The sequence below is a fragment of the Microbacterium sp. SWDP-B6 genome (assembly GCF_059803615.1).
The window spans coordinates 1-112110 of sequence record NZ_JAPFGV010000002.1 but is presented as its reverse complement, the minus strand read 5'-3'; the positions used below and the strand labels follow the sequence as shown (position 1 = coordinate 112110).

The 112110-nt window shown below is 68.3% G+C and carries 113 protein-coding genes, 1 tRNA gene and 1 riboswitch (1 of these 115 only partly in view); of the genes, 72 read left to right on the top strand and 42 right to left on the bottom strand.

Going from position 1 to position 112110, the window contains the following annotated elements; genetic code table 11:
• Together gnd and OPU70_RS05085 are read right to left on the bottom strand one after the other, a co-directional pair.
• A protein-coding gene (gene gnd / locus OPU70_RS05090) for an NADP-dependent phosphogluconate dehydrogenase (RefSeq protein ID WP_042540310.1) crosses the window boundary here: on the bottom strand, positions 1-185 show its 5' end (the start). 1264 nt of this gene lie to the left of the window's left edge; only the first 185 of its 1449 coding nucleotides appear in the window; the start codon lies at positions 183-185; the stop codon falls past the left edge of the window.
• 97 nt (positions 186-282) lie between these two features.
• Complete coding sequence (locus OPU70_RS05085) at positions 283-408, bottom strand: hypothetical protein (protein WP_256381367.1); 126 nt, start codon at positions 406-408, stop codon at positions 283-285.
• Between the two features lie 221 nt (positions 409-629).
• Between OPU70_RS05085 and OPU70_RS05080 the strand changes: the two genes are divergently transcribed.
• A complete protein-coding gene (locus OPU70_RS05080) occupies positions 630-1238 on the top strand; it encodes a 50S ribosomal protein L25/general stress protein Ctc (RefSeq protein ID WP_042540311.1) in 609 nt (202 codons plus the stop codon).
• Positions 1239-1357: 119 nt separating this feature from the next.
• Positions 1358-1939, top strand: a complete 582-nt coding sequence (gene pth, locus OPU70_RS05075) for an aminoacyl-tRNA hydrolase (RefSeq protein ID WP_475123154.1) — start codon at positions 1358-1360, stop codon at positions 1937-1939.
• A gap of 32 nt (positions 1940-1971) precedes the next feature.
• Here the strand turns inward: pth and OPU70_RS05070 are convergent, their stop codons facing one another.
• Both OPU70_RS05070 and trpS read right to left on the bottom strand, forming a co-directional pair.
• Positions 1972-2769, bottom strand: coding sequence for a hypothetical protein (locus OPU70_RS05070; RefSeq protein ID WP_498557266.1), 798 nt, complete (start codon positions 2767-2769; stop codon positions 1972-1974).
• A 24-nt stretch (positions 2770-2793) separates the two neighbouring features.
• Positions 2794-3798 (bottom strand): tryptophan--tRNA ligase, encoded by a 1005-nt coding sequence (gene trpS / locus OPU70_RS05065; RefSeq protein WP_079113214.1) that lies wholly within the window; start codon positions 3796-3798, stop codon positions 2794-2796.
• A gap of 57 nt (positions 3799-3855) precedes the next feature.
• On the opposite strand from trpS, the gene OPU70_RS05060 reads away from it, so the two are divergent.
• Entirely contained in the window at positions 3856-4188 is a 333-nt protein-coding gene (locus OPU70_RS05060; protein WP_498557265.1) for a hypothetical protein, read from the top strand.
• A gap of 66 nt (positions 4189-4254) precedes the next feature.
• Here OPU70_RS05060 and OPU70_RS05055 read toward each other — a convergent pair whose 3' ends face one another.
• The 6 genes from OPU70_RS05055 to sdhC all read right to left on the bottom strand — a co-directional run bounded on the left by OPU70_RS05055 (position 4255) and on the right by sdhC (position 9883).
• Positions 4255-5097, bottom strand: coding sequence for an exodeoxyribonuclease III (locus OPU70_RS05055; protein ID WP_197066003.1), 843 nt, complete (start codon positions 5095-5097; stop codon positions 4255-4257).
• A 10-nt stretch (positions 5098-5107) separates the two neighbouring features.
• Positions 5108-6313 (bottom strand): YihY/virulence factor BrkB family protein, encoded by a 1206-nt coding sequence (locus OPU70_RS05050; protein ID WP_498557264.1) that lies wholly within the window; start codon positions 6311-6313, stop codon positions 5108-5110.
• Between the two features lie 76 nt (positions 6314-6389).
• Entirely contained in the window at positions 6390-7157 is a 768-nt protein-coding gene (locus OPU70_RS05045) for a succinate dehydrogenase iron-sulfur subunit (RefSeq protein ID WP_042540321.1), read from the bottom strand.
• A gap of 2 nt (positions 7158-7159) precedes the next feature.
• On the bottom strand, positions 7160-8986 hold the full coding sequence (gene sdhA / locus OPU70_RS05040) for a succinate dehydrogenase flavoprotein subunit (protein WP_042540323.1): 1827 nt from the start codon (positions 8984-8986) through the stop codon (positions 7160-7162).
• Between the two features lie 19 nt (positions 8987-9005).
• A complete protein-coding gene (locus OPU70_RS05035; RefSeq protein ID WP_042540324.1) occupies positions 9006-9449 on the bottom strand; it encodes a succinate dehydrogenase hydrophobic membrane anchor subunit in 444 nt (147 codons plus the stop codon).
• Entirely contained in the window at positions 9449-9883 is a 435-nt protein-coding gene (sdhC, locus tag OPU70_RS05030) for a succinate dehydrogenase, cytochrome b556 subunit (RefSeq protein ID WP_072591539.1), read from the bottom strand. The genes OPU70_RS05035 and sdhC overlap by 1 nt, the downstream gene beginning before the upstream one ends.
• A 179-nt stretch (positions 9884-10062) precedes the next feature.
• Between sdhC and OPU70_RS05025 the strand changes: the two genes are divergently transcribed.
• The 10 genes from OPU70_RS05025 (at position 10063) to OPU70_RS04980 (ending at position 21571) form a co-directional block, all read left to right on the top strand.
• Positions 10063-11178 carry a mannose-1-phosphate guanylyltransferase gene (locus OPU70_RS05025; protein ID WP_042540325.1) on the top strand — a complete coding sequence of 372 codons (1116 nt, stop codon included), beginning with the start codon at positions 10063-10065 and terminating at the stop codon, positions 11176-11178.
• Positions 11179-11325: 147 nt separating this feature from the next.
• Entirely contained in the window at positions 11326-12438 is a 1113-nt protein-coding gene (locus tag OPU70_RS05020) for a BMP family lipoprotein (protein WP_056373402.1), read from the top strand.
• Between the two features lie 161 nt (positions 12439-12599).
• Positions 12600-14114, top strand: coding sequence for an ABC transporter ATP-binding protein (locus tag OPU70_RS05015; protein WP_498557263.1), 1515 nt, complete (start codon positions 12600-12602; stop codon positions 14112-14114).
• Positions 14111-15430 (top strand): ABC transporter permease, encoded by a 1320-nt coding sequence (locus OPU70_RS05010; RefSeq protein WP_042536469.1) that lies wholly within the window; start codon positions 14111-14113, stop codon positions 15428-15430. The genes OPU70_RS05015 and OPU70_RS05010 overlap by 4 nt, the downstream gene beginning before the upstream one ends.
• Entirely contained in the window at positions 15427-16713 is a 1287-nt protein-coding gene (locus tag OPU70_RS05005) for an ABC transporter permease (protein ID WP_042536470.1), read from the top strand. The genes OPU70_RS05010 and OPU70_RS05005 overlap by 4 nt, the downstream gene beginning before the upstream one ends.
• A gap of 7 nt (positions 16714-16720) precedes the next feature.
• Positions 16721-17119: a cytidine deaminase gene (locus OPU70_RS05000; RefSeq protein WP_042536471.1), complete on the top strand. Its 399-nt coding sequence runs from the start codon at positions 16721-16723 to the stop codon at positions 17117-17119.
• Positions 17116-18408 (top strand): thymidine phosphorylase, encoded by a 1293-nt coding sequence (locus tag OPU70_RS04995; protein WP_042536472.1) that lies wholly within the window; start codon positions 17116-17118, stop codon positions 18406-18408. Before OPU70_RS05000 ends, OPU70_RS04995 begins: the two co-directional genes overlap by 4 nt.
• 52 nt (positions 18409-18460) lie before the next feature.
• Positions 18461-19576 carry an adenosine deaminase gene (locus tag OPU70_RS04990; RefSeq protein ID WP_309690014.1) on the top strand — a complete coding sequence of 372 codons (1116 nt, stop codon included), beginning with the start codon at positions 18461-18463 and terminating at the stop codon, positions 19574-19576.
• Between the two features lie 3 nt (positions 19577-19579).
• Positions 19580-20683, top strand: a complete 1104-nt coding sequence (locus OPU70_RS04985; RefSeq protein ID WP_498557262.1) for a polysaccharide deacetylase family protein — start codon at positions 19580-19582, stop codon at positions 20681-20683.
• 30 nt (positions 20684-20713) lie between these two features.
• The gene (locus OPU70_RS04980) at positions 20714-21571 is read left to right on the top strand and encodes a carbohydrate kinase family protein (protein ID WP_498557261.1); all 858 of its coding nucleotides are present in this window, start codon (positions 20714-20716) and stop codon (positions 21569-21571) included.
• A gap of 33 nt (positions 21572-21604) precedes the next feature.
• Here the strand turns inward: OPU70_RS04980 and OPU70_RS04975 are convergent, their stop codons facing one another.
• The 8 genes from OPU70_RS04975 to OPU70_RS04940 all read right to left on the bottom strand — a co-directional run bounded on the left by OPU70_RS04975 (position 21605) and on the right by OPU70_RS04940 (position 29356).
• Positions 21605-22354 (bottom strand): alpha/beta hydrolase, encoded by a 750-nt coding sequence (locus tag OPU70_RS04975; RefSeq protein WP_042536476.1) that lies wholly within the window; start codon positions 22352-22354, stop codon positions 21605-21607.
• A gap of 47 nt (positions 22355-22401) precedes the next feature.
• Positions 22402-23706 carry a flavin-containing monooxygenase gene (locus OPU70_RS04970; RefSeq protein ID WP_498557260.1) on the bottom strand — a complete coding sequence of 435 codons (1305 nt, stop codon included), beginning with the start codon at positions 23704-23706 and terminating at the stop codon, positions 22402-22404.
• 85 nt (positions 23707-23791) lie between these two features.
• Positions 23792-24949, bottom strand: a complete 1158-nt coding sequence (locus OPU70_RS04965; RefSeq protein ID WP_042536478.1) for a mannitol-1-phosphate 5-dehydrogenase — start codon at positions 24947-24949, stop codon at positions 23792-23794.
• The gene (locus OPU70_RS04960) at positions 24949-25380 is read right to left on the bottom strand and encodes a PTS mannitol transporter subunit IIA (RefSeq protein ID WP_042536479.1); all 432 of its coding nucleotides are present in this window, start codon (positions 25378-25380) and stop codon (positions 24949-24951) included. Before OPU70_RS04960 ends, OPU70_RS04965 begins: the two co-directional genes overlap by 1 nt.
• 67 nt (positions 25381-25447) lie before the next feature.
• Positions 25448-27082, bottom strand: a complete 1635-nt coding sequence (locus OPU70_RS04955; RefSeq protein ID WP_309690003.1) for a PTS mannitol transporter subunit IIBC — start codon at positions 27080-27082, stop codon at positions 25448-25450.
• Positions 27079-28704, bottom strand: a complete 1626-nt coding sequence (gene ptsP, locus OPU70_RS04950) for a phosphoenolpyruvate--protein phosphotransferase (RefSeq protein WP_498557333.1) — start codon at positions 28702-28704, stop codon at positions 27079-27081. Before ptsP ends, OPU70_RS04955 begins: the two co-directional genes overlap by 4 nt.
• 56 nt (positions 28705-28760) lie before the next feature.
• The gene (locus OPU70_RS04945) at positions 28761-29042 is read right to left on the bottom strand and encodes an HPr family phosphocarrier protein (protein WP_311245848.1); all 282 of its coding nucleotides are present in this window, start codon (positions 29040-29042) and stop codon (positions 28761-28763) included.
• A complete protein-coding gene (locus tag OPU70_RS04940; protein WP_498557259.1) occupies positions 29039-29356 on the bottom strand; it encodes a PTS sugar transporter subunit IIB in 318 nt (105 codons plus the stop codon). The genes OPU70_RS04945 and OPU70_RS04940 overlap by 4 nt, the downstream gene beginning before the upstream one ends.
• 165 nt (positions 29357-29521) lie before the next feature.
• Here OPU70_RS04940 and OPU70_RS04935 point away from each other — a divergent pair, with 165 nt between their 5' ends.
• On the top strand, positions 29522-31444 hold the full coding sequence (locus OPU70_RS04935) for a BglG family transcription antiterminator (RefSeq protein WP_309689997.1): 1923 nt from the start codon (positions 29522-29524) through the stop codon (positions 31442-31444).
• A gap of 8 nt (positions 31445-31452) precedes the next feature.
• Here the strand turns inward: OPU70_RS04935 and OPU70_RS04930 are convergent, their stop codons facing one another.
• From OPU70_RS04930 to OPU70_RS04920, 3 genes are read right to left on the bottom strand one after another with little or no spacing between them, the layout of a single operon-like run.
• A complete protein-coding gene (locus OPU70_RS04930) occupies positions 31453-31716 on the bottom strand; it encodes an HPr family phosphocarrier protein (RefSeq protein ID WP_042536484.1) in 264 nt (87 codons plus the stop codon).
• A gap of 5 nt (positions 31717-31721) precedes the next feature.
• On the bottom strand, positions 31722-33392 hold the full coding sequence (locus OPU70_RS04925; RefSeq protein ID WP_042536485.1) for a phospho-sugar mutase: 1671 nt from the start codon (positions 33390-33392) through the stop codon (positions 31722-31724).
• A complete protein-coding gene (locus OPU70_RS04920; protein ID WP_042536486.1) occupies positions 33389-34222 on the bottom strand; it encodes a purine-nucleoside phosphorylase in 834 nt (277 codons plus the stop codon). The genes OPU70_RS04925 and OPU70_RS04920 overlap by 4 nt, the downstream gene beginning before the upstream one ends.
• Positions 34223-34270: 48 nt before the next feature.
• Here OPU70_RS04920 and OPU70_RS04915 point away from each other — a divergent pair, with 48 nt between their 5' ends.
• Positions 34271-35725, top strand: coding sequence for an NAD(P)H-quinone dehydrogenase (locus OPU70_RS04915; protein WP_194285947.1), 1455 nt, complete (start codon positions 34271-34273; stop codon positions 35723-35725).
• A gap of 75 nt (positions 35726-35800) precedes the next feature.
• Here OPU70_RS04915 and OPU70_RS04910 read toward each other — a convergent pair whose 3' ends face one another.
• From OPU70_RS04910 to OPU70_RS04895, 4 genes are read right to left on the bottom strand one after another with little or no spacing between them, the layout of a single operon-like run.
• The gene (locus OPU70_RS04910; RefSeq protein WP_052492793.1) at positions 35801-36097 is read right to left on the bottom strand and encodes a WXG100 family type VII secretion target; all 297 of its coding nucleotides are present in this window, start codon (positions 36095-36097) and stop codon (positions 35801-35803) included.
• A gap of 10 nt (positions 36098-36107) precedes the next feature.
• Positions 36108-36548: a hypothetical protein gene (locus OPU70_RS04905; protein ID WP_042536487.1), complete on the bottom strand. Its 441-nt coding sequence runs from the start codon at positions 36546-36548 to the stop codon at positions 36108-36110.
• On the bottom strand, positions 36529-36897 hold the full coding sequence (locus OPU70_RS04900; RefSeq protein WP_153302227.1) for a hypothetical protein: 369 nt from the start codon (positions 36895-36897) through the stop codon (positions 36529-36531). The genes OPU70_RS04905 and OPU70_RS04900 overlap by 20 nt, the downstream gene beginning before the upstream one ends.
• A complete protein-coding gene (locus OPU70_RS04895) occupies positions 36897-37961 on the bottom strand; it encodes a hypothetical protein (RefSeq protein ID WP_042536489.1) in 1065 nt (354 codons plus the stop codon). The genes OPU70_RS04900 and OPU70_RS04895 overlap by 1 nt, the downstream gene beginning before the upstream one ends.
• Positions 37962-38076: 115 nt before the next feature.
• Between OPU70_RS04895 and OPU70_RS04890 the strand changes: the two genes are divergently transcribed.
• On the top strand, positions 38077-38958 hold the full coding sequence (locus OPU70_RS04890; protein WP_498557258.1) for a hypothetical protein: 882 nt from the start codon (positions 38077-38079) through the stop codon (positions 38956-38958).
• 55 nt (positions 38959-39013) lie between these two features.
• Here the strand turns inward: OPU70_RS04890 and OPU70_RS04885 are convergent, their stop codons facing one another.
• Both OPU70_RS04885 and OPU70_RS04880 read right to left on the bottom strand, forming a co-directional pair.
• Positions 39014-40780 carry an acetyl/propionyl/methylcrotonyl-CoA carboxylase subunit alpha gene (locus tag OPU70_RS04885; protein WP_498557257.1) on the bottom strand — a complete coding sequence of 589 codons (1767 nt, stop codon included), beginning with the start codon at positions 40778-40780 and terminating at the stop codon, positions 39014-39016.
• Between the two features lie 78 nt (positions 40781-40858).
• Complete coding sequence (locus OPU70_RS04880; RefSeq protein ID WP_498557332.1) at positions 40859-41497, bottom strand: Maf family protein; 639 nt, start codon at positions 41495-41497, stop codon at positions 40859-40861.
• A 23-nt stretch (positions 41498-41520) separates the two neighbouring features.
• Here OPU70_RS04880 and OPU70_RS04875 point away from each other — a divergent pair, with 23 nt between their 5' ends.
• The 5 genes from OPU70_RS04875 (at position 41521) to OPU70_RS04855 (ending at position 47186) form a co-directional block, all read left to right on the top strand.
• A complete protein-coding gene (locus tag OPU70_RS04875) occupies positions 41521-42750 on the top strand; it encodes a class I SAM-dependent RNA methyltransferase (protein WP_042536492.1) in 1230 nt (409 codons plus the stop codon).
• Positions 42751-42791: 41 nt separating this feature from the next.
• Positions 42792-43454 carry a response regulator transcription factor gene (locus OPU70_RS04870; protein WP_042536493.1) on the top strand — a complete coding sequence of 221 codons (663 nt, stop codon included), beginning with the start codon at positions 42792-42794 and terminating at the stop codon, positions 43452-43454.
• Positions 43444-44676: a sensor histidine kinase gene (locus tag OPU70_RS04865; RefSeq protein ID WP_475436333.1), complete on the top strand. Its 1233-nt coding sequence runs from the start codon at positions 43444-43446 to the stop codon at positions 44674-44676. The genes OPU70_RS04870 and OPU70_RS04865 overlap by 11 nt, the downstream gene beginning before the upstream one ends.
• A complete protein-coding gene (locus OPU70_RS04860) occupies positions 44673-45683 on the top strand; it encodes a hypothetical protein (protein ID WP_498557256.1) in 1011 nt (336 codons plus the stop codon). Before OPU70_RS04865 ends, OPU70_RS04860 begins: the two co-directional genes overlap by 4 nt.
• A gap of 303 nt (positions 45684-45986) precedes the next feature.
• Positions 45987-47186: an ROK family transcriptional regulator gene (locus OPU70_RS04855; RefSeq protein WP_498557255.1), complete on the top strand. Its 1200-nt coding sequence runs from the start codon at positions 45987-45989 to the stop codon at positions 47184-47186.
• 198 nt (positions 47187-47384) lie between these two features.
• On the opposite strand, the gene OPU70_RS04850 is transcribed toward OPU70_RS04855, so the two are convergent.
• The 4 genes from OPU70_RS04850 to OPU70_RS04835 form a co-directional block, all read right to left on the bottom strand.
• A complete protein-coding gene (locus tag OPU70_RS04850; protein ID WP_498557254.1) occupies positions 47385-47630 on the bottom strand; it encodes an acyl-CoA carboxylase subunit epsilon in 246 nt (81 codons plus the stop codon).
• Positions 47627-49216, bottom strand: a complete 1590-nt coding sequence (locus OPU70_RS04845; RefSeq protein ID WP_375137374.1) for an acyl-CoA carboxylase subunit beta — start codon at positions 49214-49216, stop codon at positions 47627-47629. The genes OPU70_RS04850 and OPU70_RS04845 overlap by 4 nt, the downstream gene beginning before the upstream one ends.
• Positions 49217-49333: 117 nt before the next feature.
• On the bottom strand, positions 49334-50320 hold the full coding sequence (locus tag OPU70_RS04840; RefSeq protein WP_498557253.1) for a hypothetical protein: 987 nt from the start codon (positions 50318-50320) through the stop codon (positions 49334-49336).
• A gap of 80 nt (positions 50321-50400) precedes the next feature.
• The gene (locus tag OPU70_RS04835) at positions 50401-51093 is read right to left on the bottom strand and encodes a phosphocholine cytidylyltransferase family protein (protein WP_042536498.1); all 693 of its coding nucleotides are present in this window, start codon (positions 51091-51093) and stop codon (positions 50401-50403) included.
• A gap of 252 nt (positions 51094-51345) precedes the next feature.
• On the opposite strand from OPU70_RS04835, the gene OPU70_RS04830 reads away from it, so the two are divergent.
• Genes OPU70_RS04830 through OPU70_RS04820 form a run of 3 tightly spaced genes read left to right on the top strand, consistent with a single transcriptional unit; the run spans position 51346 to position 55059 of the window.
• On the top strand, positions 51346-53211 hold the full coding sequence (locus OPU70_RS04830) for an ABC transporter ATP-binding protein (protein WP_235558829.1): 1866 nt from the start codon (positions 51346-51348) through the stop codon (positions 53209-53211).
• Entirely contained in the window at positions 53187-54752 is a 1566-nt protein-coding gene (locus tag OPU70_RS04825) for a hypothetical protein (protein ID WP_056373359.1), read from the top strand. The genes OPU70_RS04830 and OPU70_RS04825 overlap by 25 nt, the downstream gene beginning before the upstream one ends.
• A gap of 40 nt (positions 54753-54792) precedes the next feature.
• Positions 54793-55059, top strand: a complete 267-nt coding sequence (locus OPU70_RS04820) for a DUF3039 domain-containing protein (protein ID WP_042536500.1) — start codon at positions 54793-54795, stop codon at positions 55057-55059.
• Positions 55060-55081: 22 nt separating this feature from the next.
• On the opposite strand, the gene OPU70_RS04815 is transcribed toward OPU70_RS04820, so the two are convergent.
• Positions 55082-56407: a nicotinate phosphoribosyltransferase gene (locus OPU70_RS04815; protein ID WP_042536501.1), complete on the bottom strand. Its 1326-nt coding sequence runs from the start codon at positions 56405-56407 to the stop codon at positions 55082-55084.
• A gap of 74 nt (positions 56408-56481) precedes the next feature.
• Between OPU70_RS04815 and murI the strand changes: the two genes are divergently transcribed.
• From murI to OPU70_RS04790, 5 genes are all read left to right on the top strand, one after another.
• The gene (murI, locus tag OPU70_RS04810) at positions 56482-57315 is read left to right on the top strand and encodes a glutamate racemase (RefSeq protein ID WP_042536502.1); all 834 of its coding nucleotides are present in this window, start codon (positions 56482-56484) and stop codon (positions 57313-57315) included.
• Between the two features lie 46 nt (positions 57316-57361).
• Positions 57362-58096 (top strand): ribonuclease PH, encoded by a 735-nt coding sequence (rph, locus tag OPU70_RS04805; protein ID WP_042536503.1) that lies wholly within the window; start codon positions 57362-57364, stop codon positions 58094-58096.
• Positions 58096-58689, top strand: coding sequence for an RdgB/HAM1 family non-canonical purine NTP pyrophosphatase (gene rdgB, locus OPU70_RS04800; RefSeq protein ID WP_042536504.1), 594 nt, complete (start codon positions 58096-58098; stop codon positions 58687-58689). The genes rph and rdgB overlap by 1 nt, the downstream gene beginning before the upstream one ends.
• Before the next feature lie 57 nt (positions 58690-58746).
• Positions 58747-59322, top strand: coding sequence for a dihydrofolate reductase family protein (locus OPU70_RS04795; RefSeq protein ID WP_056376261.1), 576 nt, complete (start codon positions 58747-58749; stop codon positions 59320-59322).
• 83 nt (positions 59323-59405) lie between these two features.
• Complete coding sequence (locus OPU70_RS04790; RefSeq protein WP_311878530.1) at positions 59406-60326, top strand: cation diffusion facilitator family transporter; 921 nt, start codon at positions 59406-59408, stop codon at positions 60324-60326.
• Between the two features lie 4 nt (positions 60327-60330).
• Here OPU70_RS04790 and ligD read toward each other — a convergent pair whose 3' ends face one another.
• The gene (gene ligD, locus OPU70_RS04785; protein WP_498557252.1) at positions 60331-62319 is read right to left on the bottom strand and encodes a non-homologous end-joining DNA ligase; all 1989 of its coding nucleotides are present in this window, start codon (positions 62317-62319) and stop codon (positions 60331-60333) included.
• 58 nt (positions 62320-62377) lie between these two features.
• Here ligD and ku point away from each other — a divergent pair, with 58 nt between their 5' ends.
• Positions 62378-63232: a non-homologous end joining protein Ku gene (ku, locus tag OPU70_RS04780; RefSeq protein ID WP_042536507.1), complete on the top strand. Its 855-nt coding sequence runs from the start codon at positions 62378-62380 to the stop codon at positions 63230-63232.
• Positions 63233-63264: 32 nt separating this feature from the next.
• Here ku and OPU70_RS04775 read toward each other — a convergent pair whose 3' ends face one another.
• Positions 63265-64035, bottom strand: a complete 771-nt coding sequence (locus tag OPU70_RS04775) for a DedA family protein (RefSeq protein WP_042536508.1) — start codon at positions 64033-64035, stop codon at positions 63265-63267.
• 66 nt (positions 64036-64101) lie between these two features.
• Positions 64102-64183 (bottom strand) — tRNA-Leu (locus OPU70_RS04770).
• A gap of 120 nt (positions 64184-64303) precedes the next feature.
• Between OPU70_RS04770 and OPU70_RS04765 the strand changes: the two genes are divergently transcribed.
• The 7 genes from OPU70_RS04765 to OPU70_RS04735 are packed head-to-tail and all read left to right on the top strand — an operon-like array spanning position 64304 to position 68778.
• The gene (locus OPU70_RS04765; RefSeq protein WP_498557251.1) at positions 64304-65503 is read left to right on the top strand and encodes a TadA family conjugal transfer-associated ATPase; all 1200 of its coding nucleotides are present in this window, start codon (positions 64304-64306) and stop codon (positions 65501-65503) included.
• On the top strand, positions 65500-66357 hold the full coding sequence (locus tag OPU70_RS04760) for a type II secretion system F family protein (RefSeq protein WP_309689947.1): 858 nt from the start codon (positions 65500-65502) through the stop codon (positions 66355-66357). Before OPU70_RS04765 ends, OPU70_RS04760 begins: the two co-directional genes overlap by 4 nt.
• Positions 66354-67292, top strand: a complete 939-nt coding sequence (locus OPU70_RS04755) for a type II secretion system F family protein (protein WP_498557250.1) — start codon at positions 66354-66356, stop codon at positions 67290-67292. Before OPU70_RS04760 ends, OPU70_RS04755 begins: the two co-directional genes overlap by 4 nt.
• 19 nt (positions 67293-67311) lie before the next feature.
• Positions 67312-67524, top strand: coding sequence for a hypothetical protein (locus OPU70_RS04750; RefSeq protein ID WP_498557249.1), 213 nt, complete (start codon positions 67312-67314; stop codon positions 67522-67524).
• A 12-nt stretch (positions 67525-67536) separates the two neighbouring features.
• Positions 67537-67947 (top strand): TadE/TadG family type IV pilus assembly protein, encoded by a 411-nt coding sequence (locus OPU70_RS04745; protein WP_498557248.1) that lies wholly within the window; start codon positions 67537-67539, stop codon positions 67945-67947.
• Positions 67937-68371: a TadE family protein gene (locus OPU70_RS04740; protein WP_228385536.1), complete on the top strand. Its 435-nt coding sequence runs from the start codon at positions 67937-67939 to the stop codon at positions 68369-68371. The genes OPU70_RS04745 and OPU70_RS04740 overlap by 11 nt, the downstream gene beginning before the upstream one ends.
• Positions 68368-68778: a hypothetical protein gene (locus OPU70_RS04735; RefSeq protein WP_056373344.1), complete on the top strand. Its 411-nt coding sequence runs from the start codon at positions 68368-68370 to the stop codon at positions 68776-68778. Before OPU70_RS04740 ends, OPU70_RS04735 begins: the two co-directional genes overlap by 4 nt.
• A gap of 109 nt (positions 68779-68887) precedes the next feature.
• Here the strand turns inward: OPU70_RS04735 and OPU70_RS04730 are convergent, their stop codons facing one another.
• Together OPU70_RS04730 and OPU70_RS04725 are read right to left on the bottom strand one after the other, a co-directional pair.
• The gene (locus OPU70_RS04730) at positions 68888-69442 is read right to left on the bottom strand and encodes an NUDIX hydrolase (protein WP_498557247.1); all 555 of its coding nucleotides are present in this window, start codon (positions 69440-69442) and stop codon (positions 68888-68890) included.
• The gene (locus OPU70_RS04725; protein ID WP_498557331.1) at positions 69439-70671 is read right to left on the bottom strand and encodes an MFS transporter; all 1233 of its coding nucleotides are present in this window, start codon (positions 70669-70671) and stop codon (positions 69439-69441) included. The genes OPU70_RS04730 and OPU70_RS04725 overlap by 4 nt, the downstream gene beginning before the upstream one ends.
• A gap of 108 nt (positions 70672-70779) precedes the next feature.
• Between OPU70_RS04725 and prfB the strand changes: the two genes are divergently transcribed.
• Complete coding sequence (gene prfB / locus OPU70_RS04720; RefSeq protein ID WP_042536528.1) at positions 70780-71889, top strand: peptide chain release factor 2; 1110 nt, start codon at positions 70780-70782, stop codon at positions 71887-71889.
• A 290-nt stretch (positions 71890-72179) separates the two neighbouring features.
• On the opposite strand, the gene OPU70_RS04715 is transcribed toward prfB, so the two are convergent.
• Positions 72180-73574 (bottom strand): DUF2510 domain-containing protein, encoded by a 1395-nt coding sequence (locus OPU70_RS04715; RefSeq protein ID WP_498557246.1) that lies wholly within the window; start codon positions 73572-73574, stop codon positions 72180-72182.
• Positions 73575-73713: 139 nt separating this feature from the next.
• Between OPU70_RS04715 and ftsE the strand changes: the two genes are divergently transcribed.
• The 3 genes from ftsE (at position 73714) to smpB (ending at position 76247) form a co-directional block, all read left to right on the top strand.
• Positions 73714-74775 carry a cell division ATP-binding protein FtsE gene (gene ftsE / locus OPU70_RS04710; RefSeq protein ID WP_309689931.1) on the top strand — a complete coding sequence of 354 codons (1062 nt, stop codon included), beginning with the start codon at positions 73714-73716 and terminating at the stop codon, positions 74773-74775.
• Positions 74772-75686: a permease-like cell division protein FtsX gene (ftsX, locus tag OPU70_RS04705; RefSeq protein WP_042536530.1), complete on the top strand. Its 915-nt coding sequence runs from the start codon at positions 74772-74774 to the stop codon at positions 75684-75686. The genes ftsE and ftsX overlap by 4 nt, the downstream gene beginning before the upstream one ends.
• A gap of 84 nt (positions 75687-75770) precedes the next feature.
• Positions 75771-76247, top strand: a complete 477-nt coding sequence (gene smpB / locus OPU70_RS04700) for an SsrA-binding protein SmpB (RefSeq protein WP_042536531.1) — start codon at positions 75771-75773, stop codon at positions 76245-76247.
• On the opposite strand, the gene OPU70_RS04695 is transcribed toward smpB, so the two are convergent.
• Together OPU70_RS04695 and lexA are read right to left on the bottom strand one after the other, a co-directional pair.
• Positions 76248-78107, bottom strand: coding sequence for a S9 family peptidase (locus OPU70_RS04695; RefSeq protein WP_498557245.1), 1860 nt, complete (start codon positions 78105-78107; stop codon positions 76248-76250).
• Positions 78108-78216: 109 nt separating this feature from the next.
• Positions 78217-78903 carry a transcriptional repressor LexA gene (gene lexA, locus OPU70_RS04690; protein WP_042536533.1) on the bottom strand — a complete coding sequence of 229 codons (687 nt, stop codon included), beginning with the start codon at positions 78901-78903 and terminating at the stop codon, positions 78217-78219.
• Positions 78904-79184: 281 nt separating this feature from the next.
• On the opposite strand from lexA, the gene OPU70_RS04685 reads away from it, so the two are divergent.
• From OPU70_RS04685 to hisH, 4 genes are all read left to right on the top strand, one after another.
• Complete coding sequence (locus tag OPU70_RS04685) at positions 79185-79547, top strand: LysM peptidoglycan-binding domain-containing protein (RefSeq protein WP_042536534.1); 363 nt, start codon at positions 79185-79187, stop codon at positions 79545-79547.
• A gap of 91 nt (positions 79548-79638) precedes the next feature.
• Positions 79639-80733, top strand: coding sequence for a histidinol-phosphate transaminase (locus OPU70_RS04680; protein WP_498557244.1), 1095 nt, complete (start codon positions 79639-79641; stop codon positions 80731-80733).
• Positions 80730-81347, top strand: coding sequence for an imidazoleglycerol-phosphate dehydratase HisB (hisB, locus tag OPU70_RS04675; protein ID WP_042536536.1), 618 nt, complete (start codon positions 80730-80732; stop codon positions 81345-81347). Before OPU70_RS04680 ends, hisB begins: the two co-directional genes overlap by 4 nt.
• On the top strand, positions 81344-81985 hold the full coding sequence (gene hisH / locus OPU70_RS04670; RefSeq protein WP_042536537.1) for an imidazole glycerol phosphate synthase subunit HisH: 642 nt from the start codon (positions 81344-81346) through the stop codon (positions 81983-81985). The genes hisB and hisH overlap by 4 nt, the downstream gene beginning before the upstream one ends.
• 72 nt (positions 81986-82057) lie before the next feature.
• On the opposite strand, the gene OPU70_RS04665 is transcribed toward hisH, so the two are convergent.
• Entirely contained in the window at positions 82058-83116 is a 1059-nt protein-coding gene (locus OPU70_RS04665; protein WP_052492799.1) for a MinD/ParA family ATP-binding protein, read from the bottom strand.
• A 610-nt stretch (positions 83117-83726) separates the two neighbouring features.
• Here OPU70_RS04665 and priA point away from each other — a divergent pair.
• From priA to OPU70_RS04650, 3 genes are read left to right on the top strand one after another with little or no spacing between them, the layout of a single operon-like run.
• Complete coding sequence (gene priA, locus OPU70_RS04660) at positions 83727-84473, top strand: bifunctional 1-(5-phosphoribosyl)-5-((5-phosphoribosylamino)methylideneamino)imidazole-4-carboxamide isomerase/phosphoribosylanthranilate isomerase PriA (protein WP_079114015.1); 747 nt, start codon at positions 83727-83729, stop codon at positions 84471-84473.
• Positions 84457-85281 carry an SseB family protein gene (locus tag OPU70_RS04655; protein WP_042536539.1) on the top strand — a complete coding sequence of 275 codons (825 nt, stop codon included), beginning with the start codon at positions 84457-84459 and terminating at the stop codon, positions 85279-85281. Before priA ends, OPU70_RS04655 begins: the two co-directional genes overlap by 17 nt.
• Positions 85282-85315: 34 nt before the next feature.
• Positions 85316-86074 (top strand): DUF3626 domain-containing protein, encoded by a 759-nt coding sequence (locus tag OPU70_RS04650; RefSeq protein ID WP_042536540.1) that lies wholly within the window; start codon positions 85316-85318, stop codon positions 86072-86074.
• Between the two features lie 149 nt (positions 86075-86223).
• Here the strand turns inward: OPU70_RS04650 and OPU70_RS04645 are convergent, their stop codons facing one another.
• Positions 86224-86622: a DUF1844 domain-containing protein gene (locus OPU70_RS04645; protein ID WP_042536542.1), complete on the bottom strand. Its 399-nt coding sequence runs from the start codon at positions 86620-86622 to the stop codon at positions 86224-86226.
• A 232-nt stretch (positions 86623-86854) separates the two neighbouring features.
• Between OPU70_RS04645 and infC the strand changes: the two genes are divergently transcribed.
• The 24 genes from infC to argH all read left to right on the top strand — a co-directional run bounded on the left by infC (position 86855) and on the right by argH (position 112054).
• Positions 86855-87505 carry a translation initiation factor IF-3 gene (gene infC, locus OPU70_RS04640; RefSeq protein ID WP_079113185.1) on the top strand — a complete coding sequence of 217 codons (651 nt, stop codon included), beginning with the start codon at positions 86855-86857 and terminating at the stop codon, positions 87503-87505.
• 73 nt (positions 87506-87578) lie between these two features.
• Positions 87579-87773: a 50S ribosomal protein L35 gene (rpmI, locus tag OPU70_RS04635; protein WP_036278714.1), complete on the top strand. Its 195-nt coding sequence runs from the start codon at positions 87579-87581 to the stop codon at positions 87771-87773.
• Between the two features lie 32 nt (positions 87774-87805).
• The gene (gene rplT, locus OPU70_RS04630) at positions 87806-88192 is read left to right on the top strand and encodes a 50S ribosomal protein L20 (RefSeq protein WP_029262486.1); all 387 of its coding nucleotides are present in this window, start codon (positions 87806-87808) and stop codon (positions 88190-88192) included.
• A 102-nt stretch (positions 88193-88294) separates the two neighbouring features.
• Positions 88295-89107 (top strand): TrmH family RNA methyltransferase, encoded by an 813-nt coding sequence (locus OPU70_RS04625; protein WP_042536547.1) that lies wholly within the window; start codon positions 88295-88297, stop codon positions 89105-89107.
• Positions 89108-89183: 76 nt separating this feature from the next.
• Positions 89184-89852 carry a response regulator transcription factor gene (locus tag OPU70_RS04620; RefSeq protein WP_042536548.1) on the top strand — a complete coding sequence of 223 codons (669 nt, stop codon included), beginning with the start codon at positions 89184-89186 and terminating at the stop codon, positions 89850-89852.
• Positions 89853-89858: 6 nt separating this feature from the next.
• Positions 89859-91235 (top strand): sensor histidine kinase, encoded by a 1377-nt coding sequence (locus OPU70_RS04615; RefSeq protein ID WP_042536549.1) that lies wholly within the window; start codon positions 89859-89861, stop codon positions 91233-91235.
• Complete coding sequence (locus tag OPU70_RS04610; protein WP_498557243.1) at positions 91232-92212, top strand: TAXI family TRAP transporter solute-binding subunit; 981 nt, start codon at positions 91232-91234, stop codon at positions 92210-92212. The genes OPU70_RS04615 and OPU70_RS04610 overlap by 4 nt, the downstream gene beginning before the upstream one ends.
• A gap of 352 nt (positions 92213-92564) precedes the next feature.
• Entirely contained in the window at positions 92565-93314 is a 750-nt protein-coding gene (locus OPU70_RS04605) for an amino acid ABC transporter ATP-binding protein (protein WP_376708823.1), read from the top strand.
• Between the two features lie 46 nt (positions 93315-93360).
• Positions 93361-94269: a glutamate ABC transporter substrate-binding protein gene (locus OPU70_RS04600; RefSeq protein WP_042536552.1), complete on the top strand. Its 909-nt coding sequence runs from the start codon at positions 93361-93363 to the stop codon at positions 94267-94269.
• 59 nt (positions 94270-94328) lie between these two features.
• On the top strand, positions 94329-94985 hold the full coding sequence (locus OPU70_RS04595; protein WP_042536554.1) for an amino acid ABC transporter permease: 657 nt from the start codon (positions 94329-94331) through the stop codon (positions 94983-94985).
• On the top strand, positions 94982-95902 hold the full coding sequence (locus OPU70_RS04590; RefSeq protein WP_042536606.1) for an amino acid ABC transporter permease: 921 nt from the start codon (positions 94982-94984) through the stop codon (positions 95900-95902). Before OPU70_RS04595 ends, OPU70_RS04590 begins: the two co-directional genes overlap by 4 nt.
• A gap of 12 nt (positions 95903-95914) precedes the next feature.
• Entirely contained in the window at positions 95915-96550 is a 636-nt protein-coding gene (locus tag OPU70_RS04585) for a hypothetical protein (RefSeq protein WP_042536556.1), read from the top strand.
• A 49-nt stretch (positions 96551-96599) separates the two neighbouring features.
• On the top strand, positions 96600-97640 hold the full coding sequence (gene pheS / locus OPU70_RS04580) for a phenylalanine--tRNA ligase subunit alpha (protein WP_498557242.1): 1041 nt from the start codon (positions 96600-96602) through the stop codon (positions 97638-97640).
• Entirely contained in the window at positions 97640-100144 is a 2505-nt protein-coding gene (gene pheT / locus OPU70_RS04575) for a phenylalanine--tRNA ligase subunit beta (RefSeq protein ID WP_498557241.1), read from the top strand. Before pheS ends, pheT begins: the two co-directional genes overlap by 1 nt.
• 132 nt (positions 100145-100276) lie before the next feature.
• Positions 100277-100993, top strand: coding sequence for a DUF402 domain-containing protein (locus tag OPU70_RS04570; RefSeq protein WP_498557240.1), 717 nt, complete (start codon positions 100277-100279; stop codon positions 100991-100993).
• Between the two features lie 64 nt (positions 100994-101057).
• On the top strand, positions 101058-102023 hold the full coding sequence (locus OPU70_RS04565) for an NAD-dependent epimerase/dehydratase family protein (RefSeq protein WP_498557239.1): 966 nt from the start codon (positions 101058-101060) through the stop codon (positions 102021-102023).
• A 22-nt stretch (positions 102024-102045) separates the two neighbouring features.
• Positions 102046-102139, top strand: a riboswitch (TPP riboswitch).
• Entirely contained in the window at positions 102130-102978 is an 849-nt protein-coding gene (thiM, locus tag OPU70_RS04560) for a hydroxyethylthiazole kinase (RefSeq protein WP_475436178.1), read from the top strand. Its footprint overlaps the riboswitch before it by 10 nt.
• The gene (locus tag OPU70_RS04555; RefSeq protein ID WP_498557238.1) at positions 102975-105125 is read left to right on the top strand and encodes a bifunctional hydroxymethylpyrimidine kinase/phosphomethylpyrimidine kinase; all 2151 of its coding nucleotides are present in this window, start codon (positions 102975-102977) and stop codon (positions 105123-105125) included. Before thiM ends, OPU70_RS04555 begins: the two co-directional genes overlap by 4 nt.
• A 244-nt stretch (positions 105126-105369) precedes the next feature.
• Positions 105370-106422, top strand: a complete 1053-nt coding sequence (gene argC, locus OPU70_RS04550; protein ID WP_498557237.1) for an N-acetyl-gamma-glutamyl-phosphate reductase — start codon at positions 105370-105372, stop codon at positions 106420-106422.
• A complete protein-coding gene (gene argJ, locus OPU70_RS04545; protein WP_498557236.1) occupies positions 106419-107576 on the top strand; it encodes a bifunctional glutamate N-acetyltransferase/amino-acid acetyltransferase ArgJ in 1158 nt (385 codons plus the stop codon). The genes argC and argJ overlap by 4 nt, the downstream gene beginning before the upstream one ends.
• Positions 107573-108490, top strand: coding sequence for an acetylglutamate kinase (argB, locus tag OPU70_RS04540; RefSeq protein WP_042536571.1), 918 nt, complete (start codon positions 107573-107575; stop codon positions 108488-108490). Before argJ ends, argB begins: the two co-directional genes overlap by 4 nt.
• The gene (locus OPU70_RS04535; RefSeq protein ID WP_042536572.1) at positions 108487-109698 is read left to right on the top strand and encodes an acetylornithine transaminase; all 1212 of its coding nucleotides are present in this window, start codon (positions 108487-108489) and stop codon (positions 109696-109698) included. The genes argB and OPU70_RS04535 overlap by 4 nt, the downstream gene beginning before the upstream one ends.
• Entirely contained in the window at positions 109695-110624 is a 930-nt protein-coding gene (argF, locus tag OPU70_RS04530) for an ornithine carbamoyltransferase (RefSeq protein WP_042536574.1), read from the top strand. The genes OPU70_RS04535 and argF overlap by 4 nt, the downstream gene beginning before the upstream one ends.
• Positions 110624-112054, top strand: a complete 1431-nt coding sequence (gene argH, locus OPU70_RS04525; RefSeq protein WP_498557330.1) for an argininosuccinate lyase — start codon at positions 110624-110626, stop codon at positions 112052-112054. Before argF ends, argH begins: the two co-directional genes overlap by 1 nt.
• The last annotated feature ends 56 nt before the right edge of the window (positions 112055-112110 follow it).

Here is a 112110-nt window from a genome sequence, read left to right as displayed (position 1 = left end):
TCCTGGTACGTCTTGGCCGGGATGAAGCCGGCCTCAGGGTGCTCGGAGACGAGCGTCTCGGTCTTCTCGTAGCTGCGGTTGAAGATCGCCACCGTGTTGCCCTCGCGGCTGGCGAGGTTGCGGGCGAGGTTCGAACCCATGACGGCGAGTCCGACGACTCCGATGTTCGCTGATGCTTCGGGCACAGATGGCTCCTAGATCGAGAAGAAGGGGATGCTCCCAGATTATCGCGGCGTCCGGGGTGGTGCTCCCGTGTGACGGGTGGTGTCGGACGCGAGGAGATCAGTCCTTGCGGTACCCCGAGCGCCCGAGCGAGAACAGAGCCGCGAAGGTGAAGCCTGCGGCGCACACGGTCATCGCGCCGATGAGCCAGGCGATCGCGTGGGAGAAGAAGACGCCGTCGAGCATGTGGGAACTCCATGTTCTGCAGAGAGGGATCGGTGTTCTCAGCCTATCGGCTCATCCGGTACCATGAGAGGAGTACCTCGGCGAGGGATGCTTCTGCGCGTGCGCTGGCATCCGTTATCGACGCGGCGAAGCAAGCCGGTGGCTTTCCTCACGTGTCTGCGTTCGAGAACAATTCCAAGACCACCGCGTAGCTGTCGCTGCGTGCCCCGAAGGAGAACCCCATGTCTGAAGACACCAAGGTCAAGGCCGAGCTCCGCGAGAGCTTCGGCAAGGGCTTCGCCCGTCGTCTGCGCGCCGCAGGCAAGATCCCCGCCGTCATCTACGGTCACGGCACCGACCCCGTGCACGTCGCACTGCCCGGCCACCAGGTCTCGCTGATCATCCGCCGCGCGAACGCGCTGCTCGAGCTCGACATCGACGGCAAGGACCAGCTCGCCCTCGTCAAGGATGTCCAGCGCGACCCGGTGCACCAGATCATCGAGCACATCGACCTGCTGGTCGTTCGCAAGGGCGAGAAGGTCACGATCGACGTTCCCGTCATCGTCACCGGAGAGCCGGCTCCCGGCACGATCGTCAACCAGGACGCGAACACGATCTCGATCGAGGCCGAGGCCACGCACCTGCCGCAGAACGTCGAGGTCTCGGTCGAGGGTCTCGAAGAGGGCGCGCACATCACCGCCGCCGACGTCACGCTCCCCAAGGGCTCGACGCTGCTGACCGACCCCGAGGTGCTCGTCGTCGCGATCGCGATCCCGGCCGAGGAGTCGCTCGGTGAGGACGAGGCCGGAGCCGACGAGGCTTCCGCCGAGGAGGCTCCCGCCGCGGAGTGATCTCCGCAGGCGCAGCGCACAGCTGACTGCATCACAGAGGGGGCGCGAGCAGATCGCGCCCCCTCTGTCGTATCCTGACCCGGGCACCGCGAAGGGCCCGCATGCGAGAGGACGATCACATGGCATCCACCTGGCTCGTGGTGGGGCTCGGCAACCCCGGCCCGCGATACGAGGCCACGCGCCACAACATCGGCCAGATGGTCGTCGACGAGCTCGCCTCGCGCCGTGGCGAGAGCTTTCGCGAGCACAAGGGCGGGGCGCGTGTCGTCGAGACCTGGGTGCGTCCGGGCGGTGACAAGCTCGTGCTCGCCAAGCCCAACACGTTCATGAACGTCTCCGGCACTCCGGTGGCGGCTCTCGCTCGCTTCTACTCGGTGCCGCCGGAGCAGGTCATCGTCGTCCACGACGAACTCGACATCCCCTTCGACACCGTCAAGCTCAAGATCGGCGGAGGCCACGGCGGACACAACGGGGTGCGCGACATCGCCCGCGCCCTCACCACGCCGGAGTTCCCGCGGGTGCGCGTCGGCATCGGTCGCCCGGCGGGTCGACAGGACCCCGCCGATTGGGTGCTCTCGCCGTTCGGCAAAGACGAGCGCGCGAACCTGCCGATTCTCGTGTCAGACGGGGCGGACGCGGTCGAGCTGCTCGTCGAGGAAGGCCTGCTCTCCGCGCAGCAGAAGCACCACGCGCCACGCTGAGCCGAACGAGGTGCGGTCGTCGCACCGCTTCGTTACGGCAGGAAGCCGGTCGCGGTGCCGGTCGACAGGGTGACCAGCAGCACGACCCAGAAGATGATCGGGCCGAGCACCGCGACGACGAGTGCAGTGATGCCCGCGCCGCGCGCCTGCTTCTTGCGAATCGCGATGATGCCGATGACGATGGCGGCGATGCCGAGGATCGTCCCTGTCCAGAACGAGATCTCCGCCCACAGCACCTGGTCCCGCGCGGGCGAGAGGATCGACAGGAAGTCGGGATCGGTCGTGTCGAGACCGCCCGGGAGGCGACGACCGATGTCGAAGCCGGCGACTCCGGCGACGATCGGCGTGACGACAGCGGCCACGATCGCCAGGATCAGCGCCAGGATGCCCATCAGCCCGGACTTCTTCTCCCCGGTGATCGGCGCCTGATACGCGCCTGCGGGCGCCGAGTAGCCACCGACCGGAACCTGGTAGGCGCCGGGAGGAGCCGCCTGGTAGGTCGGTGCGCCGGGCTGCTGACCCGCGGGATGCGGGTACAGGGGAGCGCCCGTCGGTGCCGGGTATGCGGGTGCGGGCTGACCGGCGGAGAACGGCTGGGTCGGGGCGGCGGGAGCCGCGGGGGGTGCGCCCTGGTAGACGGGAGGCGCGCCCTGGTGCGCGGGCGGAGCCGGAGGCGTCGAGTACGAAGGCGGTGCGGGCGGCGCCGGCGTCGAGATCTGCGGCGCCGGTGACGACACGGGCGATGCGAACTGCGGCTGCTCCTCGTCCGACCGGGGCACGGGAGGCACAGGGGGGACGGCACCGGACGGGGGCTGCTGCGGATCAGTCACGCCCCCATCCTATGGCTGTCGAGGTCAGACGCGACGAAGCAGTCCGACTCGGTCGTATACCGCTCCGAGGGTCGCGTCGGCGACGGCATCCGCGCGCGCAGCGTTCTGCGCGAGGATCCGATCGAGCTCGGCCGGGTCGTCGAGAAGCTCGAGTGCACGAGCGCGCACGGGTTCGAACTCGTTCACGACCACTTCGGCGAGCCCCTTCTTGAAGTCGCCGTAGCCGCGGCCCGCATACTCGTCTTCGATCGAGGGAACCTGTCGTCCTGAGAGCGCCGCGTAGATGGTCAGCAGGTTCGAGACGCCCGGCTTGCTCTCGCGATCGAAGCGGACCGAGCCTTCGTTGTCGGTCACCGCGCGCATGATCTTCTTCGCCGACTTCGCCGGGTCGTCGAGCATCCACAGCACGCCCGCGTCGCTCTCTGCCGACTTCGACATCTTCGACGTCGGGTTCTGGAGGTCGTAGATGCGCGCCGTGTCCTTCTGGATCACGGGTCGGGGCACGACGAACGTCTCTCCGAACCGCGAATTGAAGCGCTCGGCCAGGTCTCGCGTGAGCTCGACGTGCTGCTTCTGGTCATCGCCGACAGGCACGACGTCGGTCTGGTAGAGCAGGATGTCGGCGGCCATCAGCACCGGGTAGGTGAACAGGCCGACGCTCGTCGCGTCGGCGCCGTAGCGCGCTGACTTGTCTTTGAACTGGGTCATGCGGCCGGCTTCACCGAAACCCGTGATCGTCGAGAGGATCCAGGCGAGCTCCGCGTGCGCGCGGACGTGCGACTGCACATACAGCGTCGACAGCGAGGGCTCGATGCCCGCGGCGATGTACTGGGCGGCGGTCCGGCGGGTCTTCTCACGCAGCTCCGCGGGGTCCTGTGCGACCGTGAGCGCGTGCAGGTCGACAACGGAGAAATACGCGTCGTACGAGCTCTGCAGGTCCCGCCACTGCAGGAGCGCTCCGATGTAGTTGCCGATCTGCAGAGAGTCGGCGGAGGGCTGCATTCCTGAGTAGAGGCGAGGTTTCGTCACGGTATCAATCCTATGGGGGTGGTGGTGGTCCGCGAGCCGGCGGGGAAGACTCGCTCCATGACGACTGCTCCGGATGCCGCCGGCGCCGATAGGGAACGCGGCGATGGCATCTCTCGCATCATCGGAGTCGTGCTCAAGGTGCTGTTCGGCGCACCGTTCGTCCTGCTCGCGTGGGTGGCGCTGAACAGCCGGTTCGGATGGACGAGCGGCGACCCGCATGGCTACGGGATCATCTTCGGCACGTTCCTCGCGCTCATCGCCGGCATCCTCGTCGCGATCGCGGTGCCGCTCGTGTTCCCTCGCGCACTCCGGGGCACGGCCTACCTATGGAGCATGCTCGGATACCTCGCGGTCGCGGGCGCACTGGTCGTCGCTCTCGTCACGGCCTGATCGCACCCGGACCGAGACCCGGACCGAAACCGCGACCCGGACAGCAGGCAGTCGGTGCGCGAGAGGTCAGTAGCTGTAGTCGACCACGACCGGAGCGTGGTCGCTCCAGCGCTGGTCGTACGCGGCCGCGCGGGCGACGTGATAGGCCGTGACCCGCTCGGCGAGCGCGGGAGTCGCGAGGTGGTAGTCGATGCGCCACCCCGAATCGTTGTCGAATGCCTGACCGCGCATCGACCACCACGTGTACGGCCCGTCGACCTCACCGTGGAACACGCGCCCGACGTCGACCCAGCCGAGACCGGTGCCGGTCGAGCCGTCTGCGGACTCGACCGTCTCGCCCGCCGCTCCGAGGAACCGGTCGAAGTACGCGCGCTCGCGGGGGAGGAAACCGGCCTTCTTGCGGTTGCCCCGCCAGTTCTTGATGTCGAGTTCGCGATGGCCGACGTTCAGGTCACCGGTCACGAGAGCGAGCGCGCCGTCATCATCGCCGAGGTCCGCGAGACGCACACCGAACGCATCGAGGAACTTCCACTTCTCCTCCTGTTTCGGAGTGTCGGCCTCGCCGCTGTGCACGTAGGCGCTGACCACCGTGAGCGGGCGGTCTCCGATGAGGAAATCAGCTTCGATCCAGCGTCCCTTCGAATCGAAGTCGTCGTCGCCGAACTCGGTGCGGGAGGCGATGGCCGGCACGCGGCTCGCGATCGCCACTCCGGCGCGTCCCTTGGCCGTGGCCTCGTCGTGCACGAACGTCCATCCGGGAAGCGCGGCCTCGAGGTGCTCGTCCTGCCCGCGGACCTCCTGCAGTGTCAGGATGTCGACGTCGGCCGCATCGAGCCAGCTGCTCATACCGTTGCGAGCCGCCGCTCGGATCCCGTTGACATTGACCGAGGCGATACGCAGATGAGGCATGCTCACCAGCCTAACGAGGGCCGCCGACATCCTTGGACGGACGCTGCAGATCGGCCAGCAGACGCTGGGCGAAGGCGGAGCTCGCATCGACGGGCGGGGGAGCAGAGGCCTCCAGGTCGGCGAGCTCCTGCTCCGTCGCATGCACGGCCCTGGCGGCGGCCCAGGCGCGGTACCACGGAGCCGTCTCGCGAGCCTCGTGCGCCTCGCGCACGCGGATGCGGGCTGCTGCCACCAGGGTCTGGTGTTCAGCCGCCCGCCGCTCCGCGTCGGACTGGGCGAGCAGCGGCAGGTCACGATCCTTCGCCGCGACGGCGATCCACGAGGAGGCGACCAGCATCACCACGCCGTTCACCCTGAACCACAGCAGCAGACCGATGAAGATCGCGAACGTGGCGAGCAGCGGATTCGTCGGCGTGTAGCTCAGCAGGAATCCCGCGCCGAACTGGAGGATCGTCATCGCCCCGCCGCCGAGGAGCGCGCCCGGCCAGATCGTGCTCCAGTGCAGGGATGTGCCGGTGAGGAAGCGCACCATCGCCGCGAGCGCGCCCGACAGCAGCGCGAAGGACACGAGCACGGTGCCGATCCGGATGCTGGTGAGGCCGTCGAGGGCGGATCCCCATCCCAGCAGGCTCAGGATCCAGCTCATCGCGACAGCGCTGGCGGAGCTGAGCAGTGAACCGGCGATCAGCGACGCTCCGAAGATCAGCGCGGCGAGAAGATCCCTCGCCTTCAGGATGACGTAGCTGCGACGGTCGGGCGGCAGGCCGAAGATGTCGCGCGTCGCGCGTCGCGAGAACGTCACCCAGCCGATGGCCGTCCAGATCACGGTTCCGAGCGCGATCAGACCGGTGATGCTGAGCAGCCCGGTCGTGCTCGCAGCGATCTCCTGCACCTGCTGCGGGGTGAACACCCCGCCCTCGTCCTGGATCAGGTTGGGGATGTAGCTGTTGATGATGTCGATCATGCCGTCGACCGCTTCGGTGCTGCCTCCGAGCCAGAGACCGGCGATGGCGAAGGCGAGATAGATCGCCGCGAAGATCGCGAACAGCGCCTGGTAGCTCACGCCCGCTGCGAGGAGGAACCCATTGTGCTGCAGGAAGTGACGCCACACGCGCACGGGGAACAGCCCGAGTGTGCGCTGGGTCAGTGCGGTGGCCCGTTCGACGGCCGCGTCGAGGCGGCGGGGCTCGTTCTCGGCGCCAGCGGGATCAGACACATCCTCACCCTATCCACACAGAGAGAACGGGCGGACTCCGTGAAGGAGCCCGCCCGTCGTCGTCAGCGCGCGAGAGTCAGGGACGACCGCGAAGCACTGCCTGCTTGACCTCGGCGATGGCCTTGGTGACCTCGATGCCGCGGGGGCAGGCCTCGGAGCAGTTGAAGGTCGTGCGGCAGCGCCAGACGCCTTCCTTGTCGTTGAGGATGTCGAGACGGACCGCAGCGTTGTCATCGCGGGAGTCGAAGATGAAGCGGTGCGCGTTCACGATCGCCGCGGGTCCGAAGTACTGACCGTCGGTCCAGAAGACGGGGCACGACGAGGTGCACGCGGCGCAGAGGATGCACTTGGTCGTGTCGTCGAAGATCTCGCGATCCGCGATCGACTGGACCCGCTCCTTGCCCTTCTCCGGCACCGAGTTCGCGACGAGGAACGGCTGCACCTCGCGGTACGACGCGAAGAACGGCTCCATGTCGACGACGAGGTCCTTCTCGAGCGGCAGGCCCTTGATCGCCTCGACGTAGATCGGCTTCGAGATGTCGAGGTCCTTGATCAGCGTCTTGCACGCCAGGCGGTTGCGGCCGTTGATGCGCATCGCGTCAGAGCCGCAGATGCCGTGGGCGCACGAGCGGCGGAACGTGAGCGAGCCGTCGACCTCCCACTTGATCTTGTGCAGGGCGTCGAGGACGCGGTCGGTCGAGTACAGCTCCACGTCGTAGTCGACCCAGTGCGGCTCGGAGTCGATCTCGGGGTCGAATCGACGGATGTTGAACGTGACGATGAACGACTGGATGCCCGTGTCCTGCGTCGTGTCTGCGGGAGCTTCGGCGATGGCGTTCGACATGCTCAGTACTTCCTCTCCATCGGCGGGTAGTTCAACTCGCCCTGCTCGTTCTTCGTGAACACGACCGGCTTCCAGTCGAGCTTGATGTGATCGCTCGGAGTGGAGGAGTGCGGATCGCCCGTGAGATAGGCCATCGTGTGCTGCATGTACTTCTCGTCGTTGCGGGTGGGGAAGTCGTCGCGCATGTGGCCGCCCCGGCTCTCCTCACGGTTCTGCGCGGCATAGACGACGACCTCGGCGATGTCGAGCAGGAAGCCCAGCTCGACGGCCTCGAGCAGGTCGGTGTTGAACCGCTTGCCCTTGTCGTCGACGTGCACGTTCATGTAGCGGTCGCGCAGTTCCTTGATGACGCCGAGCACGTGCTCGAGCGACTCGTGCGTGCGGAAGACCTGCGCGCCCTTGTCCATCTCGTCCTGCAGCGCCTTGCGGAGCACGGCGATGCGCTCGGTGCCCTGGTTGTTGCGCAGGCCCTCGAGCATCCCGGAGACGAACCCGGCGGGGTTCTCCGGAAGCGGCACGAATTCGGCGGTCTTGACGTACTCCACCGCATTGCGGCCTGCGCGCTTGCCGAACACGTTGATGTCGAGCAGCGAGTTGGTGCCGAGACGGTTGGCGCCGTGCACCGAGACGCAGGCGCACTCGCCGGCGGCGTAGAGACCCGGGACGACGGTGGTGTTGTCGGCGAGAACCTCTGCGTCGTTGTTCGTGGGGATGCCGCCCATCGCGTAGTGGGCCGTCGGCATCACCGGCACGGGCTCGACGACCGGGTCGACACCCAGGTACGTGCGGGCGAACTCGGTGATGTCGGGCAGCTTGGTCTCGAGAACCTCGGCACCCAGGTGAGTGCAGTCCAGCAGCACGTAGTCCTTGTGAGGACCGGCGCCGCGGCCTTCGGCCACCTCCTGCACCATGCAGCGGGCGACGATGTCGCGAGGTGCGAGGTCCTTGATCGTCGGGGCATAGCGCTCCATGAAGCGCTCGCCCGAGGCGTTGCGCAGAATGGCTCCCTCGCCGCGGGCGCCCTCGGTGAGGAGGATGCCGAGTCCGGCCAGTCCGGTCGGGTGGAACTGGAAGAACTCGAGGTCCTCGAGGGGGAGGCCCTTTCGCCAGACGATGCCGACACCGTCACCCGTGAGGGTGTGCGCGTTCGAGGTCGTCTTGAAGATCTTGCCGAAGCCGCCGGTCGCGAAGATCACGGCCTTGGCCTGGAACACGTGCAGCTCACCGGTCGAGAGGTCGTATGCGACGACGCCCGAGATCTGGGTCTTGCCGTCGGCGTCCTTCACCGTGAGCAGGTCGAGGACGTAGAACTCGTTGAAGAAGTTGATGCCGAGCTTGACGCAGTTCTGGAACAGCGTCTGCAGGATCATGTGACCGGTGCGGTCGGCGGCGTAGCATGCGCGGCGCACCGGGGTCTTGCCGTGCTCGGCGGTGTGGCCGCCGAATCGACGCTGGTCGATCTTGCCCTCGGGCGTGCGGTTGAAGGGGAGACCCATGTTCTCGAGGTCGATGACCGCGTCGATCGCCTCTTTGGCGAGGATCTCCGCAGCATCCTGGTCGACCAGGTAGTCGCCGCCCTTGACGGTGTCGAAGGTGTGCCACTCCCAGCTGTCCTCCTCGACGTTCGCGAGCGCAGCCGCCATGCCGCCCTGCGCCGCACCGGTGTGCGACCGCGTCGGGTAGAGCTTGGAGATGACCGCGGTCTTCGCGCCGGAGCCTGCCTCGATGGCCGCTCGCATGCCGGCGCCGCCGGCGCCCACGATCACGATGTCGAACTGGTGGTAGTGCACGCCGTCGCGCACGACGGAATCCTGGGTCTCGGTAGTCACTTCTCGTATGCCTTCTCTTCTACTTGCCCAGCGTCTGGCACTGTTCCCACAGTGTGCTCGACTCGGTCACGCCGAGGCACGGGTCGAACGTGAAGACGACCAGGGTGCCGAGGATGATGAGCAGGGCTGCGGCCAGGCCGAGGGCCCAGATCAGCGCCTTGCGAGCGGTGTTGTTCGTCACGTAGTCGTTGACGATCGTGCGCATGCCGTTGGCGCCGTGGATCAGCGCGAGCCAGAGCATGAGGACGTCCCACCACTGCCAGAACGGCGTGGCGAACTTTCCGGCGATGAACGCGAAGTCCAGGGCGTGGATGCCCTCGCCGACCATCAGGTTGATGAACAGGTGCCCGAAGATGAGCACGACGAGCACGAGGCCGGAGGCGCGCATGAAGAGCCAGCCCCATTTCTCGAGGTTGAATCCGCGCTGACGGCGGACAGGGGCTGCGACGGTCTGAGCGGTCATCAGTGTCCTCCTCCGAAGCCGGCGAACGCGAGCATCAGGTGACGAGGCACGAAGCCCGCCATGATGATGCCCCACACCAGAAGCACGCCCCAGAACAGCTGGCGCTGGTACTTGGCACCCTTGGACCAGAAGTCGACGGCGATGATGCGGAGGCCGTTCATCGCGTGGAACACGATGCCTGCCACCAGCACGACCTCGCCGAGCGCCATGATCGGGTTCTTGTACGTGCCGATGACGGCGTTGTACGCCTCGGGGGAGACCCTGATGAGTGCAGTGTCGAGCACATGCACCAACAGGAAGAAGAAGATGGCGACTCCGGTGATGCGGTGAAGCACCCACGACCACATGCCTTCGCGACCCCGGTAGAGGGTGCCGCGTGGCGTCTTGGAAGTGGTTTCCGAAATCGACGGTGTCAAGCGAGCGCTTGTGGACACGGTCGTCCTCCCTGGATCGAAGTGACTCGGTCGCGTGCAGTGCGTCTTCCAAGCGTGAGCCTGCTGTCATCAGGCACGGCCGATCGGACACCATCCTATTCCCGTGAGACGACTGCGGGCGACGAAGGGGAGCCTAAGTGTCTCGATGTCGAGACTTTCCGTGGAGATACCCTGGCAGGGTGAGCCAACCCATCGAGAACTTCTACGCCGTGATCCCTGCCGGCGGAATCGGCAGCCGACTCTGGCCTCTCTCCCGCGCGGACGCGCCGAAGTTCCTGCACGATCTCACGGGTTCCGGGCACTCTCTGCTGCGCGACACGTGGGACAGGCTGGAGCCGTTGGCCGGGGCCGACCGGATCGCCGTGGTCACCGGCCGGGCCCATCGCGCGGCGGTGGAGGCGGAGCTGCCCGGAATACCGGATCTGAATGTGTTCCTGGAGTCGGAGCCGCGCGAGTCCGCGGCGGCGATCGGGTTGGCGGCCGCAGTCCTGCATCGGAGAGACCCCGACGTGATCATCGGCTCGTTCAGCGCCGACCACGTCATCCGCAGCACGCGTGTGTTCGAGTTCGCCGTCCGCGACGCCGTCGAGGTCGCGCGCGAGGGATACATCTGCACGATCGGCATCTCTCCGACCGAGCCTGCGATCGGCTTCGGCTACATCAAGAGGGGCGCGGAGCTCCTCGTCGAAGGGGCGCGCGAGGCCGCCCTGGTCGAGAGCTTCGTCGAGAAGCCCGACCTCGAGACCGCCAAGGCCTACTTCGCCGACCGCGGCTACCTCTGGAACGCCGGAATGTTCATCGCCAAGGCGAGCGTGCTGCTCGATGAGCTCGCCGCGAACGAGCCGGCCCTGCACGCCGGGCTGCTCGAGCTCGCCGAGGCATGGGACGACCGTGAGCGCCGCGGCCCCGCCGTGGATCGGATCTGGCCCGGGCTGAAGAAGATCGCGATCGACTACGCGGTGGCTGAGCCGGCTGCGCGACGCGGACGCCTCGCGGTCGTGCCCGGGCACTTCGACTGGGACGACGTGGGGGACTTCGCCTCCCTCACCAAGCTCATCAACAACGGGCGGAAGAACGACCTCGCCGTGCTCGGGCCGAAAGCCCGGGTGCTGTCGGATGCTGCCAGCGGGATCCTGGTCAGTCAGACCTCTCGCGTGATCAGCCTGATCGGCGTGAAGGACATCGTGGTGGTCGACACGCCAGACGCTCTGCTCGTCACGACGATAGAACATGCGCAGCGGGTGAAGGGTGTCGTCGAGTCCCTGAAGCTGACGGGGCGGAGCGACGTGCTCTGATGAGCACGCACCGTCGCTCATCGGCTGTCTTGGTTTCAGGTTTGTAACCATTCGCCAGCGCTTCGCCCTCGTGCATGCACAAAAGTCGAAACACTAGGTAACTTTGAGCGATCCGCGAGGGCCGCGGCACCGTTCAGGAGGCATGAGTTGACCATCTCCACCACCAAGAAGCTGCTCGGCGCGACCATCGCCGCTGGCGTCGTCTTCGCACTTGCCGGCTGCGGCCAGGCTCCCACCGAATCGGGCGGCACCGGCGGCGGCGAGGCTGACTCCGACTTCATCCCCTGCCTCGTCTCGGACGCGGGCGGCTGGAACGACAAGTCGTTCAACCAGTCCGCCAAGGAGGGCATGGACCGCGCAGCGGAGACTCTCGGCGTCAAGCCGATCGAGTTCGAGTCCGCCAACGACAACGACTACGCGCCCAACCTCGAGACCGCTGTCTCGGAGGGCTGCTCGCTCATCGTCGCAGTCGGCTTCAAGCTCTCCGCCGCGACCGTCGAGTCCGCTCTCGCCAACCCCGAGATCGACTACGCGATCATCGACGACTATGCCGACAACGACTTCGACGGCACCACCGATGCTCCCAACATCAAGCCCCTCGTCTTCGACACGGCTCAGGCCGCCTACCTCGGTGGCTACGCCGCCGCCGGCTGGTCTGCTGCATCGGGCGTGAACAAGGTCGGCACCTTCGGCGGAATGCAGATCCCGTCGGTCGCCGTGTTCATGGACGGCTTCCAGCTCGGCGTCGAGAAGTACAACGAGGACAAGTCGGGCGCCGTCGAGGTCTTCGGCTGGGACGCCGCCACGCAGAAGGGCTCCTTCACCGGCGGCTTCGACGCGAACGACACCGCCAAGCAGACCGCCCAGGGCGTGCTCGACCAGGGCGTCGACGTGATCCTCCCGGTCGGTGGACCGATCTACCAGAGCGCCGCGGCGGCCATCGCCGACAGCGGCAAGGACACGCTGCTGGTCGGCGTCGACAGCGACCTCGCGGTGGCCGACGAGAGCGTGGCCGATGTCACCCTCTTCTCGATCATGAAGGCCATCGACGTCGCCGTCGAGGACGCGACCGTCGCCGCATCCGAGGGCGACTTCGACCCGGCTCCCTACATCGGCACGCTCGAGAACGAGGGCGTCAAGCTCTCGGGCTTCGGTGCCTTCGAGGGCGACCTGCCCGACGGGCTGCTCGATGAGATCTCGGCTCTGCAGGAGCAGATCATCTCGGGTGACATCACGGTGGAGTCGGAGAACTCCCCGTAAGCAGTTCACATCCATGGCGGGGCGAGTGGTGCAAGCGGCCACTCGCCCCGCGCCGTGGACGGACGATGACGACTGTTCGCGGCGCATCCGGGCGATCCCCGTGCGATGCGCCGGAGATTCTTCGGACTCTTCTGGATGACACTTCTGGATAAGGTGCAGATATGAAGCTCGAACTTCGCGGTATCACCAAGCGGTTCGGAACCCTGGTGGCCAACGACCACATCGACCTGGTCGTCGAGCCGGGGCAGATCCATGCGCTGCTCGGCGAGAACGGTGCAGGCAAGTCCACTCTGATGAACGTCCTCTACGGGCTGTATCAGGCCGACGAGGGCGAGATCCTCCTGGACGACGTCGTCCAGCGGTTCCGCGGCCCCGGCGACGCGATGAACGCCGGCATCGGAATGGTGCATCAGCACTTCATGCTCGTCCCCGTGTTCACGGTGGCGGAGAACGTCATGCTCGGCCACGAGCAGACCAAGGGCCTGGGCACCCTCGACATCACGAAGGCGCGTGAGCACGTTCGCTCCGTCGCCGCCCGCTTCGGCTTCGACATCGACCCTGACGCCATCGTCGGCGACCTCCCCGTCGGCGTGCAGCAGCGGGTCGAGATCATCAAGGCGCTGTCGCGCGATGCCAAGGTCCTGGTCTTCGACGAGCCCACCGCTGTGCTCACGCCGCAGGAGACCGACGAGCTGATGGGCATCATGCGTCAGCTGCGGGACGAAGGCACGGCGATCGTCTTCATCACCCACAAGCTGCGTGAGGTGCGCGAGGTCGCGGACACGATCACGATCGTCCGCCTCGGCCGCATCGTCGGCGAGGCATCGCCCACGGCGACCAACGCCGAGCTGGCGTCTCTGATGGTCGGACGTGCGGTCGAGCTCACCGTGCACAAGGACCCGCCGCGCCTCGGCGAGGGCGGCCTCGAGGTCAAGGGGCTGCGCGTGCTCACCTCCGCGGGGGCGATCGTCGTCGACGGCATCGACTTCTCCGTGCGCCCTGGCGAAGTGCTCGCCGTGGCCGGAGTGCAGGGCAACGGGCAGACCGAGCTGGTCGAGGCCATCGTCGGCCTCGCGGCCAGGGTCGAAGGATCGATCACCCTCGGAGGCACCGAACTGGTCAGCAAGAGCGTGCGAGCGATCCTCGACGCGGGTGTCGGCTTCGTGCCCGAGGACCGCACCGAGGATGGACTCGTCGCAGGCTTCTCTGTCGCGGAGAACCTGATCCTCGACCGCACCGGCGACGAGGAGTTCAGCCGGGGCGGGACCATCCGGCGATCTGCGCTCGAGGACTTCGCCCGCGCACGGATCAGCGAGTACGACATCCGCACGCAGGGCCCGCACACCGCGGCAGGCACCCTCTCAGGAGGAAACCAGCAGAAGGTCGTGATCGCCCGCGAGATGAGCCGCGAGCTCAAACTGCTCGTCGCCGCGCAGCCGACCCGTGGAGTCGACGTCGGCTCCATCGAGTTCATCCACAAGCGGATCATCGAGACGAGAGACGCGGGCATCCCCGTCGTGGTCGTCTCGACCGAGCTCGACGAGGTGGCGGCTCTCGCCGACCGCATCGCCGTCATGTACAGAGGCACGATCGTCGGGATCGTTCCCGGCGACACCCCGCGCGAGACGCTGGGACTGATGATGGCGGGCGCCGCCGAGGGAGAGGTGGCCGCATGAGCGGTACGACGCCACACGGGAGCGACTCGGTGGGACGGGGTTCCGCCGATCAGCTCTCGGTGAACACGACCACGACGCCGCGCGATACGGGCGAGGTTCCGCCGCCCCCGCGCGGCAACGTGATCCTGAAGGAGATGCTCCGCGGCAGCGCCGTCACGACTATCCTCGCGATCTTCCTGGCTCTGGTCGTCGGCGGCATCCTGATCGCCTTCACCAACGAGGACGTGCTGGAGGCATCCGGCTACTTCTTCCAGCGTCCGAGCGACACCTTCGCCGCGATCTGGAACGCGGTCTACAACGGCTACGAGGCGCTCTTCCGCGGAGCGATCTTCAACGCACGCGGTGCGGACTTCGCGGCGCAGATCCGCCCGTTGACCAACACGCTGGGCTTCGCGGCGCCCCTGATCGCCGCCGGTCTCGGCGTCGCCCTCGCCTTCCGCGTCGGCCTGTTCAACATCGGTGCGCGCGGTCAGATGCTCATCGGCGTGGCGGCCGCTGGTCTCCTCACCTTCCAGCTCGACCTGCCGTTCTGGCTGCACATCCCGGTCACCCTGATCGCCGGCATCGCCGGCGGAGCGCTGTGGGGCGCGATCGCCGGTCTGCTCAAGGCGCGCACGGGCGCCCACGAGGTCATCCTCACGATCATGCTCAACTACGTGGCGTACTACCTGCTGCTGTGGATGATCCGCACACCCGGTCTGCTGCAGAAGCCCGGCACGAACCAGGCCCTCGGCTACGCCACCCCTGAGAGCGCGCAGTTCCCCGAGCTCCTCGGGCCGCAGTTCCCGCTGCTCGACCTCGGGTTCGTGATCGTGATCATCGCGACCCTCTTCGTCTGGTGGCTGATCGAGCGCTCGTCGCTCGGAATGCGGATGCGCGCCGTGGGTGAGAACCCGCACGCCGCGCGCGCGGCCGGAATCAGCGTGCAGCGCGTCTACGTCTACGCGATGCTCCTGGCCGGTGCTCTCGCCGGTCTGGCCGGCATGAACCAGGTGCAGGGTGCGGTCACGACCGGTATCACCGAGACGATCGACGCCGGGATCGGCTTCGACGCGATCACCGTCGCCCTGCTCGGCCGCAGCCGTGCATGGGGCACCTTCGCGGCAGGCATCCTGTTCGGTGCCCTGAAGGCGGGCTCGTTCTCGATGCAGGCGCAGGACATCCCGGTCGACATCGTGCTCGTCGTGCAGTCGCTCGTCGTGCTGTTCATCGCCGCGCCGCCTCTGCTGCGCGCAGTGTTCTTCCTGCCGAAGTCCGACCTCGAGAAGGCGGCCAAGGCGAGAGCCAAAGCCACGAAGAAGGCGGTGACCGCATGACCTCCCTCGTCCAGAGCGAAGCCGCCGACGGAACCGTGCAGCTCGCCACCGTGCGCGAGCGGCACCTGAAAGCGCCGATCGTCCTCGCCGCAGCCACCGTGCTGCTGGCGCTCCTCTTCCTGCTCGTGCCACGCAGCGGCACCAGCAGCTTCCGACTCAACGACCCGTCGTCGCCGTTCGCGCTGCCCGACGTGGCGCTGCCGACCGGGCCGACCAGCTGGGTCGTCATCGTGATCCTCGCGCTGCTGTCGGTGCTCGCGTTCCTGCGGGCGTGGACGTACCGCAAGCCCTCGATCTGGCTGGTGATCGCCTTCAGCGTGATCGCCGTCTTCGGGTTCCTCGTGTGGGCGGGCGCCGGTGGCCTCGTTCCCGTCAGCAGCCTGCTCTTCGGAGCCGTCTCGCTCTCCGTCCCCCTCGTGTTCGGCGCCCTCGGCGGCGTCATCGGCGAGCGGGCGGGCGTGGTCAACGTCGCGATCGAAGGCCAGCTGCTCCTCGGCGCGTTCTCGGCCGCGCTGCTCTCGAGCGTCACCGGCAGTCCGTTCATCGGACTGCTGGGTGCGATGCTCGGCGGCGTGCTCGTCGCCGCCGTGCTGGCCGCGTTCGCGATCAAGTACCTCGTCGAGCAGGTCATCGTCGGCGTGGTGCTCAACGTGCTCGTCAGCGGTCTCACCGGGTTCCTCTACGGCGCGCTGCTCGCACCGAACGAGGCCGAGCTCAACACCCCGGTGCGCTTCAGCCGCATCGAGATCCCGCTGCTCAGCGACATCCCCATCATCGGTCCGGTGCTCTTCAACCAGACGTTCATCGTCTATCTCATGTTCATCACCGTCGCCATCGTCGCCTGGGGCCTGTACCGCACGAAGTGGGGGCTCCGGGTCCGCGCCGTCGGCGAGCACCCGCAGGCGGCGGACACGGTCGGCATCAAGGTCAACTCGACGCGGTTCTGGAACGTCCTGCTCGCGGGCGCGATCGCCGGCATCGGCGGCGCGTACTTCACGCTCGTCTCTGTGCCGCAGTTCGGCAAGGACATGACGGCCGGTCTCGGCTTCATCGCCCTCGCCGCCGTGATCTTCGGACGCTGGGATCCGATCCGCGCGACGCTCGCGGCCCTGCTGTTCGGCTTCGCGACGAACCTGCAGAACCTGCTGTCGATCCTCAAGACACCGATCCCCGGCGAGTTCATGCTGATGCTCCCATATGTCGTGACGCTTCTCGCGGTCGCCGGTTTCGCCGGTCAGATCCGCGGGCCGGCGGCCAGCGGCAAGCCGTACATAAAGTCCTAGGAGAGACATGACCGACATCGACTGGGACGAGCTGCGCCAGGTCGCGACAGACGCCATGACGAAGGCCTATGCGCCGTACTCGCGGTACCGCGTGGGAGCCGCCGCCCTCGTCGGCGACGGTCGCATCGTCGCCGGCTGCAACGTCGAGAACGCGTCGTACGGGGTGACCCTGTGCGCCGAGTGCGCGCTGGTGGGTGACCTGCACATGTCCGGTGGCGGCCAGCTCGTCGCCTTCGTGTGCGTGAACAACGACGGACAGACGATCATGCCGTGCGGCCGCTGCCGCCAACTGCTCTACGAGCACGCGATGCCCGGGATGCTGCTGGAGACCGTCTCCGGCATCCGGACCATCGATGAAGTACTGCCGGATGCGTTCGGCCCCCGAGACCTGGAGGACGCCCGATGAGCGTTGAACCCTTCGACGCCGTCGATGTGATCCGTGCCAAGCGTGACGGAGGTGCCGTGCCCGAGAAGGCGCTGCGCTGGATGGTCGACGCCTATACGCGCGGCTACGTGTCGGACGCGCAGATGGCCTCGTTCGCGATGGCCGTCTTCCAGCGCGGCATGGAGCGCGACGAGATCCGCGTGCTCACCGATGCCATGATCGCCTCGGGGGAGCGGATGAGCTTCGCGACCCTCGGCAAGAAGACCGTCGACAAGCACTCGACCGGAGGAGTGGGCGACAAGATCACCCTGCCGCTCGCACCGTTGGTCGCGGTGTTCGGCGTGGCGGTGCCGCAGCTCTCCGGCCGAGGACTCGGCCACACCGGCGGCACGCTCGACAAGCTCGAGTCGATCCCCGGCTGGCGTGCCGCGCTCAGCAATGAAGAGATCTTCGCGCAGATGCAGGGCGATGTGGGCGCGGTGATCTGCGCCGCAGGTTCGGGTCTTGCTCCCGCAGACAAGAAGCTCTATGCGCTGCGCGATGTCACCGGCACGGTCGAGGCGATCCCGCTGATCGCGTCGAGCATCATGTCGAAGAAGATCGCCGAAGGCACGGACGCGCTGGTGCTCGACGTGAAGTTCGGCTCGGGCGCGTTCATGCAGGACATCGATCGGGCACGCGAACTCGCGCGCACGATGGTCGCCCTCGGAACCGACTCCGGCGTCGCCACGACCGCTCTGCTCACCGACATGAACGTGCCCCTCGGGCGAGCGATCGGCAACGCCAACGAGGTCCGCGAGTCCGTCGAGGTGCTGGCAGGCGGAGGCCCCTCCGACGTCCGCGAACTGACGATCGCCCTGGCGCGCGAGATGCTCGCGCTCGCAGGACAGCCGGATGCCGATGTCGAGGCCGCTCTCGACGACGGGCGTGCCATGGACGGCTGGAAGGCCATGATCCGCGCGCAGGACGGCGACCCCGACGCACCGCTGCCGACGGCACGCGAGACGCACGTGGTCACCGCTCCCGCCGACGGCGTGGTGTCTCAGATGGACGCGCTGCCGTTCGGCATCGCGGCGTGGCGTCTCGGTGCAGGACGCGCGCGGGCCGAGGACCCGGTCATCTTCGAAGCCGGCATCGATCTGCACGCCAAGCCCGGCGACCGCGTCGTGGCCGGCCAGCCGCTGTTCACCCTCTCCGCCGCTGATGAGGCCAGGTTCCCTCGCGCGCTCGAGGCCCTCGAGGGCGCATGGGCGATCGGCGACGAGGCTCCGGCCGCCGGTCCGATCGTGCGCGAGCGCATCACGGCCTGATCCGCGGACCGCTAGCCTGAACACAGCGAATCCGCGACCGAGAGGAATCCCCATGTCGATCGACGCGAACGGCGATGTCACCATCCAGGGAGCGTCTCTGCGCAGCCTGCCCAAGGTGTCGCTGCACGACCACCTCGACGGCGCAGTGCGCCCGTCGACCATCGTCGAACTGGCGGATGCGATCGGCGTCGATGTGCCGGAGTCGAACCCGGCCGCTCTCGGCAAGTGGATCGCGAAGAAGAGCGACTCGGGTTCTCTGGTCGAGTACCTCAAGACGTTCGATCTGACGACCGCGGTCATGCAGACGACGGAGGGGCTGACCCGCGTCGCACGCGAGTTCGTGCAGGACCTCGCGACCGACGGAGTGATCTACGGCGAGGTGCGCTGGGCGCCCGAACAGCACCTCACCCGCGGTCTCTCGCTCGAGCAGGCCGTCGAGGCCGTGCAGCAGGGCATCGAGGAGGGCGAGGACGCCGCTGACCGCGACGGGCATAGCATCCGCGTCGGCCAGCTGATCACAGCGATGCGTCACACCGACCGCTCGCGCGAGATCGCAGAGCTCGCGGTCGGGTTCCGCGGACGCGGGGCCGTGGGATTCGACATCGCCGGCCCGGAGGACGGATTCCCCGCCTCGAACCATCGAGCCGCCTTCGACTACCTGGCAGAGAACTTCTTCCCCGTCACGGTGCACGCGGGAGAGGCCGCCGGTTCGGCCTCGATCCGTTCGGCGCTCATCGACGGGCGAGCTCTGCGCCTCGGCCACGGCGTGCGCATCGCCGAGGACCTGCAGGTGATCACCCAGGAGGGCGACGAGGTGCAGGTGCAGTTCGGCGACCTCGCCCGCTGGGTGCGCGACCGCGAGATCCCGCTCGAGCTCTCGCCGTCATCGAACCTGCAGACCGGGGCGATCGCTGCGTGGGGCGACACCCTCGCCGATCATCCCTTCGACCTGCTCTACCAGCTCGGTTTCGCCGTCACGGTGAACGTCGACAACCGCACGATGAGCGCCACGTCTCTCACGCGCGAGCTCGCCAACCTCGTCGAGACGTTCGAGTACGACCTCGACGATCTCGAGACCTTCCAGTTCAACGCCGCGGCCGCAGCCTTCCTGCCCGTCGAGGAGCGCGAAGAGCTCGTGGAGATGATCGCCGACGGGTTCGACATCTAGATCATGGCTTCCGGGGGGAAGCGACGCCGCATCGGGGTCGCACTCATCATCAGCGCCGTCGTCGTGCTCGCGGCAGGCGCGACAGCAGCATACGCCTGGTCGACGCGAGCGCCGGAGGAGAGCGTTCCGCGCGCCGGTGCAGACGTCATCGAGCGTCTGCTGACACCCGCTCAGCAGCTGCTCGCCGATGCCGACGATCCGCTGGCGTGCGCGGTGAGCTTCTTCGGCGAGGGGGCCCCGGCCGAGCCCATGCTGCAGAGGCAGGACGCCCTCTACGCGGCGCTTCCGATCCCCGTGCAGGATGGGCGGGTGTTCGCGGGGTGGTACACCACCGAGGCGGATGCCGCCGCATACACCGTCGCCGCGCGGGTGAACGGCGCCGACCCCGTCGCCTGCGTCGATCAGCAGACCGAACTGTTCGCCGGGTGGACGACCCCCGAGGCGAACGCCGCTGCCGATGTGCAGGTGCCGATCCTGATGTACCACCAGTTCACGACGAACCCGGACGGCGAGACGGGGTGGCTGCGCGGCAACTACGCGTACATCGGCGACTTCGACGCGCAGATGACTCACATCGCGACGACCGGGTTCTATCTTCCGACCTGGGACGAGCTCAGCGCGTTCATCGACGGGCGCCTCTCGCTGCCCGCCCGCTCGGTGATCATCACCGACGACGACGCCGATCAGACCTGGTTCGATCTGGCGGTTCCGGTGATCGAGCGGAACAAGCTCCTGTCGACGTCGTTCATGATCACGGCCTACCGGCAGGATCCGCCGCCGTCGATCTACGTGCTGCGCCGTTCGCACACCCACGACATGCATCAGGCCGGCGAGAACGGCAAGGGCCGGATGACGAACTGGACGGCCGACGAGATCGCGGCCGACCTGAATCTCTCAGGGGATGTGCTCGGGGTGCGCGAGGTGATCGCGTATCCGTTCGGGCACTACAACGACACCGCGAAGCAGGGTGTCGCACAGGCCGGCTTCGAGATGGCCCGCACCATCGAATTCGGGTACGTCGAGATCGGCACCGACAAGCTCGCGCTGCCGGTCGTGCGCATCGACTACGGAATGGGTCTGGACTCGCTGATCAAGCGGATCGGCTGATCAGGCGGCCGCACGGGGCAGGATGGAGCCATGACCGCATCCGTCTTCATCGCAGGCCCCGTCTCGTGGAACTCGATCGTCGTGCTCGATCGCCTGCCGGAGCCCGTGCCCCACATGCAGTTCGCCGAGGACTCGTGGGAGACGACCGGCGGCACGAGTGCCGGAAAGGCGCTCAGCCTCACCGCGCTCGGACGCCCCACGCTGCTGTACGCGGTGAGTGCGGAGGACGAACCGGGTCAGCGCGTGCGGGGTGCTCTCGAACGGGCAGGTGTGGCCACCCTGTGGGGTGAGGGAGACGTCACGGAGCGCCATCTCAACCTCATGACCCGTCGCGGCGAGCGCGTGTCGCTCTATCTCGCGTCGCCCTCGGCGACCGGCGGTGCCGATGACGCTGCTCTGGTCTCTGCGATGCGAGAGGCCGATGCGATCGTGCTCGACCTCGCGGCGGAGCCCCTGAGGCTCCTTCCCGCGGCCAGCGCCACCGGGCGCCCGATCTGGGTCGACGTGCACGACTACGACGGCGAGGCCGACTTCCACACACCGTTCCTCGATGCGGCGGACATCGTGTTCTGCAACGCCGACCGCCTCGCCGATCCGGTGGCGTTTCTCCGTTCGCGCATCTCGGCGGGAGCGTCGCTCGCAGTGTGCACGCTCGGCGCGGAGGGCGCTGTGGCGATCGATGCAGACGGCGTGGAGCACCGCGTCGCGGCCGTGCCCGTCGACATCGTCGACACGAACGGCGCCGGCGACGCCTTCCTCGCCGGTGTGCTCGACGCCCGGCTCTCCGGCGCCGACGTGCCGTCGGCTCTCCGCGCGGGCGCGCGGACGGCGTCGGGGGTGCTCGGCACCAGGCACCTGCATCCGCTGCTCGATCCCGTGATCGTCTGACACCGGGGGTCTCGGACGCGGGCGGAGAGCCGATCAGCCCTGGGAGAGCTCAGCCATGAAGGGGTTCAGGAGATCGGCGACCTCGGCATGCATCTCGTCGTCCGCGATGGTCGGCGTCCCGTCGCCGGCCTGAGGGCCGTAGTCGCCGAATGACGCGTGGGATGCGCCCTCGATCTCGACCATCTCGGCGTCGGCGGGGAGCAGGTCGCGGGCCGCGTCGATCTTCTCGGGCGTCGAGAGCCCGTCTTCGCTGCCCGAGATGCTCAGCACTGCGAGGTCGGTGTCGGAGACATCGTTCGAGCAGTACGACCCGAACAGCACGAGCGCATCGGCGTCTGCGGCGAGCTGGCACGCGCGCACGCCGCCCAGCGAGTGACCTCCGACCGCCCACTCGTCGATGTCGGGAGCCGCCGACGTGAAGGAATCCAGGCCGCGCAGGTCGAAGAACGCGAGGTTCAGCCACGGGCGCGTGATCACGACCGTCACGCCCTCCTCGGCGAGGCTCTGCAGGATCGCGGCGTACGCCCACGGGTCCACCTTCGCCCCGGGGATGAACACCAGACCCGTCTCGGACTCGCCGTCGGCGGGGGTGAGGACGATTCCCTGCTCGGCGTCTTCGACGTGGATCGCCGGGTTCTCCCGGACGCTCGCCAGCGGTGCCTTCTCGGCGGGCATCACCCCGATCTGGCTCCAGGCGACGATGCCGCCGATTCCGAGCACGAGGACGGCGACGAGTCCCCAGACGATCACTTTCAGGACACGACGGCCACGCTTCTTCTGCACGGATCAAGGCTAGAGCCTGCGCATGTGAACGGCCTCTGCCGCGAGGATCAGGGCCGCCGCCCCGTCCGGTCTTCCAGCGCGTGCTTCTCGCGGCGGACGGCACCGCGGTAGGCGTCCTTGTTGACGTAGTAGGCCATGCGGTCGAGTCCGAGGTAGCAATAGCCACCGGTGACATCGGGCCACGGCTGCGAGGTCACCCGGTCTCGGAACCGGGTCGCGGTGTCCGGGTCGTGCTCGAGGGCGTCGAGATAGGTCGCCAGCAGGTCGGCCTGCTCGTATCGTCCCTGCCAGCCGATGCCGGATGCCTCGATCATTCCCATCACGTACAGGCCGTTGAACGAGGCGGGGAAGATGTTCAGGAACAGCCGAGGGGCCGCGCCGCGCCAGTGCAGATGCGCGCGGTCGACGAACGGATAGTCGAGCGTGTAGCCGGTCGCGAGGAGCACCAGGTCGTAGTCGTCGGCCGTGCCGTCGCGGAACCGCACGGTCGAGCCGTCGAAACTGTCGATGTTCGGGCGGATGCGCAGGTCGCCCTGGCCGAGGTGGTTGAGGATCATGGTGTTGACGATCGGATGCGATTCGTAGATGCGATAGTCGGGCTTCGGGAAGCCGAAGCGCACCGGGTCGCCGGTGAATGCCCGCAGCACGCGGCTGTCGACGGCCTGCTTGATGCGTGCGGGCAGCGGACGACCCTGGTTGAGGGTGTCGCTCGGGCGGCCGAAGAGATACCGCGGGACGAAGTAGTAGCCGCGACGCACACTCATGTCGACGGACGCGGCGTGATGCACGGCATCCACCGCGATGTCGCAGCCCGAGTTGCCCGCGCCGATCAGGAGCACGCGCCTTCCCGCGAGCTGGGCGGGGGACCGGTAGGCGCTGGTGTGCATCAGCTCACCGGTGAAGGTGCCCGGGAAGGCGGGGATGTTCGGCTCGGCCAGAGTGCCGTTCGCGAGCACGACGCCGGCGTACCACCTGGTGTGCTCGCCCTCGGGGCCGTCGCTGGTGAGGTCCCAGCCGCCGCCCTGCGGTTCGAGACGGGTGACCCTCGTCTCGAACCGGAAGCGGTCGGTGAGCCCGAAGTGGTCGGCATAGTCGCGGAAGTACTGCCGCAGCACGCGGTGGCCCGGGTAGTCGACCGTCGATCGCAGGGGGAACTCGGTGAATTCGGTGGTGGTACGTGAGGAGATCAGGTGCGCCGACTCGTACATGGTGCTGCGCGGGTTGTCGATGTCCCAGAGTCCACCGACCCCTGCCGCGGCCTCGTATCCGTCGACGCCGATCCCACGTCTCGTGAGCGCTCGGGCGGCAGCGAGTCCTGACGGCCCCGCGCCGATGACGGCGTATCTGTTCATGCTGCTCCCGCACCTCGCTGTGCGCGCACCTGCGCCCTCCGCCGATCGTATCGGCAGAGGGCGCAGGCGATGCGTGCCGCGGCGCTCAGGAGGCGTTCAGAGCCGTCTGACGCGAGACGACGGCGTCGCGAACCGCAGGGAACAGCGGATGCTCGGGATCCAGTCCCGTCGTGCGCGAGGTGAAGGCGAGAGCGTCTTCGGTGCGGAGGGCCTCCTGCATCTCGACCGCCTGTTCGTCGTCGGGCGATTCGAACTCGAGCGCGGCGGTGACGGCGCCGACCAGTGCGATGGTGGAGAGTCCTCGCTCGGCGGCCATCGCCGCGGGGCCGATGAACCGCTCGTGCCGCGAGATCTTGCGCAGCGGCTGTCGTCCGACGCGCTGCACGGTGTCGACGAGCGCGGGATTGCGGAACCGCTCGAGGATCGTCGCGCGGTACTGGGCGAGCTCGGCGGGGTCGAGGCCGTGCTCGGCGACCAGGACCGCGGAGGTCTCTTCGAGCGCAGCCGACACGCGAGCGGCGATGTCGGGATCCGCCAGCGCGTCCGAGATGCGCTCGATGCCGGCACGAGCGCCGAAGTACGCCGTCGCGGCGTGCCCGGTGTTCACCGTGAAGAGCTTGCGCTCGATGTAGGGCGCGAGGTTCTCGACGAAATGCGCTCCGGGGATCTTCGGCAACGCGCCGCCGAAGGCCTCCGACTCGATCGCCCACTCGAAATACGGCTCGACCGTGACATCCACTCCGCCGTCCGCGGGCTGTCCCGGCACGATGCGGTCGACTGCGGTGTTCGCGAACACCGCGCGGGAGAGCAGCTCTTCGGCATCCACTCCCGCCGCCTTCTCGATCTCGGCGCGAAGGGTGTCGGTCGCGCCGATCGCGTTCTCGCACGCCATCACCTGCAGCGGTGCGGCGCCGGCCGAGCGGCGGGCGAGCCCTGCCACGATCGTCGGAGCGACGAAACGGAGGACCGTCGGCCCGACGGCCGTCGTGACGACATCGGCGGTCGCGACCTCGTCGGCGACCGTCTCCGGATCGGTCTTGCTGTTCACGGCGCGGAAGCCCGTGACCACGTGGTCGGTGCCGCCGGGACCGGCTTCGTGCACGGTGTACGAGTCGACAGCGTTGATCGCATCGACCAGGGCGTCGGCGACGTCCGAGAAGACGACCTCGTAGCCGCCCTCGTGCAGCAGCAGGCCGACGAAACCTCGGCCGATGTTGCCCGCTCCGAAGTGGACGGCCTTCATCAGTCGTTCACCGCCGAGAGGAGTGCGTACAGCTCGTCCGGGGTCTGCGCGGCATTCAGCTTGGCGACGTCGTCCTCGTCGGAGAAGAGGATCGCGATCTGCGAGAGGATCTCGAGGTGCTCGTCGCCGCGTCCGGCGATGCCGATCACGAAGGTCGCGGGCTCACCGGCCCAGTCGACGCCGCCGTCGTAGCGCACGACCGAGAGAGCCGAGGCGAGGATCGCATCCTTGGTGTCGTTCGTGCCGTGCGGAATCGCCAGACCGTTGCCCATGTAGGTCGAGACGGTCTCTTCGCGCTGACGCATCGCGTCGACGTAGGCGGGAGTGACGGCACCGACGGATACGAGGATGTCGGTCGCCTCCTGCAGCGCCTCCTGCTGAGTGCTGGAGCCTGCGTGGATGCGGACCTGGTCGAGGGTGAGAACGCTCATGGTGATTCCTTCTTTCTGAGAATGTGGGGGCGGGGCGGATGCCGTGGCACCCGCCCCGCCCGGTCTGTCACGCGCCGGAGTCGCGCTGCTCGCGCACCATCTCGACGACCTCTTCGTACTTCGGAGAGTTCATGAAGTTGTCGACCGACACGTGGATCGAGTTCGGCGACTGCGCCTGCGCCCGGTCGGTCAGCTGCTGCTGCGTGATGACCAGGTCGGCGGTGCCGTCGAGGTTCGCGATGGCCTGGTTCGTGACGGTGACGCCCTCGACCCCTGCCTTCTTGAACTTGTTGCGCAGCACGCTCGCGCCCATGGCCGACGAGCCCATGCCGGCGTCGCAGGCGAACACGATGTTCTCGATGCGGCGGTCGGTGGCGACACCTGCGCCCGCACCGGCGGCTGCGCCGGCAGCACCCGCGCCGGATGACGCGCGGAGAGCGTCCATCGCGGCGGAGGACTTGCCCTTGTTCGCCTCGGTCTGTGCGATCGCGTCGCCGAAGCTGTCTCCCTCGGCCTCGAGGTCACGCTTGCGCGATGCGCGCAGGATGACGCCGGTGATGAGGAACGTCACGACGGCGGCGATGACCACCGACAGGTACACGACCAGCAGGTTGCCGACACCGCCTCCGACGGCCGCCGCGGTGACGGCGATGATGCTGCCGGGTGCTGCCGGGAAGGCCAGTCCGCCACCCAGGACCATGTTCGTCGTGACACCGGCCGCGCCACCTGCGATCAGCGCGAGGATGGTGGTCGGCTTGCTCAGCGCGTACGGGAAGTAGATCTCGTGGATGCCTCCGAAGAACTGGATGATCGCCGCACCCGGGGCAGAGGCCTTCGCCGCACCGACGCCGAAGAACGTGAAGGCGAGCAGCAGGCCGAGGCCGGGACCGGGGTTCGCCTCGATGAGGAACAGGATCGACTTTCCGGTCTCAGCCGCCTGCTCGATGCCGAGCGGCGTGAACACACCGTGGTTGATGGCGTTGTTGAGGAACAGCACCTTGGCGGGCTCCACGATGATCGAGACCAGCGGGAGCAGGTTCAGGGAGACGAGCCAGTCGACGGCGCCGCCGAGCACCGCACTGATGCCGAGCATGACCGGGCCGAAGGCGAAGAAGCCGAGGATCGCCAGGACCATGCCCAGGATGCCAGCGGAGAAGTTGTTCACCAGCATCTCGAAGCCGGGGCGGATCTTGCCGTCCCACAGCCTGTCCATGCGCTTGGTGATCCAGGCCGCGATCGGTCCCATGATCATCGCGCCGAGGAACATCGGGATGTTCGTGCCGACGATGACACCCATGGTGGCGATCGTCGCCACGACACCGCCGCGCTCGCCGTAGACCATGCGGCCTGCGGTGTTGGCGATGAGGAGCGGGAGCAGGTAGGTGACCATGGGGCCTACCAGGCCGACATACGCGAGGACGTTGCCGTCGGCGCCCTCGGCGACCGCGGTCATCGCACCCTGCCAGCCCAAGACGGCGGAATCGCCACCGCCTCCGACGATCTCGGCGACGCCGGCCCAGTGCCAGCCGAAGGGGCTCTCCGCTCCGAAGAAGCCCTTCGGGATGAACAGCATGGTGATGAATCCCCACGCGATGAACGCGGCGATGTTGGGCATGATCATTCCGGACAGGAACGTGCCGAAGCGCTGCACGCCCGTTCGGAGGCCGCCTGCCTTCGTGGCGGCCGGTGACGTCGTCGTCATGATGTCGTCTCTTTCTGGTGAGGGGGGAGGGATGCCGCGGCGTCAGCCACGGCGAGGCGAGCACCGGCGGCGTCGTCGGCCGCCAGTGCGAGTTCGGCGAAGTTGCGGGCTTCGTCGAGAGTGTGCTGCGACAGGGTGTGCCGCACGTCTGCGAGGGCTGACGGCGCCATGGAGAGGCTCGTGGCGCCGAGCCCCACGAGCACGACGGCCAGCATCGGGTCGGCGGCAGCTTCACCGCAGATCCCGACGGGTTTGCCGAGGCGGGCTCCTGCTGTGCCGACCTCGCGCACGAGCCTGAGCACGGCGGGGTGCCACGGGTCCTGGAATCCGGCGACGGAACCCAGCATGCGGTCGGCGGCCATCGTGTACTGCGTGAGGTCGTTCGTGCCGATCGATGCGAAGTCCGCATGCGCGAGGATCCGGTCGGCGAGCAGGGCGCTGGACGGGATCTCGACCATGACGCCGGCGGTCTTGAGGCCGTACTCGCGGGCGAGCGCGGTGAAGTACTCGGTCTCCTCGACGGTCGCGACCATGGGCGCCATGACCCACAGGTCGGCCTCGGTGACGGCATCCGCCTCTGCCAGAGCGGTCAGCTGCTCGCGCAGGATGTCCTCGCTCGCTCGGAGTGCGCGCAGTCCGCGCAGACCGAGCGCGGGGTTCTCCTCGTGCGCATCGTTGAGGAAGGCCAGCGGCTTGTCGGCACCGGCATCCAGCATCCGCACGACGACCTTCTGGCCGGGGAAGGCCGCGAGCAGCTCGCGGTACGACTCGCGCTGCTGCTCGACGGTCGGCGCCTGGGCCGACGAGAGGAACAGGAACTCGGTGCGGAACAGCCCGACGCCCTCGGCCCCGCGTTCGACGGCATCGGATGCGTCTGCAGGTTTCCCCAGATTCGCCAGCAGCGGGATCAGCGTGCCGTCGGCGAGGGCGCCGGGGGTAAGCGGTGCGGCGTCCGCCGAGCGGCGGGCGGCTGCGCGCTGTTCAGCGCGCGTCTTCTCGTCGTCGGAAGGATCGACGGTCACGATCCCGGCGGCGGCATCGACGATGACATGGCTGCCGGTGACGAGGTCGGATGCGGATGCCGCGCCGACGATCGCGACGATGCCCTTCTCGCGGGCGAGGATCGCCGTGTGCGAGGTGGGTCCGCCGTCGAACGTGACCAGAGCCAGCACCTGATCGAGGTTCAGCAGCGCGGTGTCCGCCGGGGCGAGGTCGCGGGCGACCAGGACGAACGGATGCCCCGGGTCGGGGACCCCTGGCGCATCGACGCCGCGAAGGCGGGCCAGCACGCGCTGGGCGATGTCATCGAGGTCGGCTGCACGCTCCCCGAGGTAGCCCCCGACGGCTTCGAGCGTCGCGCGGAAGCCCGCGAACGCGTCGTGCACGGCCCATTCGGCGGTCGCACCGTCGTCGATGCGGGTGTCGACCTCGTCCTGCAGCGTCGGGTCCTCGGCGATCATCGCCTGCGCTTCGAGCACCTCCTGCGCCGAGCCGCCGGCCGCCTCACCGCGTGCGGTGAGCTCCTGGGCGACTGCGGCCACGGCCTCGCGCACCCGTGCGCGCTCAGCATCGATGCCCTGGGTGCTGGGGGTGTTCTCGGGAGCGGGCAGCGCCTCGGTCATCCGCACGACGACGCCCTGGGCGACCCCGAGACCGATCCCGACTCCTCTGAGCTCGCTCACGCGCCGGCGTCCTGGTCATGGTCGGTCGTGAGCAGTTCGGTGAGCGTGTCGAGCACGCCTTCGGCGCTGTCGCCGTCAGCGGTCAGCGTGACGTAGTCGCCGTGCTCGATCGCGAGCGCGATCACCCCGAGGATGCTGGCCGCGTTGACCGCCTTGCCCGAGTCCTTCGCGATGGTCACGGGAATCCCCGAGTCCTTGGCGGCCTGCGCGAACAGCTTCGCCGGACGGGCGTGGAGTCCATGGGATGAGCCGATGCGGACGGTGCGGGAGACGGTCATGATGTTCCTTTCGGGGTGTTCCTGGCGTCGGCGACGATCGACCGCGCCAGCGCGAGCGTGCGGGTGCCGTCCCGATCGGCGAAGACGTCGTCGGGGAGCACTGCCACCCGAGCGGGTGCGGCACGGCGGATCGCTTCGAAGCGATCGGCGAGATGAGGACCGACGAGGATGAGGTCGTGGTCGCTGCCGGCGACGGACTGCTCCATTCCGGCGGCGGCGTCCCAGTCGAGGCCCGCTTCGGACGCCGCACGGCGGAGTCGTTGCGCGACGAACGTGCTCGACGCACCGGCGCCGCACACCACGAGGATCTTCATCGATGCTCACCTTTCCTGAGAACAGTCTGGGAAGAATCGGGGTGCGGTCGCCAACAGGTTCCTTTCCGCCCCTGCGGAACATCGGTTTCGGAGCGGGCCCCCCGCCTTCCTGACATCATGGAAGTCACGTCAGGACAGTGCAGTCGGCACGGAGGAGGGAGCATCATGTCGCGACAGCGCCAGGACCAGCTCCTGTCGTCTCTGCTCCGACAGGAGAAGTGGGTGACGGCAGCGAACCTCGCGGATCAGCTCGGCGTCACCCCGCGCAGCATCCGCTCGTACGTCGCCGCCCTGAATGCGAGGACCGGAGCGGCGGATGCCGTCGAATCGGGCCCGGCCGGGTACCGCGCCGGGTCAGGGGCGCGGAACGCGTTGCGCGCCCGTCAGAGCGGTGAGTCCGCTCCGCGCGACCGCCTGCACGGTCTCGTGCGCACGCTGCTGGATGTGCCGGACGGCGTCGACGTCTTCACCACGGCCGAGGCGCTGCACGTGAGTGAGGCCACTCTCGAAGCCGACCTCGCCCGCGTGCGCGCCCTGATCGACGGCACCGATCTCACCCTCGAGAGAGACCGGGAGATCGTGCGCCTCCGCGGCAACGAGGCGGCACAGCGGCGCCTGCTGTCTCGGCTGGCGCACGACGAGATGGACGCCGCGTCGTTCCACCCCGAGACGTTCCGGCGAGCGCTCGCCGGAGGGGTCATCGCCGCCGATGCCGTCGCGCCCTTCAAATCCGAGCTGGTGCGCGAGCTCGGCGAGCAGGGCTACTACGTCAACGAGCTCGCGATCTCCGACGTCCTGCTGCACATCGCCATCGCCGCCGAGAGGGTCGCCGCAGGGCATGCGCTCGAGTCGGGGCCCGCCGGCGCACGCGAGGAGATCCCGCGGGTCGGCGCCGTGATCGCCCGCCTCGCTCAGCAGCACTTCTCTGTCACGCTCGGAGACGGCGACAGCGGCCATCTCGCGTCCCTTGTGCTCACCCGCATCGTGGCACCGGGAGAGGACGCTGCGGGCGATGTCGCCCGCAGCGGCGTCGACCCGCGGGTCGAGGCCGCCGTCCGAGCCGAGATCGCGAGGGCGGCGGAGGACTTCCAGGTCGATCTGGTCGACGAGACGTTCGTGCTGCGCCTCGCCCTGCACGTGCAGAATCTGATGCGGCGAGCAGAGGAGAGCGCGCTGACGCGCAATCCGCTGACCCGTTCGCTCAAGACCTCGTATCCGATGATCTTCGAGGTGGCCGTCTCGATAGCCAGCGGCCTGCACGACCGACTCGGCACGCCGATCCACGACGACGAGATCGCATACATCGCCATGCACGTCGGCGGCCGCCTCGAGCGCAGCCGCAAGGCGGAGTCGATCCTCACAGCGACCATCGTGTGTCCCGGCTATTACGAGCTCCACGAGCTGCTGCGTTCGAGTGTCGACCGCTCCCTGGGCTCAGCGATCGAGGTGACCAGCGTCATCACCAAGGTCGACCCGGACTGGGCATCGTTCGACACCGATCTGGTGCTCAGCACGATCGAACCGGGGGCGTCGGGAGATCGCTTCGTGCGCATCCAGCCGTTCCTCACTGATGCCGATGTCGATCGGATCCAGCAGGCCGCAGCGCGCGTCAGGCGTGCGCGGCGCCTGACGAGGCTCCGCGCCGAGCTCGCGCGCTACTTCGTCGCCGATGCTTTCGTCTACCCGCTGCCCGATGAGGGCGAGGAGGCGATCATCCGGCGGCTGGGCGGATTGCTCGTCGATGCCGGTCTCATCGGCGACGACTACGTCGACAACACGATCCTCCGCGAACGGATGTCATCGACGGCGTTCACCGACGCCCTCGCGGTGCCGCACGCGCTGCAGATGACCGCGACGCGCACCGCGATCGCGATCGGCGTCGCCGACGGATCGGCGGCCTGGGGTGAGGGGCGCGTGCAGGTTGTCGCCCTCGCCGCCTTCAGCGAGAGCGACCGCGCCGCATTCCAGACGGTGTTCGAGCAGCTCGTCGAGGTGTTCAGCGAACGAGACAGCGTGCAGCGGATCCTCCGCCGAGGCACGACCTTCGAGGCATTCCTCGACGAGCTCGTCGCCGTCATCGACGGCTGACGACCGCGTCAGGCCCGAGGATCCAGCACGCCTGCCAGGGTGTCGAGGACCGATTCGGCATCCGCCGACTCCGCCGTCTCGAGCACCACCGCGTCGCCGGGCGCGAGTGCGAGGTCCATCAGCGCGAGAACGCTGCTGAGGTCCACGACTGCGCCCGACGACGTGCGCAGAGTCACGACGTGCGGGTGCGCCTGCACGAGCCTGACGAGCTCGGCGACGGGGCGCGCGTGCACCCCGTTGTGCGCGCTGATCACGACATGTCTTCTCGGCATGCGGCCTACGAGCGTTCTTCCAGGAGCACGCGCACTGCGGCCTCGAGCTCCGCGACCGTCGCACTCGCCCGCTCCGCAGAGTCGGCGGTGGCGTCGATGTAGACCTTGAGCTTCGGCTCGGTGCCGCTCGGACGCACGATGATGCGCGAGCCGTCTGCGAGCCTGTACCGCAGCACATCGCCGGACGGCTGTCCCTCGTCGGCGTGCAGCAGATCCTCCGCAGAGGCGATGGCGTGGCCACCGAGCTGCCGCGGCGGGATCGTGCGCAGGGACAGCATCACACTGCCGATGACCGAGAGATCCTGCACGCGCACCGACACCTGTCCGCTGGCGAAGTGGCCGTAGGTGTCGCCCAGCTCCGACATCAGGTCGGCGAGCGACTTCCCGCGCTCATGAGCCTCGGCCGCGAGACCGAGGACCGCGACGGCGGCCGAGATGCCGTCCTTGTCGCGCACGGTCTCGGGGTTCACGAGGTACCCGAGGGCCTCCTCGAACCCGAACACGATGCCGGGGGCGCGGGAGATCCATTTGAAGCCCGTGAGCGTCTCGTGGAAGTCGAGGCCGTGGTGCGCGGCGACGGCGCCGAGGCCGGGGGAGGAGACGAGCGAGCAGGCCAGCGAGGCCCCGGGAGTGCCCGCAGCCGCCCGAGCTGCGCGCGCACCGAGCAGGAGTCCGACCTCGTTGCCGGTGAGGCGACGCCATCCGCTCTCGGAGGACGCATCGGGGATGGCCACGGCGAGGCGGTCGGCATCCGGATCGTTCGCGATGATGAAGTCCGCCTGCACTCGGCGCGCCCGAGCGAACGACAGGTCCATCGCCCCCGGCTCCTCGGGGTTGGGGAACGACACGGTGCGGAACGTCGCGTCGGGCGTCAGCTGCTCCTCGACAACCATCGGCTGCGGATATCCGGCGGCCGACACGATCTTCGACAGCGTCTCCCAGCCGACCCCGTGCATCGCGGTGTAGACCCAGCGGAGGTCCGATGCGCCTGCAGGCGCAGGCGAGATCGCGGCTGTCGCTGCCACGTACGCCTCGACGACGTCCTCACCCGCCGTCTCGTAGTCGGTGGAGCGAGGCAGGGCCGAGACGTCATCCGCGTCGGCGACCCGCTGGATGTGCGCGGCGATCTCGGCGTCGGCGGGTGCGACGATCTGCGAACCCTGGTCGGCGCCGCCCAGATAGACCTTGTAGCCGTTGTCGTTCGGCGGGTTGTGAGATGCCGTCACCATGACGCCAGCGTCCGCGCCCAGGTGGCGCACCGCGAAGGCGAGCACGGGTGTCGGCAGCAGCCTCGGGAGGAGGATCGCTCGCAGACCTGCCCCGGCGAACAGCTCGGCGGAGTCGGTCGCGAACACCCGGGAGTTGCGGCGGCCGTCATAGCCGATGACGACCGTCGGCGTGCGGCCGTGCGACTTCTCGCGCAGGTAGGCGGCGAAACCCGCGGCCGCCTGTGCGACGAGCACGCGGTTCATGCGGTTGCTGCCGGCGCCGAGCGCCCCGCGGAGCCCTGCCGTGCCGAACGCGAGTCTGGCGCCGAAGCGGTCGTCGAGGTCGGCGGCCGCCGCCTCGTCGCCGGAGGCCGCGCGGGTGATGACCGCGGCGAGCTCGTCGCGGGTCTCGTGATCCGGGTCCTGTCTCATCCAGGCGCGCGCCTGCGCCAGGCGCTCGTCGTTCACAGCGCCTCGACCACTCGGGCCAGCAGCGCCGAGATCACCGGCTCGGCCTCGCGGCCGGCTTCGATGACCTCCGCGTGGCTGAGAGGCGTCTTCTGGATGCCGGCTGCGAGGTTCGTGATGAGCGAGAACCCGAGGATCTCCATGCCTGCCTCGCGTGCGGCGATCGCTTCGAGGGCGGTGGACATGCCGACGATGTGGCCGCCGATGTGCTTCGCCATCTGCACCTCGGCCGGCGTCTCGTAGTGCGGGCCGCGGAACTGCGTGTAGACGCCCTCGTCGAGCGAGGGATCGACACTGCGGGCGATGTCACGCAGGCGCGGGGAGTAGAGGTCGGTGAGGTCGATGAAGGTCGCCCCTTCGAGAGGCGAGTCGGCGGTGAGGTTGATGTGGTCGCTGATCAGCACCGGCTGGCCGGGGGTCCACGTCTCGCGGACGCCGCCTGCACCGTTGGTGAGCACCATGATCTTCGCCCCCGTGGCTGCGGCTGTGCGCACCGAGTGCACGACCCGGCGCACGCCGTGGCCCTCGTAGTAGTGGGTGCGGGCGCCGATGACGAGCACGTTCTTGCCGTCGGGGGTGCGGATGCTGCGCAGAGTGCCCACGTGCCCTTCGAGAGCGGGCTTCGAGAAGCCGGTCACCTCGGTGGCGGGGATGGTCGCTGTGGTCTCGCCGATGATGTCGGCGGCCTTGCCCCAGCCGCTGCCGAGGGTCAGGGCGATGTCGTGCTTCTCGACTCCGGTCAGGCGCGCGATGTCGGCGGCTGCGTCGGCTGCGACCTCGAACGGGTTCGCATTCGGGTCGTCGAGGGGGTTGCTGTGTGTTTCGGACATGGATCCACTCTAGGAAGGTGCAGGCTCGGGGGCCAGGATTGCGGAAGAATGGAGATCATGTCTTCCACCCCTTTTGAGCGCACTCAGCGCGTCGCCGTGCTCGGCGGCGGTCCCGGCGGCTACGAGGCGGCGCTCGCCGCCGCCCAGCTCGGAGCCGAGGTGACCCTGGTCGAGCGCGTGGGCGTCGGCGGTGCGGCGGTCCTCACCGACGTCGTGCCCTCGAAGAGCCTGATCGCGACGGCCGATGCGGCCATCGCGATCTCGGAGGCATCCGACCTGGGTGTGCAGTTCTACGCGAAGGGCGAGCACGGCAAGCCGCTGAAGCCCGAGATCGCCATCAACCTCGCCGCCGTCAACAAGCGCCTCATCGCCCTCGCCGGGCAGCAGTCCGAGGACATGCGCTCCGCCCTGCTCGAGGCCGGAGTGCGCATCCTCTCGGGACACGGGCGCCTCGAGGGCCCGAACGCGATCATCGTCTCGACCGGTCACGGCGGCACGGACTTCGACCGCATCGAGGCCGACACGATCATCGTCGCCGTCGGCGCGTCGCCGCGCGAGCTGGACTCGGCGAAGCCCGACGGCAAGCGCATCCTCACCTGGACGCAGCTGTACGACATGAAGGCTCTGCCCGAGCACCTGATCGTCGTCGGATCCGGTGTGACCGGTGCCGAGTTCGCCTCCGCCTACATGAACCTCGGCGCCAAGGTCACCCTGGTGTCCAGCCGCGACCAGGTGCTTCCGGGCGAGGATCAGGATGCCGCGCGCGTGCTCGAGAAGGTCTTCAAGCGCGGCGGCATGACGGTGCTCTCCAAGGCCCGAGCCGAGAAGGTCGAGGTCACGAAGGACGGCGTGACGGCGACCCTGTCGGACGGCCGCACGGTCGACGGCAGCCACTGCCTCATGGCCGTCGGATCGATCCCCAACACCGCGGGCATCGGCCTCGAGGATGCGGGAGTCGAACTCGACGAGAGCGGACACGTCCGCGTCAACCGCGTGGCTCGCACCTCGGTTCCCAACGTCTACGCCGTCGGCGACTGCACGAACTTCTTCCCGTTGGCATCCGTCGCGTCGATGCAGGGCCGCACGGCCGTCTTCCACGCGCTGGGCGACATCGTGATCCCGCTCGAGCTGATCAAGATCACATCGAACATCTTCACCGCGCCCGAGATCGCGACGGTCGGATACTCCGAGAAGGACGTCGAGGACGGCGTGGCTGACGGGCTCGTCTACAAGCTGCCTCTCGCCGCGAACCCACGGGCCAAGATGATGGGCATCAAGGACGGCTTCGTGAAGCTCATCGCCCGCAAGGGCTCCGGCACCGTGATCGGCGGCGTGATCGTCGGACCGAAGGCATCCGAGCTGATCTACCCGATCGCCGTCGCGGTCGAACGCCGTCTGACGGTCGACCAGGTCTCGCGTGTGTTCGCGGCGTACCCGTCGCTGTCGAGCAGCATCACCGACGCGAGCCGGGCGATGCACCTCGTCAACGCGAAGATCTCGTAGCTCGTCGAGACGGTCGGACCGCGGCCGGTACCGTCGTCTGCGAAGACGGTACCGGTGCGAGTCCGACGGCTCGCCTCAGCGTGCCCAGACGGACGCGTCGCGGCGATCCTGCGCACGGAAGCTGTTGTTGCCCCGATGGGCGATCGCGGACAGCGCATGTGCGATCGCCGTCATCTCGCGCATCGACTGGTGCCATTCGCGCTGCGCCACACGATAGGCGACCTGTGCCTCTCCTGACCACTGCCAGGACAGCGCGTCCGCCGCAGCCTCGAGTCGATCGAGCTCGGCGTCGATCTGCCTCACATGCTCCGAGATCTCGGTGCACGCGGCGTCCAGCTGGTCGTGCTCGATCGAGATGATTCGACTGTCCATCTCACTCCCCTCAGAAGTCGTTCTGCGATGTGCAGGTCAGTGTGCCGTCGAGTGTCGCCGACGTCTCGAGTTCGGCCGGATACCCCTCGGCGGACGTGCCGATTCGGGCTTCGGCGTTGTCGAACGTCACCGCGCCGTCATGCTCGAACGCGTCCGTCGTCAGCAGCCACCGGTCGTCTCCGAGGCTGATCCAGGTGGTCGCGTCCGAGGCGCCGGTGATGGACGCGGTGAACGCCGAGAGCTCGCCGACGCGGTCCTGCGCGCTGGATGCGGTGAATCGATCGCCTGAGGTGACGCACTGCAGATCTGAAACCGAGACGGTCTGTCCTTCGCCCTCTTCGAACTGCACGGTAAGCGAGGATTCCGCGGAAGACGAGCAGCTGCTGAGCAGGATCGCGGCGAGTGCGGTGCCGACGACCGCGAGCGCGCGCTCACCGCGCACGGTCGTCACCCGAACCGGTCGTGTCGGAGCGGTCGCCCGGTCCGTACAGGAAGGCCGTTCGCACGGCTTCTCGCTGCTCGTCGTCCATATCGGCGAGGGCGGCCTTGAGCAGGCGGCCCGCCTCTTCCATCCGCGCGGCGAATGCCGGGGTCTGGGCGACGTCGCGGAGCGTCGCGCGTCCGGCGAGCGCCGCCTGAGCGCGATTGCGCACCGATTCGTCCATCTGCGGATCGCGGCTCAGGCGTGCGAGCAGTTCGCGGGCGCGGAGGTCGAGGGGACTTCCGGCCTGAGCGGTGCCGAGCACGCGGGGCTGGCCGGGGACTTCTCCTTCGGGAGAGATCGAGGGGTCGTCCATCATCAGTTCACCTGCGCATTGTCGTATCCGACGGGGAGGGGGAGGTCGGTGCCGCCCGCGAGCAGCGAGCTCAGCACTCCCACCGAGGCGTTCAGCGCGTCGAAGAAGGTCAGCACGGACTGCACGGTGTCGTAGGCGGACTTGGCGAGCCACAGGGCGTATCCGATCTCGATGCCACCGCAGAGGTAGCCGAGGATTCCACCGACGACCGTCTCGATCGTCACTGTGCCCGCCGCGATGCAGACGGCGGCCACGAGTGCGGCGTCGAGGATCTTCGAGAAGATGCCGCTCACCAGTGCAGCCGTGCTGATCATGCCCCGCGCCACCATCTCGAACTCCGGTCCGAGCTCGGCGATCTTGGTGCCCGCCTCACGGAGGAGCTCCGCGAGGTCGGTGAAGAACGCGTTCGCGGCTGTCGCCGCTTCCCCGGTCCAGGATCCGGCGGTCACGGCCATCTCGTAGGCCACGTTGTCGCCCTGGGTGCCGGTGTAGGCGCCGAGCTTGCGGAGCGAGTCCGAGACTTCATACAGCTTGTTCCAATCGCCGCTGAAGTTCTTGGAGATGACGTCGAGGTAGTTCCAGTCGAAGATCCAGTCCAGCACCTGGGCCAGCACCGACGACGGGCTCAGCCAGTCGGTCGTGAGGATGGTGGAGACCAGATCCTCCGGAGTCTCCGTGGCCGGAGGGGACAGCTCGTCCACTGCGTTGTGGGGCGAACCGGACGACGCATCGTCCGCCGATGTCGTGGCACCGCTGCCGCCCCCGCCGGGATAGTTCCGGTCGAGGTCGGCTTCGATCGCGTCGTCGAGTTCGAGTGATCGGGTCGCCGTGCCCTGCAGCTCGGTCGCGGATGCCGTCAGCGCGGTGTTCAGTGCGCCGAAGTAGCTGTTGAGCGCCTCCACCGTCTCATTAGCCGCGAACAGAGCCTTCGAATAAACGAAAGAAGTGTCGAGGTACTCGAGCGTGATGTGGTCGGAGGCGTAGGTCGTGGCTGTGGCCGTCGATCCGGAATCGTCGGTCAGTGCGCCGGCGTGCGCCGTGAGTCGCGCGGGGTCGATCCGATACATGCGATCCTTCCTCGGTGGTGGTCCGGCGATCAGCCTACTTCGAATGCGCTGCGATAATGGTGGCCATGCGAACTGCCCTCGTCGAACCGCCGCTCCTCGTCGCGGAGGGGCAGCGGTGACGGATTCGTTCGCATCGCCGCGGTTGCAGGGATGGCCGGCGAAGTGGGGTGAACGTCGCCCTCGACGCAACACCGGCATGCTCTGGCTCGGCGTGGTCCTCTTCGCCGCCGCGGCCGCCATGGTCGGATTCTCCGGCGGCGCCGCGGGGCCGCTGTGGTCGGGGGCGTTCGTCGCGCTGTTCGGTCTCACGGCCCTCGCCGTCGCTGCCCGCAGGCCTTTCGTCGCAGGGAGCGCGCGTCTGGCCGACGCGGCGACGCTGACGCGCGGGCGGATAGGAAGCCCTGATGCACGCGTGCACTTCGTGCCGGAGCGGCGCCCGGGCGTCGTCACCCTGATGCTGTGCGTCGTGTGGGCCATCGTGCTCACGGCCGCGACGATCGTGGCGGTCGGGATCGGGCTGACCGGCCGACCGGAGGCCTTCCTCGGCGTGGCGGTGCTCGCGGCGACCGCCGCGCTGTTCGTCTACACGGCGGTGCGCGCGGCCATCACGCAATACCGCTCCGATTCCTTCGGCCGTCGACCGATGGGGCTGGGCATCGGCCATGACGGGGTGCTCCTGATGCGTGCCACCGAGACCCTCTACGTGCCGTGGAGCGCGATCCGTCGCGTGGAGCCGGACACGACCGAACCCCGTCGAGGAATGGATGAGCTCCCGCTGATCCGACTCCGCGTGGACCCCGGTCGCGTGACCGCGTCCGACGGTATGCGTGTTCCCGCCACGGTCACCGTGGCCCCGGCGATGCTGAAGACGCACCCGCAGGTCGTCTGGTCCGCGCTGCGTGAGTTCCACGATTCGCCGGCGGCACGCGCCGCCCTCGGGACACCGACGGGGCAGGGGCTGTTCGACGAGTGGTGCGCGACTGCCCCTGCGGACTGAGGGAACGACGAAGGCCCCCGCCTCGAGGCGGGGGCCTTCGTCCTGATGCGTGTGGTCAGCTGATCGTGAGCAGCTGGTGCCCGGCCGAGACCGTCGCACCGGCGACCGCGCTGATGTTCGCGATCGTGCCGTCCTTGTGGGCCTCCAGCGGCTGCTCCATCTTCATCGCCTCGAGCACGACGACGAGGTCGCCCTTGACGACCTGCTGCCCCTCCTCGACGGCGATCTTGACGACGGTGGCCTGCATGGGCGACTTCACGGCGTCGCCGGAAGCACCGGCGCTGACGGAGGTGGCGTGGCTGCGACGAGACGGCGGCACGGCGGCCGGTCGTCCGGCGGTGCCTGCGGCTACGGCGACGCGGTCCGGAAGACTGACCTCGAGGCGCTTTCCTGCGACCTCGACCACCACCGTGTGGCGGTTCTCGGCGGCCGCAGGAGACTCGAGCTCGCCGTCCCACGCCGGGATGTCGTTCTCGAACTCGGTCTCGATCCAGCGTGTGAAGATGCCGAACTCGCCGTTCTCCGCGGTGAAGGCGGGGTCGCGGACGACCTTGCGGTGGAACGGGATCACGGTCGGGAGGCCGGCGACCTCGAATTCGTCGAGCGCCCGGCGCGACCGCTCCAGAGCCTCGGCGCGGTCCTTGCCCGTGACGATGATCTTCGCGAGCAGCGAGTCGAATGCTCCCGAGACCGAGTCGCCGGCGGTGACGCCGGAGTCGAGCCGGATGCCGGGGCCGCCGAAGGTCTTGAAGACGTGGATCGGACCCGGCTGGGGGAGGAATCCGCGACCGGGGTCTTCGCCGTTGATCCGGAACTCGATCGAGTGGCCGGTCGGCTTCGGGTCGTCGTAGTCGATGCTGCCGCCGGCGGCGATGCGGAACTGCTCCCGCACCAGGTCGATGCCGGTGACCTCTTCGGAGACGGGGTGCTCGACCTGCAGGCGGGTGTTGACCTCGAGGAACGACACGGTGCCGTCGGCGCCGATCAGGAACTCGCAGGTTCCTGCGCCGACGTACCCGACCTCCTTGAGGATGGCTTTGGAGGCCGAGTAGAGCAGGTCGTTCTGCTCGTCCGTGAGGAACGGAGCCGGTGCCTCCTCGACGAGCTTCTGGTGGCGCCGCTGCAGCGAGCAGTCACGCGTCGAGATCACGACGACGTTGCCCTCCGCGTCAGCCAGGCACTGGGTCTCGACGTGGCGGGGCTTGTCGAGGTACTTCTCAACGAAGCACTCTCCACGACCGAACGCCGCGACGGCCTCACGGGTGGCCGACTCGAACAGCTCGGCGACCTCGTCGAGCTCGCGGGCGACCTTGAGGCCTCGGCCTCCACCGCCGTACGCGGCCTTGATCGCGATCGGCAGACCGAACTCCTGGGCGAACGCGATGACCTCGTCCGCTCCGGCGACCGGGCCCGGCGTGCCGGGGGCGAGGGGAGCGCCCACCTTCTCGGCGACATGACGGGCGGTGACCTTGTCGCCGAGCGCCTCTATGGCCTCGGGGGAGGGGCCGATCCAGGTCATGCCTGCACCGATGATGGCGCGGGCGAACTCGGCGTTCTCGGCGAGGAAGCCGTACCCGGGGTGCACGGCATCTGCGCCGGCACGGCGGGCGATCGAGAGGATCTTCTCGATCTGCAGGTAGGTCTCGGCGCTCGTGGCACCGCCGAGGGCGTAGGCCTCGTCGGCGAGGCGGGTGTGCAGAGCGTCCCGGTCCTGGTCGGCGTACACGGCGACCGAGGCGATCCCCGAGTCGCGAGCGGCACGGATGATGCGGACGGCGATCTCGCCGCGGTTGGCGATGAGCACCTTGGCGATATCAGGCATGCTTGCCAGCCTAGCGAGAAGGGTGGCTTTCGCTTTGACGACTCTCCACAAGAAAGAGGGAGAAACGTCGACGAGACTCTACGACCAGAGGTCGGTCCACGTCACGCCGAGATCCGCAGCGAGGCGGCGCACGGTCGACAGCGACATCCCGACCACCGTCGACGGGTCTCCGTCGACGCGCGTGATGAAGGCTCCGCCCAGGCTGTCGACCGTGAATGCGCCGGCGACGAGCAGAGGCTCGCCGGAGGCGACGTAGGCCGTGATCTCGGCATCCGTGATGTCCTCGGCGAAGGTCACCGAAGCCTCCGCCGTCGCGGTGGCCTCGACCGGAGCGGAGCCGGGGGAGACCCGGAAGACCGAGTGGCCCGAGTGCAGGATCCCGGTGGCGCCGCGCATCTCCTGCCAGCGCCTGGTCGCCTCCTCCGCCATGTAGGGCTTGCCGTAGACACGACCGCCGATCTCGAACATCGAGTCTCCGCCGATCACGATGCCGTCGAACGACCCGTCCTCCGCGAGCCGCTGAGCGACATCCGCGGCCTTCGCGCGGGCGAGCAGAAGCACGAGGTCGGCCGGCGCGAGCTCGGCGCCGCGTTCGGCAGCGGCAGCGGCGGCGACCGCATCCTCATCCACGCCGGGCGACTGGGTCAGCGGTTCGATGCCGGCCTGTCGCAGCAGCATGAGACGGGCGGGAGAGGTGGAGGCGAGGCAGACGCGCATGTTCACCACCGTATCCTCGAAGGATGACTTCCTCCCCAGCCCTGCTCGATCTGGACATCACCGGCATCGCGCACGGCGGCACGTTCATCGCCCGACACGAAGGTCGCGTCGTCTTCGTCTCCGACGCCATCCCCGGTGAGCGGGTCCGCGCGCGCCTGACCGAGGATTCGACCGGAGAGTCGAAGAGCTTCTGGCGCGCCGAGACGGTCGAGGTCCTCGAGGCTTCGCCGCACCGCCGACCGCACGTCTGGGCGGAGGCCGACGTCTCTCGCGCCCCGGAGGATCGGCCGGGTGGTGCCGACCTCGGGCACATCGACCTCGCGCAGCAGCGCGTGCTGAAGCGTCAGGTGCTGACCGAGGCGCTCGATCGCTTCGCCGGTCCCGGACTCGAGGCCCCCGAGATCGAAGCCGTCGACTCCACCGACGGCACCGGGTGGCGCACGAGGGTCACCCTGCACGTCGACGACGAGGGCCGGGTCGGGCCCTATGCCGCGCGCAGCCACCGCGTGATCCCGGTCCGTTCCCACCCGCTCGCCCGCCCGGCGGTCGCGAAGGCGGCGCTGCGCCTCGCCGGCGGCGACGCGGGAAGCGTCGACCTCGTCGAACCCGGCGACGGCGAGGTGCGGGTCATCCGCCGAGACCGCCTCGACGAGCGCCCGGCAAGGGGCCAGCATCGTCGGCCCGCCCCCGAGGTCGTCTACGAGCAGGTGGGAGACCGTCGGTTCCAGGTCGACGCCGGTGGATTCTGGCAGGTGCACCCCCGTGCCGCCTCGGTGCTCGACGGCGCCGTCTACGGAATCCTCGACGGCCATGTCGACCCCGAGAAGAAGCACTTCGATCTCTACGGGGGAGTCGGGCTCTTCGCCGCGTCGCTCGCGGATCTCGGCGGCACCGACATCGTCACGGTCGAGTCGAGCCGACGAGCGACCCTTCACGCGCAGCAGAACCTCGCGCCCCTCGCAGTGGATGCCGTCACGGCGAGAGTCGACCGCTATCTCGCCGGTGTCCCCGCGGGTACGCGCGCAGGAGCCGTCGTCCTCGATCCGCCGCGTGCGGGCGCCGGCCGCGCCGTGGTCGACGCTCTCGACACGCTCGCCCCCGAAGCCATCGCCTACGTCGCGTGCGACCCCGTCGCGCTCGCCCGTGACCTCGGCACCTTCCGTGCGCATGGGTGGAACGTGGGGACTCTGCGAGGGTTCGATCTGTTCCCGCACTCGCACCACTTCGAGGTCGTCGCGCTGCTCACTCGGTGACCGGTGATCTGCGGACGCTGACTACTCAGTAGGCTGGGCGGATGAGCAGGGTCGCACTCATCGACGATCACGAATCCGTCCGTCTCGGTCTCGAGGCGGCGTGTGCTCGTGACGGAGCGCAGACCGTCGTCTTCTCCGGCAGCACGGTCGTGTCGTATCTCGAGTGGAGGTCGGCGACGTCATCGCAGCCGGCCGACGTGGTGGTGCTCGACCTGACGCTCGGCGACGGCACCACGGTGACGGAGAACGTCCGGTCGCTCGTCGCAGACGGCGCGAGCGTCGTGATCCACAGCGTCGCCGATCGACCGGCGGCCGTGCGCGAGGCGCTCGCCGCCGGTGCGGCGGGCGTCGTGAGCAAGTCCTCGGCGCTCGACGACGTGCTGGACGCCATCCGCACCGTCGCCCAGGGTGAGGCGCTCAACAACGTCGAGTGGGCGAGCGCCGTCGACGGGGATCGCGACTTCGCGGATGCCCAGCTGTCGACCCGAGAACGAGAGGTCTTGCGGCTCTATGCGGCCGGCCTGCCGCTGAAGGCTGTGGCCGAGCGACTCGGCGTGGCCTACTCGACCGCGAAGGAGAACATCACTCGCATCCGGGTCAAGTACGTGGAGGTCGGCCGACCGGCACCGACGAAGGTCGACCTTCTGCGCCGCGCGATGGAGGATGGGATCGTCGCCGCAGACGGGGCGCCGAGTGGCCGCTGATCCGCTCAGCATCCGCGAGGCCTGGAGCAAGATTCCTTCTCCCGGCAGCGTGGAGACCGAGTTCGAGCGCTTCACCGGCAAGCGCATGGAGCGCATCCTCGCCACTGTCGTCGCGATCGGATCGGGCGTTCTCGGAGCGCAGGCGCTGATCGCGGGCATCACCACCACATCGGGGGCGGATGCTGCGCGCATCACGATCCTGCTCGTCGTCTTCATTCCGCTGATCGTGATGCTCATCGCGTGCGTCATCGGCCGTGGTGTCAGGACGGCGTCGGGGGCGTTCGCGATCGTCTACACGGTCGCGCTCGGTGCGTGGCCGAGTTTCGTCGAGCCGGTGGGAGAGGCGGCCGACCAGCCATGGATCTTCTTCCTCGTCAACGTGGGCGTCGTGGCCGCCATGCTCGCATTCCCGCTCTGGCTCCAGTTCGCCTGGGCATTGTGTCTGCCGTTCGTCTACGGCTACGTCCGTCTCGTCGAGGGCGACTTCTCTCGTGACTTCTGGGTGACGACCGCCTTCGACGTGTCGTTCACGCTGATTCTCGGTTTCGTCATCATCGCGCTCGGGTGGATGTTCCGTTCGGTCGCCGCCGGCGTCGACGAGGCTCGCGCGCGGGCGGTCGCGTCGTATGCGGGGGCAGCGGCCGCGGCCGCGGCAGAAGAGGAGCGCGCGGCCATGTCGGCACTCATGCATGACAGCGTTCTCGCGGCACTGATCGCCGCCGAGCGAGCGGAGGGAGAGCGCGCGCAGGACCTCGCCGTGGGTATGGCGCGCGAGGCTCTCACCCGGCTGGCGAACACGGAGGCCGCAGTCGCTCAGGAGGGGAGCGATGAACCTGTGGGTGCGGCACAGATCGTGGTCGAGCTCCGCAGAGCGCTCTCGGAGCTCGGGGCGGATGCGATCGTCGAGGAACGAGGCGGGATCGGCCTGATCCCCGGACGCGCCGCGAGAGCGCTCGTGCTCGCTGCCAGGCAGGCGCTCGGCAACGCCGTCACCCATGCGGGCGGGCGCGGCCTGCACATCCTCGTGGAGGGCCGAGGTGATGAGGGCATCACCGTGACGATCTCGGACACGGGGCCGGGGTTCGATCTTCGGGCGATCGGTGCCGACCGCCTCGGAATCAGAGCATCGATCTTCGCGCGCATGGCCGGAGTGGCCGGCACCGCAGAGATCGACTCGAGCGAGTGCGGCACCACTGTCACTCTGGGCTGGGAGCGTCCATGAACCGCACGGTGCGCAGCGTCGCGACCTCACTCGCTGTCGGCTTCGCGATGTACTTCGCCGCCAGAGGCGTCTGGTGGATCGAGCAGCCGTCCGCACCGCTGCTGATGGTCGCGGCGATCGCCCTCTATCTCGTCGTCGTCAACGTCGCGATCCTCTGGGACTCGGCGGTCTCGGTGCGGATGCCTCTCTGGGCGGCGCTGGCGACCCTGGTCTCGAGCATCCTGATTCCGGTGCTCGTGACGCTGTCTCTCGATCCGCTGACGCGCACGGCGCCGTTCGCGACCTGGTACATCGGTGCCCTCGGTCTGATGGGCGTCGTGTGCATCGTGCGGCGTCGCTTCGTCATCGGCTGGCTGGTGGTGGCCGTCCTCGTCGCCACCTCCTCGGCGTATCTGGGCTTCTTAGTCGCACTGTCGCTCGGTCTCGTCGGCTCGCTCATGTGGGTCGTGATCGCTCACCTGCTCGTGATCTTCTGGGACAGAGCCGTCCGCGACACCGAGCGTCTCGCGGGAATCCAGCAGGCGGTGTCTGCGTGGCACGCGACCCAGCAGGTGCGCCAGAAGGAACGTCGCCTGCGCACGCAGTTCGCGCTCGCGGTCGCCGGGCCCGTGCTCAGCCGCACGGTCGCCTCTCGCGGCGCGCTGAACGACGAGGAACGTCTGCAGGCGCGCCTGGCCGAGGGACGGCTCCGCGACGAGCTGCGCGGCGCGGATCTGCTCAACGACGCGGTACGTGATGCGATCGAGGACGCGCGTCGCCGGGGTGCCGTGGTCACGGTCTTCGATGAGGGCGGCCTGGCAGACGTCGACGAGGAGAGGCGCGCGACGATCCGCGACGAGCTCGCGCGAGTGCTGCGCGATGCCGATGCGGAGCGGTGGATCATCCGGGCGGCTCAGGATCCTCTCACCGCCGTGACGATCGTCGGTCGGGCAGGTGCAGGCGGACAGAGCGACGACGATGCCGTCGACGTGTGGCACGAGATCCCCCGAGACGCGCCGGAGGGCTGACGCCTGCCCCTGCCCTCGGCTCTGGCCGGGGGAGGGAGGTCAGAGTCGAGGTCAGACAGAGTGGGCGAGGGGCGGCGAATCCGCCTGCCCCTCGCCAAGCGGACAAGTTACCCGAAAACCGTCCGCTGGTGGCCGGTCTGCGTCTATCTACCCTGGGACAGAGAGACCAGCCGAACGCTGAGCGTCTTACTCAGTTTCGCGGTTAGTCAAGTCGTTGTCTGTAGGTATTTTGGGGGACACGGATGCGGCCCCGGTGCGAGAAGATGGGGCATGGGAATGCGTCGAGGAACAAACCTCCCCCGTATGGGCGACTTCAATCAGTCGGTCATCCTCGAGGCCATCCGCCGGTCGGGTGAAGGACTCAGCCGGATCGAACTCGTCGAGGCGACCGGTCTCTCCGCGCAGACGATCACGAACATCACCCGGCGTCTTCTCGACGAGGGGCTCATCGCCGAAGCCGGACGGACCATCAACGGGCCGGGCAAACCGCGCGTCACGCTGCGCCTGGTGGCGGAGAGTCGCTTCTCGGTCGGCGTGCATCTCGATCCGGCCGTGATCACGTTCGTGCTGCTGAACATGACCGGCGAGGCGGTCGGTCGGAGGGTCGTGCGCACTCAGGACCGAGATCCGAGCCGTATCGTCGAGACGATGGCGAAGACGATCGAGATCCTGATCGACCAAGCGGGCATCGATCGGGATCTGGTCGCGGGAGTCGGAGTCGCTGCTCCCGGCCCGCTCGACGCCGCGAAGGGCACCGTGATCGACCCTCCGAAGCTCGACGGGTGGCACCGTGTTCCGCTGCGCTCGGTGCTCGCGGAGGCGACGGGTTTCGAGGTCACGCTCGAGAAGGACACCACCGCTGCCGCGGTGGGGGAGCTGTGGACGGGAGATGCGACGTCCGAGGGGTCTTTTCTCTTCGTGTACCTCGGCACGGGGCTGGGAGCAGCCGCCGCGCGCGACGGCGGCGTGGTTGCCGGCAGCACCCACAACTTCGGTGAGATCGGCCACATCATGGTCGACCCGGAGGGGCCGCCGTGCGCGTGCGGCTCGCGCGGCTGCGTAGAGGTGGTGTGCACTCCGCAGGCGATCGTCGAGCAGGCCGAGGCGGCGGGGGTGTTCGACGATGAGCCTCAGGGCGGAGGCGCGAACGAGGTCGACGAGCGGTTCCTGCGCCTGTGCGAGCGGGCCTCGGCAGGGGAGCTGCCGGCGCTCGGCGTGCTGCGTCGTTCTGCCGGCCATCTCGCGGTGCTGATCTCGGTGCTCACGAACGTGCTCGACGTCGATCGCGTCGTCCTCGGGGGCCCGTTCTGGGGGCCGCTCTCCGATGTCTACCTTCGTGAGATCCCCGAGCCGTTGCACCGGAGGAGCGCGACTCGCGCAGTGCGCACACTGACCGTCGACGGTGCCGTCGTCGGAGACGACGTCGGTGCGGTGGGCGCGGCCTGTGTCGTGCTCGACGCCGTTCTCACACCCCGGGCCTCGGACCTGTACCTGGAGGACTGAACGCCGTCCCGCGATTCACATACCGGTATATCGGTTACGCCCCCAGGGCTATAACTCCATTCGATGTACTATCGAAGAGATGCGCCATCTGGGGTTACAAGGTGCCAGGGGCGACGGCCCCGCATCATCGGAGGGTCGTCTGCGTGGCCCGGTAGCCGGGGGGCTCCGGGCCTCGCAGGCACTCCGTGCCCGTTGCGGTCACCCCGCGAAGCGGCCCCACGGGATGTCGCGTCGCAGCGGACGTCGCAGCGGTCGCTGCGTGCGGGCCCATGCCGACACGCGAGGCTCGTCTGCCACGGCCTCGGAAGCCTCCTGCGTGTAGGCGTCGCTCACCACCGCGATGAGAGCGGCGAGCTCCTCCTCGGTGGCGGCACCCCGAGTGATCTGCATCGTCGGCGGCTGGTGTTCCTCCGACGTCGCGTCCCGCGTTGCCCCGATGGTCACAGCGGAATGTTCCCATGCTTCTTGGGCGGCAGCTCGGCGCGCTTCCCACGGAGGGCGCGCAGCGCCTTGGCGATCGAGACCCGGGTGTTCGCGGGCTCGATGATGCCGTCGATCTCGCCGCGCTCCGCGGCGAGGAAAGGCGAGGTCACACTGTAGGTGTACTCGTTGGCGAGGCGCGTGCGCACGGCGGCGACGTCCTCGCCGGCTTCCTCGGCACGCTTGATCTCGCCGCGGTAGAGGATGTTGACCGCACCCTGACCGCCCATCACGGCGATCTCCGCCGTGGGCCAGGCGAGGTTGACATCCGCACCGAGCTGCTTCGAGCCCATCACGATGTAGGCCCCGCCGTAGGCCTTGCGGAGGATGACCGTGACCAGAGGAACCGTCGCCTCGGCGTACGCGTAGATGAGCTTCGCGCCGCGGCGGATGACGCCGGTCCACTCCTGGTCGGTGCCCGGCAGGTACCCGGGCACGTCGACGAGCGTGACGATCGGGATCGAGAACGCGTCGCAGAATCGCACGAACCGGCTGGCCTTCTCGCCCGCCTCGATGTTCAGTGTTCCGGCCATCTGCGACGGCTGGTTGGCGATGATGCCGACGGAGCGGCCCTCGACACGTCCGAAGCCGATCACGATGTTCGGTGCGAAGAGCGGCTGGACCTCGATGAAGTCGCCCGCGTCGACGACGTGCTCGATCACGGTGTGGATGTCGTACGGCTGGTTGGCGGAGTCGGGGATGATCGTGTTCAGCGAGCGATCGGCATCCGTCGTCTCCCACTCGAAGCCGCTCTCGTAAGCCGGGATCTCCGCCATGTTGTTGTCGGGGAGGAACCCGAGCAGCGTGCGAGCGTAGTCGATCGCGTCGTCCTCGTCTTCGGCGAGGTAGTGGGCGACACCCGAGCGGGTGTTGTGCGTGAGGGCTCCTCCGAGCTCTTCCATGCCGACGTCCTCGCCGGTCACGGTCTTGATGACGTCGGGGCCGGTGACGAACATCTGGCTGGTCTTGTCGACCATGATCACGAAGTCCGTCAGCGCCGGGCCGTACACGGCGCCGCCGGCTGCGGGGCCCATGATGAGTGAGATCTGCGGGATGACGCCCGACGAACGGGTGTTCAGACGGAAGATCTCACCGTACTTGCTGAGCGCGAGCACGCCCTCCTGGATGCGGGCTCCGCCCGAATCGAGGATGCCGATGATCGGCATGCCGCCGGACAGCGCGAACTCCATGATCTTGATGATCTTGTCGCCCGAGACCTCGCCCAGAGAGCCGCCGAACGTGGTGAAGTCCTGCGAGTACACGGCCACGGTGCGTCCGTGGATCGTGCCGACACCCGTGACGACCGAGTCGCCGTACGGGCGATTGCGATCCATGCCGAACGAGGTCGTGCGGTGTCGGACGTACTCGTCGAACTCGACGAAGCTCCCTGGATCGACGAGCAGTTCGATGCGCTCGCGGGCGGTCATCTTGCCCTTGGCGTGCTGCTTCTCCTGCGCGACCTTCTCAGCGTCGACAACGGCTTCGTTGTAGCGAGCGCGGAGGTCTGCGATCCTGCCGGCGGTGGTCGAGAGTTCGGGCTTGTCCGTCACGGATTCCACCCTATCGTCGGGTCGGCCTCGTCCGTTGGATGCTCGCCACAACGGGTCGCCGGATCCTTTGGCTGCTGTCGTGCAGTCGGCGCAGGCTGCGGCGGATGCCGAATCGCGTCAGTCCTGGACGACGTCCGACCTGCCGGATCCGAGCTCGCCCGGAAGATCGTGAGTTCCCGACGGGCCGATCTCGTCGGCGCCGCTCTTGCGGCCACGACCGACGGATGCGATCTTCCGTCCTGCCCAGCCCACACCGCGTGCCGCCGATCCGGCCGCACCCGCGACGGCGCCGCCGACGAACTGCGCGCCGTGCAGCATCCGCAGTTCGAGCTTCTCCGCCCCGTCGACCGGCTCGAGCTCGAGGGGCAGGTCCATCGGGGCGACGCCGAAGGCATGATGCGATGTCGTGAGGACGCGGCGTCCGAGGATGTGGTTGCCCGCGCCACCCACCGCGGCACCGACTCCGAACGGCAGCGCCTTGCCGATGAAGGATGCTCCGCCCTTCGCGGCGAACTGCTTCACGAACCGGGTCTTGAGCTGGTCGACCAGCGGTCCGACGGCGGCCCGAGGAAGCGACTTGGTCACCGTCTCACCCCAGTACGACGATCGCGTGCCGCCGCGACCCGTCGCCTGTCCTGCCAGCTGTCCGACCAGCGCCACGCCCTCTTTGCCGAGCATCAGGGTCATGACCAGGGCCCTGGCCCTGTCGGGGTTGGCGACCGCGATCCCATGGACCTCGGCGACCGACTGCGCGAACAGTGCGGTCGATTCGACGAACCCCACGGTCTCGACCCCTGAGAGGGCGAGGGTGATGCCTGTGCCGATCCCGGGAACGACGGCGGTCGCGCCGACGGCGGCACCGCCGGTCGTGACAGCCGCGAGGTAGCGACGCTCGAGGATGCGGATGATCTGCTCGGGCGACGCGTGCGGGTTCCTCAGGCGGATGCTGCGGATATGCGCGAGCACGAGAGGGCGCTGGATGGCGAGAACGCGATCGAGTCCTCGGACCATCAGCGGGTGCTCCGCGGAGCCCACCGGCGGCACCCCCTTGTCCCACGCGGCGTCGTCGGGGAGGGAGTGGATCTTGTGCACCTTGGGGGCCATGGAACGATCCTAGGAACCCAGACCGCGAAAACGCCGAAAGCCCGGCTCCCCTTGACGGAGCCGGGCTTTCGTGGAAGCGATCAGACGAACAGGTTCGCCCGCTCGAGGTCTTCGGCGAAGTCGACCTCGACCGCGTACAGGTCGGAGACGTCCATCGGCTCGAGAAGGAGTCCGTCCTCCGCGATCGACAGCTCGAGGCCGCGTTCGAAGTAGTCCTGATCCTCGACCCGCTGCAGCTGACGCATGAACGCCTTCTTGTTCGCGGACGAGATGTAGTTGATGCCCACAGCCTCGCCGAGGCCGCCCTTGACGGTCTTGGAGAGTTCGTTGATGAAGCCCTCGGCGGTGACCGTGTACTTCACCTCTTCGTCGCTGACCTTGGAGGTGTTGACGGTGACGAACGACTGGTCGCGCTCGATGTAGGCGGCCGCCCGACCCAGGATCATCGGGTCGAAGACCACGTCGCCGTTCATCCAGAGCACGCCGGACTTGCCCGTGGCGCTGAGGGCGCGCAGCAGGCTCTTCGAGGTGTTGGTCTCGTCGTAGCGCTCGTTGTGCACGTAGTTGACGTTCGGGAATGCTTCGATGATGGTCTCGGCGCGGTATCCGACGACGGCGGTGATGCGGGCGTCCGATCCGAAGGCGGCGCGGATGTTGTCGTGCTGCTGGCCCATGATCGTGCGGCCGTCGCTCAGCTCCGTGAGCGGCTTCGGCAGCGCACGGCCCAGGCGTGAGCCCATGCCTGCTGCGAGGATGACGGTCTGAAGAGTCACGAGTGCTCCTAAAGGAAGTATGTGTTCACGGTCGGTTCACCGACCAGACACTTCGTCGTGCCGAGAGTCATGCTAGCGATCAAGCCTGGGAAGCCCCGGGGGTTGAGGTCGCTGTTGCCAATTCGTGATCCAGTACACACCCAACACTCAGATTCGTCCAGATCAGGGCGACGAGAGGTCGGTCTGACGATCCGAAGGGCGATTTGTTGCGGTGACCCGAAGAAAGTCGGCACCCGTTGATACCGTAGGACGGTGACTGCTTCTTCCTCCGACGACCGCACCGATCAGGTGGCTGACGCCGCGCCCGCCGCCCCGAAGAAGACTCCCGCCCGCAAGGCCCCCGCGAAGAAGACGACCGGCACACGTGCTCCGTCGAAGGCCGCAGCCGACAAGGCCGCGGCGACCGTCGAGGTGGTCGCCGAGCCGGCGCTGAAGATCGACCGGAGCTCCGCAAGCTCCGGTCCGCGATCCGCAGGATCGAAGAAGACGACGACCGCTGCGGCGCGCGCGGCCGCAGTCAAGAACTCGACGCGCGACACGACGGCTCGTGCGGCTGCGGCGAAGTCCGCTTCGGCACGTTCCGCAGCGACCACGGCGACGACAGCCAAGACCGCCGCTGCCAAGGCCGCCGCTGCGAAGACCCCCGCTGCGAAGACGGCTGCCTCGAAGACCGCTGCCTCAGGCACGTCGAACACGTCGGCCGCGAAGACCGCCGCCGCGAAGACCGCCGCTGCCAAGGCGGCCTCAGAGAAGAGCGCTGCGGCGAAGTCGGCGGCGCGCACCTCTGCCGCGAGAACAGCAGCGGCGAAGACCGCGGCAGCGAAGGCAGCGGCAGCGAAGGCGGCCGCTGCCAAGGCGGCTGCGGCGAAGGAGTCGGCAGTCGAGGCTGAGAACACTGTGGCGATCGAGGCCGTCGCTGTGGACACAACGGGAGCTGATGTGACCACGGCCGACGCGGATCCACGCGAGCTCGGCGTCACTGAGTCAGACACGACGGGCGAGGTTCTCGAAGAGAATGCCGCTGTCGAGACGCGCATCGAGACCCCCATCGAGACCCCGTCGCTGCCGCTGACGACCGAGGCGGCGGCATCCTCCGACGCGGTCGCCGTCGAGAGCGAAGACGATGCGACGTCCGCGCCCGTCGAGTCGACTCCGAGCACGCGATCCGCAGACGAAGCGTCGGCCGATCCTGCCCTCGACACGTCACCGGTCGAAGGCGCCACGGCGGAAGCCGAGCCGGTCATCGAGTCCGCTGAGGAGCCGACCGTCGACGAGGACGCGACATCCGAGTTCGTCGACGCCGTGTCCGATACGGATGAGACGGATGAGGCCGTCGGCGGAATCGAGGAGGCATCCGGCTCCGAAGCCATCCGCATCCGCGGCCTCGTGAAGAGCTTCGGCGACCACACCGCGGTCAACGGCATAGATCTCACTGTGCCCGCAGGGTCGTTCTACGGCATCGTCGGTCCCAACGGTGCGGGCAAGACGACGACGCTCTCGATCGTGGCGGGCCTTCTGCGTGCCGACGCGGGCGACATCGCGATCTGCGGCATCGATCAGTCGGCGAAGCCGCTCGCTGCGAAGCGCATGATGGGCGTGCTGCCCGATCGCCTCCGCACGTTCGACCGGCTCACCGGGCGGCAGCTCCTCTATTACTACGGGCTGCTGCGGGGGCTCGCATCGGCGGTGATCGAGAAGCGCGTCGCCGACCTCGCACGAGCCTTCGACCTCGGAGAGGCGCTGAACCGCGTCGTCTCCGACTACTCGGCCGGCATGACGAAGAAGATCATGCTCGCGGGTGCGATGATCCACTCGCCGCGCGTCCTGGTGCTCGACGAGCCCTTCGAGGCCGTCGACCCGGTGTCCTCCGCGGTGATACTGGACATCCTGCGTGCCTATGTCTCGCACGGTGGAACGGTGGTCCTCTCGAGCCACGGCATGGACCTCGTCGAGCGCGTCTGCTCGCGCGTGGCGATCATCGTCGGGGGAGAGGTGCTCGCCGAAGGCACGATCGATGAGGTCCGCGCAGGGCAGACGCTCGAAGCGCGGTTCGTCGAACTCTCCGGTGGCATCGGAGAGGTGGAGGGGCTCGAGTGGCTGCACACGTTCTCCGACTGAGGGCGGCGCTCCTGATCGGATCGCTTCGCGGCGAACGTCGGGTCCGCACCCTGGTCATGCTCGCTGTCGTGGTGGTTCTGACGGCTGTGGTCTGCGCTGCGGTCCTCAGCCTCGACGACGCCCCTGTCGCTGTCGCGCGCACGGTCATCGTGCTCGGCAGCGCCGCTCTGCTCCTCGGGTTCCTGGTCGGGCCGATCCTCGTGGGTGCCGTCGACCAGCTCGATCCCCGGCGTTTCGCGGTGTTCGGGGTCGATGAGCGGCAGATGCCCTGGATCCTCACCCTCGCCTCGTTCGTCAGCGTCCCGAGCCTTGCCCTGATCGCAGTGAACATCAGCGTGTGCATCGTGGCGATCAGGCTCGGCGCACCCTGGTTCGTCGCGGTGCTGATGAGCGTCGTCAGCCTGTTGTCGACGATCCTCTCGGCGCGCATCGGCATGGCGGTCAACGCGCTGCTGCTGCCGGAGCGTCGGTCGCGCGAGCTCACCGCGCTCTTCGCACTGGCCGTGATCGTGATCGCGTTCCCCGTCGCCGTGTTCCTCGCCTCGCTCAAGTGGGACGGGCAGGTTCCTGCGGCGGTCGCGTCGCTGACGGCGACGATCGGGTTCACCCCGTTGGCGGCGTCGTCGCGGTTCCTCTTCTCCTTCGCGACAAACGATGTCGCCGGAAACTGGATCAGCGGCATCGTGGCCCTCGTCACCATCCTGGTGCTCTGCGTGGCGTGGTCGTGGCTGGTGCGCAGACTGCTCACCACCACAGAGCGGCCCGTGACCCTGCGGGAGCGCTCGGGCCTCGGCTGGTTCGGCCTGCTCCCGTCGAACGCCTTCGGTGCGATCGCCTCGCGCAGCCTGGTCTACTGGCTGCGCGACCGCAGGTACATCATGAACCTCATCGTCGTCCCCGTCGCGGGCGTGCTCACCGTGCTGCCTCTCCTCGTCGCCGGAGTGCCGCTCGAGATCGCTGCGCTCGTTCCGGTCCCGGTGATGGCCCTGTTCTTCGGGTGGCTCCCGCACAACGACGTCGCCTACGATTCCACGGCGTTGTGGACGCACGTGGCCAGCGGCGTCCGCGGCATCCCCGATCGTCTCGGACGACTCGTCCCGGTCATACTCGTGGCTGTTCCCGTGCTCGCCATCGCCGTTCCCCTCACGCTGCTGTGGATCGACGACTGGCGTCTGCTCCTTCCGCTCACCGGCCTCGGGGCCAGCCTCCTGCTGTCGGCACTCGGATTCTCGAGCATCGTCTCGGTGATCGCTCCCTACGCCGTGTCGCGTCCGGGCGACAGCCCGTTCCAGCAGCCGCAGCGGCCGACGTCGCGCGGTGCATACGGCCCCGCCGCGGCGTTCCTCGGCGCGATCGTGGTGAGCGTGCCGACCATCTGGCTGCTCGTGCTCACGATGCTCGAGGGGTCGCAGTTCGCTCCCGCGACGTTCTGGGCGGGACTCGCGACCGGCATCGCGGTCTTCGCGATCGGCGTCGGTGTGGGCGGGCGCATCTTCGAGCATGAGGGCGAGCGGCTGATGGAGTTCGTCGAGACCGCGTGACAGCCGCCCCACGGGGCGCGTGCGCGGCTAGACTCTCGGCATGAGTACTCCGCTGGACAGCCCCGATCAGGGCGGCGTGGCAACGCTTGATCGCGAACTGGAAGAACTCCTCCGCGAGGAGAACCTCGAGCCGGGCGATCACGAGCGCTTCTCGCACTACGTCAAGAAGGACAAGATCCTCGAATCGGCGATCACCGGCAAGCCGGTGCGCGCACTGTGCGGCAAGAAGTGGACGCCGGGTCGCGACCCCGAGAAGTTCCCGATCTGCCCCACGTGCAAGGAGATCTACGAGACGATGGTCGGCTGAGTCTGCGCCGACTCGCCGGCAGTCAGCTCGCGTCGACGAAGACGGTGGGGATCGCGGGGTCGGACTTGCTGAGCGCGAGCGCCCGCACAGGAAGCTCCTCCCGCACCCGAAGGTGATGTGCCCGAGCGGAAGCGGTGCCTTCGGCACCTTCGAACGCCGTGTCGATCTCTCCGCCCTCGACGAAGGTCGTCTGCAGCGCCCGCCCGTCCGCATGCTCCGCCGGGGTGTCGAGCTCTTCGAAGCCGTCTGAGACGACGACCGTCTCAGCCTCGGCGACGCCGTCGACGAGAGTGCGGAATGCGGCCTTGCGCCCGCCGTGGGATGCCTTGTCGGTCGAGGCCTTGGCCACTCCGATCCACGCTCCGCTCGGATCCTGGCGAGCCACGAGCTTGTAGACCATGCTCGCCGTGGGGTATCCGGAGCCCGTGACCACTGAGGTGCCCACACCGTACGCGTCGACCGGTGACGCCGCCAGCGCGGCGATCGCATACTCGTCGAGATCGCTCGTGACCGTGATGCGCGTGCCCGTCGCACCGAGCTCGTCGAGCTGTGCCCGTACCTCTGCGGCGACGATCGGTAGGTCGCCCGAGTCGATCCGCACACCGCCGAGGCCGGTGCCGGCCACGCGGATGGCCGTCTCGACGCCCGTGCGGATGTCGTAGGTGTCGACGAGCAGGGTCGTATCGGTGCCGAGGCTGTCGATCTGCGAGCGGAAGGCCTCTTCCTCGGTCTCGTGCAGCAGGGTCCACGAGTGCGCGGCGGTGCCCATCGTCGGGATTCCCCAGCGACGTCCGGCCTCGAGGTTGCTCGTCGCGCGGAAGCCGGCGATGTATGCGGCGCGGGCCGCCGCGACCGCCGACTGCTCTGCCGCGCGGCGTGATCCCATCTCGGCGAGCGGTCGCTCGCCGGCGGCGATGCTCATGCGTGATGCTGCAGTGGCGACGGCCGAATCGTGGTTGAGGACGCTGAGAGCCAGCGTCTCGAGCACGACGGCGTCGGCGAAGCTGCCCTCGACCGTCAGGATCGGAGACCCGGGGAAGTACAGCTCGCCCTCGCGGTAGCCCCGGATCGAGCCGGTGAAGCGGTAGTTCTCGAGATAGGTGAGCGACTCGGCATCCACGACGTCGTTGTCGCGCAGGAAGCGCAGCTCGTCGTCTCCGAAGCGGAACTCGCGCAGCAGCGTGAGCAGGCGGCCGGTGCCGGCCACGACGCCGAAGCGGCGGCCTCCGGACAATCGCCGGGAGAACAGTTCGAACACACTGGGTCGTGATGCCGTGCCGTCGCGAAGCGCGGCGGCGAGCATGGTGAGTTCGTAACGATCGGTCAGAAGCGCCGTGGACGTCGTCATCCGCTCAGCTTAGTGACGACACCCGCACGGGTTGCTGAGCATGACGCGCTCGCGCGCAGGTAGGCTGGGTAGTCATGAACGACGCCCCGATCGGAATCTTCGACTCCGGTGTCGGCGGACTCACGGTGGCACGTGCCATCCGAGCCCAGCTGCCCCGGGAATCGTTCGTCTACATCGGCGACACGGCACACTCCCCGTACGGTCCGAAGCCCATCGCGGACGTGCGGCGGTACGGCCTCGAAGTCCTCGACACACTGGTCGAGCAGGGCGTCAAGATGCTCGTGATCGCGTGCAACACCGCGTCCTCAGCCATGCTCCGCGATGCCAGGGAGCGGTATGACATCCCTGTCGTCGAGGTGATCGGTCCGGCGGTGCGCCGAGCCGTCTCGACGACGCGCAACGGCCGCGTGGGTGTCATCGGCACTGTCGGCACGATCGGGTCGCGTGCCTACCAGGACATGCTCGAGGTGAACGAGCGCCTCGAGGTGTTCACCGCCGCGTGCCCTCGTTTCGTGGAGTTCGTCGAAGGGGGCATCACCGGAACGCCGGAAGTGCTCGCGACCGCCGAGGAGTACCTCGCACCGCTTCGGGATGCCGACGTCGACACGCTGGTGCTCGGGTGCACGCACTACCCGTTCCTCCGCGGTGCGATCAGCTACGTGATGGGGGAGGGGGTCACGCTCGTGTCCAGTGACGACGAGACCGCCGGTGATGTGTACCGTCAGCTCGTGCGGGGCGACCTTCTCGCCTCTCCCGACGCCACGGCGTCGTACGTCTACGAGGCGACCGGCGACTCGACGACCGAGTTCACCGCCCTCGCCAACCGTCTGATGGGCCGGGAGGTGCGCGACGTCCAGCTCGTGCAGACCGGCGTCATCACCCTCCCCGCGACGGCCTCCGGGTCGTAGCTCTCCCGCAGCACCCGCTTCATCCACCTCCACCCGAAGGAAACCCATGACCAGCATCGTCCGCGCCGACGGCCGTTCCACCGACCAGCTCCGCGAGATCACGATCGAGCGCGGATGGAGCAGCCACGCCGAGGGATCGGCCCTGATCAGCTTCGGCGGAACCAAGGTGCTGTGCACGGCGTCGTTCACGAACGGCGTTCCTCGCTGGCTCACCGGCAAGGGCAAGGGGTGGGTCACGGCCGAGTACTCGATGCTTCCTCGCGCGACGAACAGCCGCAACGACCGTGAGAGCGTCAAGGGTCGCATCGGCGGACGCACGCACGAGATCTCCCGACTGATCGGTCGCGCGCTTCGCGCCGTTGTCGACACCAAGGCTCTCGGCGAGAACACGATCGTCATCGACTGCGACGTGCTGCAGGCTGACGGAGGGACGCGCACGGCCGCGATCACCGGAGCATACGTCGCGCTGGCAGACGCGATCGAGTGGGGCCGGGAGAAGAAGTTCATCGGCAAGAACGCGACGCCGCTGCTCGATTCGGTGGCGGCGATCTCGGTCGGCATCATCGACGGCGAGCCCATGCTCGATCTCGCATACGTCGAGGACGTCCGCGCCGAGACCGACATGAACATCGTCGTCACCGGTCGTGGGCTCTTCGTCGAGGTGCAGGGCACGGCAGAGGGGGCGCCGTTCGACAAGCGCGAGCTCGACGCCCTGCTCGATCTGGGCGTCGCGGGCTGCGCCGACCTGAAGGACCACCAGCTGAAGGCTCTCGCGGGCTGATGAGGGTCGTCCTGGCCACTCACAATCCGCACAAGGTCGCGGAGTTCCAGCAGATCGTGGCGTCTGCGCGCCCTGATCTCGAGATCATCGCGTATGACGGTCCGGAGCCGGTCGAGGACGGCGTCACGTTCGCCGAGAACGCGCTCATCAAAGCGCGCGCCGCTGCGCGGCACACGGGTCTCGCGGCCCTCGCGGACGACTCGGGCATCTGCGTCGATGTGCTCGGTGGATCGCCCGGGGTGTTCTCGGCCTATTGGGCGGGGCAGAAGAAGGACGCCGCGGCCAACCTCGAACTGCTGCTCGACCAGCTGCATGACATCGCCGACCCGCATCGCGTCGCTCACTTCAACTCGACGATCGCACTCGTCACGCCGGATGGGCGCGAGCACGTGGTCGTGGGCAACTGGCCTGGTCGTCTCGCGACCGAGGCATCGGGCGGGGGCGGCTTCGGATACGACCCGATCTTCATCCCCGACGGCCAGGCCGCGGGGGCCGAGCGCACGGTCGGGGATCTCAGCGCGGAGGAGAAGCAGGCGCAGTCGCACCGCGCCCGCGCTTTCGTCGAGCTGCTGCCTCTGCTCGCTGATCTCTGAGCCGAACGTAACCACTACGCTTGACGTACTTCAAGCGTAGTGGTTATGGTGGTCGGCATGAGAGATCTCACCTACTACATCGGAGTGACCCTCGACGGGTTCATCGCAGGCCCCGACGATGAGGTCGATTTCTACCCGGTGACCCCTGCCTTCGCCGAAGTCCTGGGCACGGAGTTCGCCGACATCCAGCCGGCTCACGTCCGCGCGGCCGGCGGAGGCGAAGACGAACCGCTGACCCGGTTCGACACGGTCGTCATGGGACGACGCACCTACGAGCCCGCGCAGGAGGTCGGCATCACCGATCCCTATGCGCACCTGCGCACGGTCGTGTTCAGCCGCTCGCTCGACGATCCGGGCGAAGCCAATGTCGAGGTCGTGAGCACCGATCCCGTCGCGCGGGTTCGGCAGCTCAAGGCGGAGGACGGGCTCGGCATCTATCTCGCGGGCGGTGCGTCGCTCGCGGGGGTCCTCCTCGATGAGATCGACCGGCTGATCGTCAAGAAGTACCCGGTGATCGCCGGCACCGGCATCCCGATGGCGCGCCACCCGTTCTCCCCGACGCGGTTCGCACTCGATCAGGTGCGCTCGTTCGACAACGGCTGCGTCGTGCTCGAGTACTCCCGGTCCCGCTGACGAATCGACTACTGAGAATCATCACCATTCCCGACTGGGTGGATCCCCGCCGACGCGCGTGAGAGCCGGTCTAGCCTGGAGACATGCACGATCATGCGCCCGCCGCCGGCGGCATCCGCTCGGCCAGCCATCGCCGCCTGCTGGCGATCTCGCTGACCCTGACCGCGACCATCATGGTCGTGCAGGTCGTGGGTGCGATCTTCACCGGTTCGCTCGCGCTGCTGGCCGACGCCGCCCACATGTTCACGGATGCGTCGGCTCTCGTGATCGCGCTCATCGCCGCCGCCGTCGCCGCGCGTCCGGCGGATGACCGACGCACTTTCGGATATCAGCGAGCCGAGGTGTTCGGAGCGCTGATCAACGCGATCATCCTGATCCTGCTTGCAGGCTGGGTCGCATTCGAAGCGGTGGGACGGCTGCTGAACCCGGGCGAGACCGAGGTCGTGGGCGGGCTGATGCTGGTCGTCGCGGTCGTGGGCCTCGTCGCGAACGCGATCTCGATGTGGCTGCTCAGCCGAGCACAGCGCACCAGCATCAATGTCCGCGGAGCCTACCTCGAGGTGATGGGCGACCTGATCGGGTCGGCGATGGTGATCATCGCCGCGATCGTGATCGTGACCACCGGATGGATGCCCGCGGATGCGATCGCCTCACTGATGATCGCGGTGCTGATCATCCCCCGGGCGATCTCGCTTCTTCGCGAGGTGTTCTCGGTGCTCTCCGAATCGGCCCCGAAGGGCACCGCGGTCAGCGAGATCCGCCAGCATCTGCTCGACTACGACGGCGTGATCGGAGTGCACGACGTGCATGTCTGGCAGCTCACGCGCGGGGCGCCCGTGTTCAGCGCACATGTCAGCGTGGACCCCGCGCTGCTGGCCGACGGACGCTCGACGAAGCTGCTCAGTGATCTGCAGTCGTGCCTGGCGCACCACTTCGATGTCGCGCATTCGACTTTCCAGATCGAGCCGGCCGAGCAGTCGGACTGCGAGCCGCATCACGCCTGAGGCGTCAGGCCTCGACGACGACCTCTGCGGGTGTCTTGTCGGGGCGCAGCCCTCGCCAACGCGAATGCCGGAGCACTCCGTCGGGCGTCCAGTTCGCGAACTCGACTTCGCCCACGAGCTCCGGCTCGACCCACAGAGCGTCCGAGGCATCGAGAGCCGGGACGCCGTCGAGCGGCGCCGACTCGACGCGCAGTGTCGCGAGGCGAGCGAGCAGGTCGCGCAGCATCCGGTCGGTGAAGCCCGTGCCCACGCGACCGACGTACCTCAGCCGACCTTCGTCGGGTACCGCGAGCAGCAGTGAGCCGAACGTCCCCTCGCGGTCGCCCTTGCCCGGACGGATGCCGACGATCACGACCTCCTGCATCCGCGTGTGCTTGAGCTTGAGCCACGAAGGCGAGCGCTGACCAGGACGATAGCGGGACGCCGGATCCTTGACGACGACACCTTCGAGGCCGAACTCGTCGCTCGCAGCGAGAGCCGCATCGAGGTCGTCGAACACGGGCGGCACCTGCACGGGCGCGTCGAGGTCGGAGATGACGTCCTCGAGCAGGGTGCGTCGCTGCGAGAGCGGCATCGAGCTGAGGTCGTGGCCGTCGAGGTGCAGCAGATCGAAGACCATGTAGACGATCGGGGTGCGCACGACCTCGCGCTCGATCTCGCGCGGTCGAGTCAGGTGCATGCGGTTCTGCAGCATCGAGAAGCTCGGCCTGCCGTGCGCGTCGAACGCCACGATCTCGCCGTCGATGATCGCGTCGGCCACCGGCAGGAAGGGCGCGCCGTCGGCCGTCAGCTCGGGGTACCGGGCTGTGATGTCTGTGCCGCTGCGGGCGTGCAGCAGCATCCGGCCGTCGGCCCAGGTGCCGATCGCGCGGATGCCGTCCCATTTGACCTCGACCCACGATGGCGAGCTGAGGCCGCGCGCGATGGCCGGTGTGCCGTTCTCGGCGAGCATGGGGGAGACGGATGCGGGGGAGTCGGGTGCGGACGCGCTCGGTGCCCCGGAGATGCGCGGGCGGTGGCGTGCGGAAGCCGGTCGTGTGGCTGTCGTATCTGCGGGCGCCTGCTGTGACTTCGCCTCGACCCGGCGCGGTCGCTCGGGGGGATGCTCGGTGCGAAGAGGTGCGAGTGGATCCAGCCCCGATTCCGCCCGCTCGAGCACGCTCGCGAAGTCGAGCTGCGCCAGATCGGGATCGTCGAGCTCCTCCCAGGTGCGCGGGGCGGCCACCCACGGCTGCGCTCGTCCTCGCAGGGAGTATGGCGAGATCGTGGTCTTCTTGCCGTTGTTCTGGCTCCAGTCGAGGAAGACCTTGCCCCCGCGTGCGGCCTTGGCCATGGTGCTCGTGGCGAGATCCGGATGCTCGGTCTCGATGAGCCGGGCGATCTCCTTGACGACCGACGAGATCTCGTCGCTGGTCTGCTGACCCGGCAGCGCCGCGTACAGGTGGATGCCCTTGCTGCCGCTCGTGACGGGCACCGGCACGAGACCGATGTCGGTCAGCAGGGCGCGGGCGATGCGGGCGACCTCGGCGCACTGCGCGAGCCCGACGCCGGGGCCAGGGTCGAGGTCGAGCACCAGACGATCGGGTGTGCCGGGCAGGCCATCCGGGCCGAAGCGCCACTGGGGAACATGGAGCTCGATCGCCGCGACCTGAGCGAGCCAGACCAGGGTCGGCACGTCCTCGACGAGGGGATAGGCCTTGGGTCCGTCGGAGTGCTGGATCTCCTGTCGGGGTATCCAGCTCGGAGCGCCCGGTTCGAGCTGCTTCGTGAAGAACGCGTCGGCGGGAGCATCGGCTGTTCCGACTCCCACGACCCAGCGCTTGCGGGTGACCGGGCGTCCGTCGAGCAGCGGCAGGATGTGGGGCGCGATCGCCGTGTAGTAGGCGATGATCTCGCCCTTCGTGGTGCCGGTCTCGGGGTAGACGACCTTGTCGAGGTTCGTGATGCGCAGTCGACGACCGTCGATCTGCACGTTCTGCGCCTCCGGAGCCATAGCGCCAGCGTAGTCAAGGTACTGGCCCCCACCGGGGCGGCTGGTGTTCACTGGGGGCATGAGAACGATCTGGAAGGGCGCGCTGACCTTCGGCCTCGTGAACGTGCCGGTCAAGGTGTATTCCGCGACTGAAGACCACGACGTGCCGCTGCATCAGGTGCACGAGAAGGACGGCGGACGCATCCGGTATCAGCGCACGTGCGAGGTGTGCGGCGAGACCGTGGCCTACGCCGACATCGATCGCGCCTACGTCGACGAGGGGCAGACGGTGGTTCTCACCAAGGACGATCTCGCGGCGCTCCCGGCCGAGAAGAGCCGAGAGATCGATGTCGTCGAGTTCGTGCCCTCCGACCAGGTCGACCTGCTCACTCTCGACAAGCCGTATTACCTCGAGCCCGACTCGAAGTCGCCCAAGGCCTACGTGCTGCTGCGCAGGACGCTCGAGCAGACCGACCGCACCGCGATCGTGCGGTTCACGCTCCGTCAGAAGACCCGCCTCGCTGCGCTCCGCGTGCGGGGCAAGGTGCTGGTGCTGCAGACACTGCTGTGGGCCGATGAGGTGCGCGAGGCGGCGTTCCCGGCTCTGGATGAGGATGTGCGGATCTCGAAGAAGGAACTCGAGCTCTCGGCTTCACTCGTCGACAGCTACTCGGCCGACTTCGACCCCGAGTCGTTCGTCGACGAGTACCAGAAAGAGCTGCGCACTCTGATCGACGCGAAGATCGAGGCGGGCGACACGTTCGACGTCTCGGAGACCTTCGGCGAGGCCGAGGACGACTCGAAGAGCGGCGAGGTCATCGACCTGATGGAGGCGCTGCGCGCCAGCGTCGCTCGCACGAAGGCCGCGCGCTCGGAGTCGTCAGACAAGAAGGAAAGCACCAAGAAGAGCCCGACCAAGAAGAAGGCGGGCTGAGTCCTCAGCCCGCCTCTCTCAGTCGTTCGGGATCAGTGCTTGCCGTCGCCGTCGAAGTCGGGAGCGCGGTCGAAGACCTCGGGGTCGAGCGCGAGCTCTTCGGCCTCGGCGGCGTCGGTCTCACCCTCGCCGGCCGCAGCCTCCTTCTTGGCCTTGTGGCGCTCCGAGAAGTAGTGCCAGACGGTGATCAGCGCGGTGCCACCGACGGCGGCGAGCAGGATCAGGTCGATGTAGCTCTCGACGAAGTGCGCGACCGGCGGGATGAACCCGATGGCGTAGCCGAACATCGTCAGACCGAAGCCCCAGAGGATGGCGCCGATCAGGTTGTACAGCGTGTAGCGGCGCCACGGCATGTGGCCCACACCGGCGGCGACCGGGGCGAAGGTGCGCACGATCGGCACGAAACGGGCGAGGATGACCGTGATGCCGCCGAAGCGCTCGAAGAAGGCGTTCGTCCGCTCGACGTTCTTCTTGCTGAAGAGCCCTGATTCTTTGCGTTCGAAAACCGCGGGCCCGCCCTTGTGGCCGATCAGGTAGCCGACCTCGCCGCCGACGAACGCCGACAGGCCGATGAGCAGCGCGACGATCCACACGTTGATGCCGAAGACTCCGTGCTCCGAACCCGCGAGCGGGTGCGACAGCAGGCCCGAGATCACGAGCAGCGTGTCGCCCGGAAGCAGGAACCCGACCAGCAGGCCGGTCTCGGCGAAGACGATGAAGCACACCACGAGAAGCGCCCAGGGCCCGGCCGATCCGATGATGGTGGCGGGGTCGAGCCAGGGGATGAGAGCGGCGTGATGCATGGATTTCCCGTCGTAGTGATGTGTGCGGCGGTACAGACACCTGTCGCGGGGAACACGACAGATCGGTGCGGAAGGTGGGACTTGAACCCACACGCCCTAGGGCACAGGAACCTAAATCCTGCGTGTCTGCCAATTCCACCACTCCCGCGCGGTGAGATAAGTCTACTGATCGGGGGATCCGTCGATGCTGGGGATCCGCCCGCAGCCCGAGCGCTGTCACTGTGGATAACTCCGACGGGCGGCGCTCGATCCTTGCGAGGATGCTCGGGTGATCCCCCCTCCCGTCCTCGTCGCCGAGCGCGTGCGGCAGCGACTCCGCTCTGAGGGCACGGATCCGACATCCGATCCCGCGGCGGCGCGCGCCATCGCGCTGGCGGAGGTCCGCAGGTTCAACGATCTGGCGCTCGCACGGGGCGCGGCGATGATCGACGACGAAACCGCGTGCGTGCGCGACGTGCTCGCCTCGGTGAGCGGGTTCGGAGCGCTGCAGCCCTTTCTCGACGACCCGGAGATCGAGGAGATCTGGCTCAACGGTCCCGAGAGCATCCACATCGCCCGCGGCGGAATCGCCGAACGCATCGAGCTGCGTCTCACCGACGCGGCTCTGCGCGATCTCGTCGAACGGATGCTGCAGTCGACCGGGCGCCGCGTCGACATCAGCCAGCCGTTCGTGGATGCGTCTCTTCCCGACGGATCCCGTCTGCATGTGGCGATCGCAGATGTCGTCCGCGGATCGTGGTCGGTCAACATCCGCAAGTTCCTGCCGCGCTTTCGCACCCTCGACGCGCTGGTCGAGAACGAGGCTCTGACCGCAGAGCTCGGCGACCTGCTGCGCGCGGCGATGCGTGCGGGCAAGAGTGTCGTCGTGTCGGGGGCCACCCATGCGGGCAAGACCACGTTCCTCGGTGCGCTGCTCGCCTCGTGCTCCGACCATCAGCGGATCATCACCGTCGAGGAGACATTCGAGCTCGCCGTGCAGGGGCCCGATGTCGTCTCCTTGCAGGGCCGTCAGGCGAGCCTCGAGGGAAAGGGCGAGATCACGCTGCGCAGGCTTGTGAAAGAGGCGCTCAGGATGCGGCCCGATCGCCTCGTGGTGGGTGAGGTCAGAGACGCGGAGGCGCTCGACCTCGTCCTCGCACTGAACACCGGTGTGCCGGGAGCAGCGACCGTGCACGCGAACTCCGCCGCCGAGGCGCTCGACAAGCTCACACTGCTGCCGCTCCTCGCCGGACGGAACATCGACCGATTGTTCATCGTGCCTGCACTCGCGGGAGCCGTCGATCTGGTCGTGCACTGCGTACGCGGCGACGACGGGGTCCGACGGGTGGAGGAGGTCATCGCGCCCACCGGCGAGGTGATCGACGGTCGGATCGTCGCGAGAGAGGTCTACACCCGTGGCGGGCCCGCCGTCGCTGCCGGGACGGCATGGCGACGCGGCGAGCTGATGAGGGTCGGAGGCACCCCATGACGGTGCTGCTCGGAGCGATGCTCGCCGCCGGCGTGCTGTTGTGCACGTCGCCATGGCTGTGGCCTCCACGTCCGGAGGAAGAGAAGGTCAGACGCCGCGGCCATCTTTCTCGGTTGCTCGAAGAGGGTGGTCTCGCCGCCGTCAGCCCGCGCACACTTCTGTCGGTGATGGCGACGGTCGCGCTCGCCGCAGCGTCCCTCGTCTGGCTCCTCACGGCGATTCCCCTCCTGGCCGGGTTGGCAGGCGCGGCTGCAGCGGTGGCACCGATCGTGTTCGTACGATCGCGGCGGATGCGGCTGCGCAAACAGCGGCGACAACTCTGGCCCGACGTCTGCGATCTCCTGATCGCCTCCATCCGCGTGGGACTGTCGCTGCCTGATGCCGTCGCGAGCCTGGCCGAGTCGTCGCCGTCGATGATCCGGCCCGCCTTCATCGTGTTCGCCAGGGATCTGCGCGCCACCGGTCGATTCGAGACGAGCCTCGATCGACTGAAGTCCGCGCTGGCCGATCCCATCGCCGACCGGATCATCGAGACGCTGCGCATGGCAAGACAGGTCGGGGGAACCGAGCTCACCGGCGTGCTGCGCGCGCTGTCGTCGTCGGTTCGCGCAGACGCTGTGCTGCGCGGCGAGGTCGAGGCCCGGCAGTCATGGATCCGCGGCGCGGCCGTGCTCGGCGCCGTGGCGCCCTGGGTGATCCTCTGTCTGCTGGTGCTGCGCCCCGAGGGCGCTGCTGCCTACGGCACCGCGGAGGGGATGCTGGTGATCTTCCTCGGTGCTGCCGTGTCGGTGACCGCGTACCGCATCATGATCCACATCGGTCGTCTGCCCGAGCCGGGGAGGTGGTTCGGGTGAACCCGGTCTCCGCGGTCGCGATCGCGATTCTCGGCGGCGTCGCGCTCGGGTCGGGCGTGCTCTGCCTCCTCGCCGCCATGCCGCACTGGTCAGCATCGCCCCTCTCACAGCGGATCGCCTCGTACGTGCGAGACGTGGTCTCTGATGACGACCTGCCTGACGGCGCACTCCCGCGAGTCGGAGTGCTCTCGGCGGGCGACCGGACGGTGTGGCTGCGATCGCGGGCGATCTTCGAGCGCCTTCTCGGCGGTGGAGAAACTCTGCGTCGCAGGATCGAGCAGGCCGGGCTCCCCCTGGAACAGGGCGCCTTCCGCGGGCGTCAGCTCGGCTGGGTGCTGGCAGGCGTCGTGACCGGTGCGATCGCCGTCATCGGCCTCGCCCTCGCGGGCCGCATGAGTCCGCCGATCGCGCTGCTGCCCGGCATTCTGGGAGCCGCCGGGGGAATTGGGTACGACATGCAGCTCACGGCGCGAGTCTCGTCTCGTCGAGCTCGACTGACCGACGAACTGCCGACGACCCTCGAGTTCCTCGCACTGTGTCTGTCGGCAGGGGAGGGGTTCCTCGACTCCCTGCGCCGGGTGGCCGCCGTCGGATCCGGAGAGCTCACCGGCGAGTTCCGCCGTGTGGTTCTCGCCGTGGGCACAGGTTCGCCGCTCGCCGACGCCCTCACCGAGATGGCCGTGCGGCTGCAGCTTCCAGGGCTCTCACGCGCCATCGACCAGGTGATCGCCGCTCTCGAGCACGGTGCCCCGCTCTCGGCCGTCCTGCACGCGCAGGCCGGCGACGCACGCGAGGATGCCAAGCGTGTCCTCATCGAACAGGCCGGACGCAAGGAGATCCTGATGCTCCTCCCGCTCGTGTTCCTGATCCTTCCGCTCTCCGTTCTCTTCGCCATCTATCCGGGCCTCTTCATTCTGCGTCTCGGCATCGGCTGAGCGATCAAGAAAGGACGACATGAACACTCCTCGACCTCACAGCGCGCGCTTCGCGACCTGCCTCTCTCATGCTCCCGCCAAGAATCTCCTCGACGACGAATCCGGAGACGTGCCTGGCTGGGTGCTGGTGACACTGATGACGGCAGGCCTCGTGGTGCTGATCTGGGCGGTGGCCGGACCTGCGCTCAGTGCGCTGTTCGAGCAGGCCATCCAGCGTGTGTCGGGACTCTGAGGGGCTATCTCGATGCCGGTCACATCATCACGGCCCTCTTTCACGGACGACCGCGGATCGAGCCCGGTCGAGTTCGTGCTCGCGGGAACGCTGCTCACCCTGCTCACCCTTGCCGTGATGCAACTCGCGCTCGCCGTCTACGTCCGCAACGTCGTGCACGACGCGGCGGTCGACGGGGCCTATCACGCCGCTCTGGCGGACACGAGCACAGAGCAGGGAGCCGAGCATGCACGGGAGGTCATCACCCGCGCGGTCGGCGAAACCTACGCCGAGGATGTGACTGTCGTCCGTTCGATGTCACTCGCCCAGCCGACGATCGAGGTTCGCATCCGCACCACACTTCCCGTGATCGGTCTCCTCGGTGTGCCGCTCGCACTGGAGGTGCAGGCGCATGCACCGGAGGAGTCGTTCGATGACGGATGACGACGGCTCGGCCGCCCTCGAGTTCATCGCCGTCGGCGTCATTCTGCTCGTGCCGCTCGTGTATCTGATCATCGCGCTGGGGGCTGTCCAGGAGCAGACGCTGGGTGTCGAGGCCGCCGCACGGCACACGGCACGGGCGATCGCCCTCGCGCCTGATGCCGGGACGGCAGCCATGCGGAGCGAGCAGGTGATCGCGAGCATCTCCGATCAGTACGGCCTCGATGCGGAATCCATCGAGGTGTCGGTGACCTGCGCACCCATCGAGGTGGCATGTCCGTCGGCGGGCGCGACCGTGACCGTGACGGTCGCGACGTCGGTGTCCCTGCCCCTCGTGCCGACGATCTTCGGAGTGGACGAGGCTGCATCGATCGATGTCGAGGGGGCGGCGGTGCAGAAGATGTCCCGTCTGTGGGGGGACGGGTGAAGCAGGCGGGCGACGACGGAAGCGTGCTGCTCCTGACCCTCGGCTATGCGCTGCTCGCAGTCGCCCTCATCTTCGTGAGCGTGTGCGCGACGGACCTGTACATCTCGCAGAAGAGACTCGATGCGATCGCCGACGCGGCAGCGCTCGCCGGAGCGGACGGATTCACCCTGGCGCTCGACGGCGAGGCTGCACACGCGGATCTCACCGATCAGGGCGTCAGAGATCAGGTCGAGGCGCTGCTCGCAGCACTCCCGGCGGCGGTGACTCTGGAATCGGCGTCGAGCCCCGACGGCCGCTCCTCGCGGGTGACCGTCGCCACCATGTGGAGTCCGCCGCTCGCGTCGCTGTTCGTTCCGGACGGAGTGCGACTGGAGGCGACGGCGACGAGCCGCACGGCTCTGCGTTGATCGGGACGGACCGGCCCGTCGCGACATCGGCCCTTCGCGACACCGGCCCATCGTGACACCGTTCCTTCACGACACCGTTCCTTCACGACACCGCTCCTTCACGAGGTCGTCAGTTCATCTGACGATCCCGCAGTCGACGCACCCGCCGTGGGAATCCATCCGGCACCTGCACGGGCAGCGCGTCGATCGGCCACCAGCGCACGTCCTCCGACTCGTCGCTCACGATCAGTGCCGTGTCATCTGAGACGACGACGGCGACCCCGATGTCGAGGTGCGAGGCGCAGCGTCCGAAGGCCGAGGAAAGCGCGTGGTGGTCGAGGTCGTACACGAGAGGCTCGGCGAGGCCCGAGACGACCACTCCGGTCTCTTCACGCAGCTCACGGAGCGCGGCATCCGCAATCGAGAGGTCGCCCGCCTCGAGGTGTCCTCCAGGTTGCACCCAGAACTGCCCCTTGGCGTGGAACACGAGCAGGGTTCGAGTGAGTGTCGGATCGAACACGAGCGCCGATGCCGTGGCGTGGCGCGGGCCGTCGTCGCGGGAGACGGGGCCGTGGTCGTCGGGAAAGAAGCTCGCGAAGTCGACCTGGGCAGCGCGCTCGCGCTCGGAGGACACCGCGGCGCCCAGAACCAGGAGACGCACATCGGCGCCGAGGCCAGCGGTCATGAAGGCTCCTCTTTCGTGCGGGGCACGAACCGGGGGATCCAGCGGATGAACCCGCCCGCGCCGACCAGACCGATCACGCCCATGGCCGCCGCCGCGATCGGCAGGGACGCGATCGCGACGATCGCCGAGACCAGCAGGGGAGCGACGGCTCCTCCGGCATCCGTCAGCGTGCGCCATGAGCCGAGGAACGCGGCAGGCTCGCTCTTCGGGGCGACGTCGGCGCCCAGCGTCAGCAGAATGCCGCTCGAGAGGCCGTTGCCGACCCCGAGCACGGCGGCGAACATGCCGAACCACAGCACGGCCGCATCCAGATCATGTGTGAAGGACAGCGCGAGGAATCCCGCTCCCATCAGCACCATCGCCGGCATCGCCGCCCAGAGTCGTCCGAAACGGTCCATCACCTGGCCGCTCGCATAGAACAGCGCGAAGTCGATCGCGCCCGAGATTCCCACGACCAGCGCGATCGTCGAGGCGTCGAGGCCGAGCGACAACCCCCACAGCGGCAGCACGACCTGCCGTGCAGACCGCACGGCCGACAGCGACGCGGCGGCGAGTCCCAGTCGGCCGAGTACGCTGCGCTGCTGCCACATGGTGCGGAAGATGCCCGCGCGCGCCGCCGTGGGAATCGAACCCGTGACAGGCTCGCCCGAATCATCCGCAAGCGCAGCGGTGCGCACCGCAGTCGTCGGCGCGATCGTCTTCTCAGGATCCGGGCCGAACAGCACGAGCAGCACCATCACGACGAGGCAGCCCAGGAAGAACCAGATCGCTGCCATCTCCGAACCGAACAGCTGCAGCAGACCCGCAGCGGCGAACGGTCCGATGAAGATCCCGAGGCGGAAGCTGCCGCCGAGCAGCGAGAGGGCCCGCGCGCGGAAGGCGATCGGCACCCTCGTCGTCATGAAGGCATGACGAGCCAGACCGAAGGCGGCCGCGCAGAAGCCCAGGAGGAAGACGGATGCCGCGAGCACGGCGAGCGTGGGGGCGAAGACCATGCCCACGCCGGCACTGATCGCGATCACGCCCGCGATCACCATCGTGAAGCGTTCGCCGATGCGGCCCACTGCCCAGCCGGCGGGGAGGTTTCCGCAGAGCTGGCCGACCACGAGAGCGGAGGCCACGAGCGCGGCGAACGCGATGTCGGCGCCCATCCGCGCCGCGATCACCGGGATGAGCGGGATCACCGCGCCTTCGCCGAGCGAGAAGAGGACGGTCGGGAGGTACACCATCGGCCCGAACCGCCTCAGGACCGTGGATGCGCTGCTCACCCGTTTCACGCTACTCCCGTTCGAACGCCGTCCCCGCCCGCGCAGGCGGCACGTTAGGCTGGACGCGACATGCTCGAACTCGATCTCTCCGCCGACATCCAGGCCCTGCGACTCACCTACGGTGACATCCGCGAGGTCATCGATGTCGAGACCCTCCGCTCCGACATCGCGCGCCTCAGCGAGGAAGCCGGCGTGCCGGACCTCTGGGACGACCCCGAACGCGCCCAGAAGGTGACCAGCGCGCTGAGCCACCGGCAGTCGGCGCTCGCCAGGGTCGAGGGCATCGGTCGTCGACTCGACGACCTCGAAGTGCTGGTCGGGCTCGCGAACGAGATGGGCGATGAGGAATCCGCCGTCGAGGCTCGCGCCGAGCTCACCGCGCTCACCGAGATCATCAACCAGCTCGAGGTCCAGACGCTGATGGACGGCGAGTACGACGAGCGTTCCGCCATCGTCACGATCCGCTCGGGTGCCGGCGGCGACGATGCCACCGACTTCGCCGAGATGCTGATGCGCATGTACCTGCGCTGGGCCGAGCGTCACAAGTACCCCGTCAAAGTGCTCGACACCTCGTACGCCGAGGGCGCCGGCATCAAGTCGGCCACGTTCGAGATCGACGCGCCCTACGCGTTCGGCACAGTGTCGGTCGAGGCCGGAACGCATCGCCTCGCGCGCATCAGCCCGTTCGGCTCTGCCGACAAGCGTCAGACGTCGTTTGCCGCTGTCGAGGTCATCCCTCTCATGGAGGAGGCGACCGAGGTCGACATCCCCGAGAACGACATCCGTGTCGACGTCTTCCGTTCATCGGGCCCTGGCGGGCAGTCGGTCAACACCACCGACTCCGCGGTGCGCCTGACCCACCTGCCGACCGGCATCGTGGTGTCGATGCAGAACGAGAAGTCGCAGATCCAGAACCGCGCCGCGGCCATGCGAGTGCTCCAGACCCGACTCCTGCTCCTGCAGAAGGAGGAGGAGGCCGCGAAGAAGAAGGAACTCGCCGGCAACATCACGGCGAGCTGGGGCGATCAGATGCGCTCCTACTTCCTCTACGGTCAGCAGCTCGTGAAGGACCTCCGCACCGGACACGAGTCGGGCAACCCGGCTGCCGTGTTCGACGGCGATCTCGACGGGTTCATCTCGGCCGGCATCCGCTGGCGCAAGCGCAAAGACGAGGACTGAGCGAAGGCTCACTCTCAGCGGGCGGCCTCTTCGAGGCGGCCCGCTTTTCTCGTCCCCCCTCGCGGTTCGTGTCCGTGTCGGAGGCCGAACCCCGACGAGTGCGCGTGGCGACGGGCGGACATGGCCGGAGCAGAGGGCCGGAGCCGAAGCGGACCGGAGCCGAGATGGGCCCGTGCAGAAGTAGACCGGAACGGAAGTGGGCCCGTGCCGGATGCCGAAGCATCGTGCACGGGCCCACCTGCGACGCGAACCGCCGGCGACCGCCGGACGGGTTCGCCTTGCGCTGTGTTCTAGCCGGCTGACGGGGTGACGGTGATGCGCGTGACCTCCTGCAGGACCTCGTCGGTGAAGATCACGTCGTAGGACTCGCTCTGCGCGACGTCGAAGGTGATCTTGCCGTCGACCGTGTCGCCGGGCTCGAGTTCTTCAGCCACGATTCCGTCGACGTAGTAGTCGTAGGTCCCTTCGACGCCTTCAGCGGTCTCGATGCCGAAGTTGAATGCGCTCAGGTAGCTCGTGCCGGAGACACCGGTGAAGGTGACGTCGAGGATCACGTAACCGCCGTTGGTCGAGGGAATGCTCGAGCCGTCGCTCGTCGCCCACGTGGCCGAGTGGATCGTGACCTCGCTCGTGGCGGCCATCTGGTTGATCGGCACAGGGGAGCCCATCTCGCCCTCGACGACCTCGGGAGCGCCCGTGCCCTCTTCGTCGGTCCCCGGATCCTGTTCTGTTCCGGTGCCCGTGTCCGAATCGCTCGACGGCGGGGCCGTCGGCAGGTCGCGGACGGCCTCGGACACCGTCGCGAAGACGATGACGAAGAACATGACGACCGCGATGATCGCACCGATCACCGACAGGATGAGGCCGGAGATGCCCGGCCACTTCTTGCCCTTGAGGAACAGCGAGATCAGCGAGACGATGAATCCCACACCCAGCAGGAGCCATCCGAGCCAGAAGATCACGGGGATGCACGACAGGATGGTGCCGAGCGCTGCGAGCCCGAGCCCGACGAGGCCGAGGATCGAAGGCCCCGACGGAGCTGCCGGGGCGGTCGCTCCGTACGCGGGCGGGTAGCCCGTGGGAGCACCGTACTGCTGTCCTGCGGACGCATATGGTGCGGCGCCCGGGTAGCTCGGCGCTGCGGCCCCCGGGTAGCCGGCGGTGACGGGGTACTCCTGGGGCTGCGCGGGAGCAGCGGCACCGGGGTACGAGGGCGCGCCCCCGCCATACGGCTGCACGGTGCCGTCGGCCGGCGCAGCGGCGCCCGGAGCGGTGAAGTCGGGAGCCTGCGCGCTGCCGGGTTCTTCAACGGAAGTCTCGGAGGCGGACCAGGAGGACTCGGACTCGGGAGCTGCGACCTCGTCCGCAGGCGCCTGCGCACCGGCATCGGAGTCGGAGGGTGCAGGGGCATTCCACGACTGGGTCTCGACCGCAGCGACGGATTCGATCGACGCGGCGGTCTCCGCGTCGGCCGCGGACTCCGGAGAGCTTGCGGACGAGGCGTCATGCGCGCTCTGGGCGGAACCGGAGTTCGTCGCCTCGTCATCGGTCGAAACGGCGGTCGACGCATCCGCTGCGGGCTCCGTGGAGTCGACGATCGGAGCGAAGTGCTCGGTCCACTGGGTGCCGTCCCACCAGCGCTGGCGCCCGGATCCGTCGTCATACCAGCCTGCAGGCGTCGTCATGGTTCCCCCTCGGAGTATCGTCCACCCTGATGGCGTGGATCGGCACCTCCATGTATAGCAGTGCGGTGTGACACGCAGGGGGCTCCCGCGGGGTGTCGCTCGCGAACAGACGAACGGGCGCGCTTAGGCTCGAACCGCCATGATTCGGTTCGAGAACGTCACGAAACGCTACCGCGGGACCTCACGGCCCGCTCTGTCCGATGTCGACTTCGAAGTGCAGCGAGGCGAGTTCGTCTTCCTCGTGGGCGCTTCAGGGTCGGGCAAGTCGTCCTGCCTGCGGCTGATCCTCCGAGAGGACGTGCCGACCACCGGCCGCGTCGCCGTGCTCGGACGCGACCTGCGTTCGCTGGCGAACCGCAAGGTGCCGTACTTCCGCCGCCATATCGGATCCGTGTTTCAGGACTTCCGACTGCTTCCGTCGAAGACCGTCTATCAGAACGTCGCCTTCACACTGCAGGTGACGGGCTCGTCGCGCGGTTTCATCCAGCAGGCCGTCCCCGAGGCGCTCGCGCTGGTCGGGCTCGACGGCAAGCAGAAGAGAATGCCGCACGAGCTCTCCGGTGGAGAACAGCAGCGCGTCGCGATCGCTCGAGCGCTCGTCAACCGCCCCCAGGTGCTGCTCGCGGACGAGCCGACCGGAAACCTCGACCCGGCGACGTCGGTCGACATCATGCAGCTTCTCGCGAGGATCAACGCGGGCGGTACGACCGTGCTCATGGCGACGCACGAGGCGGGCTTCGTCGACCAGATGCAGCGCAGAGTGATCGAGCTCCGCGACGGCGAGATGGTGCGAGACGAAGTGCACGGCGGGTATGGCGACACATCGAACATCCCGCGCCTCGTCCCCGAGGAGGTGCGCGGTGCGGCAGCGGCAGCCGCCCTCACCGCGGTGCAGGAGGTGCAGCGCCAGACAGCCGACCTCTCGCTCGTCCGCGCTGCGCTCGCTGAGGAGCTCACCGCTCAGCGCAAGGCCGAGGGAGCATCCGCGGATGCCGTACCGACCGCATCCGAGACGCCGGAGGCGCAGGCCGCACCGATCGAGCCGCCCGTCGTCGAGGAGCAGCCCGTGGCCGTCCAGGCCCCTGTCGCGCCTCGGACGCATCCCATCGTGATGCCGCAGGTCGACGTCGCCGAGCTCGGCGTGGCCGATCGCCTCGGCCTGTCTGATGACGGTTCCGAAGAAGTGGGGCCGACGTCATGAGAATCGGACTCATCCTCACCGAGGCCCTCGGCGGCCTCCGACGGAACATCTCGATGGTCATCTCCGTCGTTCTCGTCACCTTCGTGTCGCTGACGTTCGTCGGCGCTGCGATCCTCATGCAGGCGCAGATCGGCACCATGCGCGGGTACTGGACCGAGCGGGCCCAGGTCGCCGTGTACATGTGCTCCGACATCTCCGAGCAGGACACCTGTGTCGACGGTGGTGCCTCGGAAGAGCAGGTGAACGCCGTGCGGGCCCAGCTCGAGGGCGAGGCGCTCGCCCCCCTCATCAGCGAGGTCACCTTCGACTCCAAGGAGGACACCTACGCCAAGCTCGTCGAGCAGCTCGGCGAGGACCAGGCGAGCGTCATCACCCCCGAGCAGGCGTTCGAGGTCTTCTTCGTCACCATGAAGGACCCCGGCCAGTCTCAGGTGATCTCCGAGGCGTTCAACGGCGTCGCCGGCGTCGAGCAGGTGCAGGACCAGTTGCAGTACCTAGAGCCGCTCTTCTCCGCGTTGACGGTCGCGACATACATCGCGGTGGGGATCGCCACGCTGATGCTGATCGCCGCCATCCTGCTGATCGGCACGACCATCAGACTCTCCGCCTACGCCAGGCGCAAGGAGATCGGGATCATGCGTCTGGTGGGTGCATCCAACCGCTTCATCCAGACGCCGTTCGTGCTGGAGGGCGTGTTCGCCGCGTTCCTCGGCTCGGCCCTCGCGAGCGCGGCGGTCGTCGCCGGGGTGCACTTCGGTGTCGACGGCTACCTTCGAGGACGCGTGCCGTTCATCACGACGTGGGTGTCGATGCAGGATGCCGTCGTCGTCGTCCCCGTGCTGATCGGGATCGGTGTCGTGCTGGCCGCACTCTCGGCGGGCTTCGCGATCCGACGCTGGCTTCGCACCTGAGCGGCTCGCCGGTATAGACTGACAGGCTGTCGTGCGCCCGCCTCGGGCTCTGGAACACTGCGCGACACGGATCAGGAGAGAATCATGCCCAGGGAACGCGGGGAGAAGGTCATCGCGACCAATCGTCGCGCACGTCACGACTACAACATCGAGAAGTCGTACGAGGCGGGGATGGTGCTCACCGGCACCGAGGTCAAGTCGTTGCGTCAGGGACGCGCGAACCTCAGCGACGGGTATGCGTTCGTCAAGGGGAACGAGGTCTTCCTCGATTCCGTGCACATTCCGGAGTACTCGCAGGGGCACTGGACCAACCACTCCGCCAAGCGCGTCCGCAAGCTGCTGCTGCACCGCGAGGAGATCGCGAAGCTGCAGCATGCGGTGTCCGCCGGCGGCTACACGCTGATCCCGCTGAAGCTGTACTTCTCGGACGGTCGGGCCAAGGTCGAGATCGCTCTCGCCAAGGGCAAGAAGGAATACGACAAGCGTCAGACGCTGCGTGAGCGTCAGGACACCCGCGAGGCCGACCGCGCCATGCGCCTGCGCAACCGCGTCGGGGAGTGATCAGCGCGCGGGCGTGAAGCCGAACACGCGTCCGAGAAAGCCGAGCTCCCTCTCGAGTGCGTCGACGATGGTCTCGCTCGCACGGAAGCCGTGGCCCTCGCCCGGGTAGAGCACGTACTCATGCTCGACGCCTCGCTGCGCCAGAGCGTCGCGGATCGCTTCGGACTGCGACGGCGGCACGACACGGTCCTCCGCTCCCTGCATGAGCAGCACGGGCACGCCGATCCGATCGGCGTGCGTCAGGGGAGAACGATCGACGTAGAGCGCCTCGGCCTCGGGCAGCGGTCCCACCAGGCCCTCGACGTAGTGCGCCTCGAAGTCGTGCGAGTGCTCGGTCAGCATCCGCAGATCGGCCACGCCGTATCGGCTGATGCCCGCGGCGAACGTGCCGCCCCGCACCAGCGACGAGAGCACCGTCCAGCCGCCGGCCGAGCCCCCGCGGATCGCGATGCGATCGGGGTCGGCGAGCCCGGCGTCGGCGAGGCCGCGCGCCGCGGCGATCACATCGTCGACATCGACCACGCCCCATCCGCCGTCGAGTCGTTCTCGGTAGGCGCGCCCGTATCCCGTCGATCCGCCGTAGTTGACGTCGAGCACGCCGATGCCGCGGCTGGTCCAGAACGCGATGGCCGCGGACGAGGCGCCCGTCGCATGGGCGGTCGGGCCGCCGTGCACGAGCACGAGGTAGGGCGGGAGCTCGTCGTCCGCGGCTGAAGCCGACGGGTTCACGGGCTCGTAGACGAAAGCATGGACAGGGCCGTGAGCGCCATCGACCAGGATCTCGGATGCTGCGGGCATCCACGTCGGGTCGGCCGGCGTCGCTCCCGCGACCACCTCTATGTCGCCGGAGTCGACGTCGACGCACCAGACACCTGGCGCGGTCGTCGAGCTGTTGCCGGAGAGGAGCACTCGGGTGCCTGCGACATCGTCGATGCTGACATGGCCGTCGGCGGCAACGGGGATGCGGTGGGCACCGCCGTCCCGCTCGATGACGTCCACCTCGTCGCGTCCGTTCGTGCGCACCGCCACGATGCGACCGTCGGCGAGCGGTCGATACCAGCGATTGCCGAGCACCCAGAGTCCGTACCCCGTGTCGGCGTCCGTGTCGGCGATCCGCTCTGCGGGACCGACCGCTTCGCGGCCGTCGACGCGCTGTCGGTGCAGCGCCCAGCGACCGGAGGGGTCATCCGAGTACAGGATCTCGCCGTCGTCCGTCCACTCCGGCTGGAGGGCGGCTCGCGTGGGCAGCTCCGTCCGGCCGGTGCCGTCGGAGAGCACCAGCGACGCGTGCTGCCACGGCATGCGTTCGCCCGACCATTCGACCCACGCGGCGCGAGTCCCGTCGGGAGACAGCGCAGGATGCGCGTAGAACGACTCTCCCTCCACGAGCACCTTCAGCAGCGTCGGATCGTCGGAGGCGGACCCGTCTGTCGGGATCTCGACGATGCCGCGCTGGTGCGGGTCGACCGAGAGGTCCTCCCGCACCGCGAACAGTCGCCCGTTCTGCAGGCGCAGGCCGCCATGTGCCGGCCCCGCGGGAGTCAGGGGCATCGGGGCGCCACCGCGGGGCATCCGATGCACACGCTGATCCTTGGCCTCGACGAAGAACAGTGTCCCCTCGGCATCCGCCGTCCACGCCCCTCCGCCGTACTCGTGCACGCGCGACCGTGCACTCCAGGGCGCGGGGAGGATCTCGGCGCCGCTGGAACTTCGTACCGTCAGGCGACCGCCCTCGGCAGGCACCGACTCGCCCCACCAGATGTCATCGCCGACGAAGGCGGCGCCGTCGATCCTCGGAGACGACGCGGCGATCCGGTCGGGAGTGAACGGAGAGGGCCAGGTACCGAACGGCGACGACATGGTTCGAGCCTATGGCGCACCGGCTCACGGCGTCACACAGGGTGGGTTTCGGGCCAGGCGACGAGGTCTCCGAGAATGCACGATTCCGGAGGCTCGTGTGCGGAGAGGGTCAGACGGAGCGGAGCACCGCGACGATCTTGCCGAGCACGACGGCCTCGTCGCCGAGGATCGGCTCGAAAGCGGAGTTCCGAGGCAGCAGCCACGTGTGGCCGTCTCGTCGCCGGAGTACCTTGACGGTGGCCTCGCCGTCGAGCATGGCGGCCACGATCTCACCGTTCTCTGCGCTGTTCTGCGAACGGACGACGACCCAGTCGCCATCGCAGATCGCGGCGTCGATCATCGACTCGCCCGACACCTTGAGCATGAACAGGTCGCCCTTGCCGACGAGCTGACGGGGGAGCGGGAAGATCTCCTCGACCTGCTGGTCGGCGGTGATCGGAACGCCGGCGGCGATGCGCCCGACGAGGGGAACCAGTGCGGCGTCTCCGACGGGCGTCGCCACATCGGCAGGGTTCTCACCGCTCGCGCCGGGGAGGTCGATGAGCACCTCCATCGCGCGGGTCTTTCCCGGATCGCGGCGCAGATATCCGCTGAGCTCGAGCTGACCCAGCTGATGAGTCACGCTGGACAGCGACTTGAGTCCGACGGCGTCGCCGATTTCGCGCATGCTCGGCGGGTAGCCGTAGTGACTGATCGACGTCTGGATGACCTCGAGGATCGCCATCTGCTTCGGGCTCAGGCTCTTCCGGCGACGAGTGCGCGGGGCGTCGGCCTCGGGGGCGGAGTTGTCGCTCATGGTGCTCCTCAGGTGTGCGATCCGGCGTCTCAGTTCGAATGTCGGAGGCCCGTGATGGGGTGTTCCTATCGAAACCGTATCCGAGAAACGCGACGATGTGGAAGATCTGTTCGAGCGTGTCGGCCGATTCTCGCACTTCTGTTTCGAAGAACGCTTGACAGATGTTCGAATTCGAAGATAACTTCGGTACGTAGCTTCGCATCCCCGGCTCCCGGCCGAGGCGTGGATGCGAACGCTACGCCAACTTCACCGCCCACGCGGTAGATGCAGAGGAGCACGACATGAGCACCATCACCTTCAGCAGTGCAGCAGTCCTTCCGGCTCGTCCGGCGACGCGGCTCCGGCTGACGGCGCGTGGTCGACGCGTCGTGCTCGCCGTCGCAGCGGTGCCCCTCGCCGTCGGAATCGCCTTCGCGGCGATCAGCGGCGGCAGCGCGATGGCCTCGGGTGAGCAGACGGCGACGGCGACGTTCGCGACCGTGACCGTGATGCCGGGCGACACTCTCTGGTCGATCGCAGAGGGCATCGCGCCCGAGGCCGATCCGCGCGACGTGATCGGCGACATCACACGGCTGAACCTGCTGCGCGGCGGGGAGCTGCAGATCGGTCAGGAGCTGGCGATTCCGGCGCAGTATTCGGAGTGAGCCCGACTTCGCCCGATTCGTGGAGCGAGGCGGGGGAGTTCCCGTTCACACTCGGTCTCGACGGGCATTCATGGGGCGAACGCGGCCTACCATGGGAAGGGTGACTGCATCACTCGACGACCTGCCACTTCGCGACGACCTCCGGGGGCTCACGCCGTACGGAGCGCCTCAAGCGCCTCTCCCGATCGCACTGAACGTCAACGAGAACACGCATCCGGTTCCGGACGCCGTGGCCAGCGACATCCTCGATGACATCGCGGTCGCGCTCCGAGACGTCAACCGCTACCCGGATCGCGAGTTCACCACGCTGCGCGAGGGGTTCGCCGAGTACCTCGGCCACGGTCTCGAGGCGGATCAGATCTGGGCGGGCAACGGGTCGAATGAGGTCCTTCAGCACATCCTGCAGGCATTCGGGGGGCCGGGTCGTACGGCGTTCAGCTTCAGCCCGACCTACTCGATGTACCCGCTGATCTCGAAGGGGACCGGGGCGCGGTGGGTCGCCGGCGCCAGGCAGCCCGACTATACGATCACGCCCGAAGAGGCGGCAGCCCAGGTCAGGGATGTCGACCCCGATGTCATCCTCCTGTGCTCCCCGAACAACCCGACGGGCACACCGCTCGGTCTAGACGTGGTCGAAGCGGTCTACGAGGCATCGACGGGGATCGTGGTCGTCGACGAGGCCTACCAGGAGTTCGCGCCGCGCGAGGCGGCCTCCGCCCTGACCCTGCTCGAAGGACGCCCTCGGCTCGCCGTGTCTCGCACCATGAGCAAGGCCTTCGCGTTCGCGGGTGCTCGCGTGGGCTACCTCGCCGCCGATCCCGCCTTCATCGACGCCCTGAGGCTCGTGCGTCTGCCGTACCACCTCAGCGCTCTCACTCAGGCGGCGGCGGTGGCCGCACTGCGCAACTCCGACGTGATGCTGGGCATGGTCGAGGAGATCGTCGAGCAGCGGGATCGCATCTCGGCGACGCTCGAGGCCCTCGGCTACACGCCGCACGAGTCGTGGTCGAACTTCGTCCTCTTCGGGGGCGTGGCAGAGCCTCAGAAGATCTGGCAGCAGCTGTACGACCGGGGAGTGCTGATACGCGACGTCGGGATCCCCGGACACCTCCGCGTCACCGCAGGCACCGAGGCGGAGACCACCGCGTTCCTCGATGCCCTCGCCTCGATAGGATCGGCTTCATGAGCACCCCCGCCCAGATCTCCCGCACCGCCACGCGTGTGCGCAGCACGTCGGAGTCCACCGTCGAGCTCGAGCTGAACCTCGACGGCACCGGTGCGAGCCGCATCGACACGTCGGTGCCGTTCTTCGACCACATGCTGACGGCGTTCGCGAAGCACTCTCTCACCGACCTCACCGTGCGCGCATCCGGAGACACGCAGATCGACGCCCACCACACCGTCGAAGACATCTCCATCGTGCTCGGTCAGGCGATCCGCGAGGCGCTCGGCGACAAGTCCGGGATCTCCCGCTACGGCGACGCGCTGGTCCCGCTCGACGAGGCGCTCGCCCAGGCCGTCGTCGACATCTCGGGGCGCCCCTACCTGGTTCACACGGGAGAGCCCGCCGGTTTCGAGCACCACCTCATCGGGGGCCACTTCACCGGGTCGCTGGTGCGCCACTCCTTCGAGGCGATCACGTTCAACGCCGGGCTGACGGTGCACGTGCGCGTCCTCGGTGGCCGTGACCCCCACCACATCGCTGAGGCCGAGTTCAAGGCGTTCGCTCGAGCATTCCGCCAGGCCAAAGCGCTCGACCCCCTGGTCGACGGCATCCCGTCGACGAAGGGTGCGCTGTGAGCTCGGCACCCAGGGTCGCCGTCTTCGACTACGAATCGGGCAACGTCCACTCGGCGGTGAAGGCTCTCGTCGCGGCGGGTGCGGACGCCGTGCTGACGCGCGATCGCAAAGAGGCGCTCGAGGCCGACGGTCTCGTGGTGCCCGGCGTCGGCGCGTTCCAAGCCGTCCGAGACGCGCTCTACGCGCACGGCGGCGACGAGATCATCGACCGTCGCCTCGCAGGCGGACGCCCCGTCCTCGGCATCTGCGTCGGGATGCAGGTTCTCTTCGCACACGGCGTCGAACGCGGGCATGATGCCGAGGGCCTCGGCGAGTGGCCCGGAGCGGTCACCGAACTCAACGCGCCCGTGCTTCCGCACATGGGGTGGAACACCGTCGAGCCGGGCGCCGACTCCGTGCTGTTCAAAGGCATCGAGAACGAGCGCTTCTACTTCGTGCACTCGTACGCCGCGCAGTCGTGGGAGCTCGATGTCATCCCGCCGTTCCCACAGCCCGTGCTCACCTGGTCGACCTACGGAGACCCGTTCCTCGCCGCCGTCGAGAACGGACCGCTCTCGGCGACGCAGTTCCACCCGGAGAAGTCGGGAGAGGCAGGAATCCAGCTGCTCCGCAACTGGGTCGACAGCCTCCGGTCGTGACGAGCGATACCGGGCGCCCCGGATCGAGAGCCCGTCGCACAGCTGCGCGTCGGTGACCGCCCGCGGGGCTGCTCAGAAACCGCGCGCGACCGCGGCTGCGGCCGAGAGCCAGGATCGCTGCGTCGGTGCCGCGAGTGCCCGAAGGCGCAGGTGGCCGTCGACCATCTCGCGGTCGAAGGGAATGCCGACGACTTCGCGCGCGAGAGGCTGGTAACCCGCGATCACGTCCGTCACCTCGGCCGGTGACGCCTTCGGATCGGCCTGGCTGACGATGACCACCGATTCCCGCGCGAGCCGCGCCGAGCGCTCGTCGCGGTCCTCGAGCGCCTCAAGCAGCAGGGCCCCGGCTTCGGCATGGTCATCGCGTGTCGTCGTCGCGACGACGATCTGGTCGGCGAGGTCGATCATCCGCAGCCACATGGGATCGGATTCGTCGTTGCCCGAGTCGATGATGATCAGGCGATAGAACTTGGCCGCGATCGCGTGGATGGAGTCGACGTCGGTGGGCCGGAGCCGGTTCTCGTGCGCGAGTCGGATCGGCTTCGACCGCAGGACATCGTATTTCTCCTGAGGCTGGTGGTGCACGAAGTGCGCGAGGTCCGCAGACTGTCCCTGGGCTCCGAGCAGACGCTGCGTCTGCGGAAGCAGTTCAAGCAGTGTGCGGTCGTGAGCCCCGGTCTCGGTGCGCCAGCCGAGCGTGCCGCGGGTCTGGTTGTTGTCCCATGCCAGTACGCCGGCTCCGCCGTACTGAGCGAAGACCGCTGACAGCAGCACGGTGGCCGGTGTCTTTCCCGCCCCGCCCTTTCCGTTGACGACCGCGACGGTGCGGGGTCCCGGCCAGTGACGGCTTACAGCGTGCTCGTCGTCGCGCACGGCTCGCTCGCGGGCGTTGGGTCCGAGGGAGAATCCGACGCGATTGAGCAGCCCGCGCCCGCCCTGTCGCGCGGGCTCCTCGCGGCGCTCCTCCTGCAGGAACGAGCGTCGTCCTACACCCTGCTCACGCTGCTGACGGCGCGATGATGCCGAAGACGCCGACTCGGCCGCAGCGGCGTTCGGTGCCGGCGGGGGCGCGGTGGTCGGCGCCGGCAGCGGCGGGGTGGGCGGGACGCCGGGGGTCTGGTGCTGCGGCACGCCATTCGCCGGGGTCGGCGTCGACGTCGGCGGGATGTTCGGGGCAGGGGCAGGGGCAGGGGCAGGGGCAGGGATCGGCGCCGCAGGGCTCGCCGCGGAACGGGCGTCAGTACCGGGAGCGGCAGGGCTCTGCGGCCCCGCCCACGCAGCGGGAGGCGGTCCGGGAACCGAGGGGGCTGCAGGCGGTCGGGAGATCGGGTCGGAGGGGCTGACCGCTCGGGGAGTGCCGGCCGGCGGAGTCTCGGCAGATGCTGCCGCCCACGCCGCCGCGGCTGCGCGCGTCCCGGGCAGGGGCGGGCTCGACGGCGCGTCGCCGTTCAGCGGTCGCTGGCGTGCATGGTCGGGATTCCCTTCCGGTGCGACCGGCCGCTGCGCGCCGTCATCCGGAGTCTCGGGAGGCGGCGCATTCCCGCGCCGCAGGGGTCCGCCTCCTCGCGGTTCCGCATCGCGCACCATGCAACATCTCCTCACCGACCGAACAGGGGCGTCATCGAGGCTACCGCGTGGCACACGATGTTCTCAGCCGTCATCGTTTTGGAGCGGGCGGATGCGCGGGCTAGTGTCGATTCTCGTGCCGGTGAATCGGCTCTCCATCTCACCTGAGGACGTCATGAACGACTTCGCGCAGTCTCCCTCTCTCACTCTGCTCCCCGCCGTCGATGTCGCCGGCGGCAAGGCAGTCCGTCTCACCCAGGGTGAAGCCGGCACCGAGACCAGTTACGGCGACCCGCTCGACGCCGCGGGGGAGTGGGTCGCGCAGGGCGCGCAGTGGATCCACCTCGTCGACCTCGATGCCGCCTTCGGTCGCGGCAGCAACGCCCCGATCCTCCGCAAGGTCATCAAGCAGTTCAAGAACGTCAACGTCGAGCTGTCCGGCGGCATCCGTGACGATGCGACGCTCGAAGCGGCTCTCGAGAGCGGCGCGACACGGATCAACCTCGGCACGGCCGCGCTCGAGAACCCGGAGTGGGCTGCCGACGTGATCGGCCGCTTCGGCGAGGCGATCGCCGTGGGACTCGACGTCCGCGGCACGACGCTGGCCGCACGCGGCTGGACGAAGGAAGGCGGCGACCTCTGGGAGGTGCTCGAGCGCCTCGAGGATGCCGGTTGCAGCCGCTACGTCGTGACCGACGTCACGAAGGACGGAACGCTCAAGGGCCCGAACCTCGAGCTGCTCCGCGAGGTCACCGCCCGCACGCCGAAGCCTGTCGTGGCCTCCGGGGGCATCTCGAGCCTCGACGACATCGCCGCGCTTCGCGAGCTGGTGCCGCTGGGTGTCGAAGGTGCGATCGTCGGCAAGGCGCTCTACGCCGGCGCCTTCACGTTGGCTGAGGCTCTGGATGTCGCAGGGGACTGACGACGCCTGCAGCCCCGGCTCACAGGGCCACGGCTCACAGGATCATGCCTCGCCGAAGCAGGGAGACTCCGCAGGTGTGCCCTGGGAGGGGCGCAGCTTCGAGTCGAATCCGCATGCGGGGGATGACGGCTCCGCGGACCCGGCGCTTCTCGACGCCCTCCTGCGATTCCGTGCAGGTGAGGGCGCTCAGAGCGAGGTCGTCGACGCGTTCCGCACGGCACGGGTGCTGATACCTCTGGTCGCCGAGAAGGGCGAAGAGGGCGTCGCCCCCAGCGGTCTCGCGGTCGACAAGACGCAGGAGCTCTCCATCGTGACGGTGGCTGCGCCGGACGGTCGCCGGGTGCAGCCGGTGTTCTCCTCGGTCGAGGCGATGCAGCGCTGGGACGCCACGGCGCGACCGATTCCGGTCGACGCGACGCGCGCCGCACTCGCGGCGTCCGCGGACGACACCGACCTCATCGTGCTCGATCCGACCTCCGACACCGAGTTCGTCATCCGTCGCCCGGCAGTGTGGGCGATCGCGCAGGGGCACGGCTGGGAGCCGAGCTTCCTGTCTCCCGAGGTGTTCGGCGCCCTCCAGGCGAGCGTCGCGCACGAACTCGCGGTGATCGATGTCGCAGTCGCCGCCGGCGACCCGGATGCGCGCCTGCGCGGGCCAGAGCTCATTGTCATCCTCGAGCTGGTCGACGGCCTCGAACGCGAAGTGCTCGACGCCGTGCTCGCCCGCCTCGCACAACGCTGGGCGGCGGACGACCGCATCGCCGTGCTCGCCGACTCGCTGACCGTCAAGCTCCGTCGTTCGGCCTGACCGGAGCAGCGCACCCCATCGCTAGGGTTGCTGCATGCCCGTCGCCGTCCTCCTGCACTTCCATCCGGATTGGCCCTTTCGAGACGGCACGGTCATGGATGCGATGGCGAGGGACGGCCGGTATCGTTCACAGTTCGAGACGGGGACGTCGAACGGCGGGCTCACTGCGCATCGGCAAGGCGATCGGTGGCGTTGGGAGAGCCGTCTGTTCGACGGGAGATACGACGCCGGCGCGCCCCACGCGAGACCCGTGTACGGCGCGCTCGACCTCGGCGACGCGCACGGAGCATCCCCACGATTCGGGTCGTCGTTCGTCCGGCTCCGCCCCGAGGCGGCTGCGCGTGCCACGTTCTGCTACCCGGACTCGGTCTTCGAGCCCGACGGCGTCGTCGACCTCCATGGCGTCGACGCTCTGGTCGAGCAGATGCGATCGGGTGACCTCGACCCGCTGGACCGCTACGTCGAGGCGCACGTTCACGGGGGAGTCGACTTCGCGGTGGATGTCGAGGAGATCGTCCTCGACCCCTGCTTTCGCGACTCCGACGCACATGCCGCCGCCGCTCGGCTCGCAGCGGTCGACTTCCATCCCGGTTTCAGGGCTGACACGGCCGCCCTCGATCCGAGGTATCGCGGAGCCGAGTACGTCGACCTGGCGAGGAGTCTGTCGGACGAACTGACGCCCGACGTGGTCGGAGCGGCAGCGCGCTCCGGCATCCATGAGCCGCAGGCGCTGAAGCGGGTCTGGCATCTGCTGGCACGTTTCGGACGCAGTCCATCGCATGCGCCCCACTGATTCGTGTGTCGTCGTGGTGCGCGCCGCCGACCGGACCATCTGGGAACCCTGCGACGGAGCCCGCGATGCTCCTGGAACCCGGACCGCAGCATTCTGACGCTCAGGTCATCTGCGTCCCACGGGATCCAGGAGCCCGCCACACGCGGTGACTAGTTGACCGGCCCGGTCCACTTCTCGCCCGGACCCTTGCCGATCGGGTCGGGGATCGTCGATGCCTCGCGGAACGCGAGCTGCAGTGAGCGCAGCCCGTCACGCAGGGAGCGTGCGTGCATGTCGCTGATCTCCGGCGCGCCGGCGGTGATGAGACCGGCCAGAGAGTTGATGAGCTTGCGAGCTTCGTCGAGATCGAGCTGCTCTGCCGCGTGCGGGTCGTCGGCGAGGCCGAGCTTGACGGCTGCCGCGCTCATGAGATGCACGGCTGCGGTGGTGATGACCTCCACCGCCGGAACGTCTGCGATGTCCCGGGTGGCGGAAGATGCCGCCTCCTCCTGCCGTGCCCAGCGCTCTTCGCGCTCGCGTGCAGCCTCGTCCGATGCCTGGTTCGTCACTTCGCCTTGCCTTCTGTTAGACTGTGTCGGGCTCCGGAGCGTCATGCTCCGGTACGAAAGAGGATTCACTTCCCACCCGCGCTTGCCGTTCCAGGCTACCGGGTCTTGCACTCCACCGGATCGCGTCGTGAGACTGATCCGGCAGGCAGGGTGCATAGCCGGCGTCTGACTGCCGGTGGGTGGGGGACGATTCTGATTTCGCCCGGGATGCTGACTGCGTCCTGGTGGCTGAATCCCATCGTCTAAGGAGTTACGCATCAGCGATCCCCGCACCAATGAGCGCATCCGCGTCCCCGAGGTCCGCCTCGTCGGCCCCGCGGGTGAGCAGATCGGCGTCGTCCGCATCGAGGCGGCGCTGCGCCTTGCGCAGGAAGCCGACCTCGACCTCGTCGAGGTCGCACCGAACTCGAAGCCGCCCGTGGTCAAGATCATGGACTACGGCAAGTTCAAGTACGAAGCCGCCCAGAAGGAGAAGGAAGCTCGCCGCAACCAGGCGAACACCATTCTCAAGGAGGTCCGCTTCCGACTGAAGATCGAGGCGCACGACTACACGACCAAGCTCAAGCGCGCCGAGGGCTTCCTGAAGGCCGGCGACAAGGTCAAGGCCATGATCCTGTTCCGCGGCCGCGAGCAGTCGCGTCCCGAGCAGGGTGTCCGTCTTCTCCGCAAGTTCGCCGAGGACGTCGCCGAGCTCGGAACCGTCGAGTCGAACCCGACCATCGACGGTCGCAACATGGTGATGATCGTGGCTCCGCTCAAGAGCAAGTCCGAGGCCAAGCAGGAGCAGAACGCGGTTCGCGACGCCCAGCGCGCAGCGAACAAGCAGGCCGCCCGCGAAGCCAAGAGCGACACCGATGCCCCGGCCGAGGCCGCAGCGGAGTAACTCCCGCCCCCCAGACTCCCGCACCGCGGGTTGACACCGTCGCCTGAGAAGGCGCCATACGAAGGAAGAGAAGATGCCGAAGCAGAAGACCCACTCGGGTGCTAAGAAGCGCTTCAAGATCACCGGCAGCGGCAAGCTGAAGAAGCAGCAGGCCGGTATGCGCCACAACCTCGAGCACAAGTCGAGCCGGCGCACCCGTCGTCTGAACCAGGACCAGGTGCTCTCGAAGGCTGACACCAAGACGGCCAAGAAGCTTCTCGGCCGCTGACGCGCCCGACGCACGAATAGGAACACAGGAAAATGGCAAGAGTCAAGCGGGCGGTAAACGCCCACAAGAAGCGTCGGGTCATCCTCGAGCGCGCAAAGGGTTACCGCGGTCAGCGTTCGCGCCTGTACCGCAAGGCCAAAGAGCAGGTCATCCACTCGCTGGTCTACTCGTACCGTGACCGTCGCAAGCGCAAGGGCGACTTCCGTCGTCTCTGGATCCAGCGCATCAACGCTGCTGCACGCCAGAACGGCATCACGTACAACCGCTTCATCCAGGGCCTCGGTCTTGCGGGTGTCACTGTCGACCGTCGTATGCTCGCCGACCTCGCGGTCAACGACGCAGCGACCTTCACGACGCTGGTCGAGACGGCGAAGAAGGCTCTGCCCTCTGACGTCAACGCTCCGAAGTCCGCTGCGTAAGCAGCTCTTCACCACAGAGGACGCTCTCCTTCGGGAGGGCGTCCTCTGTCGTTCCCCCGGCGTTTGCGCAGGAACAGCTCTGCCGTTCTCTAGACTGTGAACGTGCTGGAGAACCCCCGTTCGCCCCGAGTCCGTGCCGTCGCCAAGCTGACCAAGCGCAGCGCGCGAGCAGAGACAGGTCTGTACCTCCTCGAAGGACCTCAGGCGGTTCGAGAGGCGCTGACCTACAGCCCCGAGGCGATCGTCGAGTTGTTCGCGACACCGACCGGCTGGGAGAAGCATCCGGACATCCGCGCGAAGGCATCGGATGCCGGCATCGACGTCGAGCACGTCACCGAGTACGTGCTGAACGCGATGGCGGACACGGTCACGCCGCAAGGACTGGTCGCGGTCGTCCGGCAGGCACCGACCTCCGTCCGCGACATCTTCGCGGACTCCCCGCGTCTCGTCGCGATCTGCGAGGAGATCAGGGACCCGGGAAACCTCGGCACGATCATCAGGGCCGCCGACGCGGCGGGGGCGGATGCCGTCGTGCTCACCGGTCGCACGGTCGACCCGTACAACCCGAAGGTCGTCCGTGCCACGACGGGGTCACTGTTCCACCTGCCCGTGGCGGTGGGAGCCGAGCTCGCCGATGTGGTCGAGAAGGCGCACGCCGCCGGTCTTCAGATCCTCGCGGCGGATGTGAAGGGCGACGATCTGCTTCGGGCACGCGCGGACGGAGTCCTCGCCGAGCCGACGGCCTGGCTGTTCGGCAACGAGGCGCGGGGTCTCGAGGACGACGCGCTCGACCAGGCCGATCAGGTGCTGAAGCTGCCGATCTTCGGTCGGGCAGAGTCGTTGAATCTGGCCACGGCCGCGAGCGTCTGCCTCTATGAGAGCGCTTTCGCGCAGCGGGCGGCATCCTCCTCCTGATCGCGGGCGGCGAGGCGCTCTCTCGCTCTGCTGGTAGGTTTGTCCCTGCTCGAGCGGAGAAGGGGACCCAGGGTCGATGCAGATTCTGATCGTGGAGGACGACGAGCGCGTCGCCGCCGCACTCGAGGCATTCCTCGCCCGCTCGGGTTATGCGTCCGTACGAGCGGCAGACGGTGCGTCCGCCCTGCAGCTGCTGGGTGCCGACACCGAGGTCGTGCTCCTCGATCTCGGTCTGCCCGACGTCGACGGCATCGATCTCTGCCGCCGGATCCGCGGTCGCTCCGAGGTTCCGATCGTCATCGTGACAGCGCGCAACCAGGTCACCGAGCGCATCAGAGGGTTGCGGGCCGGAGCCGACGACTTCGTCGTCAAGCCCTACGACGTGCACGAGCTCCTGGCTCGCATCGAGGCCGTCACCCGACGTTCGCGACCGGTGCGCCCAGAGTCCGAGGCGCGTGTGCTCCTGCAGGATGGCGAGGTGGAGATCGACCTCGTCGCTCGCCAGGTGCTCATCGACCGGGCACCGATCGAGCTCACTCGCAAGGAGTTCGACATCGTGTCGGTGCTCGCCCGGTACCCCGGTGTGGCCGTGCCGAAGGAGAGACTCATCCGCGAGGTCTGGAACACCGACTGGCGCGGGTTCGGCCACTCTCTCGAGGTGCATGTCGGCGCCATCCGCAAGAAGACGGGCCAGCGTCGTCTGATCGAGACCGTGCGCGGTGTCGGCTACCGGCTGGCCGGGTAGCCGTCGATGCGCAGACGTCTGGTCGTCGTGTTCCTCGTGCCGCTCGTCGCGATCCTCCTGTCGCTGGGCGGCGCGACGGCCTGGAGCGCGACCCGCAGCATCCAGCAGGCGTTCTACACCGAGCAGCTCGGCGACCTGGGATACTTCGTGACGAGTGCACGACAGGCGCTGCGGTCGGGGAGCGCGACCGTGATCGACGCCGAGGTCGAGCGATTCCACGAGGTGTACGGGATCGACGTCGTCGTGTTCGATCTCGCCGGCGGCGTGTGGGCCTCGGGAGTGGACGCGGCCGAGGTGCTGCCCGACGACGATGCCGCACGCGTCGGCCTCGCGCTCTCGGGGCGGCGGGCCGAAGCTCCTGAGCCGGTGTTCCCCTGGATCGCGGCCGAGTCCTCGCTCGTCGAGCCGGTGTTCGATGACGGGGACGTCATCGGCGCCGTCATGCTCTCCGCCGACGTCGAAGCGCCGAGGACGGAGATCCTGCGGCAGATCCTCGTGCTGTCGGCGGTGTCGGCGGTGTCGATCGGACTGGGCGTCTTGCTCGTGTTCCAGCTCGCCAGGTGGGTGCTCTCTCCGGTGCGTCGTCTCGACGAGGCGATGATCGCGATCGAGCGGGGGGAGATGGACGCCAGAGTCGCGGAGGACACCGGACCACCCGAGCTGCGCCGGATGACCCGCGTCTTCAACGGCATGGCGGATGAGATCGAGCGCGTCATGACGCGCCAGCAGGAGTTCGCGCTGAACGCCTCGCACGAGCTCCGCAACCCCCTCAATGCGCTGCTTCTGCGCGTCGAGCACCTCTCGACTGGCCTCGATGACGACTGGAAGGACGACGTCGAGGAGACGAGGGAGGAGGGACGCCGCATGGCTCGCATCCTCGAGACGCTCCTCGGGCTCGCGCGGGGCGGACGCTCAGACACCACGATCTCGGCCGTCGATCTGACGACGCTCGCGGCCAGGCGCGCCGAGGCCTGGAGCGAGGTGGCCTCTCACCGGGGGATCCGCACACTCTCGTCGGGAGACGCCCCGGTGATGAGCGTCACCGATCGCACGATCGTCGAGAGCGCGCTCGACGCGATCGTCGACAACGCGGTGAAGTTCTCTCCATCCGACACCGTCGTCGAGATCGGATCGCACCGCAGCGAGGGAATCTGCGTGCTCACCGTCCGCGATCACGGCCCTGGTCTGACCCGCGAGCAGGCCGAGAACGCCGCCGACCGGTTCTGGCGGAGCGACGACAGCGGCGGGGTGCCCGGTTCAGGGCTCGGCCTCGCGATCGCCACCGACCTCCTGGCGACGATCGGTGGCGAGCTGAGGGTCGACACGCCGGAGGACGGCGGACTGCTGGTCTCGCTGCTGCTGCCGGACGGAGCTGCGGAATGAGCCGGCGCGGCAACCGCCACGCCCGCTGGCGCAGGATCGCGGCTGCGGTGGCCGTGCTGGTGATCGCAGGCGCGAGCAGTGCCTGCAGCACCCGGTCGGACGAATGGGGTGACTCTCAGTACGCGATCGCCGGAGGGGGATCGAACGGGGTGTACTACGCCTACGGTGCGGAGGTCGCTCGCGCGCTGTCCGGCTCGCTGGGCGTCCGCGTGGAGGTGGCTGAGACCGCCGGGTCGGTCGACAACCTTCTTCGGGTGAGTTCGGGGGAGGCTCTCCTCGGCTTCGCACAGGGGGATGCCGCGGCGGACGCGGTCGCGGGTGCCGGGGCATTCGACGAGGCGCTGCCGGTGCGGGCCGTCGCCCGCCTGTACGACGAGTACCTCCACGTGGTCGTGCGCGCCGACTCGGACATCGTCGACCTCGGCGACCTCGCGGGAAAGACCGTGTCGCTCGGCGCGGAGAACTCGGGCGTCAACGTCATCGCCGCACGAGCCCTGGATGCCGCAGAAGTCGACATCGCGTCGATCGCGGATCCGCAGCTCGACCTCAGCGCGTCGATCAGCGCACTCGAGGGGTCGGGCATCGACGGGTTCTTCTGGGTGGGTGGCATCCCGACTCCCGGCATCGCGGAACTGGCGAAGACCACCCCCGTGCGGCTGGTGCCGGTGGAGCAGACCTGGGTCACCGCGATCAACACGCGCTACTCCGACGCATACCGTCCGTCGGACTTCCCCGTGGGCCTCTACGGGCTCGACGAGTCGGTGCCGACGATGGCGGTCCCGAACTATCTGGTCACCTCGTCACACACCCCCGACGGCATCGTGCGAGACGTTCTGACGAGCCTCTTCGACGGCCGCACGGATATCGCGCAGCGGGTCCCGGTCGCCTCTCTGCTCGACCGGAGACAGGCGATCTTCACAGGGCCGGTCGACCTCCACCCCGGTGCGATCGAGTACTACCGAGACCAGCGGGACTGAGGCCTCAAGAAATCCTCAAGAAGTCTCATGCCGGCATGCTGCTCTGCCAATGTGGTGGTCGATCGCGCTCGATTCGACGGAGAATTCAGATGCCACAGAGCCCACGCCCTTCACTCGGGCGCGCTCTCGGTCGTTCCCGGGGATCGTCGTGCGAGCGGGTCCGGTCGGAGGCTTGCTGCAACGTTCTACTCGGGGGAGGAACCGCGCAGCAGGGACGCCCCCACGGTTCGCGGGGGCGGACCGTGGGGCACTCCGGCATCCGAACGGGATTCGCCTCTTCGCGTGGTTACGAACGTGTAAATGTCGACGCATCAATGTGGAGCCACGTGATCGACCTGGCTAGTTTGGAGAAATGATGACCTCTGGTAAGCCTCTCGTCGTGGTCGACAACGTCCAGAAGCACTATGGCGACTTCCAGGCGCTCACGGATATCGACCTCACCGTGAACGCCGGCGAGGTGGTCGTGGTGATCGGCCCCTCCGGCTCGGGCAAGTCGACCCTGTGTCGCACCATCAACCGACTCGAGACGATCACGAGCGGCACGATCAGCATCGACGGCAAGGCGCTGCCGGCGGAGGGCAAGGGACTCGCGAACCTGCGAGCCGACGTCGGCATGGTGTTCCAGTCGTTCAACCTCTTCGCGCACCTCACGATCCTCGAGAACGTCACGCTGGGCCCGATCAAGGTCCGCGGCATGAAGAAGGCCGATGCCGACAAGGAGGCGATGATGCTGCTCGAGCGCGTCGGCGTCGCCCAGCAGGCGTCGAAGCTCCCCGCCCAGCTCTCGGGCGGACAGCAGCAGCGCGTCGCGATCGCCCGTGCCCTCGCCATGCAGCCCAAGGTCATGCTCTTCGACGAGCCGACCAGTGCGCTCGATCCCGAGATGATCAATGAGGTCCTCGACGTCATGGTCGAACTCGCCCGTGACGGCATGACGATGATCGTCGTCACCCACGAGATGGGCTTCGCGCGCAAGGCTGCCAACCGCGTCGTGTTCATGGCGGACGGGAAGATCGTCGAAGAGGCGACACCCGAGGAGTTCTTCACCAACCCGAAGAGCGACCGCGCCAAGGACTTCCTCTCCAAGCTCCTCACGCACTGACGAGCTTCACAGACCTTTGCACACACAGCACACGAAGGAGACGCACATGCGACGCACACGCACACTGGCAGGAATCGGGATCGCGACGGTGGCACTGTTCGCGCTGACCGCCTGCAACAGCGGCAGCCCGTCCGACCCCGGCGCCGGAACCGGCGGCGACGAGGGCGAGGACTCCACCTGGTTCGAGGTCGCCGAGGACGTGCAGCTCGAGGGCAGCCCGACGTTCGACGCCATCCAGGAGCGCGACAAGGTCGTCGTCGGCGTCAAGGAGGACCAGCCAGGACTCGGCTACCTCGACGTGACGACGGGGGAGCGCACCGGCTTCGACGTCGACATCGCTCGGTGGATCGCCGCATCGCTCGGCTACGACGAGGACAAGATCGAGTTCAAGCCGATCGCCTCGGCGAACCGCGAGCAGGCGATCACGAACGGTGACATCGACTACTACGTCGGCACCTACTCGATCAACGACAAGCGCAAGGAGCTCATCGACTTCGCCGGCCCGTACTTCATCACCGGCCAGGGACTCCTGGTCGCCGCTGATGCTGACGACGCCGAGGCGCTCGAGGACTTCAACGGCAAGACCGTCTGCTCTGCGACCGGCTCGACGCCGATCCAGAACATCAAGGCGAACTTCCCCGAGATCAAGACGCAGGAGTACGACCTGTACTCCGCCTGCGTGCAGGATCTCATCGACGGCAAGGTCGACGCTGTGACCACTGACCAGGCGATCCTGATCGGCTACGCAGCGCAGTACCCGGACGACGTGAAGGTCACCGGCGGCCTCTTCACCGAGGAGCGCTACGGTGTCGGCCTCACGAAGGGCGATGACGCGCTGCGCACGCACATCAACGAGCTCTTCACCGACAACGGCGACATCTGGCAGGCGATCTTCGACGCGAACCTCGGTTCCAGCGGCATCGAGGTCGAGCAGCCCGAGGTCGACGCGTACTGATCGACATGGGCGGCCTCCTCAGGGAGGCCGCCCACTCATTCTGAAGAAGGGAGGGTGGCGTGGACGTCATCTTCGGCAACCTCGACCTGTGGGGACAGGCGATCAGCAACACGCTGATCGTGTTCTTCGCCGGCGGGATCATCGCGCTGATCCTCGGCCTCATCGTCGGGGCGATGCGCGTGTCTCCGGTGCCCATCGCGCGAGGCGTCGGCACCGTGTACGTGAACACCGTGCGCAACACCCCGCTCACCCTCGTCTTCTTCTTCTTCATCTTCGGGTACCCGCAGCTCGGGCTTCCCGATCTGTCGAACCTCGTGCTCGGCATCCTCGCCATCGGCATCTACACGGCGACCTATGTCGCCGAGGTGCTGCGGGCCGGAATCAACACGGTCCCGGTCGGCCAGGCTGAGGCGGCGCGCGCGATCGGGCTTCCCTTCGGCCAGGTGATGGGCCTAGTGATCCTCCCGCAGGCGTTCCGCTCGGTGGTGCCTCCGATGATGAGCGTCTTCATCGCCCTGCTCAAGAACACGACCGTGGCGGCCGGATTCTCGGTCGCCGAACTCGCGGCACTGCGTTCGACCATCAACGACTCGGCCGATCGCCCCGGCAACCCGATGGAGGTCCTCCTCTGGGTCGCGGTGGTGTTCGTCGCCCTGGTGCTGCTGTTGAGCTGGCTGCAGCGATATCTCGAGAACCGATGGAGGATCGCGCGATGAGCTCTGTACTGTACGACGTCCCGGGGCCCCGGGCGATCGCCCGCAACCGCGTCATCGCGGTCGCCACCGTCATCCTCGTCCTCGCCGCTCTCGGCTTCATCGTCCTGCGGATGGTGGAGACGGGCCAGTTCTCGGCGGAGAAGTGGTTCGTCTTCACGTTCTCCAACGTGTGGATGGGCATCTTCAAGGCGCTCGGCAACACCCTCGCCGCGTTCGCGCTCGCCGCGGTGCTCAGCATCGTGCTGGGATTCGTGCTCGCGATCGGTCGGCTCTCCGACCACGCCTGGGTGCGGATCCCGGTGACCGCGATCACCGAGCTCTTCCGCGCGGTCCCGGTGCTGGTCTTCATGATGCTGCTGTACTACGGACTGCCCGTGGTCGGCGTCAAGATGGACCCGTACTGGGCGGTCGTCATCGCGCTGATGGCGTACAACGGCTCCGTGCTCGCAGAGGTGCTCCGGGCCGGTATCGAGTCCCTGCCCCGCGGGCAGAAAGAGGCCGGCTACGCGATCGGACTCCGCAAGAGCGGCGTCATGCGTCTCATCCTGCTGCCGCAGGCGATCCGGGCGATGCTCCCGGTGATCGTCGCCCAGCTGGTCGTGACCATGAAGGACACCGCTCTCGGGTTCATCATCACCTACCCGGAGCTGCTGTACTACGCGAAGCAGCTGACGTCGCAGCAGGGTCGTCCGATCCTGCAGTCGGCGTTCGTCATCGGCGGCATCTACATCGTCATGTGCCTCATTCTCTCCGGCATCGCGAAGTGGGTGGAGATCAGCACCCGCCGTTCGCCGAAGGTCAAGGCGATCCAGGCAGCCGGGGACCCGCGCCAGCACGGCGACGGCACCAACACCGAGCTCATCACCCTGCAGCGCGGGGGCGGGGTCGCGGGCGGGGACGGCCCCGGCCCGGTCTGAGCGTCCGTCGTGATGCGCGTCGAGCCGGTCTCCGCCTATCCGCCTGCGACGAGCCGCACGCTCGCGGAGTGGATGGATGCTGACCTGGCCGCGCTGCATGGCGCGGACTCCCGGTCTCGGCTGCGTGAGGTCGCCGATGCCCGCGCGATGCGCCGTGGGATGTGGGCCTCGTTCCTCGCGCTCGGCTCGTCGTCCGTCGTCGTCGGGCTCGTCCTGCTGGCGGTCGGTATGCCGCCGTCGGCATACGTGCCGTCGATGATCGTCGGTGGCATCGTCGCCGTCGTCTCCGGCGTGTTCCTCGCACGGGTGAGAGGCTGGATCCCGAAACCCGGCACGTCGCACACGACCCGGGGTGCCGGCTCGCTCGGAGGCGGCCTCATCGCCGCAGCCAGCATCTTCGGGGCGCTCAACGTCTTCCTGATCCCCGGAATCGTCTCCTCGGTCGACCCGGTGCCGCTCCTCGTCCTCGACGCAGGATTCGCACTCCTGCTCGTCTCGGTGTTCGTGATCCCGGCCGCGGTCATCGGCAGGGGGCGTCAGACGCTGCGTCGCGAAGCGGCGCGGGACCAGCGACTCGTGGCCGCGCTCGAGCGCGATCGGGTCACGTGGGTGCCCCTGGTCGCAGTGCCGATGTTCGGCCCGCTCTGAGCCCGGCCCCGGGAAGGAGCAGCCCGCCGTCCCGGTAGACTCCTGTCTCGTGTCTGAGTCTCCCGAAATCACCCCGGAAGCGGTCGAAGCCGCCGTCGCGGCCGCACTCGAAGCGATCACTGCGGCCGCCGATAGCGCCGAGCTGAAGGCGGCGAGAGCCGCTCATGTCGCAGACGGCTCGCCTCTCGCCGTCCTCAACGCCTCGATGCGGCAGGTGGCTCCCGAGAACAAGGCGGCCTTCGGCAAGCTCGTCGGGCAGGGGCGCGGTCAGGTCACGAAGGCCCTCGCCGCCAAGGAGGAGGAGCTGGCAGCCGCCGAGGTGGCCGCCCGTCTCGAATCCGAGCGCCTCGACATCACCGCCGTTCCTTCCCGGACCCGCGTCGGTGCGCGGCATCCGCTCACCCTGCTCAGCGAGCAGATCTCCGACATCTTCGTCGGCATGGGCTGGGAGATCGCGGAAGGGCCCGAGCTCGAGCACGAGTGGTTCAACTTCGACGCGCTCAACTTCGACGTCGACCACCCCGCTCGCCAGGAGCAGGACACCTTCTACGTCGACCCGCCCTCGCGCCACCTCGTGATGCGCACGCACACGAGCCCGGTGCAGGTGCGCTCGATGCTCGACCGCGACGTGCCGATCTACGTGCTCTGCCCCGGTCGCGTGTACCGCACCGACGAGTTCGATGCGACGCACCTCCCCGTCTTCACGCAGTTCGAGGGGCTGGTCGTCGACCAGGGCATCTCGATGGCCCACCTCAAGGGCACGCTCGACCACGTCGCGCGTCAGCTCTTCGGACCGGAGGCGAAGACGCGCTTCCGCACGAACTTCTTCCCCTTCACCGAGCCGTCTGCCGAGCTCGACCTGTGGCACCCGACCTTCAAGGGCGGCGCCCGCTGGATCGAGTGGGGCGGCTGCGGCATGATCAACCCGAACGTGCTGCGTGCGGCGGGGATCGACCCCGACGTCTACAGCGGCTTCGCCTTCGGTATGGGCGTCGAACGCGGACTCATGTTCCGCAGCGATGTGCAGGACATGCGGGACATGGCAGAGGGCGATGTCCGTTTCAGCGAGCAGTACGGGATGGTGGTGTGATGCGCGTCCCGCTTTCGTGGCTGCGTGAGTACGTCGATCTGGCAGCGGATGCGACGCCCGAAGACGTTCTGGCGGCGATGGTCACCGTCGGCTTCGAGGAGGAGGATATCCACCGCTTCGAGATCTCGGGTCCCGTCGTGGTCGGACAGGTCGTCTCCCTCGAGGGGGAGCCGCAGTCCAACGGCAAGACGATCAACTGGTGCCAGGTCGACGTCGGCGAGGCGAACGGCGGCATCCGCGGGATCGTCTGCGGAGCGCACAACTTCGTCGCCGGCGACAAGGTCGTGGTGACCCTGCCGGGCGCTGTGCTGCCTGGGCCGTTCCCGATCGCCGCCCGCAAGACCTACGGTCATGTGTCCGACGGCATGATCGCCTCGGCGCGGGAGCTCGGTCTGGGTGACGAGCACAACGGCATCCTCGTTCTCGCCGACCTCGGAATCGACGCTCCCGTCGGCACCGACGCGATCAGCCTGCTCGGTCTCGACGATGTCGCGGTCGAGATCAACGTGACGCCCGACCGCGGGTACGCGTTCTCGCTCCGAGGTGTCGCACGCGAGTACTCGCACGCCACCGGAGCGACGTTCCGCGACCCGGCCGAACGCGACTTCGCCGAACTCCAGCCCGGAACCGGTCACACGGCGATCGTCGACGACGCCGCCCCCGTGCGCGGCCGCGTCGGGGCGAGTGAGTTCGTCACCCGTGTCGTCCGCGACGTCGACCCGTCGCGCCCGACCCCGCCGTGGATGATCGCTCGCCTGTCGCTCGCCGGCATGCGCTCGCTCGGCATCCTGATCGACATCACCAACTACGTGATGCTCGAGCTGGGGCAGCCGCTGCACGGATACGACCTCGACAAGCTTTCGGGCGGCATCACGGTGCGCCGTGCGACCCCCGGTGAGAAGATGACGACTCTCGACGGCCAGGAGCGAAAGCTCCACGTCGAGGATCTTCTGATCACCGATGGATCCGGGCCCATCGGCCTGGCCGGTGTCATGGGTGGTGGCACGACCGAGATGAGCGACACGACGCGCAACGTCCTCATCGAGGCAGCGACGTTCGACCCGGTGACGATCGCGCGCACGGCGCGTCGTCACAAGCTCCCCAGCGAGGCGTCCAAGCGCTTCGAGCGCGGCGTCGACCCTCTGGTGCCGTTCGTCGCGGCTCGTCGAGCCGCCGACCTGATGGTCGAGTTCGCCGGCGGCACGCTCACCGAAGAGGGTGGCGCGCTGTTCGCCGAGGTCTTCGTCGCCGAGATCGAGCTGCCGCGAGGATTCGTGCAGGGACTCATCGGGGTCGACTACTCCGACGACGAGATCGTGGGCGCGCTCACGACGATCGGTGGCGAGGTCACCGAGACGGATGCCGGCTGGGTCGTCATCCCGCCGACCTGGCGCCCGGACCTCACCGACAAGTGGTCTCTTGCTGAAGAGGTCGCGCGCATCCACGGTCTCGACCGCATCCCCTCGGTGCTGCCGACGCCTCCGTCCGGCCGCGGCCTGACGCCGCACCAGCAGGGGCGACGTCGCGTGGCTGACGCGCTCGCAGCAGCCGGTCTCGTCGAGACGCCCTCCTTCCCCTTCACCACCGACGCCGAGAACGACCTGCACGGTTCGGCGTCGGGAGAGCACCTGCCCAGCATCCGGCTCGCGAACCCGCTCGACGGCTCTGCTCCGTTCCTGCGTCGGTCGCTCATCCCGGGACTGCTGCAGACCGCGCATCGCAACATCTCGCGCGGCCTCACGGATCTCGCGCTGTTCGAGACCGGCGTCGTGTTCCTGCCCGAGCCCGGTGTCGATTACGGCACCGATGATGTTCCGCCGCTCGGCGTGCGTCCGTCGGACGAGACCCTCGCCGCGCTGAACGCGTCGATCCCGCCGCAGCACCGCCACGTCGCGGCGCTGTTCACGGGCAATGTCGTGGCACGCCAGCCCGGCCGTGCGGCTGAAGCGGCCGGTCTGTCGGAAGCGCTGGACGCGGCTCGCGTCATCGCCGCAGCTGCCGGCGTGGACATCGAGGTGGCCCAGGGCGAGCGCGCGGCACTGCACCCCGGGCGCACCGGCGTGCTGTCGGTCGGCGGCGTCGAGGTCGGCTATGTCGGAGAACTCCACCCCGACGTCGCAGCGGGAGCAGACCTGCCGGGTCGCGCGACCGTGCTCGAGCTCGATCTCGACGGAATCCTCACGCTGGCGAACGCGCGTGCGGTCGCCGCCTCGCTGTCGACGTTCCCGGCCGCCACGCAGGACGTGTCGCTCGTGCTCGGGGCTGACGTCCCCGCCGGCGACGTCAAGGCTGCGCTGGCCGACGGCGCAGGAGAGCTCCTAGAGGCGATCCGACTCGTCGACGACTACCGCGGAGACGGCGTCGCGGAAGGGCAGAAGAGTCTCACCTTCGCTCTGCGGTTCCGCGCGGACGATCGCACGCTCACCGCGGCCGAGGCGACCGAGGCGAAGCTCGCGGGCGTCGCTGTCACGGCCGAGCGCTTCGGCGCGACGCTGCGCGACTGACTCAGCGCTGCGCGGACTGCATTCCGGTACGGGATGCGGTCCGCCACGCAGCGGTCGTGGCGTCGGATGTGGAAGTGATCGCCACCGCCGAGCCGACCTGAACCTGGCTTTCCCGCGAGGTAGCGTGTCGTGATGAGCATCCTTCCCCACAGCACGCCTGCGGCGGTTCCCGATGGCGTCCGACCGATGGGCGGGGCGCCCTTCCTCGACCCGGGCGATCAGATCTCCTGGCACTACCGGAAGCCGGGGTGGCAGCCCGGAGACGCGTCGACGATCACACCCATGCGAGTGGTCCGCGACGACGAGCGGGGCCTCGTCGCCTGGCTCGCTCCGGGCACGCTGCAGGAGGGGCAGGGCACTCCGGCAGGCGAGCGCATCCGAACGGTTCCGCTCGAGCGGCGATGGCTGGACCCGCGGACGCGGATCGTGGAGGAGTGGTGGGGCAACGGCATCCTGCGGATCGCCCCCGCAGGCGCCGCGTGGTCGGTGTGGCTCTTCTGGAGCGATGTGAGCGGGGCGGAGTGGCAGTTCGCCGGCTGGTACGTGAACCTCGAGAACGCGCACCTGCGCACCGACCGCGACACCTACTCGTCGGACCACATCCTCGACGTCGAGATCGAGCCGGACGGCCGGGTGCATCTGAAGGATGAGGACGAGCTGATCGCGGCCGTCGAGCAGGGCCGTCTCACATCCGAGCAGGCGGCGCAGATCGAGCGGCACGCCGACGCGGCGATCGCGTCGTACCGCGACGGTGACTGGCCGTTCGCCGCGGAATGGCGCGACTGGCGGCCGGATCCCTCCTGGACCGTCCCGGAGCTCACGGGGCTGTCAGACCTCCGTCCGCGGTGAACCCGGCATCCGCCGTGAGCGGAAGACACTTCCCCTCGCACGGCGGAGATGGTGGCATGGGTCCATGACTGACGTTCTGATCCTCGGCGGGACCGGCTGGCTGTCCGGTCGGATCGCCGGACGCCTGCTGGTGAACGGGGCGGCGGTGATGTGCCTCGCGCGAGGAGGTCGACCGTCCCCGGAGGGTGCGAGCCTGGTTCTGGCCGATCGTGACGACGCCGACGCCTATGACGCCGTCCGCGGTCGCGATTGGGACCACGTGATCGACGTCTCCTCGAATGCGGCGCACGTGGCGGCGGCGGTCGAGGCGCTCAGGGATCGAGCCGCCCGCTGGACGTACGTCTCGTCGGTGTCGGCATACTCCGATGACGAGACGGTCGGGGCGGACGAGTCCGCGCCGTTGCATCAGCCGGCCGGCGCCGGGGATGAGTACGAGTACGGCGCGCAGAAGGTCGCCGCCGAGAACGCGGTTCGCACGCTCGGCGACCGAACGCTGATCGTGCGCCCGGGGCTGATCGTCGGGAAGGGCGACCCGAGCGACCGCTTCGGATACTGGGCTGCGGCGTTCCTGCGCGCTCACGACGAACCCGTGCTGCTGCCCCGTGCAGACGGGCGAGACGTGCAGGTGATCGACGTCGATGACCTGTCGGAGTTCATCAGCACGACGACCGCGACCGGAGTGATCAACACGACCGGCGACCGGCACCCGATGGCCGAGGTCATCGAGGCGGTGCGCAGGCATGCGGATCACCGAGGAGAAACCGTCACGGCCACCGACGACTGGCTCGTGGCGAATGAGGTGGAGTACTGGGCGGGCAAGCGATCGCTGCCGCTCTGGCTCCCGAGCGACGTGACCGGATTCATGACGAGGTCGAACGCACGCTACCGTGCGGCCGGGGGAGAGCTGCGTCCGCTCGACGAGACCATCGCCGTGGTGATCGAGGACGAGCGGGATCGCGGTGTCGATCGCGAGCGGCGCGCAGGTCTGACCCGGACAGACGAACTCGCGCTGATCCAGCTTCTGCGCTGACGGCGCGCGTCGCTAGACTGCGAGCAGTGACACGGGGTGCCGCATCCGCGGCTGAGAACAGACCCGTCGAACCTGATCTAGTTCGTACTAGCGAAGGGATGTCGCAATGAGCGATCGTCTGCGTCCTGAATCCGAATCGACCCTGGCTGCCGCGGCCGGAGAGCTCCTGTCCGAGCTGCGCGAGAGTCCACCTCTGACCCACTGCATCACCAACAGCGTCGTCACGGGGTTCACCGCCAACGTGCTGCTCGCCCTCGGCGCGGCACCGGCGATGGTCGACATCGTCGACGAAGCAGGAATGTTCGCCGGGGTGGCGTCCGGCGTCCTGATCAACCTCGGAACGCCGACCCCCGAGCAGCGGGCGGCGAGCCTCGAAGCCGCGGCCGGTGCCGTCGCCGCGGGCACTCCGTGGGTGCTGGATCCCGTCGCGATCGGCGCACTCCCGGTGCGCACGGCCCTCGCCCACGAGCTGGTCGCCTCGCGCCCCACGGCGATCAGGGGGAACGCATCCGAGATCCTCGCGCTCGCCGGACTCAGCGCAGGCGGCCGGGGTGTGGACGCGACAGACACGACAGACGATGCGGCAGAGGCAGTGCTCTCACTCGCCGCGCGTCATGGCTCTGTGGTCGCGGTGTCTGGACCGGTCGACCTGGTGACCGATGGCGTCCGTCTGCTGCGCATCGCGAACGGTCACGAGCTGCTCACCCGGGTCACCGGCGGTGGGTGCGCGCTGGGCGCGGTCATGGCCGCGTTCCTCGGCGCGGCGCGCTCGACCTCTGCCGATCCGCTCACGGCGGTGGCGTCGGCGAGCCTCGTCTACACGATCGCCGCCGAGAGGGCCGCGGTGCACGCCTCGGGCCCCGGCACCTTCGCTGTCGCTCTGCTCGACGCGCTCGCCGCCGTGCAGCCGGCTGACCTGGTGGCCTCCGCGCGCGTTCGGGAGAGCGCGCTGTGATCGCCGACCTCTCGCTCTACCTCGTCACGGATCCGGGCCTCTGCAGTGAGCGGGGTGTCGTCGAGACCGTGCGCCTCGCTGTCGACGGGGGAGTGCGCATCGTGCAGCTGCGCGACAAGATCGCGACGGATGCCGAGACCGCCGATCAGCTGGTCGAACTGTCGCGCGTGATCGCCGGCCGTGCGATCCTCCTGGTGAACGACCGGGTCGATGCGGCGCTCGCCGCTCGCGCTCGGGGAGCTCGCGTCGACGGCGTGCATCTCGGTCAGGGCGATGCGTCGGTACTGCGGGCGCGCGAGCGACTGGGTGCCGAGGCGATCATCGGGTTGACGGCGAACACACCCGACCACTTCGACGCGGTGGCGGCTCTGCCTGCGGGCGTGGTCGACTACCTCGGCGTCGGTGTGATCCGCCCCACCGACACCAAGCCCGACCATCCGCCGGTATTGGGCATCGACGGCTTCCGGTCGCTCATCGACACGTGCGCTCTGCCCTGCGTGGCCATCGGCGGCGTGGACATCGACGACACAGAGCGACTCCGCGACGCGGGCGCGGCCGGCCTCGCGGTGGTCTCGGCCATCTGCGCCGCGGTCGATCCGAAGCAGACGGCGCAGAGCTTCCTCCGGCGGTGGCGGGCGTCAGGCACGCCGCGGGTGCTCAGCATCGCCGGCAGCGATCCATCGGGCGGTGCGGGGATCCAAGCCGACCTCAAGTCCATCGCCGCGAACGGCGGGTACGGCATGGCGGCTCTGACCGCACTCACCGCTCAGAACACCGTCGGCGTGCGGGCGGTGCATGTGCCGCCCGCGGAGTTCCTGCGGGAGCAGCTCGATGCGATCTCAGACGACATCGTCATCGATGCGGTGAAGATCGGGATGCTGGCGAATGCCGACGTGATCCGTGCGGTCTCCGACTGGCTCGATGCCATGCGGCCGCCGATCGTCGTGCTCGACCCGGTCATGGTCGCGACCAGTGGCGACCGGCTTCTCGACCGGGAGGCCGAGGTCGCGCTGCGCGGACTCCTCGAGCGCGCGCATGTCGTGACGCCCAACCTCGCCGAGCTCGCCGCGCTGGCCGACCATCCGATCGACGGGTGGGATGACGCGCTCGCGGCGGCAGCTGCGCTCTCCGACCGTGTGGGCGCGGCGGTGCTCGTGAAGGGAGGGCATCTCGACGGCGACGACGTGCCCGACGCGGTGATAGACGCTGCCGACGGAGTGAGTCGGGGGTATCCGGGCGCGCGCATCGCGACCCGCAACACGCATGGCACCGGGTGCTCGCTCTCGTCCGCCCTCGCCACCCGCCTCGCCAGGGGCGAGTCCCTCACCGACGCGGTCGCCTCGGCCCGTTCGTGGCTGCGTGAGTCTCTGACGGAGAGCGATGCGCTCCACGTCGGACGAGGACACGGGCCGATCAACCACTTCGGCGGCCTCTGGCGACGTGGCGGACTCGAGACCACCCCCGACCGGGCGCACATCCGCGATCAGTGGTGGGAGCGGATCGCGCACCTGCGGGCAGATATCGACGAGCTGCCCTTCGTCGGCGCTCTCGCCGACGGGACACTCGACCGCGAGTGGTTCCTGTTCTACCTTCGCCAGGATGCGCTGTACCTCCGGGAGTACGCGAGGGTCCTCGCCGAGGCCTCTCGGCTCGCACCGACACCGCACGAGCAGGCGTTCTGGTCGGAGTCCGCGCACGGGGCGATCGCCGGAGAGCTCGAACTCCACGCGTCGTGGCTGACCCCCGGTGCGGGCGTGGAGGCGGAGACTTTCGCCGCTGATCCGGCCCCCGCGACCGTCGCGTACCTCGACCATCTGCGATCGGTCGCCTTCGGCGCAGACTACGCCGAGCTCATCGCCGCCGTGCTGCCGTGCTTCTGGCTCTACACCGATCTCGGGACGCGTCTGCACTCGGGGGCGTTCGGCGAGTACGCCCGCGATCCGCAGCATCCCTATGCATCGTGGCTCGCGACCTACGCCGATCCGGCCTTCGAGGCGGCGACAGAGCAGGCGGTCGGCTACGTGATGGACGCGGCGGCGCAGTCGGATGCCCCGCGGCGTCGACGGATGCTCCGAGCGTTCGAGGTCTCGAGCGCCCACGAGCTCGCGTTCTTCGCGGCGCCGGCGCTCCCCGTGCCTGCCGGATGACGGACCGGATTTGCGCATGCCGCGACGAGCGCGCTATCGTCGCGGCATGCCTTCGGCCGCCACCGCAACTCTGACGCTCGCTCCGAGCGCCATCGCCGTGCGCCGACGCCGCAGCGGCCGCCGACTCTAGGCGACCCTGCGCTTCTGCCTGCGTACGCACGGCGGTCGAGTGCCGGTGTCGCCGCCCCGGTTCCCGACACTGCACCCCGCGTTCGCCGAGGGGTCCGACCGTTAAGGTAGAAGCATGACGTACTCCGTCGCCGTCTCCGGCGCATCCGGCTACGCGGGTGGCGAGATCCTGCGCCTCCTCGCGTCTCATCCCGACATCGAGATCCGCACCGTGACGGCTCACTCGAACGCCGGTCAGCCGCTCGTGCAGCATCAGCCGCACCTGCGGTCTCTCGCTCACCTCACTCTGCAGGACACCACACCTGAGACGCTCGCAGGTCACGACATCGTGTTCCTCGCTCTGCCGCACGGTCAGTCGGGTCAGTACACGGATGCGCTCGGCGACACCCCGCTGGTGATCGACGCCGGGGCCGACCATCGCCTCACCTCGCAGGCGTCCTGGGATGCGTTCTACGGCGGCGACTTCCACGACCCCTGGGCCTACGGGGTCCCCGAGCTGCTCGTCGACGGCATCAAGCAGCGCGAGACGCTGCGCGATGCGAAGCGGATCGCCGCCCCCGGATGCAATGCATCCACGGTGAGTCTGAGTCTCGCTCCCGGCGTCGCAGCGGGAGTGATCGACGCGGGAGACATCGTCTCGGTGCTCGCCGTCGGCCCCTCGGGTGCGGGGAAGAGCCTCAAGACCAATCTGCTCGCCAGTGAGATCCTCGGCAGCGCCAATCCCTATGCGGTCGGCGGCACCCACCGGCACATCCCCGAGATCCGCCAGGCACTCGCCGCGGCATCCGGTGCTGCCGCCGACGGCATCCGCATCTCCTTCACCCCTGTGCTCGTTCCGATGTCGCGGGGAATCCTCGCCACCTCGACCGCGCCGATCGCCGGTGACGTCAGTGACGCGGAGATCCGCGCCGCCTGGGAGGACGCCTACGGTGACGAGACATTCGTGCAGCTGCTGCCCGAGGGACAGTTCCCGCGCACGGCCGATGTCCTCGGCGCGAACACCGCACTCATCGGCCTCGCGATCGACCGTGCGGCGAACCGCGTGACGGTGGTCGCCGCCGTCGACAATCTCGTCAAGGGCACCGCAGGCGCTGCCATCCAGTCCATGAACCTCGCGTTGGGACTTCCCGAGTCCCGCGCCCTCTCAGTGAACGGAGTCGCACCGTGAGCGTCACCGCCCCCGCAGGATTCGAGGCGGCCGGAGTCGCCGCCGGCCTCAAGTCGACCGGCAAGCCCGATGTCGCCGTGGTCGTCAACCGCGGCCCGCGCAAGGTCGGTGCCGCCGTGTTCACGAGCAACCGCGCCAAGGCCAACCCGATCATCTGGTCGCAGCAGGCCGTCGCCGATCGCGTGGTCGAGGCCGTCGTGCTCAACTCCGGCGGAGCGAACTGTTTCACCGGCAGCTTCGGCTTCCAGACGACGCACCAGACCGCCGAGAAGGCGGCAGAGCTGCTCGGCGTCAGCGCCGGCGACGTCCTCGTCTGCTCGACGGGGCTCATCGGGGTCGGAGACGAGGTCTTCCGCGGCAAGGTGCTCGCGGGCACCGCACAGGCGATCGCCGAGCTGTCGGCCGACGGCGGCGACGTCGCGGCGGAGGCCATCATGACGACCGACAGCGTCTCGAAGACCGCTGTCGTGAGCCGGGACGGCTGGACGATCGGCGGCATGGCGAAGGGCGCGGGCATGCTCGCCCCGGGCCTCGCGACGATGCTCGTCGTCATCACGACGGATGCCGTGCTCGAACCTCTCGAGGCCGACGCGGCGCTGCGATTCGCGACCGGCACGACGTTCGACCGCCTCGACTCCGACGGCTGCATGTCGACCAACGACCAGGTCACGCTGCTCGCCAACGGCGCCTCCGGGGTGGCCCCCGAACTCAAGCACTTCTCTGCTGCCCTCGCCGAGCTCTGCCTGGAACTCGCGGTCAAGCTGCAGAGTGATGCCGAGGGCGCGAGTCATGACATCACCATCGAGGTGCGGCACGCCGCCAGCGAGGGGGAGGCCGTCGAGGTCGGCCGCTCGGTCGCCCGCAACAACCTCTTCAAGGCCGCGATCTTCGGAAACGACCCCAACTGGGGTCGGGTGCTCGCCGCGATCGGCACGACCAACGCGCAGTTCGACCCGTACGACGTCGACGTCTGGATGAACGGCGTCCGCGTGTGCAGCGAGGGCGGCCCCGACCGTCCGCGCGAAGAGGTCGACCTCACCCCTCGCGCCACGCACCTCGTGATCGACCTCAAAGTCGGCGAGGCCACTGCGACGATCCTCACCAACGACCTGACCCACGACTACGTGCACGAGAACAGCGCCTACGCCTCATGACCGACATCCAGGACACCACGCCTGACGTCGCCGCCGTCAAGGCCGCGACGCTCATCGAGTCGCTCCCGTGGCTGAAGAAGTTCCGCGACCAGATCGTCGTCGTGAAGTACGGCGGCAATGCGATGGTCTCGGACGAGCTGCAGGAGGCGTTCGCGCAGGACATCGCGTATCTGAGGTACGTCGGCGTGCTGCCGGTGGTCGTGCACGGCGGTGGGCCGCAGATCTCCGACATGCTGCAGCGCCTCGAGATCCCGAGCGAGTTCAAGGGCGGCTACCGCGTCACCAACACCGAGGCGATCAGCGTGGTGCGCATGGTGCTCACCGGCCAGGTGAACCCGCAGCTCGTCTCGAAGATCAATTCGCACGGTCCGATCGCGACCGGACTCAGCGGCGAAGATGCCGGGCTGTTCGGCGGGCGTCGCCGCGGCGTCGTGATCGACGGCGAGGAGATCGATCTCGGTCGTGTGGGCGACGTCGTCGAGGTGGACCCGACGCCTGTGCTCGACCACCTCGCGGCCGGACGCGTTCCCGTGGTCTCGAGCATCGCCCCCGACCTCGATCACCCGGGCCAGTCGCTGAACGTGAACGCGGATGCCGCGGCTGCCGCGCTCGCCGTGGCTCTCAAGGCGCGCAAGCTCGTCATTCTCACGGATGTCCCCGGGCTGTACGCCGACTGGCCCAACCGCGACTCTCTCGTGTCGCACCTCACCTCGGAGGCTCTCATCGAGATGCTGCCGACCCTCGAATCAGGCATGATCCCGAAGATGAAGGCGTGCCTGGACGCGATCGAGGGCGGCGTCGACGCCGCCGCGATCATCGACGGACGCGTGCCGCACTCGGTGCTCGTCGAACTCTTCACCAGCAAGGGAATCGGAACAGAAGTGGTCATGGGAAGCGCAGGAGTGAAGGCATGAGCAACTGGCAGGATGACGCAGCGAGCGATCTGGTCCTCAACGCAGGTCCCCGGTTGGCGATGCTGACTCGCGGCGAGGGATCGTACCTCTGGGACTCCGAGGGCAAGCGCCACCTCGACTTCCTCGCCGGCATCGCTGTGACCTCGCTCGGTCACGCGCATCCGGTGTTCGTCGAGGCCGTGTCGACGCAGGCCGCGACCCTCGCGCATGTGTCGAACTACTTCGCGACACCGTCGCAGCTCGCGCTCGCCGCACGGTTGAAGCGTCTCGCCGGTGCCGGGATCGATGGGCGCGTGTTCTTCTCGAACTCCGGCGCCGAGGCGAACGAGGCCGCGTTCAAGCTCGCCCGCCTGCACGGCGGGACGGAGAAGCCCCGCATCCTCGCGCTCGAGAACGGATTCCACGGCCGGACCATGGGATCTCTCGCGCTCACGGCGAAGGCGGCCATGCGCGCGCCGTTCGAGCCGATGCCCGGGGGAGTCGAGCACATCCCGGCGACCATCGAGGCACTCGAGGCGGCGATCGACGACCGCGTCGCGGCCGTGATCGTCGAGCCGATCCAGGGTGAGGCAGGCGTCGTCGAGCTTCCCGAGGGATACCTGCAGGCCGCTCGCTCGCTCACTCTGAAGCACGGGGCCCTGCTCATCGTCGACGAGATCCAGACCGGGGCAGGGCGCACGGGCGCCTGGTTCGGCTTCAGCCACGAAGGCATCACGCCTGACGCCATCACGCTCGCGAAGGGCATCGGCGGTGGCTTCCCGATCGGTGCTCTCGTGACCTACGGTGCGGCGAGTTCGCTCTTCACTCCCGGTTCGCACGGCTCCACGTTCGGCGGAAACCCGCTCGCGACGGCCGTCGCAGACGCGGTGCTCACCGAGATCGAGCGCGCAGGCCTCGTCGACAACGCCGCGCGTCGTGGGGAAGAGATCCTCCAGATCATCGCCGATATCGACTCGCCTCTGGTCACGGGAGTGCGTGGCCGCGGGCTCCTGATCGGGGTGGCTCTGAGCGCCCCCGTCGCGAATGAGGTGGTCGCCGCCGCTCAGGAGCGCGGCCTCATCGTGAACGCCGCCAACCCCGAGACCGTGCGCATCGCGCCGGCCCTCACGATCGGAGACGCCGAACTCGCCGAGTTCCGCGAGCTGTTCGCCGCGTCGCTCTCCGACGTCCAGACCTCCCTCGCCGAATCCGGAAAGGCCCTCGCATGACCCGCCACCTGCTGCGCGACGACGATCTGACCCCCGCTGAGCAGGCGGAGATCCTCGATCTCGCCATCGAGCTGAAGAAGGATCGCTGGGCGAACAAGGCCCTCGAAGGCCCCCAGACGGTCGCGGTGATCTTCGACAAGTCCTCCACCCGCACCCGTGTCTCGTTCGCCGTCGGCATCGCCGACCTCGGCGGGTCGCCGTTGATCATCTCGACCGCGAGCAGTCAGCTGGGCGGCAAGGAGACTCCGTCGGACACCGCCCGGGTGCTCGAGCGTCAGGTCGCGGCGATCGTCTGGCGCACGTACGCGCAGGCAGGGCTCGAAGAGATGGCCGCAGGCACCACGGTGCCCGTCGTCAACGCACTCTCGGACGACTTCCACCCGTGTCAGCTGCTCGCCGACCTGCTCACGATCCGCGAGCACAAGGGCGACCTGAAAGGGCTGACCCTGACGTTCTTCGGCGACGGGCAGAGCAACATGGCGCATTCCTACGCGCTGGCCGGGGTCACCGCGGGTATGCACGTGCGCATCGCCTCGCCCGCCGACTACGCGCCGCGTGCGGACATCGTCGAGGCGGCCGACCGCCGTGCGGCGGAGACCGGCGGCTCGATCACCCTGTTCACCGATGCGGTCGAGGCTGCGGCCGGTGCCGACGTCGTGGTCACCGACACCTGGGTGTCGATGGGCAAGGAAGAGGAGAAGCTCGCACGCATCCGCGATCTCGGTGGCTACAAGGTGACGCCGGAGACGATGGAGATCGCCGACTCGGAGGCCATCTTCATCCACTGCCTTCCCGCCGACCGAGGCTACGAGGTCGACTCCGAGGTCATCGACGGACCGCAGAGCGTCGTCTGGGACGAGGCCGAGAACCGCCTCCACGCCCAGAAGGCCCTGCTCGTCTGGCTGCTCGACAAGAAGGACGCATGATGGTCGACGCGAAGAACGAGGGCACGAACGAAGGCGCGCTGTGGGGAGCCCGCTTCGCGAGCGGCCCGTCGCCCGAGCTCGTCGAGCTCAGCCGGTCGACGCATTTCGACTGGATCCTCGCACCGTATGACATCGCCGGGTCGCACGCGCACGCGACGGCTCTCGCGGCTGCCGGTTACCTCGAACCCGACGAGGCAGCCAGGATGCACGAGGGGCTCGATGCCGTGGCGCGCAAGGTCGCCGACGGCACCCTGCGGCCCGTCCCCTCGGATGAAGACGTGCACGGGGCTCTCGAGCAGGCCCTGATCGCCGAGCTCGGCCCGGAGCTGGGTGGACGTCTTCGTGCGGGACGCAGCCGCAACGACCAGATCGCCACCCTGGTGCGCATGTACCTGATCGACCACGCCCGCGTGATCGCGCGAGACCTGCTGCGGGTCATCGACGCCCTCGTCGCGCAGGCGGAGGCTCATCCTGACGCGATCCTCCCCGGACGGACGCATCTGCAGCACGCACAGCCGGTGCTCCTCGCGCATCACCTGCAGGCCCACGGGTGGCCGCTCGTGCGCGAGCTCGAGCGTCTGGTCGACTGGCGTCGCCGTGCCGGTGTCTCGCCGTACGGGGGCGGAGCCCTCGCGGGCTCGACGCTCGGACTCGACCCCGCGCTGGTCGCATCCGAACTCGGACTCGACCGCCCGGCCGAGAACTCGCTCGACGGAACCGCTGCGCGTGATGTCGTCGCCGAGTTCGCCTTCATCACGGCCATGACCGGGGTCGACATCTCGCGTCTGAGCGAGGAGATCATCCTCTGGAACACTCGCGAGTTCGGCTTCGTCACTCTGCACGACGGGTATTCGACCGGCTCGAGCATCATGCCGCAGAAGAAGAACCCCGACATCGCCGAGCTCGCTCGCGGCAAGTCGGGGCGCCTGATCGGCAACCTGTCTGGGCTGATGGCCACGCTCAAGGGGCTTCCGCTGGCCTACAACCGTGACCTTCAGGAAGACAAGGAGCCGGTCTTCGACTCGGTGCAGACCCTCGAGGTCGTGCTGCCGGCCTTCGCCGGGATGATCGCGACGCTGCGCTTCGACACCGAGCGCATGGCCGCCCTCGCACCTCAGGGGTTCTCGCTCGCGACCGACGTCGCCGAGTGGCTCGTGAAGCGCCGCGTGCCGTTCCGCGATGCGCACGAGATCTCCGGCGCGCTGGTGCGTGCCTGCGAAGAGCGGCGGATCGGTCTCGAAGACGCATCCGACGAGCTGCTGATCTCGGTGTCGCCCCACCTCGTGCCCGAGGTGCGAGAGGTGCTCACGATCGAGGGCTCCGTGGCTTCCCGCACGGGCGTCGGCGGAACGGCTCCCGTCCGGGTAGCCGAGCAGCGTGCCGAGCTGGTCGCCAGAGCACAGGCGGCTGCACACGCTCTGGGGCTTTAACCGACGAACAGGTGGAGCGCAGCGACCTGCACGACCGCAGACGGCCCGCGGAACTC

What these genes read in the sequence shown, in the direction of transcription:
- OPU70_RS05085 (WP_256381367.1), bottom strand. Translation starts at nt 408, where the DNA reads ATGCTCGACGGCGTCTTCTTCTCCCACGCGATCGCCTGGCTCATCGGC.
- OPU70_RS05080 (WP_042540311.1), top strand. Translation starts at nt 630, where the DNA reads ATGTCTGAAGACACCAAGGTCAAGGCCGAGCTCCGCGAGAGCTTCGGC.
- pth (WP_475123154.1), top strand. Translation starts at nt 1,358, where the DNA reads ATGGCATCCACCTGGCTCGTGGTGGGGCTCGGCAACCCCGGCCCGCGA.
- OPU70_RS05060 (WP_498557265.1), top strand. Translation starts at nt 3,856, where the DNA reads ATGACGACTGCTCCGGATGCCGCCGGCGCCGATAGGGAACGCGGCGAT.
- OPU70_RS05055 (WP_197066003.1), bottom strand. Translation starts at nt 5,097, where the DNA reads ATGCCTCATCTGCGTATCGCCTCGGTCAATGTCAACGGGATCCGAGCG.
- OPU70_RS05045 (WP_042540321.1), bottom strand. Translation starts at nt 7,157, where the DNA reads ATGTCGAACGCCATCGCCGAAGCTCCCGCAGACACGACGCAGGACACG.
- OPU70_RS05035 (WP_042540324.1), bottom strand. Translation starts at nt 9,449, where the DNA reads ATGACCGCTCAGACCGTCGCAGCCCCTGTCCGCCGTCAGCGCGGATTC.
- OPU70_RS05015 (WP_498557263.1), top strand. Translation starts at nt 12,600, where the DNA reads ATGAAGCTCGAACTTCGCGGTATCACCAAGCGGTTCGGAACCCTGGTG.
- OPU70_RS05010 (WP_042536469.1), top strand. Translation starts at nt 14,111, where the DNA reads ATGAGCGGTACGACGCCACACGGGAGCGACTCGGTGGGACGGGGTTCC.
- OPU70_RS05005 (WP_042536470.1), top strand. Translation starts at nt 15,427, where the DNA reads ATGACCTCCCTCGTCCAGAGCGAAGCCGCCGACGGAACCGTGCAGCTC.
- OPU70_RS05000 (WP_042536471.1), top strand. Translation starts at nt 16,721, where the DNA reads ATGACCGACATCGACTGGGACGAGCTGCGCCAGGTCGCGACAGACGCC.
- OPU70_RS04995 (WP_042536472.1), top strand. Translation starts at nt 17,116, where the DNA reads ATGAGCGTTGAACCCTTCGACGCCGTCGATGTGATCCGTGCCAAGCGT.
- OPU70_RS04990 (WP_309690014.1), top strand. Translation starts at nt 18,461, where the DNA reads ATGTCGATCGACGCGAACGGCGATGTCACCATCCAGGGAGCGTCTCTG.
- OPU70_RS04985 (WP_498557262.1), top strand. Translation starts at nt 19,580, where the DNA reads ATGGCTTCCGGGGGGAAGCGACGCCGCATCGGGGTCGCACTCATCATC.
- OPU70_RS04980 (WP_498557261.1), top strand. Translation starts at nt 20,714, where the DNA reads ATGACCGCATCCGTCTTCATCGCAGGCCCCGTCTCGTGGAACTCGATC.
- OPU70_RS04970 (WP_498557260.1), bottom strand. Translation starts at nt 23,706, where the DNA reads ATGAACAGATACGCCGTCATCGGCGCGGGGCCGTCAGGACTCGCTGCC.
- OPU70_RS04965 (WP_042536478.1), bottom strand. Translation starts at nt 24,949, where the DNA reads ATGAAGGCCGTCCACTTCGGAGCGGGCAACATCGGCCGAGGTTTCGTC.
- OPU70_RS04960 (WP_042536479.1), bottom strand. Translation starts at nt 25,380, where the DNA reads ATGAGCGTTCTCACCCTCGACCAGGTCCGCATCCACGCAGGCTCCAGC.
- OPU70_RS04955 (WP_309690003.1), bottom strand. Translation starts at nt 27,082, where the DNA reads ATGACGACGACGTCACCGGCCGCCACGAAGGCAGGCGGCCTCCGAACG.
- ptsP (WP_498557333.1), bottom strand. Translation starts at nt 28,704, where the DNA reads ATGACCGAGGCGCTGCCCGCTCCCGAGAACACCCCCAGCACCCAGGGC.
- OPU70_RS04945 (WP_311245848.1), bottom strand. Translation starts at nt 29,042, where the DNA reads ATGACCGTCTCCCGCACCGTCCGCATCGGCTCATCCCATGGACTCCAC.
- OPU70_RS04940 (WP_498557259.1), bottom strand. Translation starts at nt 29,356, where the DNA reads ATGAAGATCCTCGTGGTGTGCGGCGCCGGTGCGTCGAGCACGTTCGTC.
- OPU70_RS04935 (WP_309689997.1), top strand. Translation starts at nt 29,522, where the DNA reads ATGTCGCGACAGCGCCAGGACCAGCTCCTGTCGTCTCTGCTCCGACAG.
- OPU70_RS04930 (WP_042536484.1), bottom strand. Translation starts at nt 31,716, where the DNA reads ATGCCGAGAAGACATGTCGTGATCAGCGCGCACAACGGGGTGCACGCG.
- OPU70_RS04920 (WP_042536486.1), bottom strand. Translation starts at nt 34,222, where the DNA reads ATGTCCGAAACACACAGCAACCCCCTCGACGACCCGAATGCGAACCCG.
- OPU70_RS04915 (WP_194285947.1), top strand. Translation starts at nt 34,271, where the DNA reads ATGGAGATCATGTCTTCCACCCCTTTTGAGCGCACTCAGCGCGTCGCC.
- OPU70_RS04910 (WP_052492793.1), bottom strand. Translation starts at nt 36,097, where the DNA reads ATGGACAGTCGAATCATCTCGATCGAGCACGACCAGCTGGACGCCGCG.
- OPU70_RS04900 (WP_153302227.1), bottom strand. Translation starts at nt 36,897, where the DNA reads ATGATGGACGACCCCTCGATCTCTCCCGAAGGAGAAGTCCCCGGCCAG.
- OPU70_RS04895 (WP_042536489.1), bottom strand. Translation starts at nt 37,961, where the DNA reads ATGTATCGGATCGACCCCGCGCGACTCACGGCGCACGCCGGCGCACTG.
- OPU70_RS04885 (WP_498557257.1), bottom strand. Translation starts at nt 40,780, where the DNA reads ATGCCTGATATCGCCAAGGTGCTCATCGCCAACCGCGGCGAGATCGCC.
- OPU70_RS04880 (WP_498557332.1), bottom strand. Translation starts at nt 41,497, where the DNA reads ATGCGCGTCTGCCTCGCCTCCACCTCTCCCGCCCGTCTCATGCTGCTG.
- OPU70_RS04875 (WP_042536492.1), top strand. Translation starts at nt 41,521, where the DNA reads ATGACTTCCTCCCCAGCCCTGCTCGATCTGGACATCACCGGCATCGCG.
- OPU70_RS04870 (WP_042536493.1), top strand. Translation starts at nt 42,792, where the DNA reads ATGAGCAGGGTCGCACTCATCGACGATCACGAATCCGTCCGTCTCGGT.
- OPU70_RS04860 (WP_498557256.1), top strand. Translation starts at nt 44,673, where the DNA reads ATGAACCGCACGGTGCGCAGCGTCGCGACCTCACTCGCTGTCGGCTTC.
- OPU70_RS04855 (WP_498557255.1), top strand. Translation starts at nt 45,987, where the DNA reads ATGGGCGACTTCAATCAGTCGGTCATCCTCGAGGCCATCCGCCGGTCG.
- OPU70_RS04840 (WP_498557253.1), bottom strand. Translation starts at nt 50,320, where the DNA reads ATGGCCCCCAAGGTGCACAAGATCCACTCCCTCCCCGACGACGCCGCG.
- OPU70_RS04820 (WP_042536500.1), top strand. Translation starts at nt 54,793, where the DNA reads ATGAGTACTCCGCTGGACAGCCCCGATCAGGGCGGCGTGGCAACGCTT.
- OPU70_RS04815 (WP_042536501.1), bottom strand. Translation starts at nt 56,407, where the DNA reads ATGACGACGTCCACGGCGCTTCTGACCGATCGTTACGAACTCACCATG.
- murI (WP_042536502.1), top strand. Translation starts at nt 56,482, where the DNA reads ATGAACGACGCCCCGATCGGAATCTTCGACTCCGGTGTCGGCGGACTC.
- rph (WP_042536503.1), top strand. Translation starts at nt 57,362, where the DNA reads ATGACCAGCATCGTCCGCGCCGACGGCCGTTCCACCGACCAGCTCCGC.
- rdgB (WP_042536504.1), top strand. Translation starts at nt 58,096, where the DNA reads ATGAGGGTCGTCCTGGCCACTCACAATCCGCACAAGGTCGCGGAGTTC.
- OPU70_RS04795 (WP_056376261.1), top strand. Translation starts at nt 58,747, where the DNA reads ATGAGAGATCTCACCTACTACATCGGAGTGACCCTCGACGGGTTCATC.
- OPU70_RS04790 (WP_311878530.1), top strand. Translation starts at nt 59,406, where the DNA reads ATGCACGATCATGCGCCCGCCGCCGGCGGCATCCGCTCGGCCAGCCAT.
- ligD (WP_498557252.1), bottom strand. Translation starts at nt 62,319, where the DNA reads ATGGCTCCGGAGGCGCAGAACGTGCAGATCGACGGTCGTCGACTGCGC.
- ku (WP_042536507.1), top strand. Translation starts at nt 62,378, where the DNA reads ATGAGAACGATCTGGAAGGGCGCGCTGACCTTCGGCCTCGTGAACGTG.
- OPU70_RS04775 (WP_042536508.1), bottom strand. Translation starts at nt 64,035, where the DNA reads ATGCATCACGCCGCTCTCATCCCCTGGCTCGACCCCGCCACCATCATC.
- OPU70_RS04760 (WP_309689947.1), top strand. Translation starts at nt 65,500, where the DNA reads ATGACGGTGCTGCTCGGAGCGATGCTCGCCGCCGGCGTGCTGTTGTGC.
- OPU70_RS04750 (WP_498557249.1), top strand. Translation starts at nt 67,312, where the DNA reads ATGAACACTCCTCGACCTCACAGCGCGCGCTTCGCGACCTGCCTCTCT.
- OPU70_RS04745 (WP_498557248.1), top strand. Translation starts at nt 67,537, where the DNA reads ATGCCGGTCACATCATCACGGCCCTCTTTCACGGACGACCGCGGATCG.
- OPU70_RS04740 (WP_228385536.1), top strand. Translation starts at nt 67,937, where the DNA reads ATGACGGATGACGACGGCTCGGCCGCCCTCGAGTTCATCGCCGTCGGC.
- OPU70_RS04730 (WP_498557247.1), bottom strand. Translation starts at nt 69,442, where the DNA reads ATGACCGCTGGCCTCGGCGCCGATGTGCGTCTCCTGGTTCTGGGCGCC.
- OPU70_RS04725 (WP_498557331.1), bottom strand. Translation starts at nt 70,671, where the DNA reads ATGGTGTACCTCCCGACCGTCCTCTTCTCGCTCGGCGAAGGCGCGGTG.
- prfB (WP_042536528.1), top strand. Translation starts at nt 70,780, where the DNA reads ATGCTCGAACTCGATCTCTCCGCCGACATCCAGGCCCTGCGACTCACC.
- OPU70_RS04715 (WP_498557246.1), bottom strand. Translation starts at nt 73,574, where the DNA reads ATGACGACGCCTGCAGGCTGGTATGACGACGGATCCGGGCGCCAGCGC.
- ftsE (WP_309689931.1), top strand. Translation starts at nt 73,714, where the DNA reads ATGATTCGGTTCGAGAACGTCACGAAACGCTACCGCGGGACCTCACGG.
- ftsX (WP_042536530.1), top strand. Translation starts at nt 74,772, where the DNA reads ATGAGAATCGGACTCATCCTCACCGAGGCCCTCGGCGGCCTCCGACGG.
- smpB (WP_042536531.1), top strand. Translation starts at nt 75,771, where the DNA reads ATGCCCAGGGAACGCGGGGAGAAGGTCATCGCGACCAATCGTCGCGCA.
- OPU70_RS04695 (WP_498557245.1), bottom strand. Translation starts at nt 78,107, where the DNA reads ATGTCGTCGCCGTTCGGTACCTGGCCCTCTCCGTTCACTCCCGACCGG.
- lexA (WP_042536533.1), bottom strand. Translation starts at nt 78,903, where the DNA reads ATGAGCGACAACTCCGCCCCCGAGGCCGACGCCCCGCGCACTCGTCGC.
- OPU70_RS04685 (WP_042536534.1), top strand. Translation starts at nt 79,185, where the DNA reads ATGAGCACCATCACCTTCAGCAGTGCAGCAGTCCTTCCGGCTCGTCCG.
- OPU70_RS04680 (WP_498557244.1), top strand. Translation starts at nt 79,639, where the DNA reads ATGGGAAGGGTGACTGCATCACTCGACGACCTGCCACTTCGCGACGAC.
- hisB (WP_042536536.1), top strand. Translation starts at nt 80,730, where the DNA reads ATGAGCACCCCCGCCCAGATCTCCCGCACCGCCACGCGTGTGCGCAGC.
- priA (WP_079114015.1), top strand. Translation starts at nt 83,727, where the DNA reads ATGAACGACTTCGCGCAGTCTCCCTCTCTCACTCTGCTCCCCGCCGTC.
- OPU70_RS04655 (WP_042536539.1), top strand. Translation starts at nt 84,457, where the DNA reads ATGTCGCAGGGGACTGACGACGCCTGCAGCCCCGGCTCACAGGGCCAC.
- OPU70_RS04650 (WP_042536540.1), top strand. Translation starts at nt 85,316, where the DNA reads ATGCCCGTCGCCGTCCTCCTGCACTTCCATCCGGATTGGCCCTTTCGA.
- rpmI (WP_036278714.1), top strand. Translation starts at nt 87,579, where the DNA reads ATGCCGAAGCAGAAGACCCACTCGGGTGCTAAGAAGCGCTTCAAGATC.
- rplT (WP_029262486.1), top strand. Translation starts at nt 87,806, where the DNA reads ATGGCAAGAGTCAAGCGGGCGGTAAACGCCCACAAGAAGCGTCGGGTC.
- OPU70_RS04620 (WP_042536548.1), top strand. Translation starts at nt 89,184, where the DNA reads ATGCAGATTCTGATCGTGGAGGACGACGAGCGCGTCGCCGCCGCACTC.
- OPU70_RS04615 (WP_042536549.1), top strand. Translation starts at nt 89,859, where the DNA reads ATGCGCAGACGTCTGGTCGTCGTGTTCCTCGTGCCGCTCGTCGCGATC.
- OPU70_RS04610 (WP_498557243.1), top strand. Translation starts at nt 91,232, where the DNA reads ATGAGCCGGCGCGGCAACCGCCACGCCCGCTGGCGCAGGATCGCGGCT.
- OPU70_RS04605 (WP_376708823.1), top strand. Translation starts at nt 92,565, where the DNA reads ATGATGACCTCTGGTAAGCCTCTCGTCGTGGTCGACAACGTCCAGAAG.
- OPU70_RS04600 (WP_042536552.1), top strand. Translation starts at nt 93,361, where the DNA reads ATGCGACGCACACGCACACTGGCAGGAATCGGGATCGCGACGGTGGCA.
- OPU70_RS04590 (WP_042536606.1), top strand. Translation starts at nt 94,982, where the DNA reads ATGAGCTCTGTACTGTACGACGTCCCGGGGCCCCGGGCGATCGCCCGC.
- OPU70_RS04585 (WP_042536556.1), top strand. Translation starts at nt 95,915, where the DNA reads ATGCGCGTCGAGCCGGTCTCCGCCTATCCGCCTGCGACGAGCCGCACG.
- pheT (WP_498557241.1), top strand. Translation starts at nt 97,640, where the DNA reads ATGCGCGTCCCGCTTTCGTGGCTGCGTGAGTACGTCGATCTGGCAGCG.
- OPU70_RS04570 (WP_498557240.1), top strand. Translation starts at nt 100,277, where the DNA reads ATGAGCATCCTTCCCCACAGCACGCCTGCGGCGGTTCCCGATGGCGTC.
- OPU70_RS04565 (WP_498557239.1), top strand. Translation starts at nt 101,058, where the DNA reads ATGACTGACGTTCTGATCCTCGGCGGGACCGGCTGGCTGTCCGGTCGG.
- thiM (WP_475436178.1), top strand. Translation starts at nt 102,130, where the DNA reads ATGAGCGATCGTCTGCGTCCTGAATCCGAATCGACCCTGGCTGCCGCG.
- argC (WP_498557237.1), top strand. Translation starts at nt 105,370, where the DNA reads ATGACGTACTCCGTCGCCGTCTCCGGCGCATCCGGCTACGCGGGTGGC.
- argB (WP_042536571.1), top strand. Translation starts at nt 107,573, where the DNA reads ATGACCGACATCCAGGACACCACGCCTGACGTCGCCGCCGTCAAGGCC.
- OPU70_RS04535 (WP_042536572.1), top strand. Translation starts at nt 108,487, where the DNA reads ATGAGCAACTGGCAGGATGACGCAGCGAGCGATCTGGTCCTCAACGCA.
- argF (WP_042536574.1), top strand. Translation starts at nt 109,695, where the DNA reads ATGACCCGCCACCTGCTGCGCGACGACGATCTGACCCCCGCTGAGCAG.
- argH (WP_498557330.1), top strand. Translation starts at nt 110,624, where the DNA reads ATGGTCGACGCGAAGAACGAGGGCACGAACGAAGGCGCGCTGTGGGGA.